At 36.7% G+C, this 115,343-nt stretch carries 102 protein-coding genes and 5 tRNA genes (1 of these 107 running past the window's edge); 44 read left to right on the forward strand and 63 right to left on the reverse strand.

Going from position 1 to position 115,343, the window contains the following annotated elements; all coding sequences use genetic code 11:
- Positions 1 to 1,178: 1,178 nt before the first annotated feature.
- The gene (locus tag DEU39_RS12890; RefSeq protein ID WP_120232246.1) at positions 1,179 to 2,225 is read right to left on the reverse strand and encodes a PA0069 family radical SAM protein; all 1,047 of its coding nucleotides are present in this window, start codon (positions 2,223 to 2,225) and stop codon (positions 1,179 to 1,181) included.
- A 123-nt stretch (positions 2,226 to 2,348) separates the two neighbouring features.
- Positions 2,349 to 2,543 (reverse strand): hypothetical protein, encoded by a 195-nt coding sequence (locus DEU39_RS12895; protein WP_047426218.1) that lies wholly within the window; start codon positions 2,541 to 2,543, stop codon positions 2,349 to 2,351.
- A 175-nt stretch (positions 2,544 to 2,718) separates the two neighbouring features.
- On the opposite strand from DEU39_RS12895, the gene DEU39_RS12900 reads away from it, so the two are divergent.
- Positions 2,719 to 3,069 carry a hypothetical protein gene (locus tag DEU39_RS12900; RefSeq protein WP_120232247.1) on the forward strand — a complete coding sequence of 117 codons (351 nt, stop codon included), beginning with the start codon at positions 2,719 to 2,721 and terminating at the stop codon, positions 3,067 to 3,069.
- A gap of 108 nt (positions 3,070 to 3,177) precedes the next feature.
- Here the strand turns inward: DEU39_RS12900 and DEU39_RS12905 are convergent, their stop codons facing one another.
- Together DEU39_RS12905 and DEU39_RS12910 are read right to left on the reverse strand one after the other, a co-directional pair.
- On the reverse strand, positions 3,178 to 5,826 hold the full coding sequence (locus DEU39_RS12905) for a hypothetical protein (protein ID WP_120232248.1): 2,649 nt from the start codon (positions 5,824 to 5,826) through the stop codon (positions 3,178 to 3,180).
- 33 nt (positions 5,827 to 5,859) lie between these two features.
- Positions 5,860 to 6,657 (reverse strand): DUF2797 domain-containing protein, encoded by a 798-nt coding sequence (locus DEU39_RS12910; protein ID WP_120232249.1) that lies wholly within the window; start codon positions 6,655 to 6,657, stop codon positions 5,860 to 5,862.
- Between the two features lie 89 nt (positions 6,658 to 6,746).
- Between DEU39_RS12910 and DEU39_RS12915 the strand changes: the two genes are divergently transcribed.
- From DEU39_RS12915 to msrA, 9 genes are all read left to right on the forward strand, one after another.
- A complete protein-coding gene (locus DEU39_RS12915) occupies positions 6,747 to 7,775 on the forward strand; it encodes a GDP-mannose 4,6-dehydratase (protein WP_120232250.1) in 1,029 nt (342 codons plus the stop codon).
- A 136-nt stretch (positions 7,776 to 7,911) separates the two neighbouring features.
- Positions 7,912 to 8,133, forward strand: a complete 222-nt coding sequence (locus DEU39_RS12920; RefSeq protein WP_002662059.1) for a DUF2795 domain-containing protein — start codon at positions 7,912 to 7,914, stop codon at positions 8,131 to 8,133.
- A 122-nt stretch (positions 8,134 to 8,255) separates the two neighbouring features.
- Complete coding sequence (secA, locus tag DEU39_RS12925; protein ID WP_120232251.1) at positions 8,256 to 11,330, forward strand: preprotein translocase subunit SecA; 3,075 nt, start codon at positions 8,256 to 8,258, stop codon at positions 11,328 to 11,330.
- A gap of 151 nt (positions 11,331 to 11,481) precedes the next feature.
- Entirely contained in the window at positions 11,482 to 13,638 is a 2,157-nt protein-coding gene (locus tag DEU39_RS12930) for a TonB-dependent siderophore receptor (RefSeq protein ID WP_120232252.1), read from the forward strand.
- Positions 13,639 to 13,678: 40 nt separating this feature from the next.
- The gene (locus DEU39_RS12935) at positions 13,679 to 14,881 is read left to right on the forward strand and encodes a PepSY-associated TM helix domain-containing protein (RefSeq protein WP_120232253.1); all 1,203 of its coding nucleotides are present in this window, start codon (positions 13,679 to 13,681) and stop codon (positions 14,879 to 14,881) included.
- Complete coding sequence (locus tag DEU39_RS12940) at positions 14,881 to 16,995, forward strand: TonB-dependent receptor (RefSeq protein ID WP_120232634.1); 2,115 nt, start codon at positions 14,881 to 14,883, stop codon at positions 16,993 to 16,995. The genes DEU39_RS12935 and DEU39_RS12940 overlap by 1 nt, the downstream gene beginning before the upstream one ends.
- Before the next feature lie 50 nt (positions 16,996 to 17,045).
- Positions 17,046 to 18,257 (forward strand): PepSY-associated TM helix domain-containing protein, encoded by a 1,212-nt coding sequence (locus DEU39_RS12945; RefSeq protein ID WP_120232254.1) that lies wholly within the window; start codon positions 17,046 to 17,048, stop codon positions 18,255 to 18,257.
- Positions 18,258 to 18,336: 79 nt separating this feature from the next.
- Positions 18,337 to 19,305, forward strand: coding sequence for an ROK family protein (locus tag DEU39_RS12950; protein ID WP_062672618.1), 969 nt, complete (start codon positions 18,337 to 18,339; stop codon positions 19,303 to 19,305).
- A 415-nt stretch (positions 19,306 to 19,720) separates the two neighbouring features.
- Positions 19,721 to 20,275 carry a peptide-methionine (S)-S-oxide reductase MsrA gene (gene msrA, locus DEU39_RS12955; protein WP_062672620.1) on the forward strand — a complete coding sequence of 185 codons (555 nt, stop codon included), beginning with the start codon at positions 19,721 to 19,723 and terminating at the stop codon, positions 20,273 to 20,275.
- A 206-nt stretch (positions 20,276 to 20,481) separates the two neighbouring features.
- Here msrA and DEU39_RS12960 read toward each other — a convergent pair whose 3' ends face one another.
- A complete protein-coding gene (locus DEU39_RS12960; RefSeq protein ID WP_062672622.1) occupies positions 20,482 to 21,318 on the reverse strand; it encodes a hypothetical protein in 837 nt (278 codons plus the stop codon).
- Positions 21,319 to 21,697: 379 nt separating this feature from the next.
- On the opposite strand from DEU39_RS12960, the gene DEU39_RS24415 reads away from it, so the two are divergent.
- From DEU39_RS24415 to DEU39_RS12970, 3 genes are read left to right on the forward strand one after another with little or no spacing between them, the layout of a single operon-like run.
- A complete protein-coding gene (locus DEU39_RS24415; RefSeq protein WP_183037419.1) occupies positions 21,698 to 21,859 on the forward strand; it encodes a hypothetical protein in 162 nt (53 codons plus the stop codon).
- 45 nt (positions 21,860 to 21,904) lie between these two features.
- A complete protein-coding gene (locus tag DEU39_RS12965; protein WP_147367592.1) occupies positions 21,905 to 23,620 on the forward strand; it encodes a tetratricopeptide repeat-containing sensor histidine kinase in 1,716 nt (571 codons plus the stop codon).
- 12 nt (positions 23,621 to 23,632) lie between these two features.
- Positions 23,633 to 24,298, forward strand: coding sequence for a response regulator (locus DEU39_RS12970; protein ID WP_062672626.1), 666 nt, complete (start codon positions 23,633 to 23,635; stop codon positions 24,296 to 24,298).
- Between the two features lie 133 nt (positions 24,299 to 24,431).
- Here DEU39_RS12970 and DEU39_RS12975 read toward each other — a convergent pair whose 3' ends face one another.
- The 3 genes from DEU39_RS12975 to DEU39_RS12985 form a co-directional block, all read right to left on the reverse strand.
- Entirely contained in the window at positions 24,432 to 24,881 is a 450-nt protein-coding gene (locus tag DEU39_RS12975; protein ID WP_120232256.1) for a GNAT family N-acetyltransferase, read from the reverse strand.
- Entirely contained in the window at positions 24,874 to 25,497 is a 624-nt protein-coding gene (gene yihA, locus DEU39_RS12980; protein WP_120232635.1) for a ribosome biogenesis GTP-binding protein YihA/YsxC, read from the reverse strand. The genes DEU39_RS12975 and yihA overlap by 8 nt, the downstream gene beginning before the upstream one ends.
- Positions 25,498 to 25,559: 62 nt before the next feature.
- On the reverse strand, positions 25,560 to 26,321 hold the full coding sequence (locus DEU39_RS12985; protein WP_062672630.1) for an alpha/beta fold hydrolase: 762 nt from the start codon (positions 26,319 to 26,321) through the stop codon (positions 25,560 to 25,562).
- A gap of 272 nt (positions 26,322 to 26,593) precedes the next feature.
- On the opposite strand from DEU39_RS12985, the gene mraZ reads away from it, so the two are divergent.
- From mraZ to DEU39_RS13070, 17 genes are all read left to right on the forward strand, one after another.
- Positions 26,594 to 27,052, forward strand: coding sequence for a division/cell wall cluster transcriptional repressor MraZ (gene mraZ, locus DEU39_RS12990; protein ID WP_062672632.1), 459 nt, complete (start codon positions 26,594 to 26,596; stop codon positions 27,050 to 27,052).
- Positions 27,053 to 27,103: 51 nt separating this feature from the next.
- Positions 27,104 to 27,997 (forward strand): 16S rRNA (cytosine(1402)-N(4))-methyltransferase RsmH, encoded by an 894-nt coding sequence (gene rsmH / locus DEU39_RS12995; protein ID WP_062672634.1) that lies wholly within the window; start codon positions 27,104 to 27,106, stop codon positions 27,995 to 27,997.
- 91 nt (positions 27,998 to 28,088) lie between these two features.
- A complete protein-coding gene (locus DEU39_RS13000) occupies positions 28,089 to 28,454 on the forward strand; it encodes an FtsL-like putative cell division protein (RefSeq protein ID WP_002981890.1) in 366 nt (121 codons plus the stop codon).
- A complete protein-coding gene (locus DEU39_RS13005; RefSeq protein WP_120232257.1) occupies positions 28,438 to 30,429 on the forward strand; it encodes a penicillin-binding transpeptidase domain-containing protein in 1,992 nt (663 codons plus the stop codon). Before DEU39_RS13000 ends, DEU39_RS13005 begins: the two co-directional genes overlap by 17 nt.
- Positions 30,430 to 30,486: 57 nt before the next feature.
- Positions 30,487 to 31,947 carry a UDP-N-acetylmuramoyl-L-alanyl-D-glutamate--2,6-diaminopimelate ligase gene (locus DEU39_RS13010; protein WP_120232258.1) on the forward strand — a complete coding sequence of 487 codons (1,461 nt, stop codon included), beginning with the start codon at positions 30,487 to 30,489 and terminating at the stop codon, positions 31,945 to 31,947.
- A 77-nt stretch (positions 31,948 to 32,024) separates the two neighbouring features.
- Positions 32,025 to 33,266 carry a phospho-N-acetylmuramoyl-pentapeptide-transferase gene (gene mraY / locus DEU39_RS13015; protein ID WP_034693896.1) on the forward strand — a complete coding sequence of 414 codons (1,242 nt, stop codon included), beginning with the start codon at positions 32,025 to 32,027 and terminating at the stop codon, positions 33,264 to 33,266.
- Positions 33,267 to 33,327: 61 nt separating this feature from the next.
- Entirely contained in the window at positions 33,328 to 34,665 is a 1,338-nt protein-coding gene (murD, locus tag DEU39_RS13020) for a UDP-N-acetylmuramoyl-L-alanine--D-glutamate ligase (RefSeq protein WP_120232259.1), read from the forward strand.
- Between the two features lie 22 nt (positions 34,666 to 34,687).
- Positions 34,688 to 35,926: an FtsW/RodA/SpoVE family cell cycle protein gene (locus DEU39_RS13025; protein ID WP_120232260.1), complete on the forward strand. Its 1,239-nt coding sequence runs from the start codon at positions 34,688 to 34,690 to the stop codon at positions 35,924 to 35,926.
- Between the two features lies 1 nt (position 35,927).
- Positions 35,928 to 37,022, forward strand: coding sequence for an undecaprenyldiphospho-muramoylpentapeptide beta-N-acetylglucosaminyltransferase (gene murG, locus DEU39_RS13030; protein ID WP_120232261.1), 1,095 nt, complete (start codon positions 35,928 to 35,930; stop codon positions 37,020 to 37,022).
- A gap of 106 nt (positions 37,023 to 37,128) precedes the next feature.
- Positions 37,129 to 37,422: a GIY-YIG nuclease family protein gene (locus DEU39_RS13035; protein WP_120232262.1), complete on the forward strand. Its 294-nt coding sequence runs from the start codon at positions 37,129 to 37,131 to the stop codon at positions 37,420 to 37,422.
- A 144-nt stretch (positions 37,423 to 37,566) separates the two neighbouring features.
- The gene (gene murC, locus DEU39_RS13040) at positions 37,567 to 38,925 is read left to right on the forward strand and encodes a UDP-N-acetylmuramate--L-alanine ligase (protein WP_120232263.1); all 1,359 of its coding nucleotides are present in this window, start codon (positions 37,567 to 37,569) and stop codon (positions 38,923 to 38,925) included.
- Positions 38,926 to 38,990: 65 nt separating this feature from the next.
- Entirely contained in the window at positions 38,991 to 39,959 is a 969-nt protein-coding gene (locus DEU39_RS13045) for a cell division protein FtsQ/DivIB (RefSeq protein ID WP_062672643.1), read from the forward strand.
- 78 nt (positions 39,960 to 40,037) lie between these two features.
- Entirely contained in the window at positions 40,038 to 41,423 is a 1,386-nt protein-coding gene (gene ftsA, locus DEU39_RS13050) for a cell division protein FtsA (protein WP_120232264.1), read from the forward strand.
- 125 nt (positions 41,424 to 41,548) lie between these two features.
- Positions 41,549 to 43,462, forward strand: a complete 1,914-nt coding sequence (ftsZ, locus tag DEU39_RS13055; RefSeq protein ID WP_062672647.1) for a cell division protein FtsZ — start codon at positions 41,549 to 41,551, stop codon at positions 43,460 to 43,462.
- A gap of 91 nt (positions 43,463 to 43,553) precedes the next feature.
- Positions 43,554 to 44,000, forward strand: a complete 447-nt coding sequence (locus tag DEU39_RS13060) for a GatB/YqeY domain-containing protein (protein ID WP_120232265.1) — start codon at positions 43,554 to 43,556, stop codon at positions 43,998 to 44,000.
- Between the two features lie 452 nt (positions 44,001 to 44,452).
- The gene (locus DEU39_RS13065; RefSeq protein ID WP_027372869.1) at positions 44,453 to 44,863 is read left to right on the forward strand and encodes a BrxA/BrxB family bacilliredoxin; all 411 of its coding nucleotides are present in this window, start codon (positions 44,453 to 44,455) and stop codon (positions 44,861 to 44,863) included.
- A gap of 105 nt (positions 44,864 to 44,968) precedes the next feature.
- On the forward strand, positions 44,969 to 46,483 hold the full coding sequence (locus DEU39_RS13070; RefSeq protein WP_120232266.1) for a GH3 auxin-responsive promoter family protein: 1,515 nt from the start codon (positions 44,969 to 44,971) through the stop codon (positions 46,481 to 46,483).
- A 71-nt stretch (positions 46,484 to 46,554) separates the two neighbouring features.
- Here DEU39_RS13070 and DEU39_RS13075 read toward each other — a convergent pair whose 3' ends face one another.
- The 10 genes from DEU39_RS13075 to DEU39_RS13120 form a co-directional block, all read right to left on the reverse strand.
- Entirely contained in the window at positions 46,555 to 46,965 is a 411-nt protein-coding gene (locus tag DEU39_RS13075) for a hypothetical protein (RefSeq protein WP_120232267.1), read from the reverse strand.
- Between the two features lie 28 nt (positions 46,966 to 46,993).
- A complete protein-coding gene (locus tag DEU39_RS13080) occupies positions 46,994 to 47,356 on the reverse strand; it encodes a hypothetical protein (RefSeq protein ID WP_062672654.1) in 363 nt (120 codons plus the stop codon).
- A 4-nt stretch (positions 47,357 to 47,360) separates the two neighbouring features.
- Entirely contained in the window at positions 47,361 to 48,332 is a 972-nt protein-coding gene (locus tag DEU39_RS13085) for an endonuclease/exonuclease/phosphatase family protein (RefSeq protein WP_062672656.1), read from the reverse strand.
- 73 nt (positions 48,333 to 48,405) lie between these two features.
- Positions 48,406 to 49,395 (reverse strand): endonuclease/exonuclease/phosphatase family protein, encoded by a 990-nt coding sequence (locus DEU39_RS13090; RefSeq protein WP_228436779.1) that lies wholly within the window; start codon positions 49,393 to 49,395, stop codon positions 48,406 to 48,408.
- Positions 49,396 to 49,404: 9 nt separating this feature from the next.
- Positions 49,405 to 50,133 (reverse strand): rhomboid family intramembrane serine protease, encoded by a 729-nt coding sequence (locus tag DEU39_RS13095; protein WP_120232268.1) that lies wholly within the window; start codon positions 50,131 to 50,133, stop codon positions 49,405 to 49,407.
- Between the two features lie 5 nt (positions 50,134 to 50,138).
- On the reverse strand, positions 50,139 to 51,935 hold the full coding sequence (mutL, locus tag DEU39_RS13100; RefSeq protein ID WP_120232269.1) for a DNA mismatch repair endonuclease MutL: 1,797 nt from the start codon (positions 51,933 to 51,935) through the stop codon (positions 50,139 to 50,141).
- Between the two features lie 316 nt (positions 51,936 to 52,251).
- On the reverse strand, positions 52,252 to 53,079 hold the full coding sequence (locus DEU39_RS13105; protein ID WP_062672662.1) for a YoaK family protein: 828 nt from the start codon (positions 53,077 to 53,079) through the stop codon (positions 52,252 to 52,254).
- A gap of 30 nt (positions 53,080 to 53,109) precedes the next feature.
- Positions 53,110 to 53,604, reverse strand: coding sequence for a hypothetical protein (locus DEU39_RS13110; protein WP_120232270.1), 495 nt, complete (start codon positions 53,602 to 53,604; stop codon positions 53,110 to 53,112).
- Between the two features lie 233 nt (positions 53,605 to 53,837).
- Positions 53,838 to 55,250 carry a sensor histidine kinase gene (locus tag DEU39_RS13115; protein ID WP_120232271.1) on the reverse strand — a complete coding sequence of 471 codons (1,413 nt, stop codon included), beginning with the start codon at positions 55,248 to 55,250 and terminating at the stop codon, positions 53,838 to 53,840.
- A gap of 3 nt (positions 55,251 to 55,253) precedes the next feature.
- The gene (locus DEU39_RS13120; RefSeq protein WP_062673733.1) at positions 55,254 to 55,961 is read right to left on the reverse strand and encodes a response regulator transcription factor; all 708 of its coding nucleotides are present in this window, start codon (positions 55,959 to 55,961) and stop codon (positions 55,254 to 55,256) included.
- A 178-nt stretch (positions 55,962 to 56,139) separates the two neighbouring features.
- Here DEU39_RS13120 and DEU39_RS13125 point away from each other — a divergent pair, with 178 nt between their 5' ends.
- From DEU39_RS13125 to DEU39_RS13150, 6 genes are all read left to right on the forward strand, one after another.
- Positions 56,140 to 56,709 (forward strand): helix-turn-helix domain-containing protein, encoded by a 570-nt coding sequence (locus DEU39_RS13125; protein WP_120232272.1) that lies wholly within the window; start codon positions 56,140 to 56,142, stop codon positions 56,707 to 56,709.
- A 507-nt stretch (positions 56,710 to 57,216) separates the two neighbouring features.
- Positions 57,217 to 60,042 carry a TonB-dependent receptor gene (locus DEU39_RS13130; RefSeq protein WP_120232273.1) on the forward strand — a complete coding sequence of 942 codons (2,826 nt, stop codon included), beginning with the start codon at positions 57,217 to 57,219 and terminating at the stop codon, positions 60,040 to 60,042.
- Between the two features lie 9 nt (positions 60,043 to 60,051).
- Complete coding sequence (locus DEU39_RS13135) at positions 60,052 to 61,350, forward strand: DUF5690 family protein (RefSeq protein WP_120232274.1); 1,299 nt, start codon at positions 60,052 to 60,054, stop codon at positions 61,348 to 61,350.
- 11 nt (positions 61,351 to 61,361) lie between these two features.
- Entirely contained in the window at positions 61,362 to 62,516 is a 1,155-nt protein-coding gene (locus DEU39_RS13140; RefSeq protein WP_120232275.1) for a TIGR03364 family FAD-dependent oxidoreductase, read from the forward strand.
- Between the two features lie 7 nt (positions 62,517 to 62,523).
- A complete protein-coding gene (locus DEU39_RS13145) occupies positions 62,524 to 63,192 on the forward strand; it encodes an HAD-IA family hydrolase (RefSeq protein WP_062673735.1) in 669 nt (222 codons plus the stop codon).
- A 405-nt stretch (positions 63,193 to 63,597) separates the two neighbouring features.
- A complete protein-coding gene (locus tag DEU39_RS13150) occupies positions 63,598 to 65,451 on the forward strand; it encodes a LamG-like jellyroll fold domain-containing protein (RefSeq protein ID WP_120232276.1) in 1,854 nt (617 codons plus the stop codon).
- A 74-nt stretch (positions 65,452 to 65,525) separates the two neighbouring features.
- Here DEU39_RS13150 and DEU39_RS13155 read toward each other — a convergent pair whose 3' ends face one another.
- The 8 genes from DEU39_RS13155 to DEU39_RS13190 form a co-directional block, all read right to left on the reverse strand.
- Positions 65,526 to 66,008, reverse strand: a complete 483-nt coding sequence (locus DEU39_RS13155; protein WP_120232277.1) for a GNAT family N-acetyltransferase — start codon at positions 66,006 to 66,008, stop codon at positions 65,526 to 65,528.
- A gap of 14 nt (positions 66,009 to 66,022) precedes the next feature.
- The gene (locus DEU39_RS13160; RefSeq protein WP_120232278.1) at positions 66,023 to 67,438 is read right to left on the reverse strand and encodes a PLP-dependent aminotransferase family protein; all 1,416 of its coding nucleotides are present in this window, start codon (positions 67,436 to 67,438) and stop codon (positions 66,023 to 66,025) included.
- A gap of 41 nt (positions 67,439 to 67,479) precedes the next feature.
- On the reverse strand, positions 67,480 to 67,848 hold the full coding sequence (locus DEU39_RS13165) for a hypothetical protein (protein ID WP_062672683.1): 369 nt from the start codon (positions 67,846 to 67,848) through the stop codon (positions 67,480 to 67,482).
- A 231-nt stretch (positions 67,849 to 68,079) separates the two neighbouring features.
- Positions 68,080 to 72,882: a DNA repair ATPase gene (locus tag DEU39_RS13170; RefSeq protein ID WP_120232279.1), complete on the reverse strand. Its 4,803-nt coding sequence runs from the start codon at positions 72,880 to 72,882 to the stop codon at positions 68,080 to 68,082.
- Positions 72,883 to 73,036: 154 nt separating this feature from the next.
- Positions 73,037 to 75,058 carry a flotillin family protein gene (locus DEU39_RS13175; RefSeq protein WP_062672688.1) on the reverse strand — a complete coding sequence of 674 codons (2,022 nt, stop codon included), beginning with the start codon at positions 75,056 to 75,058 and terminating at the stop codon, positions 73,037 to 73,039.
- Positions 75,059 to 75,183: 125 nt separating this feature from the next.
- Positions 75,184 to 75,840, reverse strand: coding sequence for a hypothetical protein (locus tag DEU39_RS13180; RefSeq protein WP_120232280.1), 657 nt, complete (start codon positions 75,838 to 75,840; stop codon positions 75,184 to 75,186).
- Positions 75,841 to 75,843: 3 nt separating this feature from the next.
- Positions 75,844 to 76,545: a PspA/IM30 family protein gene (locus tag DEU39_RS13185; protein WP_120232281.1), complete on the reverse strand. Its 702-nt coding sequence runs from the start codon at positions 76,543 to 76,545 to the stop codon at positions 75,844 to 75,846.
- Between the two features lie 19 nt (positions 76,546 to 76,564).
- Positions 76,565 to 76,960 (reverse strand): hypothetical protein, encoded by a 396-nt coding sequence (locus tag DEU39_RS13190; RefSeq protein ID WP_034693957.1) that lies wholly within the window; start codon positions 76,958 to 76,960, stop codon positions 76,565 to 76,567.
- A 122-nt stretch (positions 76,961 to 77,082) separates the two neighbouring features.
- Here DEU39_RS13190 and DEU39_RS13195 point away from each other — a divergent pair, with 122 nt between their 5' ends.
- Entirely contained in the window at positions 77,083 to 77,718 is a 636-nt protein-coding gene (locus DEU39_RS13195) for a helix-turn-helix domain-containing protein (protein ID WP_120232282.1), read from the forward strand.
- 84 nt (positions 77,719 to 77,802) lie between these two features.
- Here DEU39_RS13195 and DEU39_RS13200 read toward each other — a convergent pair.
- The 5 genes from DEU39_RS13200 to DEU39_RS13220 all read right to left on the reverse strand — a co-directional run bounded on the left by DEU39_RS13200 (position 77,803) and on the right by DEU39_RS13220 (position 78,416).
- Positions 77,803 to 77,886: transfer RNA gene (locus tag DEU39_RS13200), tRNA-Leu, on the reverse strand.
- A gap of 76 nt (positions 77,887 to 77,962) precedes the next feature.
- Positions 77,963 to 78,044 (reverse strand) — tRNA-Leu (locus DEU39_RS13205).
- Between the two features lie 120 nt (positions 78,045 to 78,164).
- Positions 78,165 to 78,248: transfer RNA gene (locus DEU39_RS13210), tRNA-Leu, on the reverse strand.
- Positions 78,249 to 78,254: 6 nt separating this feature from the next.
- Positions 78,255 to 78,330 (reverse strand) — tRNA-Gly (locus DEU39_RS13215).
- A 4-nt stretch (positions 78,331 to 78,334) separates the two neighbouring features.
- Positions 78,335 to 78,416: transfer RNA gene (locus DEU39_RS13220), tRNA-Leu, on the reverse strand.
- Positions 78,417 to 78,594: 178 nt separating this feature from the next.
- On the opposite strand from DEU39_RS13220, the gene DEU39_RS13225 reads away from it, so the two are divergent.
- Genes DEU39_RS13225 through DEU39_RS24420 form a run of 4 tightly spaced genes read left to right on the forward strand, consistent with a single transcriptional unit; the run spans position 78,595 to position 81,462 of the window.
- On the forward strand, positions 78,595 to 78,972 hold the full coding sequence (locus DEU39_RS13225; protein WP_103288684.1) for a DUF3127 domain-containing protein: 378 nt from the start codon (positions 78,595 to 78,597) through the stop codon (positions 78,970 to 78,972).
- A 59-nt stretch (positions 78,973 to 79,031) separates the two neighbouring features.
- Complete coding sequence (gene aat / locus DEU39_RS13230; RefSeq protein WP_120232283.1) at positions 79,032 to 79,670, forward strand: leucyl/phenylalanyl-tRNA--protein transferase; 639 nt, start codon at positions 79,032 to 79,034, stop codon at positions 79,668 to 79,670.
- Positions 79,670 to 80,548 (forward strand): DMT family transporter, encoded by an 879-nt coding sequence (locus tag DEU39_RS13235; protein WP_120232284.1) that lies wholly within the window; start codon positions 79,670 to 79,672, stop codon positions 80,546 to 80,548. The genes aat and DEU39_RS13235 overlap by 1 nt, the downstream gene beginning before the upstream one ends.
- Before the next feature lie 47 nt (positions 80,549 to 80,595).
- Positions 80,596 to 81,462: a hypothetical protein gene (locus DEU39_RS24420; protein ID WP_183037420.1), complete on the forward strand. Its 867-nt coding sequence runs from the start codon at positions 80,596 to 80,598 to the stop codon at positions 81,460 to 81,462.
- A gap of 45 nt (positions 81,463 to 81,507) precedes the next feature.
- Here the strand turns inward: DEU39_RS24420 and DEU39_RS13245 are convergent, their stop codons facing one another.
- From DEU39_RS13245 to DEU39_RS13285, 9 genes are all read right to left on the reverse strand, one after another.
- Complete coding sequence (locus tag DEU39_RS13245) at positions 81,508 to 82,890, reverse strand: tetratricopeptide repeat protein (RefSeq protein WP_120232286.1); 1,383 nt, start codon at positions 82,888 to 82,890, stop codon at positions 81,508 to 81,510.
- 207 nt (positions 82,891 to 83,097) lie between these two features.
- Positions 83,098 to 84,066, reverse strand: a complete 969-nt coding sequence (locus DEU39_RS13250; protein ID WP_120232287.1) for a zinc-binding alcohol dehydrogenase family protein — start codon at positions 84,064 to 84,066, stop codon at positions 83,098 to 83,100.
- Between the two features lie 343 nt (positions 84,067 to 84,409).
- Positions 84,410 to 85,030, reverse strand: a complete 621-nt coding sequence (locus DEU39_RS13255; RefSeq protein WP_228432366.1) for a Crp/Fnr family transcriptional regulator — start codon at positions 85,028 to 85,030, stop codon at positions 84,410 to 84,412.
- Positions 85,031 to 85,036: 6 nt separating this feature from the next.
- Positions 85,037 to 86,419, reverse strand: coding sequence for a phosphoglucosamine mutase (gene glmM / locus DEU39_RS13260; protein ID WP_120232288.1), 1,383 nt, complete (start codon positions 86,417 to 86,419; stop codon positions 85,037 to 85,039).
- A 69-nt stretch (positions 86,420 to 86,488) separates the two neighbouring features.
- A complete protein-coding gene (locus DEU39_RS13265) occupies positions 86,489 to 87,502 on the reverse strand; it encodes a DUF4421 family protein (RefSeq protein WP_317126631.1) in 1,014 nt (337 codons plus the stop codon).
- Between the two features lie 195 nt (positions 87,503 to 87,697).
- The gene (feoB, locus tag DEU39_RS13270; protein ID WP_062672744.1) at positions 87,698 to 89,731 is read right to left on the reverse strand and encodes a ferrous iron transport protein B; all 2,034 of its coding nucleotides are present in this window, start codon (positions 89,729 to 89,731) and stop codon (positions 87,698 to 87,700) included.
- Positions 89,731 to 89,985, reverse strand: a complete 255-nt coding sequence (locus tag DEU39_RS13275) for a ferrous iron transport protein A (protein WP_082798751.1) — start codon at positions 89,983 to 89,985, stop codon at positions 89,731 to 89,733. The genes feoB and DEU39_RS13275 overlap by 1 nt, the downstream gene beginning before the upstream one ends.
- Before the next feature lie 120 nt (positions 89,986 to 90,105).
- Positions 90,106 to 90,396: a hypothetical protein gene (locus DEU39_RS13280; RefSeq protein WP_062672746.1), complete on the reverse strand. Its 291-nt coding sequence runs from the start codon at positions 90,394 to 90,396 to the stop codon at positions 90,106 to 90,108.
- Positions 90,397 to 90,578: 182 nt separating this feature from the next.
- Positions 90,579 to 91,478 carry a GLPGLI family protein gene (locus DEU39_RS13285; protein WP_062673748.1) on the reverse strand — a complete coding sequence of 300 codons (900 nt, stop codon included), beginning with the start codon at positions 91,476 to 91,478 and terminating at the stop codon, positions 90,579 to 90,581.
- 183 nt (positions 91,479 to 91,661) lie between these two features.
- Here DEU39_RS13285 and DEU39_RS13290 point away from each other — a divergent pair, with 183 nt between their 5' ends.
- On the forward strand, positions 91,662 to 92,159 hold the full coding sequence (locus DEU39_RS13290) for a DinB family protein (protein ID WP_062672748.1): 498 nt from the start codon (positions 91,662 to 91,664) through the stop codon (positions 92,157 to 92,159).
- Between the two features lie 48 nt (positions 92,160 to 92,207).
- Here the strand turns inward: DEU39_RS13290 and DEU39_RS13295 are convergent, their stop codons facing one another.
- The gene (locus DEU39_RS13295) at positions 92,208 to 94,928 is read right to left on the reverse strand and encodes a carboxypeptidase-like regulatory domain-containing protein (protein ID WP_120232290.1); all 2,721 of its coding nucleotides are present in this window, start codon (positions 94,926 to 94,928) and stop codon (positions 92,208 to 92,210) included.
- Between the two features lie 449 nt (positions 94,929 to 95,377).
- Here DEU39_RS13295 and DEU39_RS13300 point away from each other — a divergent pair, with 449 nt between their 5' ends.
- Complete coding sequence (locus DEU39_RS13300) at positions 95,378 to 96,259, forward strand: cupin-like domain-containing protein (RefSeq protein ID WP_062672752.1); 882 nt, start codon at positions 95,378 to 95,380, stop codon at positions 96,257 to 96,259.
- A 47-nt stretch (positions 96,260 to 96,306) separates the two neighbouring features.
- On the opposite strand, the gene DEU39_RS13305 is transcribed toward DEU39_RS13300, so the two are convergent.
- From DEU39_RS13305 to DEU39_RS13395, 18 genes are all read right to left on the reverse strand, one after another.
- Positions 96,307 to 97,095 (reverse strand): T9SS-dependent choice-of-anchor J family protein, encoded by a 789-nt coding sequence (locus DEU39_RS13305; RefSeq protein WP_183037421.1) that lies wholly within the window; start codon positions 97,093 to 97,095, stop codon positions 96,307 to 96,309.
- A gap of 101 nt (positions 97,096 to 97,196) precedes the next feature.
- A complete protein-coding gene (locus tag DEU39_RS13310; RefSeq protein ID WP_120232292.1) occupies positions 97,197 to 98,921 on the reverse strand; it encodes a hypothetical protein in 1,725 nt (574 codons plus the stop codon).
- Between the two features lie 155 nt (positions 98,922 to 99,076).
- Entirely contained in the window at positions 99,077 to 99,805 is a 729-nt protein-coding gene (locus DEU39_RS13315; RefSeq protein WP_120232293.1) for a metallophosphoesterase family protein, read from the reverse strand.
- A gap of 1 nt (position 99,806) precedes the next feature.
- Positions 99,807 to 100,349: an RNA 2'-phosphotransferase gene (locus DEU39_RS13320; protein ID WP_120232294.1), complete on the reverse strand. Its 543-nt coding sequence runs from the start codon at positions 100,347 to 100,349 to the stop codon at positions 99,807 to 99,809.
- A gap of 10 nt (positions 100,350 to 100,359) precedes the next feature.
- On the reverse strand, positions 100,360 to 101,301 hold the full coding sequence (locus DEU39_RS13325; RefSeq protein WP_120232295.1) for an ADP-ribosylglycohydrolase family protein: 942 nt from the start codon (positions 101,299 to 101,301) through the stop codon (positions 100,360 to 100,362).
- On the reverse strand, positions 101,301 to 101,987 hold the full coding sequence (locus DEU39_RS13330; RefSeq protein ID WP_120232296.1) for an SIR2 family NAD-dependent protein deacylase: 687 nt from the start codon (positions 101,985 to 101,987) through the stop codon (positions 101,301 to 101,303). The genes DEU39_RS13325 and DEU39_RS13330 overlap by 1 nt, the downstream gene beginning before the upstream one ends.
- The gene (locus DEU39_RS13335) at positions 101,984 to 102,568 is read right to left on the reverse strand and encodes a hypothetical protein (RefSeq protein WP_120232297.1); all 585 of its coding nucleotides are present in this window, start codon (positions 102,566 to 102,568) and stop codon (positions 101,984 to 101,986) included. Before DEU39_RS13335 ends, DEU39_RS13330 begins: the two co-directional genes overlap by 4 nt.
- Positions 102,569 to 102,665: 97 nt before the next feature.
- Positions 102,666 to 103,073 (reverse strand): macro domain-containing protein, encoded by a 408-nt coding sequence (locus tag DEU39_RS13340; protein ID WP_317126632.1) that lies wholly within the window; start codon positions 103,071 to 103,073, stop codon positions 102,666 to 102,668.
- Positions 103,070 to 103,705: a DUF4291 domain-containing protein gene (locus DEU39_RS13345; RefSeq protein WP_120232298.1), complete on the reverse strand. Its 636-nt coding sequence runs from the start codon at positions 103,703 to 103,705 to the stop codon at positions 103,070 to 103,072. The genes DEU39_RS13340 and DEU39_RS13345 overlap by 4 nt, the downstream gene beginning before the upstream one ends.
- Positions 103,702 to 104,934: a TIGR02452 family protein gene (locus DEU39_RS13350; RefSeq protein WP_228436781.1), complete on the reverse strand. Its 1,233-nt coding sequence runs from the start codon at positions 104,932 to 104,934 to the stop codon at positions 103,702 to 103,704. The genes DEU39_RS13345 and DEU39_RS13350 overlap by 4 nt, the downstream gene beginning before the upstream one ends.
- A 17-nt stretch (positions 104,935 to 104,951) precedes the next feature.
- Positions 104,952 to 105,545 carry a DUF4291 domain-containing protein gene (locus tag DEU39_RS13360; RefSeq protein WP_120232299.1) on the reverse strand — a complete coding sequence of 198 codons (594 nt, stop codon included), beginning with the start codon at positions 105,543 to 105,545 and terminating at the stop codon, positions 104,952 to 104,954.
- 14 nt (positions 105,546 to 105,559) lie between these two features.
- Positions 105,560 to 106,033 (reverse strand): macro domain-containing protein, encoded by a 474-nt coding sequence (locus tag DEU39_RS13365; protein ID WP_062672771.1) that lies wholly within the window; start codon positions 106,031 to 106,033, stop codon positions 105,560 to 105,562.
- Positions 106,034 to 106,101: 68 nt separating this feature from the next.
- Positions 106,102 to 107,172 (reverse strand): adenylosuccinate synthetase, encoded by a 1,071-nt coding sequence (locus DEU39_RS13370; RefSeq protein WP_120232300.1) that lies wholly within the window; start codon positions 107,170 to 107,172, stop codon positions 106,102 to 106,104.
- A gap of 63 nt (positions 107,173 to 107,235) precedes the next feature.
- Entirely contained in the window at positions 107,236 to 108,090 is an 855-nt protein-coding gene (locus DEU39_RS13375) for a hypothetical protein (RefSeq protein WP_120232301.1), read from the reverse strand.
- Between the two features lie 2 nt (positions 108,091 to 108,092).
- On the reverse strand, positions 108,093 to 108,428 hold the full coding sequence (locus tag DEU39_RS13380) for a hypothetical protein (protein ID WP_120232302.1): 336 nt from the start codon (positions 108,426 to 108,428) through the stop codon (positions 108,093 to 108,095).
- Positions 108,429 to 108,505: 77 nt separating this feature from the next.
- On the reverse strand, positions 108,506 to 109,054 hold the full coding sequence (locus DEU39_RS13385) for a 2OG-Fe(II) oxygenase (protein WP_120232303.1): 549 nt from the start codon (positions 109,052 to 109,054) through the stop codon (positions 108,506 to 108,508).
- A 28-nt stretch (positions 109,055 to 109,082) separates the two neighbouring features.
- Positions 109,083 to 109,625, reverse strand: a complete 543-nt coding sequence (locus DEU39_RS13390; RefSeq protein ID WP_120232304.1) for an NADAR family protein — start codon at positions 109,623 to 109,625, stop codon at positions 109,083 to 109,085.
- 454 nt (positions 109,626 to 110,079) lie between these two features.
- A complete protein-coding gene (locus DEU39_RS13395) occupies positions 110,080 to 110,775 on the reverse strand; it encodes an NUDIX hydrolase (protein WP_034694004.1) in 696 nt (231 codons plus the stop codon).
- 123 nt (positions 110,776 to 110,898) lie between these two features.
- Between DEU39_RS13395 and DEU39_RS13400 the strand changes: the two genes are divergently transcribed.
- The gene (locus tag DEU39_RS13400; RefSeq protein WP_120232305.1) at positions 110,899 to 111,540 is read left to right on the forward strand and encodes a DUF1579 domain-containing protein; all 642 of its coding nucleotides are present in this window, start codon (positions 110,899 to 110,901) and stop codon (positions 111,538 to 111,540) included.
- Positions 111,541 to 111,595: 55 nt separating this feature from the next.
- On the opposite strand, the gene lepA is transcribed toward DEU39_RS13400, so the two are convergent.
- From lepA to DEU39_RS13420, 4 genes are all read right to left on the reverse strand, one after another.
- The gene (gene lepA, locus DEU39_RS13405) at positions 111,596 to 113,392 is read right to left on the reverse strand and encodes a translation elongation factor 4 (RefSeq protein ID WP_062672783.1); all 1,797 of its coding nucleotides are present in this window, start codon (positions 113,390 to 113,392) and stop codon (positions 111,596 to 111,598) included.
- A 124-nt stretch (positions 113,393 to 113,516) separates the two neighbouring features.
- Positions 113,517 to 114,536: a hypothetical protein gene (locus tag DEU39_RS13410; RefSeq protein WP_120232306.1), complete on the reverse strand. Its 1,020-nt coding sequence runs from the start codon at positions 114,534 to 114,536 to the stop codon at positions 113,517 to 113,519.
- A gap of 99 nt (positions 114,537 to 114,635) precedes the next feature.
- On the reverse strand, positions 114,636 to 115,145 hold the full coding sequence (locus DEU39_RS13415) for a hypothetical protein (RefSeq protein ID WP_062672787.1): 510 nt from the start codon (positions 115,143 to 115,145) through the stop codon (positions 114,636 to 114,638).
- A 6-nt stretch (positions 115,146 to 115,151) separates the two neighbouring features.
- Positions 115,152 to 115,343: the final stretch of a hypothetical protein gene (locus DEU39_RS13420; protein WP_062672789.1), read on the reverse strand. 351 nt of this gene lie beyond the right edge of the window; the window shows 192 of its 543 coding nt (coding positions 352-543); its start codon lies off the right edge, out of view — the gene reads right to left on this strand; it ends in the stop codon at positions 115,152 to 115,154.

A 115,343-nucleotide genomic window follows, 5' to 3' on the forward strand; every position in this document is an offset into this window, starting at 1 on the left:
TCTTTCGCTTTTTAACGAAGCAATCTCTCTGTCAGTGTCGCTCCGTATTTGCGAGTGCAAAAGTAAAACTTTATTTTTTAATGACCAAATGTTTTGAAGAAAATTTTAAAGTTTTTTAAGTAACCTTAATCCTTCTCAAAACCTCAATCTCTCTACTCCTGCGCTCCCTCTAATTGGGACTGCAAAGATACAAACTCTTTTTAAACTGGCAACTTTTTTTACAAAAAGTTTTAAAGTTTTTTTTTCGTCCGTTTCTTTTTGGAAGTAATATCGTTTTTGCCCATCTAAAGGCGCTTCTGCGCTACTGAATGTCTTTCGTTTTTCAGTGGGGCAAAGATAGTAACTTCATACAACGCAAAACAAGTTTATTTAACATAAATTTCATATTCGGAGAGGTTTTTATCCTAATCAGCTGGAAGGCAGAGAGAAAAATTTTAAACATTTGTTTGGAGGTGTGGTTGGAGAGTAAGTGGGTTGGAGGTTGGGGGGATCTGTGTGTGAAGAGGGAATGTGAGATTCGGGGTTTTGGGTGGCTATGATCAAATAAAGTATATATTATATAATAGAGAGACTAGACTAGAGAGCTGACTTTCTTCAACGAAGACTGAAGAGTATATTTATATATAATATAGAACAATAAGATTTAACTCCTGTACCCGTAATTAATTATAATGCTTCGACTCAGCTCAGTATGACATGGCTAATACTAACTGTTAAAAGGCCTTAGACGTTATATTGGTATTTTACTTCTTTTAATACTCTCATAAAGAAGCTTGGATTCCTGCGGAATGACACAATAGGAATAGAGATTGATACTCAATAATATGTTTCCATAGAAATCTACAATATGAAAATTCAAACCAATATTCCTTTTATACCTGGAAACTCGAACCTGGAAACTCGAACCTCGAAACTCAATAACCAGAACCTCATCATTCATCATTAACCACTTATCATTAACGACTCCTACCCTAGCCCTGATAGAAATGGTTACCCCGCAGCTTGGGTTGGAGAGTGGTGGGTTGGAGCGTAGGAGAGCGCTGGCGCGAGGAGTAGAAATGGATAGCAGGAATTAGCTCCTGAAAAAAGTTCGAGAGTTTGAGAGTAAAAGGGTTTGGGAGTGCGGGAAGAAGAATAAAGAGGTAGGCTCTCTTTTATATTATATATATAAGGCAAGCTTAATCAAATAACCGTAGCTGCTGATCACGGGATCCAGTAAAGTTAGACGTTGAAAGCTTTGGAAACTCTTTGCCTTCAAAAAACTTCTTTTTGCCGATCTTAAAGGTGGTATGAATCATTTCTGCAATATTCCCTTCTCCTTTCTGTCGTTCAAAATATCTTTTATCACCCAGTTTTCCTCCTCTCATGGAGCGGATAAGATTTAAAACTTTTTGCGCCCTGTCCGGAAAATGGGTTTCAATCCAGTTTATAAAAACTGGTTCCACGGTATCGTTTAGTCTTACAAGGGTATAACCGAATCCTAAAGCACCTGCATCCGAAATAGCTTTTAATATGTTTAAAGACTCATCACTATTGAGTCCTGGGATAATGGGTGCTACCATTACATGTACGGGGATATTGTTTTCAGAAAGAATTTCAACTGCTTTTAATTTATTTTTTGCAGAGCTTGTTCTCGGCTCCATCTTTCGTCTCAGTTCTTCGTTGATGGTTGGAATGCTTAGAGAAACAGATACCAGATTCTGTTCTGCCATAGGTTTTAAAATATCTAGATCTCTTAGTACCAGTGCATTTTTTGTCAAAATATTGACAGGATGTCTGTAATCAAGACAGAGTTGCAGTAATTTTCTGGTAATTTCAAATTGTCTTTCGGCCGGCTGATAGCAGTCGGTATTTCCTGACAATAGAATCGGGGCAGCTTTGTATCCTCTTTTCTGAAAAAATTTCTCCAGCAACTCAGGGGCATTTTTCTTTACCATAATTTTTCTTTCAAAATCAACCCCGGCACTATAACCCCAGTATTCATGAGTAGGTCTTGCAAAGCAGTAAGAACAGCCATGTTCGCATCCCTGATAAGGGTTCATCGAATATTCCATTGGAAGGTCTTCACTTTTGACCTGATTGACAATGGTTTTGGGAAATACTTCCGTAAAAGAAGTCTTTACGGTTTCGAAATCCTCATCTTCTGGTTCATAGGTATACCTGTCGAAACGATTGACAACGTTTCGCTGAGCTCCCTGACCTTTTATGAAATTTTCGTTTTGCATTCCGGTGTAAAATTAGAATGGAATTTTTATAAAATAATGAGTTTTAACATTAAAGTTTTCCACAAAAAAAATCCAACACTTTCAAAAGCGTTGGATTTAAACATAATTAAATATATTTTTTTACTACTTCAGCGCGAATAATTCTACTCCATGAGTTTCATCATCATTATTTTTTTCATCAAAGTGTCTGTGATAGTCCGAATAGGAATCACTATATTTTTTATCTTTTTTAGTCAAAATTTTTTTAATGCTTATTAAACTCAATACTGCCAAAAGACCAACTCCTCCTGCCAGTAAAACTCCAACTTCTTTTTTCATATTTTCTCTGATTTATTATTGATACCATTGCAAAAAGCATACCTATTTTATTTTTTTTAATTATAAATTTTGTTAACATTCAACTTTATTTTTAGGAAAATTGCAATCTGCTATTTTTCTTATATTTAAAGTTTGCAATGGTTTAATTATTGTACTTAAAAATAAAAATATTATTATGGAAAATCCAGAAAACATAGACAGAATGACGACCTTGAGCCAGGTGATGAAAACACTCTCTGAAAGAGGAATACACAGGGAGTTCAGAATGAATGATAAATGTGAAATGAAGTTTGAAAACTCTGACAAGGTGTATCAACCCTCTGAACTGGTCATTTTAAAAACTTATCGCTTCGAGGGAGACAGCAATCCTGATGATAATGCTGTACTTTATGTTGTGAAGGACAATGCAGGAAATCGTGGGATGATTATAGATTCCTATGGTGCAGACAGCAATTATCCAGGCGAAGAATTTGATAAGTTTTTAAGAGATATCCCTATTCAGGAAAGTGATGAATTCAATTTTTAACAACTCAATCACATATTAATTTTTTAAACCATTAAGGTTGTTTTCAATTAAAAACTGTACAGTGGTTATGACTGGCCGCAAAAGGATCTGTCTTAATGGTTTAAAGAATTATTCTTCAGTTTTTTCCTTTTTTCTGAACACATTATTCAGGAAACCTTTCTTTTCTTTTTTCTCTGCTTCCGGTTGGGGAGTTTCTTTTTTATTTTTTATTTCCTGTTTTATTTCTTTTACCGATTGTTTCATATCCTTTACAGAAGAAACTGCTTCTTTGACTTTCTTTTCTGTTTTTTCAACATTTTTACCAATCAGGGTTTTCTTCAATCCCTGCTCTATTCCTCTCCAGAAAAGATTAAAGAAAGACTTTGTAGGGTCACGTTCTACATTTTCTACCGTAACAGCTTCCGGAAAGCTTCCTGAATCTGATTTCAGAAAAATATTGGCTACTGCAGTCAGAAACCCTTTTTTCTCATGGTTATTCTTATTTAATACGGCAATTTTTAAGTCTTTATGTTTAAGATTAAAAGTTCCGTGTAATCCGGCAGGGTTTCCTTTAAAGTTAAAAAGCATTTCCTGAATAGTTCCTGCAGTAGCGGTCACATGAAGATAAGGTCTGATAAAGGGATTGATTCCACTTGCAGGGAGATTGGAAGTTTTCCCTGAAATTGCAAATCTATCATTCTGATCAGCCACATCAAAGTTCCAGTTGACGGAAAGTGGTGAGAGGTTCATGAAAGAACAATTGATTTTAATATCCACTTTTGTGGGGTTTCCTTTTATTTTGGCAGAGTTCAGATTTTTAACGTTCATATTAAAATTACTGAAGGTCAGCTTTCCGGGTCCCATACTTTCCGGAGTATCTTCTTCATATACCAGAACAGAATTTTTGAGATCAAGATTATGAATTGTCATCGGAATTTTAATAGAACGAAGCATTTTAGAATATAATGCTTTTATCTTCGGATCATCTTTAGGAATTTTGCTTCTGAAAATATTCGCATTTGCAGACTCAATGTCTACCTGGGAAGCATTAACCATTTTGTTGTGAGAAAAAAGATCCCACTCTCCTTTTGCAGTAATTTGTCCGGCTTCTAAATTATACAGATCTCTTTCAACGGGTATCATTTTGATAAACTGTGCTCTTGAAACGAGAGGCTTCATGGCAAAATTGTTAATCTGTACCTTATTTTTATTCAGTTTAATAAGCCCAAGGCTCATATTGTAAAACTGCGTTTTATAAGCCAGATTTCTAGTGGTAATATAATAGTCTTTTACTTTGAAGGACAGCCCTTTCTGATTAGGTCTAGGTGATAATTCAATATCATTTACCGTTGCGTTAAGATCGTGGAAAGTCAGTGGTTGTTTTCCTTTATCATAAGTAATGTTTGAGTTTTTTAAGGATGTTTTTCTGATGATAAAGGAATTAATAATCCCTGGTCCGGCAGATTTATTGGTTGTTTCACCTGCTTTAAAAGTTCCGTTAACATTTTCTACGAGAAGATCTTTAAGATCCACATTCAGTTTTTTATCAATGAATTCCAATTTATTGATATTAAAAGCAATATGATCTGTTTTTAACACTGCTGTTGCTTTTCTCTCTGCAGGATGCCCTGGTGTCAGTATGACGTCCCTGATTTCACCGTTTGCAGGCTTCAGCGCAAGACTTCGTATTGTAATATTCTGAGCATTGGAATATTCAATATTCCTTGCGGCTATAGTAAAATCTTTATATCCTATCGGAATAACCTGCTCAGAAGTTTCTTTATTAAACATCAGCTGATTGATATTTACACTAAGATTCCCTACTGACAGAAGATTATTTCCATCCGTTTTTGTGATCTTTACTATGGCATTATTCAGCTTTATATTTTTTAAATCAACTTCAAAATTTGTTTTTTTTTCGGCTTTCTTGGTCTTTACTCCTGTATTATAGACTGTCAGAACAGGATTCTCAAAGTCTGCATTCGTAAGTGAAACTTTATTTTTGTTTAAAATAACATCCGTAAAATCCATTTTGGGAACTGCAAATTCAAATAATTGAGCCTTCTTAGGATAAAACTTTTTAAACTGAGCAAAAGAGAGCAGCGGGGTCAGCCTGAAATTCTCAACAGCCATCTGTCCGTTACTTGTATTTATACTGCTGATGGTAACCGCATATGTTTCATCTGGACGAAGAAAGAATTTTTGTCCTTTGATGCTGTATTTGTCAAAAACAACGGGTAGTTTATTTTCTACGGATTCTTCCGTCATCTGTAAATTTTCTACAAACAGATCCAGTTGTTGGACAGACAGAAATTTCTGCTTTGTATGCCTGAAAACAGCAATTTTACCTTCGTTAATTCTTATATTTTCAAATGAAACCGGATTTCTTTTCTTTCCGGTTTTGCGGTCGGCAGGTTTGGCAAGAATGACATTTAAATTGGGTTTAGCCAACAAAAGGTCTGACGAGCTGATTCTTTTATTAAAAACAGCATCATAAATTCCGAAACGGCTTATTTTCAAGGTATCAATAGTTCCCTGCAAACCAATAACGTCTGTATTTTGCGGATCTTTACTGTTAACTGAAATTCCTGTTGCAAAGATATTTCCTGTTCCCAGATCAACATCCAGCGTTTTGTAAGAAACTTTATAGTTTGTATTTTTTTTGATGTATTCCGGAAGTTGGGTTTTGAGCCATAGATTCAGTCCGAAATTCGCAGCAAGAAGAATTCCTGCCAGGACTCCGAAAGTTATTAATAGCCTTTTAACCCATTTTTTCATATTTTGTGATTTGGTTCTTTCCTATTATATAGATCAATTCTTTATTTCCAGTTCTATTACATACCCTTCATGCCCTCTTACATTGATAAAATTTCCTCCTTCAAATCCAAGATACTGACCTTTAATTCCTGTAAGCTTTCCTGTAAACTCTGGTTTTTTATCTAAAGTAAATGAAGAAACTTTTTCCGGTTTTTCAAAAGGATAATCAAACATCCACAGTTCTTCTCCTTCCCTATAAAATTTCTGGAAATCGTCAGGAAAATATTCTTTTATCTTTTGTCGGAAATCAGCAAGGTCTACTTCTCCTTCAAAATCATCCTGCAGCATCTTTCTCCAATTGGTTTTATCTGCCAGATGTTCTTTTAAAGCTACTTCTATCATTCCTGCTTCATAACGGTTTTCCGTTCTTGCGATGGGTAATGCAAAAGTTGCACCCTGATCAATCCATCTTGTAGGAATCTGTGTATTTCTGGTTACGCCTACTTTTACATCTCCTGTATAGGCCAGATAAACAGTGTGTGGCTGCAGCTGAATTTGTTTTTCAACTTCAAGATCTCGCTCTGCAACTCCCAAATGAGCTGTAGATAGTTCCGGGCGGATAATGGTATCGCTTGCATAAGGGCTTTCAAAAAAACAGTTTTTGCAGAATCCCATTCTGTAAATTGGTTTATTTTCACCACAATTTACACATTGAAATCCGGTATGTTTGATGCTTAACTCCTTTCCAAACAGCTCATTCATATGGATCAGATCTCCAGAAAGATTGAGATAATATTGGATTGGCTTAGCATCGACGCTTGTCATCTTTAAAATTTGCCCTTGAAACTGCATATTATATTTATATTACTTTTTTAAGTAAATTTAATGATTATATTTTTCAAAAAGTAAAATTTATATTTTTGTGCTCATAAAAAATACAAATGGTTTATCTTGTAACAGGCGGTAGTGGGTTCATCGGTTCCCATTTAATTGAACGATTATTAAGAAATGGACATTCTGTCATAAACATTGACAATTTTGATGATTTCTATGACTATCAGGTAAAAATTAAAAATACTTTGGAGTCAATCGGTAAAAATTCGGATTTTGAGTTCTCAGAAAAAGAGACGGATATTCCGCGTTTGGTTTCCCTCACCCATTCAGACCAATATTCCCTCTATTGGCAGGATATCAGGGACCTAAAAGGTCTTGAAAACATCTTTAAGAATCATCATATTGACATGGTGATCCATCTTGCTGCACTTGCCGGTGTTCGCCCTTCTATTGAACGTCCTCTGGAGTACGAAGAAGTGAATGTACGAGGTACTATGAATCTTTGGGAACTGTGTAAGGATTTCCATATTAAAAAATTCATTTGTGCATCTTCATCAAGTGTTTATGGAAACAATGAGAAAATTCCCTTTACGGAAACAGATAATGTAGACAATCCTATCTCTCCTTATGCTGCTACCAAGAAAAGCGGAGAAATTATAGGACATGTTTACCATAATCTATACCATATAGATATGATCCAGCTCAGATTCTTTACGGTATATGGGCCAAGACAGAGACCTGACCTTGCTATACACAAGTTTACAAAGCTCATTTCGGAAAATCAGGAAATTCCTTTCTATGGTGACGGAAATACGGCCAGAGACTATACTTATATAGATGATATCATTGATGGAATTACTAAGTCTATTCTTTATCTTGAAAACAATTCAGGAATTTATGAAATTGTGAATCTGGGCGAAAATCAAGTAATCACTTTGTCTGAAATGGTGGCTACAATCGAAAAGACGCTGGGAAAATCTGCCATCAAAAAAATTCTGCCATTGCAGCCGGGAGATGTCACAAAAACCAATGCCGACATTGCAAAAGCAATGGATTTGATAGGGTATAAACCGGCCACAGACTTCCAAAATGGCATAAAAAAATTTGTGGAATGGTTTTTGAGAAAACGACAATAAGTAAATTGCTGACATAGCTGCCAGTTAGTTTGTGACAGCCATTTATAAGAAAAAATTATAAAAAGAATTGAAAATCAAGTATAAAAAAGTTTATTATACAACCTATTTTTATACTTTTGCAAAAAATTAGAAAATTATGTACTGGACATTAGAATTAGCTTCATATTTAAGTGACGCACCTTGGCCAATGACAAAAGCAGAGCTTATCGACTACGCCATCAGAACTGGTGCACCTATGGAAGTAGTAGAAAACCTTCAGGCTATTGAAGACGAAGGAGAAATTTATGAATCTATCGAAGAGGTATGGAGTGACTATCCTACTGACGAGGATTTCCTTTGGAACGAGGACGAATATTAATAAAGCGATAAGCTTTAGGCTGCATGCTTAGAGCTTTTTTGCCCTTTTTATATATAATTTACACGATAAGTGTTATTTAAAACGCTTAAAGCATTTTGCATTAAGCATAAAGCAAAAAATTTATGAGTTTTTTAAACAAAGTTCTTAAAGGGTTTTTGGGAGACAAAAAAGCGCAGGACCTAAAAGAAGTAAAAAAAGTTGTAACAAAAATCAGAGCTGTAGAACCTAACATTCAACAATTGTCGGATGATGGGTTGAGACAAAAAACTGCTGAGTTTAAAGAGAATATAAAATCTGCAACCAGTAAGATCACAGCTCAAATAGAACAGATAAAAGAGCAGATAAAAAATTCAACCAACGTTGATGAAAAAGAAGCTCTTTTCTCAAAAATTGAGTCTTTAAAGAAAGAATCTTACGAAATTGAAGAGAAAGTTCTGGTTCAGGTTCTTCCCGAAGCTTTTGCATTGATCAAAGAAACGGCAAGAAGATGGGCTCAGAATGGAGAAATCCGTGTAACTGCTAGTGACTGGGATAGAGAACTTGTCGCTTCAGGAAAAGATTTCGTTAGCATTCAGGGAGACACAGCTATTTGGAAAAACTCATGGGACGCTGCCGGAACTCCTGTAGTTTGGGATATGGTCCACTATGATGTTCAGTTTATCGGAGGGGTTATTCTTCACAGTGGTAAAATTGCCGAGATGGCAACCGGTGAAGGTAAAACTTTGGTAGGAACATTACCTATTTACTTAAATTCACTTCCGGAAAGAGGAGTGCACGTTGTAACCGTAAACGACTACCTTGCAAAAAGAGACTCCGCTTGGATGGGTCCTCTTTATCAGTTCCACGGAATGTCTATCGACTGTATCGATAATCACCAGCCGAATTCAGACGGAAGAAGAAAAGCATACAACTCAGATATTACTTACGGAACGAACAACGAGTTTGGTTTCGATTATCTTAGAGATAACATGGTGACATCACCTTCAGAATTGGTACAAAGAGAACTTAACTTTGCTATCGTGGATGAGGTGGACTCTGTATTGGTAGATGACGCCAGAACACCATTGATCATTTCAGGTCCGGTTCCTCAGGGAGACAGACAGGAGTTTGATGTTCTTAAGCCTTCTATCGACAGAATTGTTGAAGTACAAAAGAAAACCGTTTCTGCTATTTTCAATGAAGCGAAGAAATTAATCGCTGCAGGAAATACAAAAGAAGGTGGTTTCAAATTACTTCAGGCATACAGAGGTCTTCCAAAAAACAGACAATTAATCAAATTCTTATCGGAAAGCGGAAACAGAGCATTGCTTCAGAAAGTTGAGGCGCAATACATGCAGGACAACAACCGTGATATGCCGATCGTAGATAAAGATCTTTACTTCGTAATCGAGGAGAAAAACAATCAGGTAGACCTTACAGACAAAGGTGTTGAATACATGTCTCAGGGTAACTCTGATCCTAACTTCTTCGTACTTCCTGATATCGGAACTGAGATTGCTGAAGTAGAAGCTAAGAACCTTTCTAAAGAAGAAGAGTTTGAAGCAAAAGAAAGACTTTTTTCTGATTTTGCTGAAAAATCCGAGCGTGTTCACACGATGAGCCAGCTATTGAAAGCGTACACATTATTTGAAAAAGATGATGAGTATGTAGTCATTGATGGTGAAGTAAAAATCGTTGATGAACAGACAGGTCGTATCATGGAGGGACGTCGTTATTCAGACGGTCTTCACCAGGCGATCGAAGCGAAAGAGAATGTAAAAATTGAGGCAGCTACTCAAACTTTTGCAACCATCACGCTTCAGAACTACTTCCGTATGTATAACAAGCTTGCGGGGATGACGGGTACTGCTGAAACTGAAGCTGGAGAGCTTTGGGAAATCTATAAATTAGACGTTGTGGTAATTCCTACCAACCGTCCTATTTTAAGACATGACAAGCAAGACTTAGTTTTCAAAACTAACAGAGAAAAATATAATGCTGTAATAGAGGAAATTGAAAAATTAACAGCACAGAAAAGACCTGTATTGGTAGGTACTACTTCTGTTGAGATTTCTCAGTTACTATCAAAAGCACTTCAGTTAAGAAAGATTCCACACCAGGTATTGAACGCAAAGCTTCACAAAAAAGAAGCTGAGATTGTAGCTGGAGCAGGACAGCCGGGAGTTGTAACCATTGCAACCAACATGGCAGGTCGTGGTACCGATATTAAGCTTTCTAAAGAAGTAAAAGATGCAGGAGGTTTAGCCATCATCGGTACGGAAAGACACGATTCAAGACGTGTTGACAGACAGCTAAGAGGTAGAGCGGGACGTCAGGGAGATCCGGGAAGTTCTCAGTTCTATGTATCTCTTGAAGATAACTTAATGCGTTTGTTCGGTTCTGAAAGAATTGCTAAAATGATGGACAGAATGGGTCACAAAGAGGGAGAAGTAATTCAGCACTCTATGATCAGTAAGTCTATTGAAAGAGCTCAGAAAAAAGTGGAAGAAAATAACTTCGGAACAAGAAAAAGACTTCTTGAGTACGATGACGTTATGAATAAGCAGCGTGACGTAATCTACAAAAGAAGAAAGAATGCTCTTTTCGGAGACCACTTGAAGTATGACATCACCAATATGATTTTTGATGTAGCTAATTCTATCGTTGCGAAAGGGAAAGCTTCAGGAAATTATAAAGATTTTGAATATGAAATCATTAAAACATTTACGATGGAATCTCCGGTTTCCCAAAGTGATTTTAATAATAAGAATGTTCAGGATCTGACCAATATTTTATTCAAAGCCGCTCAGGAGGATTATAGAATGAAGCTGAATCTGTTGAAAGAAAAATCATTCCCTATCATTGAGAATGTGTACCAAAATCAGGGTTCAATGTTCAAAATGATCCAGGTTCCTTTCACAGACGGACACAAAACAATGACTATTGTAGCTGATCTTAAAGAAGCGTATGATACTCAGTGTGAAAGTTTAGTGAATGATTTTGAAAAGAATATCACTTTATCAATTATCGATGAAAACTGGAAGCTTCACCTTCGTGAAATGGACGACTTAAGAAGATCATCACAGGGAGCTGTGTATGAGCAGAAAGATCCATTGGTAATCTATAAGCAGGAATCTTTCCATTTATTCAGTGAAATGATCGATAAATTAAACAAAGAAATTATTTCTTTCTTATATAAAGGAGAAATTCCAGCGTAAGAAAAATTTAATAATATCATCTAAAAACCGCTCTGGCATTGACCATAGCGGTTTTTTGTTATTCAGTATATAATAATTTTATGATAAATATCAATCTTATTATTTATTTAGAACAGTTAAAAATAATATATTTGCAGAAAATTTGAGTTTCATGAAAAATGTACTGATCTGTGCTTCCGCACTGGGAACAATGTTGGTTTCTGCGCAAAAAAAAGACACCATCAAATCCAATGATATTGAAGAAGTAGTTGTTAACGGAAGATATTATCAGAAGTACAAGCTGAATGAGGTTTCAGGTTCACTGAGAATTCAGACGCCTATTCTTGAGCTGCCACAAAATGTACAGTCTGTAAGTTCACAGGTTCTTGCTGATCAGATGACTCTAAATATGTCTGAAGGAATAGTCCGTAACGTAAGTGGGGCAAGAAAAGTAGAACACTGGGATAATGTATATTCCAATGTTTTCATGAGAGGAGCAGGTATTGCTACTTTCATGAACGGGATGAATGTTTCTTCTACTTGGGGACCCATCAATCCTGACGCATCTATCATAGACAGAATAGAGTTTGTAAAAGGTCCTGCCGGATTTATGGGATCTATGGGAGATCCTGCCGGATTTTATAATGTAGTAACTAAAAAACCTACAGGAAAGTTTGCCAACAGTGTGCGTTTCACAACGGGAAGCTATAATCTTTTCAGAGGAGAAGCTGATCTGGATGGAGTTCTTGTAAAAGACGGGGTTTTAGACTACCGTATCAATTTAATGGGAAGCTCCAACAATTCCTGGGTAGAAAATGATAAGACAAGCAAAATCATTGTTGCCCCTTCCATTACTTTCAGACCTACAAAGAGCACCACATTTACGGCTCAGTATAACTATCAATACTTAAAATTCAACCAGCCTGGAGCTTATCTGATGTCAAACGACGGATATGCTTCACTGAATGTACATACCAACTTTAATGACCCTAACTTTAAGAAAACTGAAGTAAAAGACCAGAGTTTATTCTTAAGTTTAGACCAGAAGCTTTTCAAAGACTGGGTTTGGAGCACACAGTATGCTTATATGGATCTGAATTACGACGGAGGTTCTTGGTGGGGAACTTTTGATGCGAACAATAAGAATGTTTTCAACAGAACCTTAAGCAACTGGCAGGCAAAAGGAAAAAATCATATTTTCCAGACCTATGTGAGAGGAACACTTAATACAGGGAATATTGTTCATAAAATAATCGCGGGATTCGATTATGGAGACAGAAAGTATAATGCAGACTTTTCATCTTTTGCCGGAGGTCCTTTCCCTATAAATATTTATAATGTAAATTATGGAGTAGATCCTTCAAAACTTCCTTCTTCTGACTTTTATACATTAAACACTTCTGCTCCGTTTTATAACGATCAGGGCGTAAAATATACTTCATATTATGCTCAGGATCAGATTGAAATGTTTAATAATAAATTGAGATTAACATTAGCAGGAAGATATACAAGCGGTAAAACTTATTCCGCATATCCTAATCTAAGTCCAGGGACTCCTGTTGTACCAGATACAGCGGGTGAATTTACCCCAAGAGTTGGAGTGAGTTATTCTATTAATGAAAACTTTTCTGCTTACGGAATCTATGATAAGACTTTTGTACCACAATCCGGAACAGGAATTAACAAAACCAAAATTACAGATCCTTTCAGAGGACAGAATATTGAATTCGGATTGAAAAAAGACTGGTTCGGAGGAAAATGGAACTCTACTTTTGCAGTATACGAAATCAGAAGACAAAATATTCTTGTAGCAGGAAACGCTAATGAAAACGGTGGAGTTGCTTTTCAGATTCCAACCGGAGAACAAAGAGCAAGAGGTTTTGAAACCGATATCAAAGGAGAAATCATCAAAGGATTGAACATCATTGTAAACTATGCCTACACTGATGCAAAAACCATCAAAGACACAGATCCTGCAAGAATTGGAGTTCAGTCTCCAGGAAATGCAAAAAATGTTCAGAATACCTGGATCAACTATAGATTCCAGAATGGTGTTTTAAATGGTTTCGGTATTTCTGCAGGATATCAATATCAGGGAGGAAGACAATCCTGGTATGGGGTAAGTGCCACAAAAGATCAGAGTCTTCCTGATTATTTTGATACCAACTTCGGCGTTTCTTATGTTGCTAAAAAATTCGATATTAACTTTATGTTGAACAATGTTCTTAACAGAAAGCTTTACAGCGGATATAGAGGTGATGGAGGAGAATATGCCTGGATCTACAATGCTCCGCGTAACTGGAGAGTATCAATAGGATATAAATTTTAAAAAATCAAAGGTTAGCCCCTCATGGGGTTAACTTTTTGCTATGAGAAAAAAGCATCATCATAAAAAGAAGGTTTCTTCCACAAAAAAATGGTCTGCAAAGCTGCATTTGTGGCTGGGTTTGTCTGTTGGAATCATTGTATTTATAGTCTCTCTTTCAGGGACTTTATATGTTTTTAAGGATGAAATACAGAATAGCTTACGCAAAGAAGCCATTTACCTGAAAAAGGATGATATCGGAAAAAAGCCATTGTCTATTAATCTGCTTCGTGAAAAAGTTACGCTGGAACTTAATGAAAAATATCCTGTAAGCGCTGTAGAAATTCCTTTGGATAAAAATAAATCCTACCAGTTTGAGTACTATGACAAAAGCAAAAAAGGATGGAATTATTTTCAGCAGGTACACATTAACAAACTGGTCTATGTGAATCAGTATACCGGGCAAATTCTGGCGGTTTATGATGAAAAGTATGATGTGTTCAATATTCTGAAATATATCCACTGGGGACTTCTGCTTAATTCAGAATGGGGACCGTATACTGTAGGAATCCCAACTGTTATTTTTGTCATTATGCTGATTACAGGAATCATTTTATGGTGGCCAAAAAACAAAAATGCAAGAAAAGGACGTTTTTGGTTCAACTGGGAAAATGTAAAAAACTGGAAGCGTAAAAATTATGATCTTCATAATCTTCTTGGATTCTATGCATCATTTATTGCATTGCTATTAAGTATTACAGGGCTTTATTTTGCTTATCCCTATGTAAAAAACACTTTTACTTTTGCATTATCAGGTTCATGGGAACTTCCAAAGGAAAAAGAAAGAAAATCTCCGGACTCTCTGATAGCAAAGAATGAAGCTGTTTTTGATCTCGCTGCGGCACAAACTCAAAAGCTGTACGCAAAATCATCCAGCTTCAGAATTACTTTGAACGGAAAGAATAAAAAAGGAAAAGAACTGAAGAATCTTCCTGTAACGGTTTACGGAATGGATGGAAGATACAGTGAAAGAAACATCCTGACATTCGACAAATACTCCGGAAAACTACTCGCCAATAAACCTCATCACAATCTCAATACTGCCGAGAAATATTCCAACGCCAATTACGACATCCATACCGGTTCCTACTTCGGAATCATTGGAAAGGTCATCTGGTTTATAGCCGGCCTCACATGTACATCGCTCCCTGTAACCGGATTTCTGGTCTGGTGGGGAAAAAGAAAGAAAAAAGGAAAGAAAATATAATGAAAAAAGTGCTTTTATCAGCTGCCTGCTTAGGAACTGCCACTGTTTTTGCTCAGGTAAAAGATAGTTTACAAACTAAAAATGTAGACGAGGTTGTCATGACTGCTTCCAGAAAAAAGGAAAGCATCAAAGAAGTTCCAAGCTCCGTAACGGTGGTAGGAGAGAAACAGATTCAGTCTCAGCTGACCGTTAACTCAGATATCACAAGCATCCTGCAGTATACCGTTCCCAGTTTAGGAACCAATTCGGGACAGACATCCAATACAGGACAGACCTTAAGAGGACGTCAGGTTCTGGTTTTGATTGATGGAATTCCACAGTCTACCCCACTTCGTAACGGAGCAAGAGATTTAAGAACCATTGATCCTTCAGCGATCGAAAGAATAGAGGTAATCAAAGGAGCTTCTTCCATTTATGGTAACGGAGCAGACGGAGGGATCATCAATTATATTACAAAAAGAAGCAAAACAGATAAAAAAATCTCCGGGATTTCACAGATCGGGCTTACAGGGCAGCCTTATGGAGGTACTTTAGGAGTAAGAGCCAGTCAGCTTTTATCGGGAAAGATCAACAAGTTTGATTATACCCTTTCATTAGCCTACGAAAGAACAGGATATACAAAAGACGGTGATGGTGTTTTGATAAGTCCTACGTATAGCATTGCGAAGATGGACAACTACAACGGACTGGTGAAAATAGGTTATGACATCAACGAAAATCAGAGAATTGAGGCTTCTTACATTGGCTATTCATCAAGATCAGATCTGAATGTAGGATTAAAAACAGGAAAATACGGCATCAAGCCAACGATTGGTGAAGGAATTGGGAAAGGTTTGGAAACCACTCCTCAGGGAACTCCTAAAAACCACAACATAAGAGTAAGCTACGACAATAAGAACCTGTTTGCAGGAACGTCTTTGAATATCAACCTTTACTATCAGGATTTTAAAACCGTTTACGGTTACAGCGACACCTTTTTCAACGGCGGGCAGTCGAATGTAATTTCAAAAAAAGCAGGAGCAAGATTCAATTTTGATACCCAGCTTTGGAATTCAGCGAACTCTCAGGCAGAAATCATCTACGGAGCCGATATTCTGAATGATGAAACCGTTCAAAAGCTGGAAGACGGACGTTTCTGGACTCCGAATATGAACATGACCAATATTGCACCTTTCGTACTGGCAAAAATAGATCTGTTTAAAAAGTTCACCATCAAAGGAGGACTTCGTTACGAAAACATCAAAGTAAATGTAGATGACTTCAATACCCTTTCTACCCTGAAAAGTGACGGAACTTTCACCAAAAGTATTCCTGTCGCGGGTGGAAAACTGAACTACAATGCATTGGTAGGAAATATTGGAATTCGTTACAATATTGAGCCTTATATCAACCTTTTCGGAAGCTTCTCTCAGGCCTACTCTATCAATGAGTTGGGAAGAATTTTAAGAACCTCAACTTCTGAAACGATCAAAAATCTGGAAACGAAACCCATCATCGTTAATAATTACGAATTGGGAGCAACAGGACAGCTTTCCAGCTGGCTGAATTATGAATTAACTTCTTATGTAAGCACATCGAAACTGGGAGCATCATTCGTACAAAGTCCAGACAGAGCATTGATGATTCAGAGATCTCCCGAGATTGTATACGGGGTAGAAGGATTTTTACACTTTAGCCCTACAAAATGGATTCAGTTTGGTGGAAGCTACAGCTGGATGGAAGGAATTACCTCTATAAAGGACGACGGTGATTATTCTACCAAGATCAACAACAGCAGAATTTCTGCGCCTAAAGTATTGGCTTATGTTCAGGCAAGACCTGTTCCAGCTCTATCCGTTGGTCTTGATATGCTTCACTCTTTCCAGCAAAACAGATTTGAACCAAATGCCAAGACGGGATTGTATGCTTATGGTGAAGGATATGTACCTGAGTATACTGTTTTCAATTTCAAATCCAGTTATGAGGTTGACACCAACTGGAGAGTATCATTAGGTATTGAAAACATTTTCAACAAACTGTATCAGCCTGCTATTTCATGGTGGACTGCAAGAGACAGTGATTTTACCAATGCTCTTGGATTGAGAGGGACATTCATGATTGAATACAAATTTTAATTAATCTAAATAAAAGTAAAGCATATCTTTGCTTTACTTTTTACTGTTATATGAAGAAAAAGCATCATCATAAAAAGAAACCGGGCTTTATCAAAAAATGGTCTGCCAAGCTGCATCTTTGGTTCGGGTTGGGAATAGGATTTCTGATCTTTATTATCTCTATTACCGGAGCATTATACGTATTTAAAGATGAAGTGGAAAATATCACCCGAAAAGACGTCATCTACCATCACGAGCAAAATATAGAGCAGAAACAGGTCCTTCCCATCAGAGTGATGGAAAAGGCTGTTGCGGAGCAGGTAAAAGAAAAGTATCCTATCCACTGGGTAAATGTTCCTATTGATAAAAAAATGTCCTATATGTTCTTCTGGTATGAACATAATACAGATGCCTGGAACTATTTTGATGAATTTCCTATCTACAAACAGGCCTATGTAAACCCATACACAGGGAAAGTACTGAGAGTCTATGATGAAAAAAACGGATTCTTCAATATTGTAAAAATGATCCACTGGAGCTATCTTTTGAAGCAGGACTGGGGAACGTATGTGGTTGGAATTCCTGTTATCATTTTTATCATTATGCTGATCTCGGGGATTATCCTCTGGTGGCCAAAGAACAAAGCAGCAAGAAAACAGCGATTTGCCTTCAAATGGAAAAATATCAAAAGCTGGAAACGAAAGAACTACGACCTCCATAATGTCTTAGGATTTTACGCGTCGATTTTTGCTTTAATCTTCTCAATTACAGGTCTTTTCTATGCCTTTTTTGTAGTACAGGCGATGATTTACGTGATATTTTCCGGTGGACAAACAAAGTATCCTGACTTCTCACATATTAAAACAAAGGCACCTATCGAATTAAGAACAGAAGGAACACTGGATAAAATCATCAATACAGTACAGACAAAATATCCTGAATCTTATGGTTTCGCTATCGATTTAGGACATCCGCATATGGATGACCACGAACATCCCAACTTTGAGGTGTACGTAAAACATCTTTCTTATTCTTACCATAAAAGCAGCAGCTTAATCTTTGATGAGAACTCAGGGGAATTGCTGCACACTCATGATCCTAAGGACAAAAACTTTGGAGAAAAGGTTGTGAGCGCCAATTATGATATTCACGTTGGTGCTATTCTGGGACTTCCCACCAAGATCATCGCTTTTATTGTAAGTATTATCTGCGCTTCTCTTCCGGTTACCGGATTTATGATCTGGTGGGGGAGAAAAAAGAAAAAACCAATAAAAACAGCTTAAAGTATTAAATAAAACCTACTTAATAATCCATTAATACAATCTTTTTTATAATTTTAGCCCCTAGAATTTAATAATAGAAATGTCATTAATAGATTTATCAAAACAAGTTGCCCTTGGAGTTGACATCGGCGGAACCAATACTAAATTCGGAATCGTAAACCACCGTGGTGAAGTTCTGGATAAAGGAAATCTGAGAACTGATGCCTATGACAAAGTGGAAGATTTCATCGATGCTTTATATGAACATGTTCGTCCAATGATGGAAAAGTATGGTACTGAAGCTCACTTTGACGGAATCGGAGTAGGCGCACCAAACGCTAACTATTACAAAGGAACCATAGAACTCGCCCCTAACCTTCCATGGAAAGGTGTTATTCCTTTCGCTGAGCTGATGACGGCAAAATTTGGCCTTCCTTGTACAGTAACCAATGATGCGAATGCTGCGGCACTGGGAGAAATGCTTTTCGGAGCTGCAAGAGGAATGAAAGATTTCATCATGATTACGCTGGGAACAGGAGTAGGAAGTGGAATTATTGCCAACGGAAGCTTAATCTATGGACACGATGGGTTTGCCGGAGAATTGGGACATACAATTGTAAAGCCAGGCGGGAGAAAACACTGGAGCACAGGTTCTGAAGGAAGTCTGGAAGCCTATGCTTCTGCCACAGGAATTACCATTACAGCAAAGAAAATGAGAGCTGAGTTCCCGGAATCTATGCTGAACCAATATCCTGAAGACGAGATCAATTCTAAAACAGTATTTGAATGTGCAATGAAAGAAGATCCTATTGCAATTGAAGTTTTCAGATATACCGGACAGAAGCTGGGTGAAGCCTTAGCCAATTTTGTAATGTTCTCTTCACCTGAAGCGATTCTTCTTTTTGGAGGAGTTATCAAGGCAGGAGATTTTATTTTAAAGCCTGCAAAACTTCATATGGAAAGAAACCTTCTTCCAATTTTCAGAAATAAAGTGAAACTGGTATTCAGTGAACTTGACGAAGCCGATGCTGCTATCCTTGGAGCGAGTGCTTTGGTTTGGGAAAAATAACTGAAAGTATTTTAAATAATATAGAGCACCTTTTTTAGGGTGCTTTTGTTTTTTGACAGATTGCACAGATTTTCACAGATGATTGCGTTTTATTTTCCTTATGTTTATTTGTAAAAAGCATCGTGTTATTTGTGTTTAAAGAATATAAGATGCTTCGACTAAGCTCAGCATGACATACCTGATACTAAATGCTTTAAAATACTTTGTGGTGATTAAATGCAAGAAATTGTATTCTTATTTTCCTTTGTTATTTGTGAAAAACATTCGTGTTATTCGTGTTTAAAATCATTTGCTACATCTATCATTGCAATTTAAGTTTAAGAAGTAAAAGCCTGTTCAAATGAAAAAGTTTTTCATATTTTTGATTGCATTTTCCGGATCAGGGAATGATAATAAAACAATATAATTACCAAAAATGGACAACAATAATTTAGAAGAGATTACTTTCGGAGGCGGATGTTTCTGGTGTGTGGAAAGCTGTTTCAATATGCTTAAAGGGGTACAATCTGCTATTTCAGGATATTCAGGCGGACATAAAGACAATCCGACTTATCAGGAAGTATGTACGGGAGAAACCGGACATGCAGAAGTGGTTCAGATCACTTATGATCCTGCTGTTATTTCCTACGAGCAATTGATGGATGTATTTTTCTTTTTACATGATCCTACCCAACTTAACAGACAAGGGAATGATATCGGGACTCAATACCGTTCCGTTATTTATTATAAAGATGATGCTGAAAAAGCAAAAGCTGAAGAAGCGATCAAAGTATCTCAGGAATCAGGAAGATGGACAGGAACTTATGTAACAGAATTAACGAAATTCAACAAATTCTGGCCGGCAGAACAATATCATCAGGGGTATTATAATGAAAATCCGACACAGCCATATTGCAGCGCTGTGGTTGGTCCTAAAATCCAAAAGTTTAAGAAACATTTTGGGGAACTGGGAATGCTGAACGCAGATTAAAACGTGATATTTTAAATTTCTGCTAGGCAGATATTTTATCAAACAGACTAAAAGTCCGTTCTTACTGATGTTTAATATGCATCCTGAATACTTACAGCTCAATAAAATATAGAAGCGAAGAGGGAATCTCTTCGCTTTTTGTTTGATATAAAAATGAGTCCCCTGACAAACATTCCAATTGAATTTTAAATATTGGTGAAGGAAGTTTATTCTGTCTGCACGATTTCATTTTTCCCCGAATATTTTCTAATGATGTATTCTGTGGCCGGCTTTAATTCTTTTTTGTTTTCCGGATCTACTCCATCCATAGTAAAAAACTCAACTTTCCCCCTGACCTTTGAATACCACATTTTTCCCAAAGCATTTTCTACTGTAAGTGTATCTTTTCTTGTAACACGTTTAAAGTATTTAATCTGAATATCATCCTTAGGAACAGTATTCAATACAAGACTTTCTTCATTGCAATCAGCAAGCTTATATTCATTTTGATCCCAGTACATACAATTCTTTTCAACTGCGGGAAGAGTCAAAAAACCGAATGGTTCATATACGTTTCTGTTTCCTGATGAGCAGTAATAATTTCCGATCAAAAATCCTCCAAGCATTAATACCCCTACAAGGCCAAAACTATTTTGTCTGACAAACTCAGGCATTTTAAAGTGCTGTTCATTAATAATATTTATATTGATCTTAGAAAGTCTTTCCGATATAATTTCCTCATCCTGATCCACACTTATTTTTACAGTGGTCAGATTTTTTTTTTCATCATTTTTGATAAAAGTCCTTGAAAAATCTGTAAAATCTTTGTAGCCGATGTACTGGCTCATTTTATTCAGTCTCTCAGGTTCAATATTCCTGCAGCTATTGCCTTCTACAAAATCTTCATAATACCGTATGAAGGTTTTCTCTGAAATATCATAGAATTTCAGGTTATCAATAAAACAAAGATGCAGATAAGTAGCCAGCCCACTTTTTGTGGTCTTCTCTGACTCTCTCCTTGCCTGCTCAAATACTTCATTAATCAGTAGTTTTTTCTTGGACATATACAGTGTTTTCGGGCATTACAAAGTAGATGATTTTCAATCACACCACATTACGGATTTCCGTAATAACTCCACGCTTACTAACTGTCTATTGATGTCTATGTTTTGTCTAACATCCCTTTTCTTTTTTGCCGCAAATTTGCTTCAGAAATCAACAAAAACATTAAAAAACTGATTTCAGAAAAACCAGAGAAAACAGAGATTAAACTCCGGATTGGGAAGCAGATGTTTCTTCTCCGTTTTTAAAGGTTCACTTCCCTAAAAATTAAGAAGCGCTTCGAAATTTTAACAGTGTACAGCTTACGATAAATACTTCGTGAGAGGAAGAAATACGATTTCAACTTCGAAAATTTTAAAGGAAATGATCCAAATTATAATAATGCTATTAGGATTAGCATTTTCAAATAATAATACCAACACTTCAACAATTGATAACAATAATTACGAATCCACTACAATAAGCCCCTCTACGGGAACATTAGGAATGGCACCAGAAGACACAAGCGGCGAAACAGGACAGATTTTGCCACCAAAAAAATAATTAAATAAAGGGCAATGAAAATTGTCCTTTTTTTAATACCTTTAGTTGCTATCAATTATTATCATGTATGCTGGTTTTAAATTTGTAGGAATTTTTCTTTTATTCATTAGCTGTAATTTTTCCGAAAACAGGAATCCTCCGGCAAAGGCCCCTTCAACTGAAGCGGACAAAATGTACAATGAAGCAGCTTCTTTATACAATAATGATAATGTAAAGGCATTTACACTCCTTTCAAAAGCGGAAAGTATCTATAAGCTAAAGAATGATTCCGCCAATATTGCATCCTGTTTAACCTTGAAGGCTATTATACTTAATGATATCGGAGATTATCTTAGCAGTAATGAAAGAGCTATTGATGCATTATCCTTTTTAAAACTACCCAGAGACTCTGCTTATCTTCCTTCCATTTATAATAACCTTGCAATATCTGAAAAAAATCTCAAGCATTATTCTGAGGCCCTCAACTGGTATCATAAAGCTTTACAGGTAAGTTCTGATAATTTTCAGAAAATAACGATCAAAAATAATATTGCTGACGCCTACGGAAAACAGAAAAGCTACCCGCAGGCCATCAATATTTACCAATCTCTTCTCAAGAATAAAGCACTGCAAAAGAACGAGATTGAATATGCCAGAATTTTAGACAATTACAATTATATCAGCTGGCTTGAAAGTAATAATTATAAGGCAGAAGAAGGCTTATTAGCCGCAGTTGTTTTAAGACAAAAGATCAATGATAAATCTGGTCTCATATCCAGTCATTCTCATCTTGCTGAATATTATCTACGCTCAGATAGAGCTAAAGCACTGTATCATATCAATGAAAAATATCGTTTGGCAAAGGTGATCAAAAATCCCAATGACAGATTGGAGGCTCTTGACTTTCTGGTAAAAAATGACAAAGGAGTTCACTTACAAGGTTACTTCGCAGAGTACCAGCAGCTTAATGACAGCATTCAATTATCAAGAGATAAAGCAAAAAACAGATTTGCTCTGATAGAATTTGATGTAGAAAAAAAGAAAGCTGAAAATCTTTTGCTTCAGAAAGGTCTCGTCCAAAAAGAATATCAAATTACTAAAAAGAATATTTTAATTATAAGTATAAGTTTAGGAACGCTTGCCCTAATAATCGGTGCTTTCTTTTGGTATAAAAAACGTAAGCAGACCATGCTTTTGGAATCTGATAATAAGTTAAAAGAACAGCAGCTAAAAGTTTCCAAGAAAATTCACGATGTAGTAGCCAACGGAATTTATCAGGTAATGACCAAGATCGAAAATCAGGAAGATTTTGATAAAGAAAAAATACTTGACGAATTGGAGTTTGTATATGAAAAGTCAAGAGATATTTCCTATGAGAAGGCTGCCCCTGAAAATAAATCTGAGTTCAGCAAAAGAATATCTACTCTTATTGCATCTTTTAATAATGAAAATGTAAAGACTTATCTGGCCGGAAATGATGAAAATATATGGAAAACACTGAAAGAATTTACCCGGGAAGAAATATATCAGGTGATGCGTGAACTTCTGATCAATATGAAAAAACATAGTCAGGCTACCCTTGTTGCTTTTAAATTTGAAAGAAAAAATAACAGGATACAAATTCAGTATACAGACAATGGTATAGGCATTTCAGAAGGAATTACTTATAAAAATGGTTTAACAAATACGGATTCCCGTATTGAAGCTATCAATGGAGAAATTATTTTTGATACCGAAACCGAAAAGGGGTTGAAAATTTATATTTCATTTCCTGCTTCTTAAAAAAGAAAAAGAATGTTCAAAAAAATTTTAATAGCTGAAGATCACGAAAGCAGTAGTATTTCTGTACAGAAAACATTAGAAGACCTTAGTATTTCCAACACAGATTATGTCTATTATTGTGATGATGCATTAGCTAAAATTCAAAAATCCATTCGTGAAGGTGATCTTTATGATTTGTTAATTACAGATCTTTCTTTTGAAGAAGACCATAATATACAAAATCTCAAAGACGGAAAAGAGCTGATAAAGACCATTAAAGAACTACATCCTTCATTGAAAGTCATTGTTTTTTCTGCAGAACATAGATCCGGGGTGATAGACAGCCTTTTTAACGAATATGGAATTAATGGTTTTGTTCGCAAGGCCCGAAATGATTCAAAAGAGTTGAAAAAAGCAATTGCTTCAACCTATGTAGACGAAAATTATCTTTCACTGGATCTTAAACAAGAGGTAAAGAAGCTCAACAATTATGAATTCTCTACTTATGATATTACTTTAGTATCTCTTTTGTCTCAGGGAGTTTTACAGAAAAATATTCCTGTTTATCTCCAAAATAATGATATTAAACCCAATAGTTTAAGCAGTGTAGAGAAAAAACTGAACAGCATGAAAGAAGATCTGCAGATAACAAGCAATGAACAGCTTGTGGCTTTCTGCAAAGATTTGGGAATTATATAAGTAATTACGGTTTTCCGTAAGGTTAGTTTTCTCAATAGTCTTACTTTTGATGTAAGAAATGATGAAAAAAAACTAATAGCACCCAATATAATTTTATACAGTTCGAAAAAGGTATCTCGTTTGAGATACCTTTTTATTTTCTTATCATTTCCGTATGCGGAATATCGTCTTCAAGATATTTCTTTCCTGTATCTTCAAATCCGAACCCACTGTAAAATCTTAAAAGATAATCCTGGGCCGATATTTTGATTTCAGAAGTATGAAAACGGTTTTCTATAGTTTCCACAGCATACTGTATCAGCTGTTTTCCCAAACTTTTTCCTCTCGCCAGCTCTGTGGTCAGAACTCTTCCTATAGAAGTTTCATCATACTTTATTCCTTTATCAAAAATCCGGCAGTAGGCCAGTACCTGTCCCTCTTCTTCAGCCCAGATGTGAACCGCTTTCTGATCATAATTATCCAGATCAGGGTAAGGACAGTTCTGTTCAATAACGAAAACATCAATACGGGCTTTCAGTACTGCATATAATTCCCGAACAGTAAACTCATCAAACGTTTTGATTTTCCAGACAATATTACTCATCGAAGCTTATATTATTATGGGTTAAAAAATCATTGGTCTTTTGGATAAAGTCAAGAATTTTATCTCCTCCTTCTTTCTTTTCTGCTGAGGTGATATACAATTCGGGAAGATCTTCCCATGTTTTATGAAGTTCAGCTTTATAGTCTTCAACATTTTTGACAACGGCATTCGGTTTCAGTTTATCTGCCTTTGTGAAGACAATGGAAAACGGTATTCCACTTTCACCACACCACTGGATAAATTCCAGATCGATTTTCTGCGGAGTATGCCTTACATCTACCAATACAAAAAGATTGACCAGATTTCTTCTGTTCAGAATATAATTGGTGATCAGCTTTTCAAAATCCTTTCGCTGGACTTTTGAAACCTTGGCATAACCATATCCGGGTAAATCGGTAAGGTACCAGTTCTCATTCACCAAAAAATGATTGATCAGCTGGGTTTTCCCCGGGGTCTGCGATGTTTTAGCCAGATCTTTATGATTCATCATGGCATTGATCAGTGATGATTTTCCTACGTTCGACCTTCCAATAAAAGCATATTCGGGAATATTTGGTTCAGGGCATTCCTGCCATTTTCCACTACTCTTTACAAACTCTGCTGTCTTGATAATCATTTTTGAATGTATTTTAGAAAAATAAACCATTAAGAAAAGCTCTTAATGGTCATTTATATGTTTTAAACTTTATCTTTTATCCAGTTATACAGGATTTCATTGAATTCATCTGGTTTTTCCATCATGGCTGCATGGCCGCATTTATCAATCCAGAATAAGTCCGAATTAGGAATAAACTTGTGCATATCTTCGGCTACTTCGGGTGGAGTAACATTATCCTGTTTACCCCAGATCAGACAGGTAGGCGTCACAATCTTGGGAAGATCATTCAGCATATTGTGTTTGATGGCACTTCTTGCCAGCATTACTGTTTTTATTCCTTTCATTCTGTCATTGACAACTGCAAAAACTTCATCCACAAGATCTTCTGTTGCTACCTTTGGATCATAGAAAACTTCCTCCGTTTTCTTCCTGATATAAGATCGGTCATTTTTTCTCGGAAAACTGTCTCCGAAAGTTCTTTCATAAAGCCCGGAACTTCCAGTAAGAACAAGATTCTTAACCAGATCAGGTCTTGCTAAAGTCAATATAAGCCCTACATGACCTCCCATTGAGTTTCCTACAATAGAGACCGGCCCCTCAATATGACTTTCTATAAACTTGATAATATATTTTGCAATCGTGGTAAGATTCGTATTGAGTACCGGCAGATCATAGATCGGCAGCTGAGGAACATATACTTTAAAGCCTCTATCCGAAAAAAAATCTACCATTTTATCGAAATTACTCAAACCACCCATTAACCCGTGCAACAGCACTAATGGATGTCCTTCTCCCGCTTCTACATAGGAATATTTCTTTTCTTTTTTTGTACTAAATATCATAAAACGCCTTAATAAAGCCCTGCAAAAATACAAATTAAACCTCAAAAAAATTTTGATTATCCTAATTTAAGATAAAAATAATATAATATTCTCCTTTTTAACTTTTTTTTTCAAACGCGCTTTATTATGGCCTAAATAGCACTTTTAACAAGTCTCTTCATATCAGCATTTTACATTATTGAAATTCAATCTTTAATAAAACTTATTAACATTGAGTCAAAAAGTGGGAAAAAGTGGGAAATTTTGGAAATTATTATATAAATTTGTCCCAAATGAAAAATTTCATTGGGACATATGAGTGTAAAATTGACGACAAAGGCCGCTTAAAAGTTCCTTCATCTTTAATCAAACAGATGGAAAACTTCGACGATAAGGCGTTTGTAGTCAAAAGATCTGTGTTCCAACCTTGTCTGGAAGTTTATCCTATGAATGCATGGGACAAACTGATGGGTAAAATTAATAAACTGAACAGGTTCATAAAAAAGAATGCTGATTTCATACGAATGTTTACGGCAGGAGTAAAAACAGTAGAATTGGATAATGCAGGAAGATTACAGATCTCCAAAGACCTGACAGTTTTCGCAAATCTTCAAAAGGACATTGTGATTACCAGTGCAGGAGAACTCTTCGAAATCTGGGATAAAGATGCCTATGAAAAGGTAATCTCCACTAACGAAGCTGATTTTGCAAGCCTTGCCGAAGATGTGATGGGCTCTTTCGATGAAGAATAACTGTTGTAGGTTATTAATTGATTATATAGTAAATAAAAAACACAATTAAGCATGTATCATAACCCCGTTTTGTTGAAGCAGAGTGTTGATGATTTGGTAACGAATCCTGACGGAATATATGTGGACTGCACCTTTGGAGGCGGAGGCCATTCAAGAGAAATCTTGAGCAGACTTTCCGACAAAGGGAGATTGTTCAGTTTTGATCAGGACCTGGATGCACTTAAAAATACAATTGATGATGCCAGGTTTACATTAGTGAATCAGAATTTCAGATTTCTGGAAAACTCATTGCTGATGTATGGAGTTTCACAGGTGGATGGTGTTTTGGCAGACTTAGGCGTGTCTTCTCACCAGTTTGATGAAGCAGACAGAGGTTTCTCTACAAGAAGCAATGCTCCTTTGGATATGAGAATGAATGTAATGCAGAATCTGGATGCCAAAAGAGTGATTAATGAATATGAAGAAAGTGAACTTGCAGATCTTTTCTATCACTATGGGGAATTAAGAGAAGCAAGAAAGCTGGCGAGAGAAATTGTTCATCACAGAAAAACTAAAAGTATAGATACGACGGAAGATCTGAAAAAATTGTTCAGCTATATTCCGCCTCACAAGGTGAATAAATTCTATGCTCAGCTTTTTCAGGCGATAAGAATTGAAGTCAACCAGGAACTTGAAGTATTGAAAGAAATGCTGGTTCAGGCTTATAATGTTTTAAAACCGGAAGGAAGATTAGTCGTTATTTCCTATCACTCTTTAGAAGACCGCTTGGTAAAAAGATTCCTGAAAAACGGAATGTTCGAAGGAGAGCCGGAAAGAGATATCTACGGAAATTATAAAAAGGCATTCGAATTGATAAAGAGTAAAGCGATCATTCCTGACGATCAGGAAATCGAAGAAAACTCAAGAGCAAGAAGTGCCAAAATGAGAACGGGAATTAAAGTATAAATGTGAATGAGTGAATCGTGAATCATTTAGCAAAATAAAATTGACTATTGACACGAAGTAAATTCACTGCGAAGCAAATTGACATCATAAATTGGCAAAAAGAACAACAAATCGTCCCCAGAAAAGACTCACTTTTATAGACATTATAAAAGGAAACTTTCTGAATCGTGATGAGATCAAAATACATTACAAGTATTTTCTTCTCTTGTTCGTTCTGATGATGGCCATGATTTATACTAACCATCTCGTCAATAAAAAAATAAAAATTGTAAACGCCTTAAAGGAAGAAACAGAAGAATACAAATCACGAAACGCTTACGCCCAGAGTAAGCTGATCAAAGTAAAAATGGAATCAGAGCTGGGGAAAGAGGTTGCCCGGGATTCATTGATGACCCTGGAAAACCACCCTCACAAATTGCTAATAAAACTGGATAGTACAGATGCAAAAGCAAAATGAATACGACAATAAACGTAAGAAAACGTTACGATGGGGCTACCTCTTTGCAGTGGTAGCTTTGTGCGTGTTTGTCATGTTCTTGGCAAGGATTGTCATCCTTCAGAATACCAATGTCCAGGAAATAAAAGATGATTACATTAATAAAAACTATCGTGAGGCCACTTTAAAAGCTGCCCGAGGTAATTTGTTTGCTTCCGATGGTTCTATTCTTGCTACAACGGTGATGAGATATGACATCTATCTTGATTTCAAAACAATGAAAGATACGGTGTACTCCAACAATATCGGAGCGCTAACTGATTCCTTGAGCAAAATGTTCGGAAAACCAAGAAGTGAATTCAGACAGAAGTTTGACGAGCAGAAGAAAAAGAAAAACCAGTACTATACTTTGGTAAAAGGGCTGGATTTCGATCAATACGATAGAATCCGAAAGTTTCCAATCTTCAAAAGAGGAAAAAATAAAGGAGGATTTATTGTTGACAGAAACTATAAAAGAGAATTGGCCACTTCAGAAATCGGAGCCGGAACCATCGGTATGGACAACGGTGAGCTTAAATCCGGACTGGAAGGTGCTTTCTCAAAATATTTAACCGGAACAGACGGTAAAAGGCTGGAGCAAAGAATCAATTCTTCCCAATGGAAACCGATCGACTTCTGGAAAGTTCAGGAACCGGTAGACGGAGAAGATGTTTATACGACTTTAGACCTTAGAATTCAGGACATTGCGCACTCCGCACTTGAGAAGCAACTGATTAATTTCGAAGCCAAGCACGGAACCGTGATTGTGATGGAAGTGGAAACCGGAAAAGTACGTGCTCTTGTTAATTTAAGAAGAACAGAAGAAGGAGAATACGAAGACTCTTACAACTACGCGCTGAAAGATAATATCGAGCCCGGATCTACTTTTAAAACCATTTCGCTTCTGGCAGCAATGGACGATGGATTTATCGATGAAAACACAACGGTAAACGTAGGAAACGGAGTTTGGGTCTATGCAAAACAGAGAATCTCTGACGGCCACGGAGGAGGAACATACGATATCAGTGATGTATTGGCGAAGTCCAGTAACGTAGGAACGGCCAAACTGATCACAAAGTATTATGCTGAAAAGCCACAGATTTTTCTTGATCACCTTAAACGTTGGAAATTATTTGATAAAATGGACATCGAGCTTCCGGGAATCACAAAACCGAAGATCGTGACACCACAAAATAAAAGATGGAATGCCGCAACACTGGCTTCCATTTCTTACGGATACTCTTCCAACATCAACCTGCTGCAGCTGACAACCTTCTACAATGGAGTTGCCAATGGAGGAAAAATGCTTAAGCCTTTATTCATTGATAAAATCATGAAAGACGGAAAAGTGATGTACAACGCAAAACCTGAAGTAATGGTAAACAAAATGGCTTCTGAAAAAGCTATTAAAATGATGACCAGTGCTTTAACCAAAGCAGTAGAAAAGGGAACCGGACGAAGCATCTTTACTCCCAACCTGAAAATGGCAGGAAAAACAGGTACCGCAAGATTCGAATACTGGCTGCCTGGCCCAATGAAATATCGTGCATCGTTTGCAGGATTCTATCCAGCTGATGCTCCAAAATATACTTGCTATGTCATGATCAGTGAACCTAATACCGCAAAAGGATTTTATGGAGGTTCCGTTTCAGCGCCGGTGTTTAAGGAAATTGCAGGAAAAACATTCCTGAAAACGCCTCAGAATATTGAAAAAGAAATGCTTGTAGACAAAAAGGTAAACCTTAGCAAAATGGTGGAGCCTAATGTTAAAGTAGCGGTCAATGATAAACAAATGCCTAATGTGGTAGGATTAATCGGGAAAAATGTAATCCCGCAGCTGGAAAACTTAGGCTACCGTGTCGATTATAAAGGAGTAGGAAGAATTAAAGAACAATTCCCTCTGGAAGGCACCACGATCAGTAAGAACCAGAGAATTTATTTATCTCTGCAAAATTAAAATAAGGTTTCGGAAGAACCATTTAAACCAAAATAAGGCAAGACCTTATTGATAAAGATGATTATAACAGAATTAGTAAACAGAATCCCAGTACTGGAAATCCACGGTGATAATAACCGTGAGGTAACTGAATTGGTGATCGACAGCAGAAAGGTTACAGAAAACTCTCTTTATATTGCCATGAGAGGAACAGTAGTGGATGGTCATTCATTCATTGCCTCTGCTATTGAAAAAGGAGCTGCCGCAATTGTTTGCGAAGAATTCCCTGAAACATTGGTGGAACATGTAACCTATGTTCAGGTAAAAGATTCTTCTAAAGCCCTTGGTCATCTTGCTTCAAACTTCTATGGAAATCCTTCTCAGAAATTAAAACTGATAGGAGTTACAGGAACTAACGGAAAAACATCCGTTTCGACCCTTCTTTTTGATGTTTTCAAAAACCTTGGATATCCGGCCGCTTTACTTTCTACTGTTGAAATCAGAATTGGTGAAGAAGTTATTCCGGCAACCCACACCACTCCTGATGTGATTACCATCAACAGGATCTTGGCGGAAGCGGTAGAAAAAGGATGCGAATTTGCTTTCATGGAAGTAAGCTCACACGGAATTGCCCAAAATAGAATTGAAGGACTACACTTCAAAATAGCAGGCTTCACCAACCTTACTCATGATCATTTAGATTATCATAAAACGTTCGAAGAATATTTAAAAACAAAGAAAAGATTCTTTGATCAATTAGAAGATACCGCTATTGCCATCTCCAATGTGGATGACAAAAACGGGAATGTCATGCTTCAGAACACCAAGGCTAAAAAGAAGTCTTACGCTTTGAAAACCATGGCAGACTATCACGGGAAATTATTGGAAGTGGATTTCAACGGAATGCTGTTGAACTTCAACGGAAAAGAGTTCTGGACAACACTGACCGGGAAATTCAATGTATATAATTTACTGCTTGTCTTTGGAATTGCTGCTGAACTAGGTTTTGAGCAGGATGAAATTCTTCAGGCTATCAGCAAATTAAAAAGAGTTTCCGGAAGATTTGAAACCTTCAAATCCGATGGTGGAATTTTCTTTATCGTAGATTATGCACACACTCCGGATGCTTTGGAAAACATTCTGGACAGCATCAACGATATCAGAACCAAAAACGAAAGATTAATCACCGTATTCGGCTGCGGAGGAGACAGAGATCACTCCAAAAGACCTGAAATGGGAAATATTGCCACTAAAAAATCAACCCTGGCAATCATCACTTCAGACAATCCGAGAACAGAAGATCCTGCGCAGATCATCAAAGAAATTGAAGCAGGCGTTGAACCACAGAACTTCAGCAAATACACTTCAATTCCAGACAGAAAAGAAGCCATAAAAATGGCCATCAAGTTTGCAGAACCTAAAGATATCGTTTTAGTTGCCGGAAAAGGCCACGAAAACTATCAGGAGATCAATGGTGTGAAACATCATTTTGACGACAAAGAAGTAATTAATGAGCTTTGGAAATTAATGAGCAAATAAATTACAAATGATAACTGAAAGAATAATTGTTCAATCATTCATCAATTATCAATGATCATTTATTAACAATTGAAACTATGCTATACTATCTATACGAATATCTAACCAACCATGGAATTCACGTTCCGGGATTAGGATTGTTGAAATACATTTCCTTCCGTGCCGGAATGGCTGTACTATTCTCATTGATTATTGCTCTTGTCTACGGAAAAAGAGTAATCAATTACTTGAGAACAAAACAAATGGGAGAATTGGTGCGTGATCTGGGATTGGATGGGCAGAAACAAAAAGAAGGAACTCCTACCATGGGAGGGCTTATCATTATTTTGGCAACCATCATTCCTGTATTGCTGTTTACAAGAATCACCAATGTGTACATTGTGCTGCTGTTGGTTTCTATGTTCTGGATGGGTGCTATTGGTTTCCTTGATGATTACCTAAAGAAGATTAAAAAAAATAAAGACGGTTTAAGTGGTAAATTCAAAATTGTAGGACAGGTCGGATTAGGGCTAATTGTCGGAATTACAATGTATTTCCACCCGGATATTACCGTTAAAAGAAAATATGCAGATGCTAAAGTAGTGAACAGGAACAATGTAGAGCAAAACTTTATGCCTACAGAAAAAATTACCGTTTCCACTGTTCCTTTTGCAAAAAATAATGAATTCGATTATAGTGGAATTTTGTTTTGGATGAATGATAAAGATGCCCATGAGTGGGCATGGATTGTCTTTATTCCCATTGTAATCTTCATTGTAACAGCCGTTTCCAATGGAGCCAACATCACCGACGGAATTGATGGTCTTGCAGCAGGAACAAGTGCTATTATACTGCTCACACTGGCTCTTTTCGCTTACCTTTCCGGGAACATCATCTTTGCAGACTATCTCAATATCATGTTCCTTCCCAACATGGGGGAAACCACCATTTTTGCAGTCGCAATGGTAGGTGCTGTAATTGGATTCTTCTGGTACAACACTTATCCTGCGCAGGTTTTCATGGGAGATACCGGAAGTTTGATGCTGGGAGGAGTAATTGCCGTTTTGGCCATCATTTTAAGAAAAGAATTGTTGATTCCCGTATTATGCGGAATCTTCTTAATTGAAAACCTGTCTGTAATGCTTCAGGTAGTTGTTTTCAAATACAGAAAAAGAAAATATGGGCTGGAATATGCCCAAAACAACAGACTCTTCAAAATGTCACCATTACACCATCACTATCAAAAGGAAGGGTTCCACGAAAGTAAAATCGTGAACCGAATGATTATCATCGGGGTAATATTGGCCATTGTATGTCTGATCACATTAAAAATGAGATAAAAATAAAAGCTGTAAGCAATAAGCATAAAGCTTAAAGCCTATAGCATAAAGCTTTTATAATATGAAAATAGTTGTTTTAGGAGGTGGAGAAAGCGGATGTGGAGCTGCTTATCTGGCTAAAAAGAAAGGTCTGGAAGTATTTCTTTCAGATAAAGGAGCCATTAAGGATAACTATAAGCAGTTTCTTACCGAAAATGAAATTGAATTTGAAGAAGGAAACCACGATGAAGAAAGGATTTTAAATGCTGACTGGATCGTAAAAAGCCCGGGAATTCCAAAAAAGGCTGATATCATCAATAAAATTCATGAAAAAGGAATCAGACTTTCCTCTGAAATTGAATTTGCTTCAGAATTTACAGATGCAAAGATCATTGCCATTACCGGAAGCAACGGAAAAACAACCACAACTTCACTGATCTACTACATCCTGAAAAATGACGGATTGAATGTAGGTTTAGGAGGAAATATCGGATACAGCTTTGCGAAGCAGGTGGCGGATGAAAACCATGAATACTATGTATTGGAAGTAAGCTCTTTCCAATTGGATGATATTCAGAATTTCAGACCTTATATTTCTTTATTGTTGAATCTGTCTCAGGATCACCTGGATCAGTACAACTACAATTATGAAGAATATGCACTGGCCAAGTTCCGAATCACAGAAAACCAGGAGAATGATAACTTCTTCATCTACAACAAGGATGATGAAATGAGTAAAAATCTTCTTGAAAAGCTTGAAATAAAGGCGAAAATGATTCCTTTCTCAACCAAAGAGAAATTAACGGAAGGAGGTTTTGTGAATGATGATGAAATTGTGGTAAAAATGAAAGACGAATTCGCAATGAAAGTTGATGAATTGTCTCTGCTGGGAAATCACAATGTAGCCAACAGCCTGGCAGCATCTATTGCCGGTAAGATATTAAAAATCAACAATGAAAGCATCAGACATTCATTGATGACCTTCCAGGCCGTAGAGCACAGATTAGAGTTCGTTACTGAAATTGATAACGTAAAATACATCAACGACAGTAAAGCAACCAATGTAAATGCTACTTACTATGCCTTAGAAAGCATGAAAACACCAACCGTATGGATTGTTGGCGGTTTAGATAAAGGAAATGACTATACCGAAATTGAAGATTTAGTCAAAAGAAAAGTAAAGGCAATTGTTTGTCTTGGAGTAGATAACAAGAAGATCATCGATTTCTTTAAAGATAAAAAAGAGCTTATTTATGATACTTCAAGTATGGAAGAAGCCGTGAAAATTTCAAAATCACTGGCTAAAAAAGGCGACACGGTCTTATTATCTCCATGCTGCGCAAGCTTTGACTTGTTCAAAAGCTATGAAGACAGAGGACGCCAGTTTAAAGAACAGGTATTAAATGCCAATGGCCATTAGCCATTAGCCAATAGCATTAAATATGGACGAACAGAACACAGAAAACAGATTTGAATTTCTAAAGGGCGATAAAGTACTTTGGATGGTCATCCTTGTGATCTCCATTTTCTCTATTTTCCCGGTATACTCTGCAAGTTCAAATCTCGAATACATTGTCAATAACGGGACCACAACAGGCCACGTTATCAAACATATGTTCTTTGTAGTTCTGGGACTAGCCATTATGAGACTGGTAGGAACTATAAAATATGAATACATCGGAAAGCTCAGCAGTATCCTGCTCGGCCTGATGATTATTCTGTTGATTGTTACCATGTTTACCGGACAAACCATTGATGGAGCAAGTGCTTCCAGATGGCTGAAAATTCCGGGAACACCAATCTCTTTCCAGCCTTCATCATTTGCCTTTTTAATGCTGATCATCTATCTGTGCAGGTATCTGACCAAAAAGATCACCAGGGAAAGGCTTCCGATAGAGAATATCATGTATATTTTCGGGCCTATCCTGCTTGTTTTTGTATTGGTAGCCAAAGATAACGGTTCAACGGCATTAATGATTTTAATGGTTTCCGTAGTGGTTCTCATAATAGGACAGCTTCACTGGAAATACATTGCAGGATTTATCTCCGCATCATTTGTAGCCATTGTGTTCTTTTTATTGATTGCTTTAAATACCAATATGATCGGTGGAAACCGTGTTCACACATGGATGAGCCGTATTGAAACCTTTACATCAAGCAAAGCCAAAACAGCAGATGCAGATGATGAAAGTGTAAAAGCAAAAAATTATCAGGTAATGCAGGCCAAAGCAGCTATTGTACACGGCGGAATTACCGGAATGGGGCCAGGGAAAAGTGCATTGAAACAAATGCTTCCGCAATCTGCCTCCGACTTTATTTTCGCAGTGATTGTAGAAGAATATGGAGTGATAGGAGCCGCTTTTCTGATCAGTTTGTACCTGATTATGATGATCAGGATTGTAATGATTGCCAGTAAAATGCCGGCATTTTTCGGATCGTTGCTCGTGCTCAGTCTCGGGGTAATGATCTTCATTCAGCTTTCGGTAAATATTGCCGTTGCTGTAAACCTAATCCCGGTAACAGGACAGCCGCTGCCTTTAATTAGTTATGGAGGAACATCCATGCTGGTGACCTATTTACAGTTAGGTATTATTTTAAATATAAGCTCAAGAATTCAGATTTATGATGAAGAAGGAATGGGCAAAAAACAAAGTATAGCAGAAATAAACGATATCGCTTAAAATGGACAAAAAATTAAGAATATTATTATCCGGCGGAGGAACAGGAGGACATATCTTCCCGGCCATTGCCATTGCTGATGAGATCAGAAAAAGATTTCCTGATGCAGAATTTTTGTTCATTGGTGCCAACGGAAAAATGGAAATGGAAAAAGTTCCTCAGGCAGGCTATAAAATTGAAGGAATTGATATCGCAGGAATCGACAGAGGTAATCTGTTATCCAACCTGGGACTTCCTTTTAAGATTCTGAAAAGTTTATCAAAGTCTAAAAAGATTATCAAAAACTTCGCTCCTGATTTTGCTGTAGGAACAGGAGGATTTGCCAGTGGACCTGCTCTTTATGAAGCTAGCAAAATGGGAATTCCGATTTTCATACAGGAACAGAACGCTCACGCTGGGGTAACCAATAAAATTTTAAGCAAGAAAGCCAAAGCCGTTTTCACAGCCTACCCAAAAGTAGAAGGCTTTCCTACAGAGAAAATAAAGTTTCTGGGAAATCCGATTCGTGAGAATATTGTTTCAGGAATGCAGGAAACCGCTCAGGCAAAAGAGAAAATGGGATTGGATAAAGATAAACTTACGATTCTTTCTGTAGGAGGTTCTTTGGGATCCAGAACATTGAATAATGCCTGGAAAGAAAATATTGAGAATCTGAAAGAAAAAGGATATCAATTAATTTGGCAAACAGGAAAGTTGGATTACAAAGAATTATCTTCCAGCCTCCAGCTTCCAGCTTCCATTCATTTGAAAGAATTTATCAAAGACATGGAACTGGCGTATTCTGCAGCTGATATCATTGTTTCCAGAGCCGGAGCTATTGCCATTTCAGAGTTGGCTGTAGCACAAAAGCCGGTGCTTTTGGTACCTTTCCCTTTTGCAGCGGAAGACCATCAAACCAAAAATGCCATGAACCTGGTTGAAAAAAATGCTGCCAGAATGGTAAAAGACTCTGAAATGCAGGAAAAATTCTGGAATACATTATCAGAAATCTGCGAAAATGAAAGGATAAGAAAAGAAATGTCCGACAATCTGAAATATTTTGCCAAACCTAATGCCGCAAAAGAGATTGTAGACGAGATTTTTAACGTAATAAAATAATTAGGAAAGGCTTAGGCAAGCTCAGCCTAACATGAGTAAATAAAACAGTTAGTATTAGAGGTGTCACCCTGAGCTTGTCGAAGGGCCAATAAGCAAACACTAATGAATGAAAATATATTATGTATACATTGTAAAATGTTCCGATAATTCTTACTATACAGGCTTTACCAATGATTTGGAAAGAAGAATTAACGAACATAATGACGGATTAAATCCTGAAAGTTACACGTATACAAGAAAACCTGTGGAACTTGTTTTCTACCATGAGTTTAATGATGTTAATCAAGCTATAAGATTTGAAAAACAAGTTAAAGGCTGGAGTAGGAAAAAGAAAGAAGCAATAATAAATGATAACTGGGATTTATTACCACTGCTATCAAAAAATAGGATGAAAGATTAGAAGGCTTCGACAAGCTCAGCCTGACACCGTTAAAATTTAATTCATTAACGAGTCACTAGCGTAAGTTGATGAAAGCCTTATAATATAAAATATTAGTAATAAAACTCTGAACTGGTTAAAGAGTTATTAAAGATTAAAATATAAATGAACATTTTACAAACATATCAGACTTTTTACTTCGTTGGAATCGGAGGTATAGGAATGAGTGCATTAGCCCGCTATTTCAATGCATCCGGAAAAAAAGTATTGGGTTACGACAAAACCAATACAAAGCTTACTCAGAATCTGATGAATGAAGGCATTGATATTGTTTTTGAAGATCTTATTGATGAAAGGATTACTTCCCTTCAGAAAGAAGATACGTTGGTAATTTATACTCCGGCTATCAAAACGCTTGGAATATTGGATTATTTCAATCAAAATCAGTTTGAAGTTTTAAAACGTGCTAAAGTTTTAGGCTTAATTACTGAAAATACAGACTGTATTGCCATTGCAGGAACTCATGGGAAAACCACCACGTCTACCCTTGTAGCTCATTTGTGTAAAGAGGCCGACCTTCCTTTCTCATGCTTTTTGGGAGGAATTTCTGAAAACTTTAAATCCAACTTCCTGTACAACGGTTCTACCTATTCTGTAGTAGAGGCAGATGAGTATGACAGAAGCTTCCTGAACCTTTCTCCGGACTGGGCAGTAGTAACTTCTACAGATGCAGATCACCTGGACATTTATGGAGACATTAATCATATTGAAGAAGGATTCAGACAGTTTGCAGCTTTAGTTCCTCAAGACAAACAACTTTTTGTAAGAAAAGGATTGGAAATTGGCAGAGGGCATCAAACTTATGCGGTAAATGAGCTTGCAGATTATTATTCAGACAACCTGCGTATGGAGCATGATAAAATTTATTTTGACTTCCATACTCCAACGGAAACAATAAAAGATTTTGTCTGGGAAATTCCGGGAATTCATAATGTGGAAAATGCCACTGCAGCACTGGCTATCCTGCATAATTTAGGCGCAGATTTTGATACGCTGAAAAAAGCAATTGCCAATTTTAAGGGAATTAAAAGAAGATATACCAAACATATTTATCAAAACGGTAAAATTTACATTGATGATTATGCTCACCACCCTACAGAAATCAATGCTGTAATGAGCTCAATCAGAACATTTTATCCGGATAAAAAACTTCTGGTAGCCTTCCAGCCTCACCTTTTCAGCAGAACAAGAGATTTCGCAGACGGATTTGCGGAAAGCTTAAGTAAGGCAGATGAACTCATTCTTCTTGATATTTATCCTGCAAGAGAACTTCAGGAAAATTTTGAAGGAATCACTTCAAACTGGCTGCTGGACAAAGTAACATTAGATAAAAAAGAAGTATCAACATTATCCAGTGCTTTTGAAAAAATAAAAGAAAAAGATTTTGACATCCTTCTTACGGTAGGCGCAGGAAATATAGACACCCTTTATGACCCTATTTGTGAATGGATAAATAAATTATAAAAAGTAATAATGTATTTACGTATTCATGAATACATTTTACATAAATACATGAATACAAAAAATGTATGAAAAATAAATACAGAATATTAAAAATTGTTGTCACCGTAATTATCCTGGGATTGTTACTGAGCTTCTCATTGAGGAGATTCAGCCGTGAGCAGATTACGGATAACAAGATTTCTGTAAAAATGAACGAGAAAACTCCGGTATATTTTGTTGATGAAAAAGATATCAGGGAAATTGTAAAAAAAGAAAATCCTTCAGGAAAAGTGGGAGATCTCAATATTCCTTCTTTGGAAAAAAAGATCAATTCCCTACCAGCGGTAGACAGCGCCAATGTTTATCTGAACTTGAACGGAAAGCTGAATCTGGATATCAAACAGAGAGTGCCTGTTTTCAGATTAAATAAAGACGGAAAAGACTTTTATGTGGATGAGAAAGGAGTTGAATTCCCTATTTCAAGAACCTATTCCCACCCATGTATGCTGGTAACAGGAAACGTAAAGCCTGATGAATATGAGAAGCTGGCAGAACTGGTAGAAAAAATTGATAAAGATGATTTCAGTAAGAAATACTTTATCGGAATCTCAAAAAGTAAAGACAGCTATAGCCTTCTGACAAGTGAAGGAAATTATAGAGTGGAAATTGGAGACCTTGATAATATTGATTTTAAAGTAAAAGGATTTAAAACGTTTGTGGAAAAATACCTTGTGTATCAGGACCCTCAGAAATACAGCATGGTTTCGGTGAAATATCAGAATCAGATTGTCACTACTTTAAACCCTTATTTTAAAGAAAATGACAGTATTTTAAAGGCAGGAAAGATGGAATTGGCAAAAGTTCCTTCCCCAACAGCCGCTAAAAAGACGGAAGCTAAACCCAAAATAGCAGAGGTAAAAAAGACCAGCTCCACCTCGGTAAAACCGAAAGAGAGTACCAAACCGAAAGGACAAACAAAAGAAACTAAAAAAGCAGAGAAAAAGCCTCCCGTCAAGGCGCAGTCCAAGCCTAAGGCAAAAGTAAAAATAGAATAAGTCCCTCAGGGCATTTAATACACAAATAGGAGCCTATCCTTATAGATAAAAAAGTAGAAAAAATCAAATCGATATAAAATGGAAAATCAAGAGTATTCAGTAGGTCTGGACATCGGGACAACGAAGATAGTCGCGATTGTCGGAAGAAGGAATGCACACGGGAAGATAGAAGTTCTCGGTGTAGGAAAAGCTAAGAGTCTTGGTGTTCATAAAGGTATTGTGAATAACATTTCACAAACCATTAATTCAATCAAGGCTGCAGTATCCGAAGCACAATCCAGCGCCGGAGTTCCTATCCGCAAAGTTACGGTAGGTATTGCAGGAAAACACATCCGTTCTCTGCAGCACTCCGATTATATTATGCGTGAACATCCTGATAAATTTATTACAGACGATGACATCGAAGCATTAAAAGATCAGGTAAAAAAGCTGGTTATGCTTCCTGGAGAAGAAATTATCCACGTACTTCCTCAAGAATATAAAGTGGACTCCGAGGGGGAAATTCAGGAACCTGTCGGAATGCATGGAAAACGTTTAGAAGCCAACTTCCACGTCGTAGTAGGGCAAATGGGCAGCATCAGAAATATTGCAAGATGCGTTCGTGAAGCCGGATTAGAAATGGAAGCCCTTACTTTAGAACCATTGGCATCTTCTGAAGCTGTCCTTACAAAAGAAGAAAAAGAAGCCGGTGTAGCCATTGTTGACATTGGTGGTGGTACAACAGATATTGCAATCTTTAAAGATAATATCATTCGTCATACCTGTGTGATTCCATACGGAGGCGGAATTATTACCGAAGATATCAAAGAAGGCTGTTCCATCATAGAAAAACATGCAGAACAACTGAAAGTAAAGTTTGGTTCGGCTGTTCCCGAATTAGAAAAAGACAGTACTTTTGTAACCATTCCCGGACTTCACGGAAGACCGGACAAAGAGATTTCTTTAAAAACTTTAGCGCAGATCATCAATGCAAGAGTAGAAGAAGTTTTGGAAATGGTAAATACAGAACTGAAGGCTTATGGTGCTTTTGAACAAAAGAAAAAACTGATTGCCGGAATTGTTCTTACGGGTGGTGGTTCAAACCTGAAACACCTTCGTCAGCTGGCCAATTATACAACAGGTTTTGACAGCAGAATCGGTTTTGCGAATGAATATATCGCCAATGATAAAAATCAGTATCTGAAAGGCCCTGAATTTGCTACTTCTATCGGATTACTGATGGAAAGTTTAAAGATCAGAGACAAAAAACAGAATATTGACGAAGTTGTAGAAGTTGTTACAGAGCAGCCAAAACCGGAAGTCACTGCAGCACAGGCAGAAACGGCTCAACCCGTTCAGCAGGCAGCCCCTGTTCAGGAGCAGCAGTCTTTTGAAAATGAAAAGCAAGAGAACAGAAAAGCGAAACTGACCTTCGGGCAGTCGCTTATGGAAAAAGTAAAAAAATTCTTTGAAGAAGTAGAGTAAATAAATATAAATGATAAAAGATTAATGATCAATGATACCTGAAATAGATTAATATTTATTAAATTAAAGACGAATATCATTCATCAATTATCATCTATCACTTATCAATTATTAAAAGTATAGTTATGGAAAATATAGGTACACAAGGATTTTCATTTGATTTGCCAAAAGGAAATTCATCCATTATAAAAGTAATCGGTGTAGGGGGCGGTGGAAACAACGCTCTGAAGCACATGTACGAGAAAGGAATCCACGGAGTTGATTTCGTGATTTGTAATACAGATGCTCAGACTTTAGATAATAACCCGGTAGCCAATAAAGTTCAGTTGGGAACTTCTATCACAGAAGGTCTTGGAGCTGGTGCCGATCCTGAAGTTGGTGAGAAATCAGCCATCGAAAGTATTGAAGATATCAAGGCTGCTATGGGCCAAAACACCAAGATGGTATTCATCACTGCCGGAATGGGTGGTGGTACAGGAACCGGAGCCGCTCCTGTCATTGCTAAAGTAGCGAAAGACATGGGAATTCTTACCGTAGGTATTGTTACCGTTCCTTTCAGCTTTGAAGGGAAAAGAAGGTTGGAGCAGGCAGAAAACGGTCTAGATAAATTAAGAAACAATGTTGACTCGCTTATTGTCATCAACAATGATAAACTAAGACAGCAATTCGGAAACCTTGGATTCAAGCAGGGATTCTCAAAAGCCGATGAAGTGTTAACCAATGCTGCAAAAGGGATGGCAGAAGTTATTACAGGTTACTTTGATGTAAACATTGACTTTAGAGATGCTAAATCTGTACTTCAGAATTCAGGTACAGCCTTGATGTCTACAGGAACTGCTTCAGGTGAAAATAAAGCCGAAGAAGCTGTAAGAAAAGCCCTTGATTCTCCGTTATTAAATGATAACAAGATCACAGGTGCTAAAAACGTATTGTTATTGATCAGAAGTGGGGCTGAAGAAGTTACCATGGATGAGATCGGTATCATTATGGACCACATCCAAAAAGAAGCAGGAAACACTGCAGATATCATTTTCGGGGTGGGTGCAGATGAAGAATTAGGAGATGCAGTAAGTGTTCTTGTAATTGCAACAGGATTCTCTAATGATAATAAGAAATTCGCAGGACCTACTGAGAAAATCAGAATCAGTCTTAACGACAGTTTTGAAGCACCTAAAAATTCTCCTTTCAAAACAAGAGAAGAAAGAGAATCAGCTCCTGAGACAACGCATGATTTTGGAGGAAAAAACCTTTTCAGGCTGGATGACGAAGATCACGACACTCCGTTCAATGTGACCTCTGCTGAAAAAAAAATGATTATTGAAGAAGAGCAGCCAAGAACTGAAATCAAATTCTTTGATAAAGAAGAAGATACAGTAAATACACCGGAACAAAACTGGAGAAATGAAGAAGAAGGAGAAGAAGAATATAGCTTATTAGCTATTGATGAGGAACATGATGATCCTAACGATCTTGAGATCCAGTCTTTTTCATTTGATTTTGAAAACAAAAAAGAGGAACCACAATCCGGAACTTCCTTCAACAATTCATTTTCAAATGAAAAACCTGTTGAGTTCAGCTTCTTTGTAAACGAGCCTATCAGAAACGAGCCTAGTAAGGATTTCGGGCAGCCAAAAGCAGAGTTTAATACTCCTACCAATGCTGCGGTAGCTGAACCAGCTCAAAAGATTGAAACGTTCTACCAAAAACAGGAAGAGCCAAAGGTTGAAACAAGATCAACTTTTGAACACAAAACAGAAATTGAGACTCCAAAAACTGAAGAATCAGAATTCACTTTCGTGAATAAAACGATTGATCAGGACAGAGTAATTGAAAGAAGAAATAAATTAAAAGAATTCAACTCCCGCTACCAGAATTTTGACAGCACAAGTGAATTCGAATCTATTCCCGCTTTTAAAAGAAAAAATATTTCGATCGACGGAAACAATGCATCAGACCAGAACATCAACACTTATCTGTCTGATAACAATGGATCCATGCAGATCAGAGAAAACAGATTTTTAAATAAAGATGTAGACTAAATAATATAACAATGTAGAAATGTACCAATGTAACAATTACCAGACATTTATTGGTAAACTGTTACATTGATACATTGTTAAATTTGAAACCATGAGTTTAGAAAATACAATAAACGAAGCTATAAAAACAGCAATGAGAGCCAAAGACAAAGTGGCTTTGGATTCTCTGCGCTCTGTGAAATCTCAGATATTACTGCTTAAAACGGAAGCCATCGGAGCTGAAGTAACAGCAGAACAGGAAATTGCTATTCTTCAGAGAATGGTAAAACAACGTAAGGATTCTTACGATCAATTTACTGCACAGGGAAGAAATGATCTTGCAGAAGTAGAAGATGCTCAAATGAAAGTTATTGAGCAATTCTTACCTAAACAGCTTTCTGCTGAAGAATTAGAAACAGAAATTAAAAATATTATTTCTGAAACCGGAGCTGAATCTGTTAAAGATTTAGGGAAGGTAATGGGAGTGGCATCAAAAGCATTAGCCGGAAAATCAGACGGAAAAAGTATTTCTGAGATGGCTAAAAAGCTCCTTTCTTAATGGTGATATATTTTTAAACTTAGATTCATTTCAAAGTTTAAAAATGCTTCTCACTCCATAACTATAGGATATACAACCTTTGCATATCGATTTGATTAGAAGCTCGGAACTGAATAGTTCCGGGCTTCACTTTCTTTGGATATTAAAGTTTGTTAATCAGTTTGATTCTAAACTGAAAGAGAATTAAGCTACTACCATATTTCAGAGAGTATTTAAGTGATTGATTGCTTGAGGGAAAGCTTCAAATGTTTTTTTCACGGTCGTTTGTTTTTCAGAATCATTTCAAATTTAATAATAATATTTTATTATTCCTAATGTTAATTCACTTTTTTTAGAATATTATTACAATATTAATACTTGGTTAATTTTATATGACTAATCAATTGATAGTTTTTATATATTGAACAAACGCAAAGAATTGCTTAACTTTGTACAGATAAAAAACAAAATATATGTATCCAACAGATTTAGTAATGCCTATGAAGGCAGAGCTTACAGATAAAGGTTTTCAGGATTTAACAACTCCTGCTCAGGTAGAAGATGCGTTAAAACAATCCGGAACCACATTATTGGTCATCAACTCCGTATGTGGTTGTGCTGCAGGTGCTGCAAGACCGGGAGTAGTATACTCTTTAACGGGAGACAAAAAACCAGATCATCTAACAACTGTATTTGCAGGATTTGATACTGAGGCTGTAGTAGAAGCAAGAAAACACCTTGCTCCATTCCCTCCAAGTTCTCCATGTGTAGCACTTTTCAAAGATGGTGAGTTAGTTCACATGCTGGAAAGACACCACATTGAAGGAAACCCTGCAGGAGCTATCGCAGCTAACCTTCAGGCAGCTTACGATGAATATTGCTAAGAATCAATAAACTAAATATCAAACCGTTACAAATTTTGTAACGGTTTTTTTATTTAATCACGTAAAAAATTTTCTGAAAATTCAAATATCATTATATTTGTTGAAATGGCAACCAAAGCACTTTTCAATACCGTAGTCAACTGGTTCATCCGTCAAAGGATTGACCAGATACAGAATTTCATGGACCATCCTATTGAAACCCAGAAAGGTATACTCTTTTCTCAGTTGTTTCATGCGGAGGATACGGAATATGGTAAACTATACGGATTCAATTCAATATCAAGTTATCAGGATTTTAAAAGCAAAGTTCCTATTGTTAGCTATGAAGAAATGGAACCTTTTATTGAGAAAGCAAGACAAGGCCATAAAGATGTAAGCTGGCCAGGTCTCATAAAACATTTTGCCAAATCATCGGGTACCACCAATGCTAAAAGCAAATTCATTCCGATCTCTGCAGAAAGCCTTGAATACTGTCATATGAAAGCCGGAAAAGATATGGTTTCTATCTACGCCAACAACCATCCTGAAAACCAGCTTTTTAATTATAAAAACTTACGTTTAGGCGGAAGTTCTGAGCTGTACGCTGATTTCAATACAAAATTCGGAGATCTGTCTGCTATTCTCATTGATAACCTTCCTTTTTGGGTAGAAATCACCACCACTCCGAGTAAGAAAGTTTCTTTGATGGGAGAATGGGAAAGTAAGCTTAAAGCAATCACCTCCGAAGTAAAAAATGAAGATGTAGGAAGTATTCTTGGAGTACCAAGTTGGATGATGGTTCTTCTTCAAAGGGTATTAAAGGAAACTCATGTAGAAAGTATTTCTGAGCTGTGGCCTAATTTAGAGGTGTTTTTTCACGGTGGAATCAGCTTTAAGCCCTACAGGGAACAATTCAGACAGATCATCGGAAAAAACATCAATTACTACGAAATTTACAATGCTTCCGAAGGCTTCTTCGGTATCCAGGACAGATCAGATAGTGATGAGATGCTGCTGATGCTGGATTATGGAATATTTTATGAGTTTATCCCTATGGATCAGTTTCATTTTTCAAATCCGAAAGTCGTAAGTCTGGAAGATGTGGAAGTAGGGAAAAACTACGCAATGGTAATCACCACCAATGGAGGATTGTGGAGATATCTGATTGGCGATACCGTTGTCTTTACCTCGATCAATCCTTTCAGAATAAAAATAACAGGAAGAACAAAACATTATATCAATGCTTTTGGGGAAGAACTGATGATCACCAATGTGGAATCTGCCCTTTCAAAGGCCTGCGAATTAACAGGAGCACAAATCACAGACTTTACAGGAGCTCCGGTTTTTATGAAAGGAAATGAAGGTGGTGCCCACGAATGGATCTTTGAATTCAGTCAGTATCCTGATAATCTGGATCATTTTATTGATGCTTTTGATAAACATTTAAAGACCATCAATTCAGACTATGAAGCGAAAAGATACAACAATATGACTCTTAAAAGACCGATTGTACATATTGCAAAAGAAAATCTGTTCTATCACTGGCTGGAAGCTAAAGGAAAGCTAGGTGGACAAAATAAAGTACCAAGGTTAAGCAATGACAGAGAATATATTGATCCATTATTGGAAATGAATAAATAAGAGAGAAAGATTCCTAACTCTCAATTGCATATAAAAAAGCCGTAATTCTATTGAACTACGGCTTTTATTATTTATTTGCTTAAATCTTCTTTTACTTTTTTCGCGGCTTCTTCTACTTTTGAAGCTCCTTTTTTAGCAGCTTCTTTTGCATCCTGCCCTACTTTGTTAGCTTCAGTTTTGATATCCTGTCCTGCTTTGTTAAGATCTTGTTTTGTCTTATCTGCAGTAGCATCAATCTTATCTTTCGCCTTCTGAGCAGCGGCATCAATCTTATTGCCAGCTTCATCTACTTTAGCCTTAACGTCTTCTTTCGCGTTGTTGATTTTTGCAGTATCCACAACGTTCGGTGTTTCGGTAGTAGTAGTTGTGGTTGTGGTAGTAGACCCGTCAGGATTTTCTACCTGTTCTGTTTTTGTTGTTGATTTTGTACATGCTACAGTGAATATTGAGATCACCACTGCAGCTAAAATTTGTTTTTTCATATTGTTTATTTTTTAATGGAATTTAGATTTATTCTGATTTGATTTCCGGTGTTACCGGTTTTTCTGTTGCCTTCAGTTTCTTTTCAGCTTCTGCTTTTTTCTTTTCCTCTTCCTGTTTTGCTTTGGTTTCCTTTTCAAGCTCTGCTTTAAGCTTATTTTCTTCCTCCTGCAGCTTTCTAGCCTGTTTTACAGAATCAAGATACTGAGGAGAGGACATTCTTATTTTTCGTGCAATATCCACTGAAACAGCTCCTGTAGAAAAGGAGTCAACAGCAGTTGTATCATAACGTACTCTCACCTCCTGTTCAGCCCCAAAACCCGGAGATTCTTTCTTGGAACACGCAGTAAAAAGAATGGTAAAAACAAAAATCGCAGCCAGTAAATTTTTCATGGAACTAATTTAACAGAAATTCTGCAATTACAGGATAGTGATCCGATAATTTCACAGATTGATCTACTTTATAGCTTAAAGGAATGATTGATTTTGAAGTGAAGATATAATCAATCCTTAACGGGACTTTATAATCATGAAAACTGCTTGCACTACCCTTTCCTGCAACTAAGAACGCGTCCTGGAGATCTTTTCCGAGATTATAATACTCGTATGAATTAGGAACAGAATTAAAATCTCCTGCCAGGATAACAGGATATGGAGATAAATCTATCATTTTTCTAATTCTTTTTACCTGATCTTCATGTGCCTGAAAGGTCGGTGTCATATGAGAAAGCAATGTTGAAACATTTCCCAAACCTAATTTATCAAGTTTCGTAAACATCGATTTATGAAGCCTGAAGGGTTCAAGATACACATTAATAATTCTGATTACTTTCCCATTAATGTCTATATCAGCATAGAATGAATTTCCGCGAGCCTTTTCATCAATAAGTTCCGCTTGTCTTACAATTTTATGCTTAGTTTTAAGAATAACTGACGGATATTTTATAAGATCACGTTTTATAACACGGTTTGTATCTTTTTCCTGTACCAGAATAATGTCTGCATCCTGTGCTTTGATATAATCTTTTACTTTATCCCAGCCATATTCTCCGTATTTCACATTAAAAGTCAATACTTTAATATCCCGTATTGTTTTTAAATTTTCTGTTTTGGGAGAAAAGTTCACCCATCGTCTGATCGGATTGTAGAAAATAAGTGTACCCAGTGCAAAAGCAATCGCAATTTTTTCTTTTTTTACGATCCAGATCAGTGTAAGAAGCAGGTGTGACAGGATCAGATAAGGAAAACCAAGAGACAGAAGATTAAGGTTGCCTAAAATATTAGGTGGAATCCATGCATTCCCCAATGTGCATAACAGCAATACAGCAATAACGATATGTATAAATAGTAATATCTGGTTCGACTTCATGAAAAAACGGTCTTGGTACGGTTTTCTTTCAACAAAAATCCTACCAAGCAGATAACTTTAACTATTTTTATGATTATTTGCCTTCCGTAGAAAACTTAACTGTGACAGGATAATGATCTGAAATACTTACAGAACGGTCAACTTTATAAGATATTGCCCTTACAGTTTTGGAAGAGAAAATATAATCTATTCTAATGGGAAATTTATAATCGTGAAAACTGGTTGCACTTCCTCTTCCTGCTTCCACAAATGCATCTTCAAGCCCTTCTGATAAATGATAATATTCGTAAGAATTGGGTACAGAATTAAAATCACCCGCTAGAATTACAGGATAAGGAGAATTGTCAATAGCTTCACGAATAAGTGTGACCTGATCCTGATGTTTTTTAAAGGTGGGAATCAACCTTTTAACAACATCTTTTATTTTTTGTTCGTCGTTATCGGTATCTCCGTTAAGTTTCACCATTTCTTTCTGAAAGCGAAAAGGATTGAGATAGACATCAATGAACCTGTAGGTTTTGCCTTTAATTTCTATATCAGCCAGCAAACCAGGAATTCTTAATTCTCCATCTTGTGGCTCTATAATCTGCTGTTTCAGGATTTTGTGCCTGGTCAGAATTGTTAAGCCTCCTCCGGGATTTGCTTTTTGATAGCCTTCAAATTGATATTTGATACCCGCATCCTCCTGTAAAAGAAGAACATCTGCATTTTGAGACTTCAGATAGGGTTCGAGCTCTTTGTTTCCTACTCTTCCAGCTCTGGTATTGAAAGAAACCACTTTTATTTCGGAACCTCCTTTCCTATCAGAATAGTTAACCCAACGTTTTACAGGATTTATAAATGCTAACCCAGCAAACATAAATACAAAAGCCCTTTTTTTCCAGCTGAATACCCAGAAAACTGTTAGAATCACATATACTATAATAAGCACAGGAAAACCTAAGGAAAGCAGATTAAACCATGGAAAAATCTTTGGAGGTACATAAGCATTCAATAAAGTACCCAACAGCAGAAATAAAATTCCCAGATGGACAATGAATACGATAAGTCGGAAAATCTTCACAAAATTATTTTAATTGAAACGGTACAAATGTTTTTTCCAAATTCTTGCCAGCAGCCATCCAACCAAAGCACCACCAACGTGGGCAAGGTGGGCAATACCTCCTCCATTTCCAGAAACCCCAAGGTATATGGAAACCACAACAATGATGGGTAAGAGGTATTTTACTTTCATAGGAACAGGGATAAACATAATTCCGATTTTTGCATCTGGATACAATGTAGCAAAAGCAGCTACTACTCCGAAAATTGCTCCGGAAGCACCCACCATTGGTGTTGCAACAATAGCCTTAAAGCTTTCCAGTAATTCTTTTTGTTTAAGAATGGAACCTGTATTTCCTGTAAATTCAACACTTGCTCCGGATAAATAAGCATTTACATTGAACCCCAGCTGATCCAGTTCGTGGGAAAGCTGCTGCACTTCAACAAAATTCCATAGGTTAAAAAGGAAGAATGCTCCCAGGCCACTTGCAAAGTATAGAATCAAATATTTTTTATCCCCTAATGTCTGCTCCAGAATTGGTCCAAAGCTGAAAAGGGTCATCATATTAAATAAAATATGCATGATACTTCCATGCATGAACATATGGGTAATAACCTGCCACGAATGGAAAAAAGGTGAGAACGGATAAAAACCTGCGAGGTAACCAATCATCTGGTTTCCCATAAAGTAAGTAGCAATAAATACTATAACATTGATGATAATAATATTTCTTGTGATGGGCGGTATATTGTTAAACATATTCTTTAAAATTTGTTTTTAAAGTCGTTAAACGGAACTTCATAAAAGCATCTTTTACCGTCCGGTAAAAATTCCGGGAAGCCTAATGCTGTAAAGTCTTTAATCAGTTGTTCCGCATCTTTTTTATAAATAAAGTCAAATCTTGACTTCGACTGCATTTTATTCCATTGATTATGGTAATACTGCAAAAATTCTTCTTCTGTCTTGTAGTCGAGGATCTCAAAAAGGTTTTCCAGGAACTTCATGGCCTGGGTTTCTTTCAATCCTTCAGGAAGTGAATCTATTCGAAGTACACTTTCATGAGCAATTTTCATGTCAAACCCTAATTCCGGAAGATATTTTTTTATCGAATTATACTTTGTCTTTTCAATTTCATTCATATGATACTCCAGAGAGAAAAGAAGAGCATGACTGTTTGTATTGGATTTTCTGGTAGATTTATTTCCTTCAGAAACCAATAGTCTGTGCATTCTTCCCAAATCCAGCATTAAGGTGACATCTCCTTTGTTGAAAAGCCAGTATCCATTAGGAAGTCTCATCAGATCTTCATCAAAATCCTCATCTTCAAACAGGTTAATTTTTGAAGGTTCTGCTGTAATATTCTGATGATACATTTCCGTAAGATTCTGGATTTCCTCCGGATGTACTACGTTTTTTTCTTCCAGAAACGGATTATAGTCTTTATCTACAATAATTTCAGGCATTTTAAAAACACCTCCGCCGGACCCGCCTCCATTTCCTTTGCTGGGAATCGGTTTATTCATCATTTCATCCAGTTCCGGATCTCTATCAAAATCTAGGCTTGGAGAAACATTATAAATTCCTAAAGATCTTTTTATAGTTGAACGAAGCAAAGCAAAGATAAGATGCTCGTCCTCAAATTTCACTTCGGTTTTCTGAGGATGAATATTCACGTCAATTTTCTCCGGATCAAGCTCCAGGAAAAGGAAAAACGAAGGTACATATCCAGGTTGAAGAAGCCCTTCAAATGCTTCCTGTACGGCTTTATTGAAGTACGGACTTCTGAAATACCTCCCATTCACAAAAAGAAACTGTTCGCCTCTTGCTTTCTTGGCACCTTCAGGCTTGGCAACAAAGCCATGCAGTTTACACCAGATAATATCCTCTTTAATAGGAATTAAAAGCGGCTGAAGCTTTCTTCCGAAAACATCCACAATACGCTGCATCTGGCTTCCTTTTCTCAACCTGAACACAGCTTCGTCATCATGGAACAGTGAAAACTCAAGGTTCTCATGAGCGAGTGCAACACGTTGAAATTCATCAATTACGTGTCTGAATTCAATATTATTATTTTTCAAAAACTTCCTTCTTGCAGGAACGTTATAGAAAAGATTTTTTACTAAAAAATTTGATCCGTCTGCTGTCTGAACCGGGTCCTGAAACTGGAAAACCCCTCCTTCGATATAGATATTGGTTCCAATGGAAGTATCTTTCTGTTTCGTTCTGAGCTCCACCTGAGAAACCGCTGCTATTGAAGCCAGTGCTTCACCACGGAAGCCTTTTGTGGCGATTTTAAAGATATCTTCTGTTCCTTTGATTTTGGAGGTAGCATGTCTTTCAAACGCCATGCGGGCATCTGTTTCAGACATTCCTTTTCCGTCATCTACCACCTGAATAAGGTTTTTCCCGGCATCTCTGATGATCAGTTCAATTTTCGTTGCATCTGCATCAATAGCATTTTCCAAAAGTTCTTTCACGATGGATGCAGGCCTCTGCACCACCTCTCCTGCTGCAATTTGGTTGGCTACATGATCCGGTAAAAGCTGAATAATATCTGACATAAAAACGTAAATCAACTTACAAAAATAGTCAATGGAAACGGGAATTAAAATACTAAAATCGTGATTTAATATTTAATTATCAACATTTTTACCTATTTATCCCCAACCGATTTTTTTAATGTTTGTAATGAAGGGCGTTAGCAAGTTGATGCGTCTCATCCGGAAACTTTTATTTTAACAGACATGAAAATATGATTAAAAACAATAGAAATACCGATCCAGAAGTTGATTTTTCAGAAAAACGCCCCTATTTCATAACAAAATAAGGGCATTTACAGCTAGTTTATACAAAAAATTAATAGTGTGTTTTTCTATTTTAATCCTCAAAGACAAGCTTTCTTTTCTTCTCTCTTTTAGGAATACCGTGAATTTTCTCATACAGATAAGCAAAAATATTGGGCTTTCTGTAAATCCTGTTATATCTGTACTTCGTGTTGAAGTGACGGATATGAATTTTATAAGCATCGTACCCGATGACAATCAGAAGACATATACTGATGACATAGAAGACTCTGAATTCCAGATAATAGTATGTCAACCCTGAAAATACAGCTCCCATTACATAGGCAAGCATAATACTCATCAGAAGTTTTGCTCTGCCAATCAGTTCTCCGTTTCTCCTGTATTTTTTCTGGGTAAACATGGATACCAGAATTCCCAGGTCGGTAGTTGTTCCCGTAAGGTGGGTTGTTTTTACAGAGAAATTGGAGATACTTGCCGTTAAACCGTTTTGCAATCCTGTCGCGAAAAGCATCAATGCTACTAAATATTCTGTCTCTTCTAATGTTTTCTGATAATAAAACTGCCCGTATACACCTACAAAAAGGAGACATATGATTTCCAGCACAATGGGCATGGAATGGGCAAAATATTTACTTTTCTTATTAAAATTGATGACAATGAAGTTGGACAGAAAGCTTCCGAAGAAGAACAAAAAGATCCATCCTCCTACAACTCCTACCTGCGTCCAGTTTCCTTTACTGATTTCCGCTGCTAAAATTGCGTAGTGTCCCGTTACGTTCGATGTAAAAGAAAGAAATATTAATAGGGAAGCAATGTTTATAGTACCTGCTGTGAAGGCAGTCAGCGTCCCCAATCTGATATTGTCTCCCAGTGTCCTGCTGTTACTATAATTTCTTAACATTTTTAATCGTTTTTAAATTGTGTTTAATCTTTAGACCTCTACAAAGATCTCTGCCAGTCTTCCTCTTTCCGGAAGCTTTTCTCTTACTTCGATGGAAATTTCATGAGACTTCAGCTCTTTGCATTTTTTGATATAAGGAATCAGATCAAATTTGCCTTTTCCTTTGCTTTTAATAGATGGAGCATAGTAAGCTTCCTCAATATTTTCCGCCTTTACATATTGATTGAATGTTCTTTGGAAACTTCCTGTAAACACATCACAGATGATTTTATTAACCAGGTGAGGATATTTATTACTGATAATTCCAAAGGCATCGCAGAATTCTGTAGGTCTTATTTTATTGAAAACTGATGTTTTGGTACTGAACAAAAGATCTCTGATAGAATCTCCGGAATCATACCCGGAAGTCAGAAGAATGTTATATTGGTTTTGATCTTCAGCGGCATCTTTCTCTTTAAGTACTTTTTTCAATATATTCAATGACTCAAGAGAGTAATCTGTTGCAATTAAAATTGTTTTAGTCATGTTCTTATTATTTTGTATTGTGTTTATCTTTTTTGATGATACAAAACTAGAACGACCATATTAGAAGATCTTTGGAATGGAATTAAAATGTGATTAAAGAGATTAAAATGAGATTAGAAAATTGTTAAGAGCCCTTAATATAGGAAAGAATCAGGATCAAAAAAAGATATAAACATTTGTTTTTCAAAACAAAACAAATGAAAAATAAGTAAAAAATGCTAGAATAAAGATTCTTATTTGTTTATCTCTTCGCCTTTCTGCATGCTATAGAAATTCGGGAACTTCATCTGTACGGTTGTTCCCTGATTCTCGTGCGAGCTTACAATCAGTTCACCATGATGCATTCTTACGATGTTTCTCGCTAATGGAAGTCCGATTCCGTAGCCTTCATAATTATTGGTATTAGAAGCCCTGAAGAACGGGTCGTAGATTTTGTTCATTTCCACTTCAGGAATTCCAATACCGGTGTCTTTTACAATGATGTACACATCCGAATTGGTTGCTCCCAGAGAGACTTTAACCTGTTGGAAATTAGAATATTTACAGCCATTACTGATGATATTGGCTACTGCAAGATGCAATAACTGCTCATTCCCTTGTACTTTCAGTTTCTTCGGGTTATCGGGAAGCATACTGATATCCAGATAGATATTATTCCGGGAATCAATTCTTCTGAGCGTTTCTATAACGTCCCAAAGCAACTGATCAATTCTTACCTTATCCATTTTCTGGATTTTCCCATCGAATCCGGTTTGGGCAATCATTAATAAGGCTTTGATCTTTTTATCCAGCTTTTCGGCTTCATCCAGAATAATTCCCAGGGTTTCTTTATATTCATCCGCTGTTCTGCTGATAGAAAGGGCAACATCGGCTTCTCCCATAATAGAGGTAAGCGGAGTTCTCAATTCGTGGGAAACATTTCCAATCAGGTGATTCTGGGTTTCGAAAGAAGTTTCAATGCGGTTGAGCATATCGTTGAAAGTATCCACCAGTTCGTTAAGTTCTTTATTATCAGGCTGAGACTCCAGTCTTAAGTGAAGGTTTTCAGAACTGATCTCCTTTACTTTTCCAGTGATTTTTAAGATCGGTCTGAATAAAGTTTTAGATAAATAAAAAGAGAAAATCATACTAAAGAACAGAGACAGTACAATGCAGGTAAGCAGTGTTCGCTTTAAAAAACCCAGATAATAAACAACATAATGGTTTTTAGCAGAAGCAATAGCAATATAATCTTTATCATCATATTTGAAGCTCTGTCCTATATAATAGAATTCTTCATCATTATAATTGGACTCTCCTTCCTTGATAATATTTTTAAAGAAGTATGAAGGAATATGAATTTCCTGAGATATTTTTTTGAAATTGGAATCTGTAGGAACGGCAAAAACATAGTCTTTTTCCATTGGAAGTTCCTCATCATTCAGGCTGTTGAGAACATAATTTTCCGGAAGGTCGAGATGATCTTTGCTTTTTTCGATCTGAACAATCGTTGCTGTCCTGATCTTCAGCAGTTCATAAAATCTCTGGTGTGAAAAATTAACAATTGAAAAGTACACCAAACCACTGAACAGCAAAATGATGGCGGTAAAAACCAACATCAAGAGTACCATCGTTTTGGTTTGATTTGTAATGACTCTGTTAAACATTCATTATGTCTTTTTTAACACATACCCCATTCCTATCACGGTATGAATCAACTTATTATCGTCCTGGCTATCCAGTTTCTTTCTTAAATAATTTACATAAACATCTACTACATTGGTTCCCAGCTCGTAATTTACGCCCCAGACGGCATCCAGAATTTCCGCTCTTGAAATTACTTTTTCAGGATTGTTCAGGAAGTACAGCAGCAGTTTATATTCTGTGGAAGTAAGAGAAATCTCTTCTCCGGCGCGGGTTACTTTCTTGGTATAATCATTTACCATCAGATCCGAAAACTGGAATACATGTTCATTATCCGGCTCCGGTTCGGCAATTTCCTGTGGACCGTTGTTGTTGCTTCTCCTTAGTAAAGACTTTACACGGGCTACCAGTTCAATGAATTTAAAAGGCTTCACCAGATAATCATCTCCACCACTTTCCAATCCGAGAACGATGTTTTCAGAAGTTCCCAAAGCAGTCAGAAATAAAATCGGAACACTCTGATTGGTTTTTCTTATTTCTTTACACACGTCCAGACCATTCATTTCCGGAAGCATAATGTCTAAAATTACCAGATCGAAATCATTAGCCTGCACCAGCTGCACTCCTGTACGCCCATCAAAAGCTACAGAAATTTCATATCCGTTTTCCTGAAGTCCCTTTTTAATAAAGGACACCACACTGGTTTCGTCTTCGATAAGAATAATTTTTTTCATAGATGAAATAAGGAGTTTTACAAAAATAGGGAAATTTTCTTGGGGAGAAAAAGTGAAAGAATCCGGGGAAGCAAGCAACAAATAATAATTTTCAATGAATTGATTCCCTCCTGTATCCAAACTCTATGGAATAATATTACCTTTGTTTGAATATAATTCAGGTTAAATTACACACAGTATGAATGACTTTTTAATAGGTATCGGCAAGAGATTAAAGGATATTAGAAAAAAGAATAATTTAACCATTAATGAGCTGGCCTTCAAAGCGAATGTAAGCAACGGACTTGTTTCTAGAATTGAAAACGGAAGAACGATTCCTTCACTACCTGTGTTATTGGATCTGATTCAGTCGCTGGAGATTGATGCCAGTTATTTTTTTGAAGGGGTTGAGAAAAAATCCAACGCCAAATTCATTTATGTTCCGAAAGAAAGCCAGCAAGTCATTGAAAAAGAAGTAGAAGCTGAAGGATTTAAGTATATGCATATCTTCAGCAAGAGTCTTCATTCTTTAGGTTTTGAAGCTGTTTTACTAACTCTTGAGCCCAATTCTAAAAGGGAAAAAGTCATTACGGATGCGTGGGAATTCAAATATATCCTGAAAGGAGAAGTAAAATACGTAATTGATAATGAAGAAGTCATCTTGAAAGAGGGTGATTCTTTGTATTTCAACGGAAAATTTCCTCATGTTCCGGTAAGCATCAGTGATGAAAGTTGTGTGATGCTTGTTCTTTATTTTTATACGGCTTAACTATTTCTTTTTTTATTTTGCTTTTGTTATTCTGAATGACACGTCAAGAATAGATTCAGTCCAAGTGTATGTAACGCTTCATCAGCGACAAGTAGCAGCCTTTGATTCCTTAAAAACATACTGTTTGAATCATAAAACTTTGTGTCTAAAATATCATCTACTGTAATCATTATCCTTTAATTTCTGATTTTCAGGCAACACAAAAGTTTACAAATATGCAACTTTCATTTTTCTGTTTTCTTCCAAGATGAACGAAATATGAATTAAAAAAGGCCCATTTTCAACTGATTTCAATTCTTATTATTTATGGTAAATATTTACTAAAAACGTTGAAACATTCACTTCAAAGCTTGTTTTCCTGAATTTTCAAAGGTTAACTCCTATTGGTTTTAAAGTAAAAAAAGCGTAACAAACCGGGCTTATTTGTTAAACAATACTTAACACAAAATATTTATATATATTAAAATTATTAGCGTGATTTGCATAAAAAATTTAATATATGTAAAAATGAAAACAAATTTAGAGAAATTATTCACCCTTGTTTTTGTCTGTTTCATAGTCTTTGTTACAGCGCAGAAGCAGTTAATTATAGGAACTGTGCTTGACGACAGTCAGCCTCTCCCCGGGGCCACAGTCAAAATAAAAGGCTTATCTAAAAATATGACGACTGATATTGAAGGGAAATTTACCATCAACGATATTAAAGAAGGCCAATATACTTTACAAATCAGCTACATCGGTTATGAATCTTCAGATATCAATGTAGATCTTAAACCGGAACAAACTGTTGACTTAGGAATTATCAAACTATCCCAACCGAGAAAAAATATTGACGAAATTGTCGTTACCGGAACGTTAAAAAATACGGAAGCGAGAGCTTTAAACCTTCAGAAGAATGCCATTAATATCACCAATGTCATCGCTTCTGACGGAATCGGAAAGCTACCGGACAGAAATGCAGCAGAAACCGTACAGCGTGTGCAGGGAGTTTCTATTGAAAGAGATCAGGGAGAAGGAAGATTTGTTTCCCTGAGAGGACTTCCGCCATTCTGGGCATCCACAACCATTAATGGAAACAGACTTCCCACCGCAGAGGAAGAAACGACTTCCAGAGCTACGGCATTTGATTTCTTTCCTACAGAACTGATCTCCTATGTACATATAAACAAGTCTTTTACCCCAGATATGGAAGCTGACGGAATAGGCGGCGGTGTCAATTTTATCACCAAAACTCCACCGATGAAAACAGAGTTCAAAGCTACTGTGGGAAGCGGTTATAATGCAAAGTCTGATAAAGGAGTTTACAATCTTGGATTTTTGTATGGGGGAAGAACGAAGGATAAAAAGTTCGGGTATTTATTCAACTTTGCGCATTTCATAAGAAACTGGTCTACAGATAATTTTGAGGCTAGAAGAAGTGGCGATGAAGGAGTTTTCAGACTGGAACTTCGTGATTATAACGGAGTCAGAAAAACAACAGGGATCAATACTGCTTTTGAATATGTATTATCTCCAAAAACAACCTTCTATTTAAAAGGAATGTATGGTACTTTATCGGATGATGAAACCCACTATAAACACAGAATCCGTTTTGATAAATTCAGCAGTGCTAATAATACAGCAAGAGTAGAGCTCCAGAATATCCACAATTTACTGATAACAGAACTTACTTCTGTTTCTTTGGGAGCAGTTCATAACTTAAATAAAGGAAAAATCGACTGGGATCTCTCTTATTATGACAACAAATTTAAGTACGGCAATATTCCTGATAAACAGAACAATTCTTACTATGTCATCAAGTACACTCAATCTGGAGTAGGCATCAATCCTGATTATATTTCAAATCATGGAAATGGTCCGAGAGCATATTGGAAAGCTGACGGTGGAAAATTAGATTATAAAAATCCGGATGCTTTATTTGGTTTCTACAGTGACCCGAACTTTAAAATGGATGCTTCTCAGATGAGATTTACAGATCTTGAATTTTATAAAGTCTTTGTGGAGGAAAAGGATAAAATCGTAGCGGCTTTCAACCATGAGATCAATGCTTCTGATAAACTGACTTTAAAATATGGTTTTAAATACAGAGATAAAGAACGTAATGCAAAATTCTCCGATATTTTCTACAACTGGAGCAGTGGAACAGCCCCTCTTCTATCAGATTATTCACAATATCTCACAACACAGCCCAACGGACCGAAATATTTAAGTGAAATGAATGCCCATATCGGCAATACTTTTGGTCCGGTACTTTCAACCACAGGAATGAACCAGTTTTGGTATGACAACCAGGGAAATTTAAAAATCAATACTGCTGATTCCGAAGCATTGCAATATAATAAAGCATTAGGAAGAAACTTTGATGTGTTTGAAAAACATGCAGATGCTTACGGAATGGCAACCTATAAACTGAATGATAAAATCATCATTTTAGGAGGAATCAGGTTATCCAATACCAATACTAAAGTAAGAGGATACAGCGTGAATGATGACGTACTGACACCGGTAGAAAATACTAAAAACTATCTGGCTGTTCTCCCAATGATTCATTTAAAATATACGTTAAACGATAAAACCAATCTTCGTTTTGCTGCGACAAGAACTTTCTCAAGACCTAATTTCGGAGATCTTACTCCGGGCGGAACTTATATTGAAGCAGATAACGAGTTCAAAGGGGGAAACCCAAATCTTAATCCTACCTATTCTTTGAATTTTGACCTGATGGGAGAATATTATTTTTCCAACGTAGGGATTCTGAGTGGCGGTGTTTTCTATAAATCGATTACTGATCCTATTTTCCAGGACTCTTTTATCGGAAATTACAACGGAATCAATGGCGTACAATTCACAGCTCCTAATAATGGGAAAGCAGCATGGTTAGGAGGAGTTGAGTTGGGAATTAATAAAAGATTTGACTTCCTTCCAGGGTTTTTACAATACTTTGGAGTACAATTGAATGCCACCTTCATGACTTCCGAAATGGAAAAGCCAGGCGGAAGAACGGTAGCACTTCCCTACCAGGCAAAAGAATTGTACAATGCGCAGCTTTTCTTTGAGAAAAAAGGATTCAATGCAAGACTGGCTTATAACTACAAAGGAAAGTATGCTGTAGAATACGCTGAGGAGGATATCAATGATTCTTATTATGGTAAATACAGCAATCTGGATTTCGGAGGTTCTTATCAATTTACCAAATACCTGACTTTGTATGCGGATGTGAATAATATTCTGAACAAACCACTGATTTACCACTTCGGAAAAAGCGAAGACCGTCCTGAACAGGTGGAATATTATGGAGTACGTTTCAATCTTGGAATAAAACTGAACTTCTAAACCATTACCATGGCCAGAACCATCAATAAAAAAACACTGGTAACACTGAAGGCCGCATTTGCTGCTTTCGGTGTTTACTTCTGCATGTACGGTTTCAGGAAACCTTTTACCGTAGCTTCCTTCGAAGGGCTTTCCTATTTCGGAGTAGATTATAAGATTCTGATTATCATTGTCCAAGCTATTGGATATTTTATCTCAAAATTCATCGGGATCAAATTTATTTCGGAACTGAAACCTGAGAAACGAATCGCTTATCTGTTTACTTTCATTGCTATTGCTGAGCTTTCCTTATTAGGATTTGCAGCCGTTCCTGCTCCTTACAATATTCTCTTCATGTTTATTAATGGTATTCCACTGGGAATGATCTGGGGAATTGTTTTCTCTTATATTGAAGGACGAAAAACCACCGAAATCATAGGATTATTTTTATGTTCAAGCTTTGTGGTTTCTTCTGGTTTTACAAAATCTGTAGGAAAATTTCTGATGGATACTTTTTCCATTTCAGAATTCTGGATGCCTTTTTCAGCCGGACTTATTTTCATTATTCCTCTGATTCTTTTCGGATTATTGCTTGAAAGAATTCCCAAACCTTCAGAAGAAGATATTTTGCTTAAAAATAAGAGACAACCGTTGAATGGTAAAGAAAGAAAAGCCCTGATCCAACAGTTTTTTGTTCCAATTGTGTGCATCATATTTTTATATATCAGTTTAACCGTTTTAAGGGATTTCAGAGATAATTTTAATCGTGAAATCTGGGACGGACTGAACTTTACTTTTGACAGTTCTATTTTCACTTTAACGGAAATTCCTATCGCCGTAATGGTTCTGGTAATTTTAAGCTTTATGGTAAAAGTAAAGAACAATAAAAAGGCATTTGCCTATTATCATTACATTCTTTTTATGGGAATTCTTACGGTAGGGCTTTCTACGTATCTGTTTCAGCATGGTTCTCTGTCACCTTTTTTATGGATGACGGTTTCAGGCTTCGGAATGTACATTTGCTATATTCCTTTCAATGGAATTTATTTTGACCGGATGATTGCCGCTTTTGAAATTAAGGGAAATGTTGGTTTTCTGATCTATATTGTAGATTCTTTTGGTTATCTGGGAAGTGTTCTGATTCTTTTGTATAAAAACTTTGGCTCGGCCCAGACTTCCTGGTTGCATTTTTATATCCACTTAAATTATATCATTACCATAGCGGTTTTCGTTCTTTCCGTGATTGCTTTTCTGGCTTTCAGAAAAAAGTCAAAACCCAACTCTAAATCTAATCAATTCATCAATTTCGATACGTCGAAAATTTTATAAACTATAGTACAATGACAACAAAATTTGATTTACTCGTTGTAGGAGGTGGAATTTTAGGAACATTCCATGCTTATCATGCACTGAAGAAAAACCTTAAGGTAGCTTTACTGGAAAGAAATTCTGTTCCTCAGGGTGCCACGGTAAGAAATTTCGGACAGGTAGTACCTTCCGGAATGGATCTTAAATGGCAGAATTTCGGAAGGGAAAGTCTTGCCATATACAATGAACTTCATAATCAGGCAGACCTTACCATCAGGCAAAATGGCTCCATCTATATTGCTTCCAATGATGAAGAGCTTCAATTGATTGAAGAGCTATATGAAATCAACAGAAATAATGATTATGAATCTGTTTTATTATCTAAAAACGACTGCATCAAGAAGTTTGATGGTCTTCGTTCAGACTATTGCAAAGGAGGTCTGTTTTTCCCACAGGAACTTTCCGTAGATTCTGCAGATATGATTGTAAAGCTTCACAAGCTGCTTCAGGAAAAAATGGGCTTACAGATCTTCTACAATACATCTGTACTGGAAACCCATGAAGATGATCAGAAATGTACAGCGGTAACGGCTGATGGAACGGAATTTAACGCTTCCAAAATCATAATCTGCGGTGGACACGAGTTTAAAACTTTATATACTAAAGTATTCAATGACAGTGATCTGGAAGTGAGTAAGCTGCAGATGCTTCAGACCAAACCACAAGGAATCTATTCACTTCAGGGAAATATCCTTACTGGACTTTCTGTAAGAAGGTATGAATCTTTCAGCGAATGTCCTTCTTTTAAGAAAATCAAGGCTTTAGAAGATCCTAATTCGTTTGAGAAGAAATACGGAGTTCATATTTTATTCAAACAGGCTCTTGACGGTTCTGTAATCATAGGAGATTCTCACGAATATGCAGATGCCAAAAATGCCGATGATTTGGGGTATGACCTTAATATGGAGATTGATGAATTCATGATTCATGAGGCTAAGAAAATTATTGATCTTCCTACGTATGAAATTCAGAGGAGATGGTTCGGAATCTATTCCCAGTGCAAAACAAAAGATATTTTTGAGCACAGCCCATCTGCCAATATTCATATTGTAACAGGGATCGGAGGAAAAGGAATGACGGGAAGCGGTGGCTTTTCCAAATTTAATATTGAAAAAATTTACGCATAAAATTCAAATGAAAAATATAGAATTACTCGTTCTGGATATGGCCGGAACAACAATTGATGAAGATAACGTAGTCTACAAAACACTTACCAATGCTGTAAATGATTACGGCTACGCAGTAAGCCTGGAAAAAGTATTATCCAGCTGTGCCGGAATGGAAAAACTGGAAGCGATCACAAGTCTTTTAAAAGAAATCAATGGGAACGAAGAAGATGCTCCTGCTATTTTTGAGAATTTTTCTGACCAGCTGAAAGAATCTTATCAAAATCTGGATGTAAAACCCATCAACGGAACGCAAGATTTCTTATTGAATATGAGGTCTCAAAACAAAAAAATTGTTTTAAATACAGGGTATACCTCAGAAATCGCCCACCAGCTTTTAGATAAACTCAACTGGAAAGAAAGTATTCATTTTGATGCTTTGATTACTGCTGATGATGTTTCAGAAAGCCGTCCAAGTCCTGAAATGATTCATCTTGCAATGAAGAAATTCAATATTACTGAAGCTCATAAAGTTTTAAAGGCAGGTGATTCTGTGATTGATATTGAAGAGGGCAAAAATGCAGGCTGTGGATTAACAGTAGCGGTACTTTCCGGAGCTCAGAGTAAATCAGAGCTTGAAAAGGCAGCTCCTGATTATATTCTGAATACGATTTCTGAAGCTGAGGGAATCCTTTAATCCATTTTTTCAGATTATTTTTAAATACTTCTTGACACAAATGTTTCCATGGTTTTTCTATTGGAAATGTTTGTGTTTTTACCGCCCCGTCAAAAATTCTTTGAATTTTCGACAGCCCTCCGGAGGAGGGGAATGTAGTACGGATCATTAGGTATTTGTTATAACCGACATATTCAGAAACCTTTTTTGATCTTCTATTCACAAAGTATGTAACTTAAAATAAACAGAGTCATTTTTCTTTGTGGCTTTTGTGGTTAATATCTAAGCTTTTTTCGGTGATCTTTTTAATTATCAATTAATTAACTTTCCGTTCATAAATTTTTACAAATAGTAAACTAATTTTACAATAGTTAAAAATAAATTACTATTTGTAAACTTTCACAATTCTAAAAACCCTTTTTCCCCATGAAAACAAAACTATTGTCAATGGCTGTTGTAATGAGCTGTTTCCTTGGAGCTCAGACCAAAAAAGTTCTTTTTATCGGTATTGACGGATGCCGTGCAGATGTCATGATGTCTACCCCAACTCCCAACATCCAAAACCTCATTAGTCAGTCTATTTATTCTATTGACGGACTTTGCGCTGCTACTACCTGGAGCGGAAACGGATGGAGCACCATGCTTACAGGCGTATGGCACACCAAACACAATGTTCAGGACAATAACTTTACCAGCCCGAACTATGTCAACTACCCTGATTTTTTAACCAGAGCAGAGACTTATAATCCCGCACTAAGAACCATTTCTCTGGCTCATTGGTCACCTATTAACGACAAAATCATTCAAACCGCTGATGTAAAAAGTAATCTCGCAACGGATCTTGCAGTGAAAAATGCAGCTGTTACAGCTTTACAGAATGATAATCCGGATATTCTCTTTGTAGATTTTGATGATGTAGACCATGCCGGACATTCTTATGGATTCTCATCCACTGTTTCTCAATATGTCAATTCTATTAAGACTACAGACTCTTATATTGGAGAAATTGTGACTGCAATGAAAAACAGACCTTCTTATAATAATGAAGACTGGTTGGTTGTATTAACCACAGATCATGGAGCGATCGAAAGTTCTCATGGAGGTGGAAATCTTACCGAAAGAAATATTTTCACGGTGTATTCCAATCCTGGATTTATTCCTCAGCAGATCAGCAAAACTGTTCTGGAATCCAATAAAACATTCAATCAATTGAATTTCCCGGCAGGAACTTATGCAAAGCCAGCAAGCCAGACTCCTTTTAATTTTGGAGCTAACCAGGATTTCACCATCGAGTTTTGGGTAAAGCCTAATGCAGCTTACTCCAGTGATCCGGTGATGATCAGTAATAAAAACTGGGCTAATGGGAAAAATAAAGGATTTGTGTTCTCAGGATATTCAGGACAAACTTTTAAAATGAATATTGGAGATGGAACGAACAGAATTGACCTGGTAGGCGGAAAAGTGGAAACAAATAAGTGGAAACATATTGCGGCAAGCTTTGACAGAGATGGTCTTGTAACATTGTACGAAGATGGTGTTCCGGTAACTTTTGCTAAAATGAATACCATCGGAAATATTGATTCCGGGCTTCCTTTGAGCTTAAACCAAGATGGAACGAATGCTTACGGAATTAATCTGGCGGCTTCTTATAAAGATGTAAGAATCTGGAAATCGGTTCTTCCCAATGATGTTATCGTGAATTGGGCGAACCAGGATATTACAACTTCACATCCTTATTATTCTCAATTATTAGCCAATTGGAAATGTAATGGAACTTCAGGAAATACATTGACTGACTCTGGTCCAAACGCCAATCATATGACTGTGACAGGTTCTCCTACTTATAATGCGGGTATAGTGAATAATTTTAAAGTGTATGATTACACCTCAACGACAAGAGAAACGGATCATTTCCCTACGGTATTGAACTGGCTTTGTATTCCGGTACAGTCTTCATGGGGAATAGATGGAGTGAATAGAATTCCGGCATGTTCCAAAGAAATATTGGCAGCAAAAGAAACGAAAGCAATCATTGAAGATTTTAAAATTTATCCTAATCCAGTTTCAACATTCCTTGGAATCCAGTATCAATGTGAGGATAAGGAAATTAAAGCAGAAATCATCGACAGTAAAGGATCAAATGTTTTAACAACCCATTTAAAGTCTTCAAGAGGTTTTTACGATGAAAAAATCAATATCGGAAATCTTCCGGCTGGTGTGTATTTCATTAAAATCAACGGAAGCAAAAAAGCACTGACCAAGACATTCATCAAGAAATAAAACAGTAAAGCAATTAGATTTAAATTTGATATTAGAACAAGGATATTCCTATCCGAGTTCTAATATTTTTTTGTTTATGCAAAGATTAACTCCATTCTGACATCTGCACGGTCGTACTCAGCATGACCGATAGGGATATGGATAAAGCCCAGCTTTTCGTACAACTTAATAGCCGGAACAAGGATAGAGTTGGTAACTAGAAAAACTTTTTCTGCCTTTAATTCTTTTGCTTTTTCCACTAGAGCATTTCCCAGCAGATAGCCTATTTTTTTTCCCTGAGCTTTAGGACTTACTGCCATCTTTGACAGCTCAAAAGTAAGAGGATGATCTTCCGTTTTTACAAATGCGCAGGTTCCTACAACTTCTCCATCCAGCAAAGCAAAGGCTATATGTCCTCCTTTATTTAAAATCTCTTCTTCCGGATGATCCAGCAGTTTATAATCTCCCGCTTCCATTACAAAAAATGTTTTGATCCATTCTTCATTTAAAGCTTTGAAGGCTTCTTTATACTGAGGTTCATACGCTATAATTTTTACTTCATTCTTGATATCATTCATCACTATAAGGTTTATTAAATTCTGTTTTTTATCATTTTCCCCAGCTTTTCCAGATCACTTTCCACTCTGTCTGTCCATTCTAATGCATAATTCAGGCGCATACAGTTCTGATACTGATTATATTGTGAAAACATCCTTCCCGGGGCAAAGTTTACTTTCTGGCTGACCGCCAAATCATAAAGATCTTCTGTGCATATTCTCTTATCCAGTTCCAGCCAGAGCATAAAACCGCCTTTGGGTTCTGAGATTTTGGTATTATCCGGAAAATATTCAATCACCGATTTCTGGATCTGAAGGTAGTTGGCGTATAATTTTTTTCTAAACATTCTAAGATGATGATCATAGCGTCCGTGGGCAAGAAAATCTGCAATCACATCTGAAAACAAAGAAGGTCCGCTCACCGTCTGAACCAGTTTTTGGCGAATAATTTTCTCTTTAAATTTTCCAGGTGCTACCCATCCTACTCTAAATCCCGGAGCCAATGTTTTGGAAACCGAGCCTACCCACATCACAATTCCTGCTTCATCATAAAACTTACAAGGCTTTGGTCTTCCTGCTCCGAAATAGATGTTTCCGTAGACATCATCTTCTACCAAAGGAACATTGTGTTCGGTAAGCATTTTAACCAATTCTCTTTTGTTTTCATCCGGCATCTGAAATCCTAGTGGATTATTATAATTTACCACAAAACAACATGCAGACAGCTTTGGAAGCACTTTCTTTAGAGCATCCAGATCCACTCCTGTAATAGGATGCGTAGGAATTTCTACTGCTTTCAATCCCAATAATTGAATGGCCTGAAGAATTCCAAAATACACAGGGCTTTCCACTGCCACCGAATCTCCCGGTTGCGTCACGGCCATTAAACAATTATAAACGGCATTCATCGCTCCGGAAGTGATGACCAGATCATCTTCTGTGATTTTCCCCTCCATAACCATTGACCATTTGGCAATTTCCCGGCGCAGCACTTCGCTTCCCTGCACGGGTTCGTAGTTGGTTCCGCTGTCACTTTTCCTTTTCATCACATCAATCATGCATTTTTTCATCTTAGCTACCGGAAGAAGACTTTTCCCCGGAATTCCAAGAGCAAATTGTGTAACATCTGTTCCTCCGATACTTCCGAACACCTTGTCAATCAAATCCTGAGGGGTATTTTTACCTTCAGAAACCTTCATCTGTGTCACAGAAGGCAGCGCCAGTTTTCGCTGGGAAGTCTGGCTTACATAATATCCATATTTCGGACGTGATTCTACCAGCGAACGGCTTTCGAGTTCCATATACGCCTGTTTTATGGTATTCAGACTTACATTATATAATTTCTGGGCACTTCGCAATGAAGGAAGCCTGTCCCCAAACTGCAGAGTTTCACTTTTAATCTGCTCTGTGACAGAATTGGCTATTTTAAGGTACAGAACATCTTTAGACATAGAATCCGGGTTTTAAGTAAATGTACAATTTTATCCTGTTTTTATTCAGGATTCAGCCAACTGATCATACTGTTGATACTGCTTTTTAATTGCTCCGGATCCTTGAAATTGGATGTATTATTATTTTTGCAATATCTTTCAGCCCGGGAATAAAAATTCCTTTTTTCTGATTCCGTCATTCTGTTTTTATCATAGATTTTAAAAGATATTTCATCCTTTTCGTTGATGATAAGACTGGCAAAAGCAACAGTTTCTTTTCCGTTTTTAGCCAAAAGAAAAGGAAGTCCGAAATTCTGATCTACCTGCTTCAAATTCTGTGTTTCCAGAAAAATGTTTTTCAGCACCAACATGTCTGATACATAAGCCTCAGCATATTGAAACTGTTTCTGATGTTGAGTGATTGTTTCCATATTTTCTTCTTTAGCTAAACAAAATTATGGAGTATTTAATTTTGGACACAGATACAGAACTATAGAATATTATGGGTACAGATTTTTTATCTGATCTTTTTCCTGTCGCATATAAAGCAGATTTTGTCTGGAAGAAATCCTTATTCGCACAATTGATATAATAGCATAGAAATAAAAAACAGACTGTTTCTATCTGAAACAGTCTGTCTGCAACTATTTAAAGTCTCATGGTTATTGTTCTACTTTTTTCAGGGCTTCTTTGATTCCTTCCAATCCGTCTCCAAATTGTGCGAGCAGCGCTACAATCTGTGACATTCTATCATTTTCACCCAATCCTTTTAAGGTTTTATTTTTAACAAAGGTTTTCTTTATTTCATTCCAGCGTTTTGTTTCTTCTTCTGAAAGAATTCCTATCAGTTCTTTCAGTTTCAGCATATTGGCTTCTGCTCCGGTTGTCAGTGTCTGAGATTCATTCTGATAGTGATTCAGGACAATCTGGGTAACTTCATTATCTTTAAGAATAGGCTGTATTTGTGCAATCAGCTTATTCATATTACGGTAAGATCCCTGCAGTTTGAATGGCGGCTCATTTCTGTAATCGTCTGACATGGCTGCGGACGCGATATATTCTTTGTTCACCTTCAACACCATATTTCTCACTGTGATTGTGCTTTTCAGTACTGATCTGAAATCTGATATTTCACTGGAGCTGAAATTTCCTTTCAGGTTATCGGCAGGATTATCTGTAAGTACACAATCATAAAGTTCATACAGGTTTTCCATTCCCGGATTGGTCAGCCTGGTCAGATATTCATTAGACATTAAAGCATTTTCAATAAGACTCAGGTCAAAAAGGTCTGTTTTCGATCCGGATATTTCTCCCAGATTGTATGTATCTGAACGGTTGGCCAGCATGTCCGGAATTTTAAACTTTTCTCCACTCTCTGTGTATGGATTTCCAGCCATGACAAGGCAGAATCTTTTGGATCGAAGGTCATAAGTTTTACTTTCTCCATTGTATATTCCTTCAATCTTTCTCTGTCCGTCTGCAAGAGAGATGAATTTCTGTAAAAATTCAGGATTACAGTGTTGGATATCATCAAGATAAAGCATAACATTATCTCCCATTTCCAGCGCAAGATTCAGTTTTTCAAGCTCTTGTCTTGCCCCAGCATTTTTGGCTTCAGAAGGGTCTGTTGATACAATATCGTATCCTAAAGATGGTCCGTTGATCTTCATAAATACCAGTCCCATACGCTCTGCCATATATTCCATCAGGGTTGTCTTTCCGTATCCGGGTGGAGATACTAGAAGAAGCATTCCCATTCTGTCTGTTCTTTTGTCTGAACCTGCTGTTCCCAATTGCTTGGCAAGATTCGCTCCGATAAGAGGAAAATAAACATCATTAATCAGTTTATTTCTCACAAATGAGCTTAATACCTGAGGCTTGAAAGTATCCAGCTTCAATGCTTTTTTCTTTTCATCTACCCAGTTGTATTTCAATTCCTGAAGCTGTTTGTATTTAGGAACGGTAACTGTATTAAAATGGCTAAGGCGGGATACAAACTCAAAGTAGTTAAGATGATATTCTGTCTCTTTTTCAAGCGACTTCAGCTCTTTTATGGCTACTTCATACGCAATGTGTTTGATATTTTTCGGATCAAATTTTTGGGTAATGATAAATGCTGCCACCTCCGGCATAATATCCCGGTTAACCTCTGAACCAAAGGCATTTACCGCGCTTTCCGCAATATAATAACATGCCTTAGGATATTCATACATCACCTTTAGCTGGTTAATAAACTCAAGGTCTTTGCCTTTTTCCTTCAGTTCTTTCAGGAACAATTCATACAATGCTGCTGCTTTTTCTGAAATCAGGAAGTTTTCTTTATCTTCCTGTTTCAGGTAGGTGGCAGCATTGATACAATCCGTTTCTTTAAAAATACCATGGGCTGATGCAAAAGATTTCATTTCTTCTGAAAGTTCTCTGCTTAAATACTCAAATCCTTGCTTTATAGTGAATGATTCAGCAATAATAGCGGCTGCTTCAAACTGTTTGGTATAATATTCTTTTTTATCATTTTCCAGGAAAAACCAGAAAAGCTGTGCTAATGATCTTTCCTCTGTTGTGAACCTCATCAGTCCCAGTTCATTGTGCATCTGCTGAAGTTTCAATACAATTATCTCAGCATCTTTATCATGAATTCCTTTTACCAGTCCTTCTCCGAAATGCTCTGCTGTAAACTGCTGTACAGCCTTTTCGTTTTCAGCCTCTGAGGTTATTTCCTTGTGAGCGGAAAACACATTCCAGGCGAGGTATTCAAATCTTTTTACTTTGTTATTTTCTGAAACAAATTCCTGATTCCATACTTCTTTGAATTCATCAGCTGTGAAGTTTAAAGGTTCATAAAAGCTGGTTCCGGTAAGGTGGTAGTAATATTGAGCATTTCTAAGCACCAAAGTAAGGTCCAGCTTCTGCTGATTGACTGCAAATTTATAGTCTCCCAATGCAATAACGCTTTCCCCGTCTGCGTAGATCTCTTTTTTATCTTTCAGCTTTCTAACTGCTTCCTGCTGCTGGGTTTTTAACAAGGTTTGAACCTCCTCCGACTTTGCTGAATCTTCCAGTTCTGCGAGCTGTCTGGAGAGATCTCTCACTTTCTCCACCATCAGATCGGCGGCAAAATAGCCATTGATATCATTTTCTGAGTCAAAAGATTCTGCTTTGGTCTGTACGGATTTCAGGATTCTCTGTGCAGCATCAAAAAGATTCTGAGTCCTTTTATTTCTTGCTTCGGTAAGCTGTACCCTTTTATTTTGGAAATGTCCGTAAACCTCTTCTCTTTTGATTCCTATCTGCTGAATGAATTCTTCGAAATCAATAAATTTCGTTTCCATTTCTTCCAACTGAATAGAAAGTTTGGTCAGATATTCATCACATTTCTCAGGAGTTTGCGAAAGCTCCAGAAAATTGATCACAGACTGGTCAAATAAGGTAATCTGAGCCTGAAAATCTGAAGCCAGTTCTTTCCCTGAAATTTCTCTTTTTCTTTTGCTGAGTTCAAGTCTTTCCTGATTCAGTTTTGCAAAAATCAGAGAGATGTTTTCAATAATCTGGGTAGACTGGGAGGTGTCTTCAATTTTAAGGTTATTAACGATATCCACCAATAATTCAAGCTGCCCGGAAAGGGTATTGATATTTTCTTCAATTGTTTTGGCATCAATGGCTTTCTGTAATCCAATGATATCTTCGGAAATCTGCTGTGCCCTTTCTTCGTATGGCAATAATGCTCCTTCCTGAAGCAGAAATTCTACACAGGCATTTGAAAGTTCTGTATAACGGTCTGCAAGGGATTTTTCCAATTTATCCAGTAAAGCAGTGTCTGCATATTTAAGCTCTCTTGCTCCTGTCACTTCACCCCTTAAAGCTCTGATCTGAGAAAGGGCATCAATATACTCTGTAAGCTGAGAGTAATGAAGCCTTTTGGTATCATCAAGAATTTTCTCACAGGACTGTTTTATCTTTTCTAAAGCTTCTTCTGTGTTCTTCCGTTGTTCTACTACTTTTTCATATTCATTGATGGCAGAATGGGCAATCGCTCTGATCTCCTTCAATGGTGCATCAAGCTTCTGGACCTCATCTTCACCAAGGAAATAGTAAGTATCCAGAATAAAGGTTGAGAGCTTTACGATATCATCATATAAACCACTGTAAGAGTCTTTTTTGTTCAGAAGGGTGATCAGCTCCTGACTCTCTGCCATTACTCTTACAATATCCTTATTTCCTATTTTGTAAAGTAAACTGTCTGCTTTTTCAATATTGGGTAACAGTTCTTTAGAAAAAGGAGTCTGCCAGATCTGAGACAGATGATGCTTTGTGGTTTCGATGCTTTCTCTCAGATAGATCAGTTTTCCATCATGTAAAAACGTAAATCCACTACAACGGATCGGAGTTTCTATGGTCTGGGTGATGATATTGTAAGAAATAAGCTGATAGTTATTCGTTTTATCATCATAAAAAACATACAAAAAGTTCTCTCCGTTCGGTTCCGTAATGGTTTTCAGATAGTAAAGCCTGTTCTGATCCTGAGAAATCACTTTTAATCCTCCGGTCTGAAGCGCATATCCGTTTGAAAACAATACCCCTTGATTTTCGGGAAGCAAAAGTCCCGAATATTTAAGAGCATCTGCTCTGGAAACGGTCTTTTCTTTGTGGTTATAAATAAAATAGCGTTCTGTTTCCTGATAAGGCTTTATTTTAAACAAAACAAGATTATCCAGATCACAGAAATGAATCTCTGCATCATCCAGATTCTGATCTTTGTGAATGACATCTTCAGAATAAATTCCCTTCCCGGTATCTGTATTGTCTTCTACTTTGATGGTAATATCTCCACCGATGCTTTCTACAAAAACTTTATCTGCTAAGGAAATATGAGGATGTTTTCCGGATCTCTGCATATCTCTTGTTGCCTTTGTCCATACAAAGCCATGCTGCTGAGGATATGAGGTTTCGGAGGCACTTCTCGAATCGATATACGTCAAGTGATTCCCTTTAATCAGCCATTTAAAGGCTTTGATATCTGTAGTACTTTCCGACAGCTGAAAAACCATATAAAGATAGTTTTCCGTGAAGGTAAATCGGGCAAAGAAAGTATTTCTGTAATATTTGTAAAGGTTTTTAAACTCGTCAATGAAAACCTCATCATTGATCAGGGTGTGATCCTGAGGTTCAAACCGGTCATTATTGATTGTATATATTGAAAAAACGTCCGAAATATTGATTTCCGTCTGAAGTCCCAGATGTGCATTAGACCCGAAAATCAGGTGGTCACCCAGTGAATAGATATCTTTGGCAATACAGCTGTGATCCGTAGAAATTCTTTCATTGGCTACAAGCGAAAAATCGACTCCGCCAAATATATTTTTACGGTTTTCATTAAGCTGTTGAAGTCTCTGAATCAGATCATTCTTCTGCTCATTTAAACGGTTCTGAATAATTTCGTAAGTTCCGGAATTAAGTTGTTCTGACATCGTTTTTATTTAGGTTGTCATGACTGCTGAATTACAGCAGGTCTTTGTATAACTTGTGGTACTTTGAAAATTTTTTTGATATAAACCTTATAGATTTTGGAAACCTATAAGGTTTGAGTGTTAGAATCTTTTAAGCATTTAAAGCACTCTTGTATTAAACATGGTTGTTATTCACCGGCTTGTGCTCCACACCCAGGTGTTTAGCCATGTCCAGAGCTCTTTCCAGAATACCTTTTTCCTGTTGATTGGCTACGCCATTCAGTTTAAAGATCAAAGAAGCAATGCTCATATTTTTGATGTCATCAGAAGAGATTTTATATTTATCCACCATTCCCATCACTTTTCCGATGATATTTTCTCCATCACCCAGAAGGTTTTCTTTTACAATCTGTGCATTTTCACTGTGGCTGATGAACTTATCCAGCCCTTTTCCTGCAGAAACCTGTCTTATAACATTGTCGAAGAAAGTATTGTCCCCTCCGACGATATCAATTTTTGCAGATTTGAAAGCTTCCGCCAGTACCATAGACTGCGCTTCTGCGATATCTTTCTGAATAGCGATCTGAGCCAGTTCCACATCTTTTTCTTTGGCAAGCTGAAGACGGAATTCTTCGTGATCTTTTCCGGCATCATTCAGTTTCTTCATGGCTTCTGCTTTCTCTGTGATTCCTGCTGCTTCTGCCAATGCTTTTTCTTTGATGACTTCTGCCTGGGCAATTCCTTCTTTTTTGTTGGCATCAGCTTTTTTCTCAATAACAGTTGCTTCTGCAACGCCTTGTCTTTCTGCAGCATCTGCTTTCGCATGCATTACCTGAGCTTCTGATAATCCTACGGTTGCTTCTTCTTTTGCTTTCGCATCTGCAATGATCTTACGGGCTTCAGCTTCTTTTTCTGCTGCATCTCTCTTCGCCTGTGCTTCAATTACATATTTCTGCGCATCTTTTTCTGCTGCCAATCTGCGGGATTCTGCAGCTCTTGTTTCCTCGATCAGCTTTTTCTCTGCTTCCTGAGTGGCAACGGTAATTTCTACCTGCTTGTTTCTTTCTGCTGTTTTGAAGGCTTCCAGATCTTTGATTCCCTGCTGCTCTTCCACTACGGTTTTCTCCATGGTTAATCGCTCGCGGATCGCATCCTGAATACTTTTCTTCTCCAGCTCTATTGCTTTCTCTTTTTCAATCTGAGCAAGAGAGACAATTCTTTCTCTTTCTGTAGCTTCAAGGGCTTTATCTTTTAATACTCTTTCTGTTTCTACCAGATCTGCACGTTCTTTGTTTTTAGCAGCAATAACGACCTGACGAAGTTTATTTTCTTCTGCAATCTGCAATTTTTCTTCTGTAGCAATACGAACGGTTTCATATCTCAGACGTTCTTCTTCTTCTACTTTCAGAATTTCCGCATTTTCTCGGGCTTTGATATTGGCCACTTCTCTTTTTTGAGATTCTTCTTTTTCTGCCAGCTGTTTTTCAAGTTCCAGAATGGCTTCACGGGCTTCTACGTTCTGTTTTGTAATGGTTTTTTCTTCATCACGACGAACCTGATTGGCTTTAATATTTTGGGTTGCTGTAAGTTCAGTAATTTTCTTAATTCCTTCTGAATCAAGGATATTATCTTTATCTAATTTATCAATGGAAGTCTGCTCAAGGTAGTCTATCGCACAGTCATCCAAGACATATCCGTTAAGATCTGTTCCGATGATATCAAGGATTTCCTGGCGGAACTCGCTTCTTGCTTCATATAATTCGGTGAAATCAAATTTCTTTCCTACTGTTTTAAGAGCTTCTGAAAATTTAGCTTCAAACAATTCTCTTAATGTCTGGGCATCAGAAGCACGCTGGCAACCAATAGTTTGCCCTACATTCACAATATCATCTACTGATTTATTGACACGGATAAAAAATGCCACCTGAATATCTGCTCTCATATTGTCTTTGCAGATCAAGCCTGCTCTTCCCTCTCTTGAAATCTCCAGTTTTTTTACGGAGATATCCATAGATTCCATACGATGGATAATAGGAATGACAATACCGGCATTAAAGAAGACTTTTGTACCTCCATAACCAGTTCTTAAAATAACAATTCCCTGAACAGTTTTTTTATACATCGATAAAATCCAGAAAATCAATCCGATTGATGCTACCACAGCAACAACAATTCCAGCAATTAAAGGTAAGTTCATAGTTTTATAAGTTTATAGTTTATATAGATGTGTTTTTTTTGTTTTTATAAGAATTGGAAGATGATATCCTGGATATAATTCAGCAAGATCAAAAAAATAGTTAGCATGGTTATTAGTTTTTTATTTTAATATCTTATTGATTTCTGTACATAGTAAATCCTTTTTTCGGGTTCCTCATCTACAATCATAACCCGGGTTCCATGCTCCAGCCTGCTTCCGTCATTGCTCCTCACCATCAGCGTCATAGGATCGCTTCCGATAAAGACTTCCATCATCCCTATTTTATCATCCTGAATGCTTGATTTCAGGCGGCCTTCTCTTCCTAAAAAGGCGTACGATAATTCACCTTTATGATTGATTTCCTTAAAAAAGGGATTCAGCGGTTTCAGAATGATTTTGGTTAATAGCATTCCTCCAATCATCATTGGAAAAAGGATCAGTATTCCTGCCCAAGTAGGAAGAGGTACGAAATAATTCAGATAAAACGAGCCCAGCCATGTGATCAGCAATGAAAGTGTAAGAAAATACGTGACCGGAACGATATCCAGATTCAGAAATTTCAGGAAATGCATCCAGGCTGAAGGATCATGATCGGATGCGTGAAGATGACCGTCCGGAGCTTCTATATCAGCATCTGCATCCAGGTCGGAATGAATTCCTACATCGATATCCAACCCTGTAAGAATGGTAAAGAGCCAATAGACCACTGAAAGCCCGAGAAGCACTGTCAGCACCGTATTTACCGGAGAAAATGCTATATTTAAAAATTCCTGAAAGGTCATATATTAGCCTTTTTTAAGGGTTTCCTTTAATCTGTTTAAAGCTTCTTCAGCTTTTGTATCATTATTGTTTACCATGGCATCGATCTCTTCATCAATGCTTTTTCCTGATTTTGAAAGGTCAGAATAAGCTTCTGCAAGGGCTTCCTGCTGTACAACACGATCCTTCAGTTTTTCCAGCATGCTTACCGCGCTTCCGGTATCCATCTGGGTCATCTTCTGATTGATATCTTTTGTGGCTTCACTCACCTGAACTCTTGCTTTCAGGGTTTTCAATTCATTTTCCCATTTGGTAATGCTTGATTTCAAATGGTTGATATTACCCTGTAACTTCTCGCAGTCAGCAAACAGTTTCTCATGTTCTTTCTGAAGAGCTGTTGCCTTTTCCAATGAAGAGGTCTGTTTTTTCAGTGCTTCTTTAGCAAGGCGGTCTGCCTCAGCGGTTTCCACTTCTCCTTTTTCGGCTTTCTGAACAATGACTATAGCTTTATTATAGTAATCTTTGGCTGTTTGCTCTTCAGTCTCTGCTTCATTTTTTTTGCGTATGGCAAGAGCTTTCAGCTGAGCGAGAGCTTCTATACTTTTTCCCAGCTGTTCTTTCATTTCGCGGATTCCCTGTTCCGTTAAATTGATTGGGTCTTCAAAGCTGTCAATCACAGAATGGATTTCTGCTTTTCCTATCGTTAACAATCTTTTAAAAATGTTCATTTTAAATATCTTTTGTGAATTACTTACTCATTTCAAGCATTTCCGTTGTAAATTCCCCCACAAGGATTCCTAAAGAATTGATGGAAGCCATCACTTCGTTTTGCGCCATATTATCGGTTGGGAGTGTATCTCTGAAAATCACCCTTCTTCCGCTTCCGTCCAGTACAAATGCTCCGTGAACGATGTCTCTGTTTTTCTGAAGGAGTCTCAGAAATATTTTTTCGGATGGATTTTTGATTTCAAAAAGAAACTGTTCCATGATCAGAATAGAGTCTGATATTATAAGAATCATGTTTTTTATCCCGTTGGATTCTTTTTCGATGATTAAGATTCTCTGAGCCTCATCTTCCAACGTGATGTTAAACTCATAATCTAACAACCACTCTTTGACCGTTCTGAATATTTGATTTCTCATGATGGCTGGTTTAGTGTTTTATTTTTCGTCTAGACAAATATAAAATAAAATTTTCAAAATGCAAATATTATTAGCAAATAATTGTTTCAGATTCTCTATATTTGCAAAAAAGATTAGACAAAATGAGCTTCTTTGGAACTAATATTAAAAAAATAAGACAGGTTAAAGGACTAAGTCAAAAGGCTTTTGCTGATTTATTTGATTTAAACAGAGGGGTAATAAGCTCTTATGAGGAAGGGCGTGCAGAACCTAAGATAGAAACTATATTAAAGGTAGCTAATCATTTTAACCTTAATCTTGACAAATTACTGACAGAAATCCTCCAGGTAAACCAATTAGTAAGCGTTTCTGATATAGATCAGCTGATGCTTTTCCCGGAGCTGGCTATTCAAAACAGCAAAGAAGCAAAGACAGACACAGAAGAAAATAATCCAAACACGCCAGTAGTGCAAAAAATATTAGCATCCGTTGATCTTTTGTATGAATTTACTTCTGAAAAACCTTTGCTACCACAATATCAATACGGTGATATTCTATTTCTGAACAAAGCAGATCAGAAAACAGAATCTATCAACCATCTTCTTATTTATCAGGATGGGAACCTCTCATATGTTACTGATAAACAAACAATAACCAAATCTCGTACGGAATATTATAAAATTGTAGGATACGTTTCTACTACTGAGAAAAATATTTTCACCAGTATTTTTGAAAGGCTGGAAAAACTGGAAAAGAAAACGGATCTGCTCAACAACTGAGAAAGCATCAGTTTATTGACTTTGCAAAAAGGTTGAAGATTATAAAACAAAAAAGCCCTCCGTAATACATTACAGAGGACCTTGTACCCCAGACGGGACTTGAACCCGTACGTCCTTGCGGACACAGGATTTTAAGTCCTGCGTGTCTACCAGTTCCACCACCAGGGCATGGTGTGGGCAAAAAAAAAAGATTCGAACCAAGGGTTCCAACCTTCTTAAAAACTCTCCAGAGTCTTTCGAATTGTGCGGATGAAGGGACTCGAACCCCCACGCCTCACGGCACCAGATCCTAAGTCTGGCGTGGCTACCAATTACACCACATCCGCTGGTTTTGCTGATCTGAATACTCAGATTCAACCTGATTTCTTACAAATATAAGATTTTTATTTAAAGAACACTCTCTATTAAAACAAAAAACCCTCTGTAAGATATTACAGAGGGTCTTGTACCCCAGACGGGACTTGAACCCGTACGTCCTTGCGGACACAGGATTTTAAGTCCTGCGTGTCTACCAGTTCCACCACCAGGGCATGGTGTGGAGCGAAAAACGGGATTCGAACCCGCGACCCCAACCTTGGCAAGGTTGTGCTCTACCAGCTGAGCTATTTTCGCATAGTGCGGATGAAGGGACTCGAACCCCCACGCCTCACGGCACCAGATCCTAAGTCTGGCGTGGCTACCAATTACACCACATCCGCTGGTTTTTTATATTGTAAGTTTTAAAGAGCTTGCTTCGTTTTTGTGAGTGCAAATATAGGACAATTTCCTTTACTACCAAACTTTTCAGGAAAAAAAAATAAAATTTCCATATTTTTTTTTCACGCCTTCTTTTATTACATTTCATTTTCTTACTTTTACATCGTTAATATTTACGATATGGAATTACAAGGAACGGTAAAGAAACTTTTTGATGCTCAAACATTTGCGAGCGGGTTTCAAAAAAGAGAAATGGTTATTTTGACCCAAGAACAGTATCCACAGCCGATAAACATAGAATTTTTATCTGATAAAATCAGTTTATTAGATAATCTTAAAGAAGGAGAAAACGTAAAAGTAGGAATCAACATCAGAGGGAGAGAATGGGTTTCTCCTCAGGGTGAAACGAAATACTTCAACTCTATTACAGGGTGGAGAGTAGAAAAAGTTTCTGACAATGCTTCAGAACCTACTCAGGCGATGCCACAGCAATCTGCATCTCCAGTTTCTAATGAGAATCCGTTTGCCGGAGACGACGATGATGATTTACCTTTCTAATTAAAGAATAAAGATCAAATATAAATCCTGCTTTTTGAAGTGGGATTTTTTTTCTAAAAATGGTCCGATTAGACAAAAACGAGATTTCATTTCCTGACCCTGAGCTTTATGAGGGTCATGAGGGAGTGGTTGCTTTTGGTGGCGACCTGTCTGTAGAACGTATTTGGTTTGCTTATCAGCTGGGCATTTTTCCATGGTACAATCCCGGAGAGGAGATCCTTTGGTGGTGTCCAGATCCAAGATTTGTTCTTATTCCTGAAGAATTAAAAATCTCAAAATCAATGAGAAAAATCTTAAACAGGAATGTTTTTACTTTTTCTGAGAATAAGAATTTCAGGGAAGTCATCAGGAACTGCCAGCAAGCCACCAGAAAAGGGCAGTCAGGCACATGGCTTTCTGATGAACTGATGGAGTCTTTTGTTCAACTCCATGAATACGGCCTAGCCAAAAGCATTGAAGTGTGGCAGGATGAAGAACTTGTAGGGGGTTTTTACGGATTGCAGATTGGAAATGTATTCTGCGGAGAAAGTATGTTTGCTAAGGTAAGTAATGCTTCAAAGGCAGGATTTATCAATTTTGTGGAAAGCAACAAGAAAAATATTGAAATAATTGACTGTCAGTCACATACCGAACATCTGGAGAGTTTGGGGGCAAAAATGATTCCCAAAAAAGAATTTCTAAAAATCTTACGAAAATAATGAACGCAGATAAAGAAAAGTGGGTTCTTCTGGTTGTCCTCAGCATTATCTGGGGATCATCCTTTATTTTAATCAAAAAATCACTGGAACACTTCAATCCGTTTCAGGTTGGATCTTTAAGAGTTCTTATTGCCGGCATTATTCTGCTTCCGGTTGCTATTTCCAATTACAAACTTTTCCCTAAAAAACATTTGAAATGGTTGATTCTGGCTGCTTTCACCGGAAACTTCATCCCCATGTTTCTGTTTCCGATTGCTGAAACCGAAATAAGCAGTAGTATTGCAGGGATTATCAACTCCATGATGCCTATTTTCGTCATTATTGTTGGAGCTTTGGTATGGAAGTTCGAAACAACTAAAAAACAAATTGTGGGCACATTAATAAGCTTCACCGGAGTCTGTATCCTCGCATTTGGAGGCGGAGACAGCGGAGAATTGAAAATGATCCCGATTCTGTTGCTTTTATTGGCTACTTTATGCTACGCAATGAGCACAACGACCGTGAAATCCAGACTAATGGAGGTATCTTCCACGGTTTTATCTGCTTTTGTTTTCTCATTTGTTTTATTACTTCCGTCCATTATCGCCTTAACAGGTACAGGATTCTTTTCAGAGTTCAGCTTTTCAAAAGATAATCTGATGGGACTTATGTTTGTCAGCCTTTTATCTGTTTTCGGAACCGGATTGGCAATGATGATGAATTATCGTTTGCTGAAAGTTTCCTCTCCTCTTTTTGCTTCAACGGTTACTTTGGTAATGCCAATCGTTGCAATTATCTGGGGAATCATTGATGGTGAAAAACTTACTTATTTACAATTTATAGGAGCCGGAGTTATTATTGCCGGACTCATATTTTTAAGAACAAATCCAAAAAAATAAAATCATATTATAAATTAAATTATATTTGGATGATTTAACTTATAACTATGAAAAAACTTCTACTTTTTGGGGCTATAGCCTTATCTACACTTTCTTGTTCCAACTCTGATGACACTCCTTTCGACAACAGTGATCCGTCTAATCAAAGCGTAATTCTTCCCACGAAGATGACAATGGATGGTATTGTAATGAAAATCAATTACAACGGAACCAAAATCATCAGTATGATTAACAACATTAATCATGGACAAAGAGTGGAGTTCTCTTATACCGATGATTATGTTTCCGGGATTAAACATTACGAAAATAATGTTCTTGAAAGCTCTGTAGAATATGGATATTCTAATGGGCGCATGGCTTCGGCTGTTATAAAGGAATATTCCACTACCGGAACTGTACAGAATACGATTGCATTTACTTATAACTATACCAGCAATACGGAAATCAATGTAAAAAGACAGACGAATTCAGGAACTGCCGGTTCTTATACGATCAACAGTGTATTTACGTACAGCAATGGAAATATGGTAAGTAACGTAGGATCAGGAAACGGAATCGTCAATGGAAATACGGTTAATTATACAGAAAAAGAGACTTATACCTATACTGATAAGAACTATCCTTTCAAAAATGTCAAAGGTTTTGACAAAATCATATTCAATGGAAATGAAAGCAGTGATGGGATAAGCATGCTATTTTCGAATATTAAGAACAGCTTAAGTACTTATAAAGGAGAGTTTACCAATACGACTGCCGGAGGAGGAACAGCAACCGGAACAACGTCTCACAAGTATACAACTACTTTTAATACTGCCGGTTATCCATCTGAAGAAAGCAGACAATCTCTTGATGTGAATGGAAATGCAAATACCAGTGTTCCGGATAAATTTTTCTACGAATACAACTATCAATAAAAAAACCTGCATTTCTGCAGGTTTTCTGTTATTTGTTAGAGACATCTAGTTCTTTTTCTTTACTTTATTGGCCTTGACCTTTTTCACTTCGTCTTTAATGAAAGGATATTTTTTCTGCATATCCTTAGCTAAAGAAGGATCAAGTTCCAATGCTTTTTGAAGAGATTCCATTCCTTTATCCTGTTCTTTCAGATTGTAAAAACAGTTGCTCAATTGATAAAACAGCTCGGCTCTGTGATGTTTTTTAATGGCTCTGTTCAAGACTGTTACCGCATCTTCATACTCTCCTACTAACATTAAAACTTCTGAATAGGCATACCAGTTGTAGAACCTTGAAGGTTCAGCATCCACCAGTTTTTTAAGACAAGAAAGGCTTTCTTCAAACTTCCCCGAATCGATGAATAAAAACGCCAGTCTCTTCTGATAGTCAAGATTGTTTTCATTCAGCTGGGTAGCTTCTTTGGCAAAATGTAATGCTTCAGACATTCCTCCCATTTCTTCATAAAGATAAGACTGTTCCATCATCGCAAGATAAAACTGAGGGTCTTCTCTCAATGATTTTTGGAATGAATTTAAAGCTAAAATAGGCTGTTTTAAAGCCTTGTTGCATAATCCGATCTTATAAAAAGTAAATGCTTTTGTATATTCCAGCTCCAGCATTTCTTCATAAGTTTCGATGGCCTTCTGGTATTGTCCCAAAGCTTCATAACAGGCTGCTTTATTGGCATATACTCCTACAGAGTTTGAGTTGATTGCCAGTAAATAGTCATAGCCTCTTATCGCTTCATCATAATTTTTTCTGTTGAAATAGAATTGACCGTATTCAAACCAGGCGGTTTCAGAATAAGGGAATTCATCTAAATATTCATTAAGAAAGGCAATAGCCTCCTCACTCTTATTCAGGTCACTGAAACACACCATACAGTTTTCCAGCGAATATTCATCCGTAGGATCTTCTTTCAGTGCTTTTCTGTAATGTTTAAGAGCGTTAAAAGGATCTCCGAGATTCACATATTCATCCGCAATAAAGTTGTGGAGAAAGTTTTCTTCTTCCTCTAATGTCAAAGCTTTTTTACAGATTTCAATGGATTTTCTGGGATTTCCTAGGTTCGAATAATACTTGGCGTAGCAAACCAAAAAGTCTGTATGCTCCATAGAAGCACCTTTCAGTTCGTCAATAAGTTCTTTCGCCGTACTATACTCTTCCCACTCCAGAAGGATCTCAAGTCTTTTGATCTTGATATCCAACGAATTGGGATGAAGCTTTAGCCCATAATTAACAGCCATGTCAGCGTAATTAAAGTCACCAAGCTCCAAATAATAAACAATAATGTCTTCTAACTCTTCGGTATCGAAGTAGAATTCGTCATTGTTTTCCATCATTTCCTCGAACTTTTTTACAAGTTCATTTCCAAAATACTCTTCCAATAGTGTCCTCTTTGTCGGCCCAACGCTTGAATTTGCTTACAAACCTCGGCAAACGTTTAGTTAATAATACATCTGAAACTGATATTCAAATATTTATGCAAAGTTGCAACTTTTTTTTGAATATTCCATTTCATAAATTTCTATTATAAAAATAGTAAAAAAAGAAAACCGATAAAAGGATTGTGGATAAAAAAACGGAAATTGGGGTTAAATTCTTATGACCAGACGTTTTCCGCTTTCTATTTCAGCGTTCCATATGGTTTCGATATCTTTAATATCAACTTCGTGAGTTTCCATTTTAATTTCCCCTTCAACTGCTGCCTGAAACATTTCCGGGATAATTTCCGAAAAAAGTAGCGCTGATTCTTCTTTTGTCCAGCTTCCCAATCCTGATCCTGAAATCTGAATATCGGTTCCTCTGAGGATCTGAGAAGACAGCTGAATGGTATCCCCGCTCATTCCTCCTATCGTTACAAGCTTTGTTTTATGGGAAAAGGTTCCGTCTCCTTTGAAAGCAGACAAAATCATTTCTACAGAATGACCCCAGACATAATCTATGATAATATCTATCGGTGTTTCCTGATGAATTTCTTTTATTTTTTGTTTAAAATCATTGTCCTCCAATTTTAGAGAAACGATCTCATCAGCACCCAGTTCAAGTAAAGACTGCAAAGATTCTTCATTTCTTCCGGTAACAATAATTTTCTGTGCTCTATATAATCTGGCGATCTGGACAGCAATTCTGCCTGTAATTCCTGTTGCTCCATTAATCAGTACAGTATTTCCAGGCTGTATTCCTGCTTTGAACTTTAATGCCATTGCTGAGCCCATAACGGCGTTGGGCAATGCTGCAGCCAGAGAAAAATCAAGTCCTTCAGGAATTGGAATGATCATCTTTTTATCTGCTACAGCTTTTTCGGATACAGTCCCTTTTTTGCTGAAAAAATAGACTTTACTTCCGTTTTCCAGATATCCTGCGCCGTCTGTTCCGATAACCGCTGGCTGGTGTTTCTGATTTTCTGTTGAATAATGATTTCCACCTGCTCTGGCTCTGTCGAGATTTTTAATTGATGCGGCTTTTACTGAAATCAAAATTTCATTTTCCTGTACTTCAGGCTCCTGGAAATCTGCATATTGAGGAATGATTCCTTTTGCAAATACTACGGCTGCTTTCATTCTTTTAATTTTTATACAAAATTAGGAGTGTAGAAGGCTGTGAAGCGATAACATTTGTTATCAGTTTGGAAAAGGGAGCTGGAAGCGGGAGGTTGGGAGTTTATAAAGCTGGTAACAGAGTTAACAAACGCAGCAATCGCTAGGAAACATGATATTGTTATTATTATTTGTTCACAAGGACATTTCGTTCAGCAAAGAATAGCGACCCTTGATGATTGGAACGTCTTTGCGAGCATTTTTATTATTCTTCGCGAACATCGCGTTTAAAATTTAAACAGGACAAATCCGGAGCAATGCGGTGTCTATTTAAATCTCCAGCTTCTGGCTTCCATCTTCCATCCTCTTAAAGTCCTTCTTTCAATATTTTGCTTTTGATTCTGCTGAGATGTACAGTAGTAATGCCAAGGTAGGAAGCAATATAATGCTGGGGAACTCTTTTGATGATCTCAGGTTTTTGTTTAACTAAATTCAGATATCGCTGCTGCGGAGTATCCTTAATGAATGAAAAGAAATGTTTCATATAATCGAATACCCTTTCGAAAAGAGCATCCATAAAAAGGTTTCTAAGCTCCGGATTTTCGTAAACTTCTTCCAGAAAAGCTTCCACATCAGGTTTATTAATTTTGTATAAAATACAGGGTTCTATGGTCTCAAATGAAACCATGCTTGGTAGACCTTTTTTAAAGCTTTCAAGAGAGGAAAACATTGTGTTCTCAGGGAAAAACTGAAAGGTAACATCTTTTCCGTCATTATTATACCAGGCTCTTACCATACCTTTTTCAAGATAATAGGCATTGCAGGAAACTTCACCTTCTTTTAAAAGCAAAGTCTTGGCAGGAACATTCATACGCTGGAAGCTGCCCAGAAATTTTCTCCACTTTTCTTTAGGGAAAGGAAATCTGTTTTTAATATGTTCAAACATTTCTGGTATAAAAAAAGAACGGACTGTTTGTCCGCTCTTCATATATTTTTAGATTAAACTCTTGATTTTAGCAATGATATCATCTCCCAACTGATCTGCCTCTTCCTGAGATTTAGCTTCAGTATAAATTCTGATGATTGGCTCTGTATTGGATTTTCTAAGGTGAACCCAGTTGTTTTCAAAGTCTATTTTAACACCATCTACTATAGAGACTTCTTCATTCTGATATTCCTGTTCCATTTTGCTTAAGATCGCATCTACATCAATCTCCGGCGTAAGTTCTATTTTCTTTTTACCCATGAAATAGCTTGGATATCCTGCTCTTAATTCAGAAACGGTCTTGTTTTCTTTAGCTAAATGTGTTAGGAATAAAGCGACTCCTACTAAAGAATCTCTTCCGTAATGCAATTCAGGATAAATAATTCCTCCGTTTCCTTCTCCTCCGATCACCGCATTTTTCTCCTTCATCAAAGTAACAACGTTTACTTCTCCTACAGCACTTGCAAAGTATTCTGAATTGTGGGTTTGTGCTACATCTCTCAATGCACGGCTTGAAGAAAGGTTGGAGATTGCTACTCCATTTTTATTTTTCAACAGGTAATCTGCAACGGCTACCAGGGTGTATTCTTCCCCGAACATTTCTCCTTTTTCATCAATCAAAGCCAGTCTGTCTACATCCGGATCTACCACCACTCCTAAGTCTGCATTTTCTTTTTTCACAAGATCACAGATATCTCCCAAATGTTCTTTCAACGGTTCAGGATTGTGTGGGAAGTGTCCTGTAGGTTCACAATATAATTTGATGGTTTCACAACCTAATTTATCTAAAAGCATTGGAATAGCAATTCCTCCTGTAGAGTTTACAGCATCAAGAACTACTTTAAAATTCTTTGCTTTGATTGCTTCCACGTCTACCATCGGTAAATCCAGGATCTGCTGAATATGGATATCAAAAGCATCGTCTCTTGTTTCATATTTTCCAAGATCATCTACTTCTGCATAGTTGAAATCTTCGCTTTCTGCCAAAGCCAGTACTTCAGCTCCGTTTTCACCACTGATGAATTCTCCTTTTTCGTTTAATAATTTAAGGGCATTCCATTGTTTTGGATTATGAGAAGCAGTAAGGATGATTCCACCGTCTGCATTCAGCTCAGGCACCATTACTTCAACAGTCGGGGTTGTAGAAAGACCCAGATCTACCACATTAATTCCTAATCCCTGCAATGTAGCTGTAACTAAAGAGGAAACCATCTGGCCAGAAATTCTGGCATCTCTTCCGATGATAAGGGTAAGATCTTTTTTGTTTTTATTATTTTGAAGCCAGGTTCCGAAAGCGGATGCGAATTTTACAACATCCAGCGGTGTTAAGTTATCATTTACTCTTCCACCAATGGTTCCGCGAATTCCGGAAATAGATTTTATTAATGACATGATGTTTTTGCTTTTATTTTGTTCTTTCTGAATTTTTCCAACGCAAAGATACTTAAAAGACCCTTCAACTTATAGAACCGGAATCTTTTTTTGGACTTTATCGTAGGTATTTTTCACAACTTTCGGTGGTGCAAAACGATACCCAATATATAACAGTCCATAAAGGTTATTATTTTCAACTGCTTCTCCGTTTTTCTGATACGTATAAGCCCTAAAGTTCATCCTTCCTCCAAAAAGAAAGCGGTCTGAATTATATCCCACGTGAAGACCTCCTTCCATTCTCAGGGTTACAAACTGTTCGTTTTCTTTCTGCTCATTGTTCTCCTGGGAGCCTGAAAACTGTCCTCCAAGTCCTACAGAAAGGTAGGGAGCAACATTCACTTTATCTCTTATAATCCAATTATAAAAGTATCCCATATTGGCCCCTATTTTATACTGAACTTCCTTGTTTTTCACTTCATTTATTGTATTGGTGAAAAAGCTGACATTATAATCCAGATAAGGAATCCAGCTTCCGCTGCTTTTTTTCTGCCATTCACTGTGAGTATATACACTTTTGGCCGAGAAGTTTTTATTGAACACATACGATGTTGTTCCTCCAAAACTCACCACTTTTAAGTCTGGAAACTGTAAATAAGCATCTGCTTCCTGCCAGTCCGGAACAAAATCTTTCATATTTTCCACGTAAAACCCTTTTACTTTTTTATAATAAAAAGTCTGGATAAATCTTTTTGGAAAAAACCTGAAGCTCAGATCTGTATAAGAACTTTTCCCTTTCAGATCATCCTCATTATTTCCCGGGATAAATTTTGGGGAAAAAGAGAGGGTTGCACTAATGGCACGGTAGTCAATAGATACGGACGTTCTTGTTTTGTTATTGATGGACAGTTCCATTTTATCATTTCCTCGCTGGGAAAGAATATACTTTTCAAGATTGGTATCCAGATTAAGGCGGATCATCACCTGATCTCTATACGATTTTATTAGTGTTGTATCTGTCTGACACCTAGCGTAAAAAATGCATGAGAACAACAAGAGAACTGAAATTGTGTTTTTTAGAGTCAAAATAATTAATATTTTCAAAGGATGAAAATACTATTATTTTTTGATTTCTATTAAACCTTGTTTAAGAACAGCCGCAATCTTTATCGCAGTTGGTTCTTTTGGAGCTGAATTTCTTAGGAGCGAAATTTTTTTTAAGTACTTTAAATAAAGAGTAACAAGCAAATGCTACAATTAATACAATAAGTACGTACTGAATGATTAATGATGAGTCCATTACTTTAAAATCTGATATACTATCATCGACACAAAATATGCCAAACCTGTCATCATGACTACCTGAAAGCCAGTCCATTTCCAGCTTTTGGTTTCTCTGTAGACTACTGCAAGTGTAGAAACACACTGCATTGCAAATGCATAAAAAAGAAGCACCGAAATTCCGGTTGCAAAACTGAAGACTTTTTCACCGTTTGGTTTTACATCTCTTCTCATTTTATCAATAACTTTCACTTCCGGAGCATCATCTTCCAGGCTATAGAGCGTAGACATTGTTCCCACAAAGACTTCCCTTGCCACGAAGCTTGTAAGGATTCCTACTCCCATTTTCCAGTCGTAACCAAGAGGAGCAATTACAGGTTCTATTCCTTTACCCATCTTAGCAAGGTAAGAATGGTCTAAGTGAACATCTGCAGCTACAAATTCATTTGTTTTCTGGCTTGGCCCGAAATAGCTTAAAAACCAGATAATGATACTTACGATGAAAATTATTTTTCCGGCTCCGGTAATGAAGTCCCATACTTTTCCTAAAACCATTTTAAAGTCATATCCGAAAAGTGGTTTTTTATAGGCTGGAAGATCCATTACGAGATACGTTTTTCCTTTACTTTTAATAAATCTTTTAAGGATTGCTGCAGAGAATAAAGCGACTAAAAACCCAAGGAGATACATTCCCATCAGGACCAGTGCTTTGTATTTGATTCCTAAAAATGTTCCTTCTGATATAATCAGTCCGATAATGATGCTGTAAACAGGAAGTCTCGCAGAACATGTCATAAATGGGGTTACCAATATCGTAAGCAATCTTTCTTTTACATTTTCAATATTTCTTGTAGAGATCACCGCCGGGATCGCACAGGCAGTCCCTGACACAAGGGGAACGATACTTTTTCCGTTAAGCCCGAAAGGACGAAGTAATCTGTCCATCAGGAATACTACTCTTGCCATATATCCTGAATCTTCCAATAAATAAAGGAAATACAAGAGAATTCCGATCTGTGGTGCAAAAACCACAATTCCTCCGATTCCGGGAACGATTCCATTTGAAATCAATGAATTAATTGGTCCTTCAGGAAGATGTTCGCTTGTAAATGCGGCCAGCCAGGAGAATGTATCTTCAATCCAGCTCATCGGGTATTCTGCAAGGAAGAAAACACTTTGAAAAATAATCAGCAGAATAGCTAAAAAGACCACATAACCCCAGAATTTATGAACCAAAACTTTATCCAGTTTCTCGGTTAATAATTCTTTGAACTGAGCCTTTTTAAAAATAACATCAGCCAGTATTTTGTCAACATTCTGGTACCTTCTTACAGTTTCCTGAACCTGTAATCTTTTAGGAACCAAACTTTTAGAATCAGGTTCATTGAGCTGTTCCATTACTCCGCCGATTCTTCCAAGATCTGTTCCCAGAGAAAGGCTCATCCATGCTTTATATTCGTTATCGAAACCTTTATGTGCTGCCAGTTTCTGAATAAAGTCTCTGTGTTCGTTTGGTGTTTCAAAAGAAAGTTGATCTGTTTTTACGAATTCATTGTTATAAACAGCTTCCCTTACTTCATCAATCCCGATCTGTTCCTTGGCATTGGTCTGAATAATTTTAATGCCTAATGCTTCGGAAAATTTTTGAATATCGATAGTAATTCCTCTTCTTTCTGCCTGGTCAATCTGATTGACAATCAGAATCATTGGAATGCCAAGGTCCTGAATCTGCTGAAACAACAGCAGCCCTCTTTTTAAACTTAATGCTTCAAGAATATAAACAACTCCTGCGTAGTTTTTCTGCTCGTCAATAAGATATTTGGAGAAAATGGCCTCATCTTCTGAGCTCGGGTATACACTGTAAGAACCTGGAAGATCTATCACCTCAACTTCTTCATTTTTGTATATGTAGTTTCCCGAATGACTTGCAACGGTAACGCCGGCGTAGTTTCCGGTCTTCTGCTTTTTGTTGCAAAGCGTATTAAAAACCGTTGACTTTCCTACATTAGGATTCCCGACTAAAAGTATCTGTTTTTTCTTGTTTTCCTGCATTAATTCAATTCTTCAACAATGATGTAATCTCCTTCTTCCTCACGAAGAGCAATCCGGCTTTTTTCTGCTCCAAATTCTACATACATTGGCCCGCTGAACGGAGCCTGATACAAAATTCTGAAAATGGTCTCCGGAAGAAGCCCCATTTCAATAATTTTATTGGGCATTTTAAGATGGTCGTTATCATATCCCAATATCTTCCCCATTTTATTTTTAGGGAATCCACTTAATTTATGTAATCCTTTCTCTTTCAAAGCCTAATTTTTAGTCCTGCAAATATACGCTATTTAAATTTAATCTAAATAACGTTTTGAGATAAAAGAAATAAGCCCAGACACATCGTTGTATCTGGGCTTATTTATATCTTATTAAGATTATCCTTCTGCTCCAAGCTGAAAACAATGAACAGGAGGCCCCGCAATTACAGGACCAACAGCAAGTTCAATAGCGCATTTTTCTTCTGTAGTCAATTCCTTTTCCCTCTCTTTTGCAGTTGTGGATAATGTAATAGGTTTTTGTAGTTGATCTGTTTTTTCAATAGTCTTCTTAGTGACTAAAACAGTTTCTGTTGCCTTTTGGGGCTCCGTATTTTTATTTGGAGATTCATTTTTAGCAAATAGCAATGCAGATGTTGTCAGCAGAACTGCGACAATAGATTTTTTCATGGTATAATTTTTAAATTAGTTTTAGCAAACATATGAGAATAAAAAATAAAATCAAATTTTTTCTGATAATTTTTTAAAATTTCTGCTGGTCAAACGTAGAATTTACCTGATAAAAAGAAATCAACCCAAACACATTGCTGTATCTGGGTTGATTCAAAATATAATTTAGTTGATATGAAGTCTTACTTTTTCTTCTTGTCAGAAGGCTGTTCTTTTTCTATGGGATTATCATTGGACCCGAAGAAATCTTTCACCTGCTTTTCCAGCCTTTTCATGAAATCTCCTACAGTTCCGTCTGTTCCCGGCATGGGTCTGCTCATATTCTCTGCAGTCATATATGGACGGGATTCTGCAAAAGGATCTGCTTTGTATCCTTCATAAGATTTAAGAAACTTTTCTTTTGATGTAGGTGTTACTGTATTGCTCATCATTCCCATCTTAGCATTGATCTTATCGGCATATGATAATTCATCATAATTTTCGATCTTTTTATTTCCGCTCAATTGCCATGAATAGTTTTTATCAGCGTCTTCGATTTTTACAATCAGACCAGGAAGTCCTTTAAATTTGTAAGGTCCATCCTGAAAAGGGATATCCGAACTGAACCATGCAGTCCATGTTCTTCCTCCAAATTCAGTAGTTGCTTTCTGAGCATTGTACGCGCCTATTTTTTGTTTATCTGGTAGAATACTCCATTGCAGCTTCGGATCGTCTTCATATGAGAACAGATTTCTGCTGATTCTGTCTACATACTGTACTTTCATGTCAGGATAAGTCTTAATAATTTTATATGAAAATTTCGGCCACCTAATCAACTTGGTCATATCCTTAAAAGATTTGGTTTTCTCCATTTCTTCTATCTGAACTTTAATGATAGAATCCTGAGCCGGCATTGTATAATCCTGGTAGATTGATTTCTTTGGGGTTATATCAAGAATAGTAATAATCTTATCCATTCTCGCCGAATCTTTTTTCGGCTTAAAAGTCAGTTCATAAAAGAAACGGTTGGCTGTTTCTTTTGACTCCTGAGCTCCTGCAAATGCAAAAAGAGCAATAAGAAATACTGAGAATAACTTTTTCATTGTAACAAGTTTTATATAATTAGTAATCACTTGTCTTCTTTTGTTACAGTTTTTCTGAAATTTTATTTTTCGGTAAAAAATATTCACCTGTTTCAAATCTTTACTAATTAAAAAATTATGATTCTCTTAAAACAGTTTCATATTTAAAACGCTTACCTTTAAGTTTCTAAAAAACAAAATATTATGGATACCTTATCTCAATTAAAATCCGAACTGGAGGGAGAGTTCCAAACCACAAAAAAATTTATTGAACTATTCCCTGAAGGAAAAAACGATTATGCTCCGCATGAAAAAAGCATGAAAATGATGCCTCTTGCTACCCATCTGGTAGAAGTTTTTGAATGGCCGAACACTATTTTAAAAACTTCGGAACTGGATTTTGCCAAGGGAGATTATAAACCTACCATTCTGTCTACAAGAGATGAACTCATGAAAAAACTGGAAGATGATTACCAGTCTGCAAAAACAGCATTGGAAAACAGTACAGAAAACGATCTGAATCCCAGCTGGACGATTAAAAATGATGGGCACGAACTGGCAAGCTGGAGCAAGTACGGAGCCATCCGGCATGCTTTAAACCAGATTACGCATCACAGGGCTCAACTGGGAGTGTATTACAGACTAAACAATATTCCTTTGCCGGGAAGCTATGGGCCTTCAGCAGACCAGCAAAGCTTTTAATTTCAGTATATCTCAATAAAAAACCAATCCGTATGGATTGGTTTTTTTTTATTTAAAGTTGAATTTTACGGTAAACATAACCTGGCTAGGACGGAGCTGAATTCTTGTGTAAGAAATACTTTGTGCATTAATATCATACGTTTCAAAAACTTTTTTGTTCGCGATATTCATCCATTTCAATTCAAAATCAATTTTCTTCTTTGCCCAGCTGAACTGATAGGATAAATCATAGAATCCATTGTTATATTTCTGAGTTCCGGCGCTGCTGTTTACCTGATCCCAATTAAATCCAATGGTATGATTTTCTATTGGATAGAAGAACACTCCTAAATTATGATTAAATCCATTTCTTGAGTTTATATTATTCAATTCAGGTGTTTCACTTGTATTGGTTTGTTTTGTTCTGGAAATCGTAAAATTATAATCTACACTCATCCAACTGAAATAGGTATTATTAAATTTAAATCCTACTGATTGAGAGTTGTTTTTACTTTCATAAGATTTATCATTCTGATAAGCGTCTGATGTTGAAGTATTGTTACTATAGCTAACTGAAGCATTTGTTTTAAATTTTGGGAAATACTTTCCTACTTCTCCACTAAATCCATTATTTTTTGTGTGATTATCCTGTTCCAGATATTTCACGGTTGTATATCCTGCTTCATTTCTTACTGGGGAAGAAATAAGGTTTCTTTTAACATCGGATAGCCTGTAATTAAGATTAAAGAACAAATTATTCAGAGGATTTCTATATTCTATTCGTGTTCCTCCAGATTTTGTATTGTTCTGAGGAATCGGGTTGGTAGCATCCATTGCATTGATACCATTGGGTGAAGTCATTAAAAATCCTGAATATGCTGTGTTTACCTCTCCAAAATTATTACTGATATTTCCTGTTAATGAAGCTTTCCAGAATGAAGCAAAAGAATACTGTGCAAAAATATTGGGTTCAAAAGTGACTTTATTTACCGATTTTGAAACAAGCCTCAAAGGATCTTCTGCCTTAATATTATTTGAATTTACAGGAAGATTAGCATAAATCATCCATGATTCACTTTTATAATTTACTCCTAAGCTTCCATATGGTGTAGCTGTAGTGTATTTTAAATCATTGCTATATGACTCAGGTTTAGGATTGGGGATATTAGGGTTGGTAGATGGAATTGCTCTAATATTTGACAAGTCGGTAACAAGATCTGTAGTTTTAAAGTTAAATCCAACCTCTGGTGTAAAAGTCCATCCTTTAGCTGAAAATCCTAAATTGGCAGAATGATTGGCTTCGAAAGTTTTCAGCCTCATATTTTGTCTTGCAATATCCGAGGGTGTTGCCGTCATGAAACCAGGGATCTGTAAATAAGATGCAGGCGAAACTTCCAATGTCTGCTTATCTGTCTGATAATTAATATACGACTGAACATTAATCATTTTCTCGTTCCATGGGATAATAGTACTTAATGAGTTCTGAAATGAAGAAGTAGGAGATTCTATTGCTTCCTCCCCATGTCGGCTGCTGTTTCCATCTGTTCGATCTACAATACCACGATCTGCATTCCAATATTGAGAGAAGCTTGTGGTATTTTTAAAGAATCCTTTTTTTGCATTTTTAGTGAAAATCAATTCTCCTTTTGCTTTATCAGTATAAAAGTTATTGAAAATATTCTGAGTAACTCTTGAAGCCGGCTGATTAGATGTTGCAAAATAATCAGTTTGGCTATAAGATTCTCTATTTACGGAATTATTAGTATAGTTTGCATTGGCTTTAAGCTCCCATTCCTTTTTCTTATCAATATTGGTAAGATAGTTGGCTGACAAATAATGAACACTGTTCATCAGATATCTTTTCACCGGAAGATTAGGTGTACTTGCATTTTCTACATTTAACCAGTCATTTTGAGAAGCATTGATCCTTTTTCCTTCAAATCTATTACCGAAAGCCAGAATATTTCCTTCATTTTCCACCTGCTCACCCATGTTATTGGTTTTATAATTGACAACCCATTGGCTTTTCTGCCCGAAAAACATAGGCGTCAGTTTTACATTCCAAAGCCACGGATCTCCAAATCCGGTTCCTACTTCTCCTCTTCCAGTCATGGTGACAGAGTTTTTCAGTTTGATATTGATGGCTGCCTGATCTGAAGGGACTTTATCCTGAAGGATTTTTACCGGCTGGTGATTCTCCAGAACTTCTACTTTCTGTACAGCATCTTTAGGAAGGGAATTGTTGATGGTTCCATAACCTCCTTCCATAAGGTCTTTTCCGTTGACGTAGAATTTATTGATGGCATTTCCCTGGTAGAGAATTGTTCCGTCTGTATTGACCTCAATTCCCGGAATCTTTTTCATTACATCTGCAAGGGTTCTGTCGTTTTTACTATTGAAAGCCTTAAGATCATAAGAGATGGTGTCGCCTCTTGCAGTGATCATTTTGGTTTTCAGCTGTACTTCTTTAATTTCTGTAGCTTCAGACTGCATTTTAAAGTTCAGAGTCTGATCGCTGTTATTAATTTGCTTCGTAAGAGGTTTCTGATTGAATGCTTTCACTTTTAAATCCACATTGGATTCAGCGGATGTAAAAGTTACTTTATATTCTCCTTTGGAATTCGTAATGGCATAAGCAAGAATAGCATCTTTACCGGGCTCTTCTATCGTTACACTGGCGCTTGGTATTGCTACCCCGTCATCATCCGTGATCTTTCCTGAGATCGTTTTCTGGGCGAAAGTAAGCACCGTAAAGAAAAGCATCAGAAATAAGGAAATATTTTTTTTCATACTTATTATTTGCTCAATTAGTTAATGGATATTGTTTTTTGTTACACTTTTTATAAAGATGAATTTTATAGATAAAAGTTAAACCATTATCACTACAAACATAGTGATAATTTTTAAGCTTTTGATTTTCTTTGAAAAAAAGAAATCTTTTTAAGCAGATTCACAATCTGTTTATCCGCTTTTGTGAATATTTAATTTATCATAAAATGATGTTTGGCATAAAAAATTTGCAAAAGAAGTGGATGATTTATTTTTTGATTTATGTAACATAATCTGAATAGATTTTGTCTTATTGATTAGATAAAAGAACAATTTTAAGAAGAAGCTAAGAAATTAATAATCTTACTTATTCTAAATAGGAAAATCTGATTTGAATCATAGATTAAAAAAAAATTAAACACTGGTACATCAATATATATTTAATAATTTTGTAACATAAAATTTATAAAATGGGAATTATTTTAAAGCCTATAGATGTTGTAGATGACATTTCGAAAGAAGAATTCTACGAAAAATATCTGAAGCCAAGAAGGCCCGTTGTCATCAAAAATATGGCAAAAAAATGGCCTGCTTACCAAAAATGGACGATGGAATATATGAAGGAGGTTGTAGGAGATGTGGAGGTCCCGCTATATGACAGCTCAAAGGCAGACCCTTCTGCTCCCATCAATGCGTCAGCAGCAAAAATGAAGTTTGGAGATTACATAGATCTTATTCAGCGAGAACCTACTGATCTTAGAATTTTCCTATTCGACCCCATAAAATATGCTCCTAAACTTTTGGAAGATTATATTTCTCCTAAAGAATTAATGGGAGGCTTTCTTGATAAATATCCGAATATGTTCTTTGGAGGAAAAGGTTCTGTAACCTTCCTTCACTTCGATATCGATATGGCCCATATTTTCCATACCCATTTCAATGGAAGAAAACATATCCTTCTTTTCGACTATAAATGGAAAGAACGCCTTTATCAGATACCCTATGCTACGTATGCACTTGAGGATTATGATATCGAAAATCCGGATTTCACAAAATTCCCGGCACTGGATGGTGTAGAAGGTATTGAATGCTATCTTGAGCATGGTGATACTTTATTTATGCCTACAGGATGGTGGCACTGGATGAAATATCTGGACGGAAGTTTCTCAATTTCCTTAAGAGCATGGGACAAATCATGGGCAGTAAAAGCACATTCTCTATGGAATCTTACCGTACAGCGTAAATTTGACGACATTATGAAGTCGAACTTTAAAAAGAGCTATATGGACTGGAAAGAGAAAATGGCAATTAAAAGAGCAGAAATGGCCTTGAAGAGAGGCTTACCAAAATAAAAAAAGACGTTTCAATTGAAACGTCTTTTTTTATTCTATTATAAATGTTATTTCTTAATCATTTTATAGCCTTTTTCAGTCTCTTTATCTTTGACCTTCACTATATAATTCCCTGCTGCAAGTTCACTTACATTTACAGTTCCGTTTTCTGTATCCATCGTTTCTTTTTTCACTAGCTTTCCGTTAAGATCATAGATGCTAATTTCAGAGATCTTAGTTTTATTTTTGATGTGTAAAACATCTTGTGCCGGGTTTGGGTAGATGGATGCACGGCTCTTATCCGCTTTTGCATCAGAAACCGATAAACTGTTTGTTGAAATCTGGAAATCGTCTATCCCTATAAACCAAACATCTTCTGTAGTGGAATGAAAAGCAATATAAATTGTTTGTCCTACAAAAGGAGTCAGGTCGTACGTATACTGATTCCACGAAGTAGGAGGTTTTACTGCTGCTGCGAGCGTGTTGGTAAGTCCTGCAATAGTAGGAGTTGTGGTTGATACTTTTATATCCACCGTCTCAGCAAGTCCTGCCCCTCTGTTTCTTGCCCAGAAAGTAAGCTTATCAGATACTCCTGCAGTGACCACTATAGCAGGGCTTATGGCATAATCATCATGGGAAGTACTGCCGTATTCCAATCCAAGGAAGTGGGTCCCAGAATGAGGAGCGTTGAATGAAGAGTCATAAGAACTAAAGGTTTCCCAGGTTCCAGGATCTCCACCATTAATTATTGTCCAGTCAGCAGGCATTGTTGCCGAATCAAAACTTTGAGAATATTGCGCCAGTACACCTATTGGTATAAAGCACAGCAATGTTACGAATTGATAAATTTGTTTCATAGTGTTTGTTTTTGATACTAATTTAATAAAAATATAAAACATTGATTAACAAATTACTATAAAAAAACAAAAAAATCATCAGAATTTTTGTGAAAAAATATTTACAACACTCTGTAAACGGGATACTGTCTGAATGTTTTTTCTTCAAAATAAGGAGAATGTCTGTACACCCAATCTAATTGTGCATCTCCATCTTCTGACAGCTTTTTATCCGATGCTTTGGCAGCTTCAAACGCTTCTTTCAATTTTTTATCCTTTTTCAAAAGTTCAGCAGCTGTATCTTCGAAAATATAAGCGGAATAGTATTCTTTCTGTGCCAGAATTCCGTCAAAGAAATTCCAATTGAAAAATGAGTCTAATGCTTCAGGTTCAAGGGTTTCTATAATATATTTTACACCAGGCTGATTGGTTGAAACCAGATAATCTCCGGCTGTAAATACCCTATTTTTCTGCGTAGCATCAACCGTAGTTTCAAAATGCAGGTAGTGCCCTTCATAAGGATTTTTAACGGTTTTAAAATCTTTAATTTTATAGGACTCAACCGTTAAAGTACTGTCTTTCTGTATCGGTTTCATCTGAATATTATTTCTTTTAAATTCTTCAATCACCAGGTACTGCGACTGCGGAATTACATAATATTTTGGAATGGTAATATATCCCGTTGGAACAGCCGTGGTAAAGAGTTTTATATTCTTCGTAAAAGGCTTATTTCTGTCATAATACAGTCTTGGTTTGCCTGAAACTTCACTGGGCTTATATTTTCCTTCATAACCTTTAAAATCCATAGTAGAGAACTTCGTAGAATCTATTTTCCAACGGATTCCGTATTGTTTTCCAGCCTGATATTGTTTTAGATTTTCTATTCGAAGCTGCTTTATTTTATGATAATCTTTATCTAAATTCCGTAGATTCACCAGCATATATTTGTAAGTGGCATCTACCCTTTTATCATAAGGCTTCAGCATATGGGTTTCAGGAACTGTTCCCAGAGAGTTGAAAAGGGAAGTATATCCTGTAGAATATCTCGGAGAATCTTCAAATGAGGCAAATCCTACTTCCGGAACATCTCCGTGGATATTGACATAGGGAGTACTATCATACCCCAGTTTTTTCATATCCTCAATATTTTTAGCCTGATAATCATTGTAGAAATAATTTCCAAGGGTATTTCCCAAACGTTCTTTAAATGTAGAAATATAGGTGAACGTATATTGATAATCTGCTCCGTTGCTGACATGGTTATCGATAAAAATATCCGGTTTCAACCATTGATAGATTTCCTGAAAGCTTCTGGCATTTTTAGAATCTGCTTTGATAAAATCTCTGTTCAGGTCATAATTCCTTGCATTTCCTCTGAAACCGTACTGCTCCGGTCCATTCTGATTGGCTCTCGAGTAAGATCCTCTGTTCAACATTCCACTGACATTGTAAGCGGAAATCGCAGCAATAATAAAATTCTGCGGAGTTTTAATTTTTTTAGCCGCAAGATCTCTCATCAACATCATGGTAGCATCTATTCCATCCGGCTCTCCCGGGTGAATTCCATTGTTGACAAAAAGAATGGCTTTGTCTTTTCTTAATTTTTCAAGGTCTTTTTCAGGAAAGGGATTATAAACCACTACATAAATTGGCTTTCCGTTGTCATCTTCTCCTTTTTTAAGGTACTGAATAGTATTGAAATTTTTCGCCAGATCCTGATAATAGCTGTTCATTTCGTCGTAGGTAACTGTCTGATTTCCGTTCCCTTTTTCAAAAGGGGTCTGAAACGATTTTTGAGCCAAAAACAAGGTAGAACTTAAGGTGAATAAAAGATATTTCAGTTTCATTGAAGTCATATTTTCAGACTTTAAAATTAATCATCTTTTGTGAGAAACGGGGATGTGCTGGCAGTCAAAATTGCAAAAGATTGAAAAGGTAAAGTTGTTTTGCAGATAAAAACCTAACAGGTTTTGAAAACCTGTTAGGTTTGTTCTCAACAGTATTAATTTCGCCCTTTTTCTTTTGGATATAAGGAAGGAAGCGGATCACTTTGCCAGAATTGCTTGGAGTCAATATCCATGATGGATAAAGATCCGGTATAGGCTGCTCCGGTATCCATATTCCAGATATTAGCTTTATTGGCTGGTATTTTTATCCCAATATCAAGAGTAGGCGTATGTCCGATGAATATTTCTTTATACAATAGCAGTCTTTTAGGATATAATTCAGAATTTTTCGACAGTTTTTTATCCATTGCCACGGCAGTTTCCCAAAGCGTTCTGTCCCAACGGTAATTGCTTGAGTACACTTCTTTTTCAGGACCGTGCATGGAAGCGTATCCGGCATGAATAAACAACCGGTTCTGATCATCAATATGATAATTTTTCATCCTTTGAAAGAATTCGAGATGAATATCCAGATCTTCAAGAGAATAATCAGCATAACTTTCTACTGTACTTTTTCCTCCATTGAAAAGCCACAAATCAGGTTTTTGTCCTAAATTCAACCAATCTTCACACCATGCATCATGATTCCCTTTGATAAAAATACATTCCTGTCTTTCAGAAAGCTCCAGTAAGAACTGTACGACTTGTGAAGATTCGCTCCAACCATCTACATAATCTCCGAGGAAAATCAGTTGATCATTTTTCATCACTCCTGCTCTTTCAAGAACTTGTTGTAAGGCTTTAAACCCTCCGTGGATATCTCCTATGACTAATGTTCTGCTCATTTTACTTCGAAATATATTTTGCATCTACGAAATCTGTTAACCAAACCCCGTTTGCAGACTGATAGAAAGATAATCCTTCCTGATGCATTGTTCCGGTCCTGATGGTCAAAATCACAGGTTTACCGTGTCTCATTCCGACCTTTGCAGCAGTCTCTTTATCAGCACTTAAGTGTACATGCTGACGGCTTCTTTTTTCAATTCCTTTTTCTAAAATAGAAGAAATATTGGCTTCTGCTGTTCCATGGTACAGAAATTCCGGAGGCTGTCTGGCTTCCAAAGCCAGGTCAATATCAATAGAGTGTCCCTGACTTGCTCTGATCATTGTTTTATCTTCATTAAAAGCAAAACGCTTTTTGTTGTTTGTTTCTACCACCTCATCTAATTCTTCGGGAGTAAAATATATTCTCTTTTGGGCTGATTTTGCTCTCAGCTCTTCCACATCTGCCCAACCATTTTCATCCAGGGTAAGACCTATACTATCCGGCTGATGACGTAAGATCAGGCTTAAAAATTTACTTATCTTTTTCTTTTCTATTTCGTTCATGGGTTGTGTTTTAGTTCATTAATTTTTGGTGTAATTTCTCGCACAATGCTTCAATATCATCCTTTCTCACCAGTTCAGAAATCCATTCTTGTGGAATATTTTCATATCCATAATAAATTCCGGCAATTCCTCCTGTGATAGCTCCCGTTGTATCGGTATCTTCCCCGAGGTTGACAGCCTTTAAAACAGCTTCAGAATAGGTTTCTGAGTTTAAAAAACACCATAGAGAGGCTTCCAGGCTGTGAAGAACATAGCCGCCGCTCTTAATTTCATCTTCAGGATATTTGGAAATATCATTTTTTAAGATCCTTCTGAAAAGTTCAATTTCATTAGGATTAAATCCTTGTTCTTCAGCATATTTTAAAGTGATATTCTGTGTTTGCTCATATACTTCTTTTTTATTCTTTCCTTTCAACAGTTGAATGGCAAAAATGACATAGATGAAACAGGCAAAAACAGAACGGAAATGGCCGTGAGTTATTGTAGAAACCTCTTTTACCGTCAGATAGAGTTTCTGAATATCATTTTCCTTCTCAAGATAGAAAGCGAGGGGAAGAATTCTCATCAGAGAACCATTCCCGTTATCTTCTTCAAAAATATTTCCTGAAAATCGTGCACTCTCACCTTTGATTAATCTCGCCAGAGAATGTCTTGTCGTTCCTCCAATGTCAAAAAGCCTTCCATGGGCAGTCCAGTGACCGTATTTATTCCATTTTACGAAACTCTGTCCGATTTTTTCCAGATCATATCTTTTGGAAAGTTCATCAGCAAGGCAAAGTGTAAGAGAGCTGTCATCACTCCAGGTTCCTTTGGGTTGGTTCCATGACATATACTCCAGCATTTTCGTTACCGGAAAACGTTTTAAATCTTCTCTTTTTTTGAATTCTACAGGAACGCCAAGAGCGTCACCTATGCAAACACCCATAATTCCAGCTTTTACCTTATTTTCCATCAGGCTAAATTGACTAATTTATCAAATAATATTTTCATTCCCTGAGTGGCTGTTTCCTTCATTACTACAGCTCTCTGTCCGTATCCGAATCCCGTTTCATTAGGATTGATGACAATTAAAAGACAATCGTCTTTGATATCATGAATCAGTCCTGCTGCGGGATATACCTGCAAAGAAGTCCCGATAACCAGCAGAATATCCGATTCTTTTACGATTTCTCTTGCAGTCTGATATAAAGGAACATCTTCTCCGAACCAAACGATAAAAGGTCTTAATTGCGCTCCATCTTCAGCTTTATCACCAATTTTAATATCCTCTTTTTGTTCATAAATCAGGTTTTTATTGTTGCATGAGCATGATTTGAACAGTTCTCCGTGAATATGAAGAATCTTAGCAGATCCTGCTCTTTCGTGAAGGTCATCAATATTCTGGGTAATGATCTGAACATCAAAATATTTTTCCAGCTCTGCCAGTAAGCGATGAGCTTCGTTGGGCTGTACTTCATGCAGCTGGCGTCTTCTCTGGTTGTAAAATTCCAGAACCAAAGCTCTGTCTTTTTTCCAGCCTTCCGGACTTGCTACATCCGTTACATTATGATTTTCCCAGAGACCGTCTCCGTCTCTGAAGGTTTTTATTCCGCTTTCGGCACTGATTCCGGCGCCGCTTAATATGGTTAGTTTTTTCATTGGTTTTTAATTTTTTCTAGTAAAACCTGGCCAGCAACAATAATCAACACGATTATAATAAAAGGAGCTACCAGAATCCCTAAAAAGGTATTTCCTATTCTTTTAAGTCGCTTTGGTCCAAATTTATCTTTCGTTTTATGATTGATAAAATCTACAAAATTTTCTTTATTTGTAAGCTCTTTATCATATCCTCGCCAATCAAAATTGGTGATAAAGTCTCCAAAAATATACAGATCGGGAGATTCAGGATGTGATAAATTGAAAAAATAAAAGGTTTCAAAATCCTGTCCCACCAGAGGTTCATACTCTATATTATACTGAAAACAAAAAAGACTTTCGGTGCGCAGTAAGCCTCTTTGCTTCAAAGCATCTTTCAATTGATTTTGGTATTTTTTCAGCTTTACAATATCATTTTCCACAGGGAAAACATTTGATTCTTTTCCAGCATGTTGAAGATAATAAATATAAATTTCAGGAAACTGCAGATTCAATTCTCTCTGAAGAAAAGCAATTTCTTCATTTGCCAATCCCACGTTAGGATCTTCAGGTTGATCTACGAATCTGAAATTATTTTTTTTCACAGTTGTAAAAGGTCTTTATAAATATTTTCATTTTCATCATCAAAACAGACAAAAATAACTTTATCAATACTATCTGAATGAAATTTTCTGACTTCATCTACCGCAATTTTTCCTGCCAGTTCTTTTGGAAATCTATAGACTCCTGTACTAATATTGGAAAAGCAATCGTCTTCACACCAAGGCTTTCTGCCAAATTCAAAGAATTATGATAACAGTTTGCCAGAAGAATGGATTCCTTTTCTTCGTGACCGTTCCAAACTGGTCCTACTGTATGAATAACATATTTTGCAGGGAGATTTCCTGCATTTGTTACTACCGCTTCTCCCGTTTTGCATTTTCCTTGTCTATTTCTGATCGTAACACATTCTTCCAATATCTGAGATCCTCCCACTCTGTGAATAGCTCCATCTACACCGCATCCACCAAGTAAGGATGAATTGGCTGCGTTAACAATTGCATCAGCTTGGATTTTTGTAATGTCTCCTTTTATTAATTCTATTTTCATCTTAAATTGAGTTTTCTATTTAAAACCTCATCATCAAATAATAAAGGTTTTTCCTCAGGGATGATCAGGTTATCTAAATCATCATTCAGTACAAACTGATATTGTTCTGCCACAAAATCTGAAATATTTTCAATGAGAAGAATATCATCCTTAGAAAAAGATCGAATAAATTCATTCCTTAAACCAATCTGTATGGCTCTTCGTTCCAGTTTATTTCCAAAAGGATCATGATCCGGATCCCACTGCAGCCTGACTGAAGATTCTTTTACCTGCTTCTGCCAATCTTCTCTGGAAATCCCAAAACTTGTATTGTAAGAAGAATATATGGCATTTTCCAGATATTTTATGAAAGCTTCTTTCTTCAAATGAATAGCCAAAACATACTCCTGACCTTCTTTTCTCCCCCAGCCATTTCTGTACATCATCCAAAGAAAATTTGGTTTTATCCAGGTCATTCTTTCCAAACTAAAACTTCCGCCAAAGAATTGATTCTTCACTGCAAATTCTCCAATTTCCTTTCTATAGGACTGATATACCACAATTTTTTCATCGTCATATTGAGCCATGATGTGATATCCTTGTGCAGGCCAGTCTTGTAATTGTTCTTTATATTTTTTTAGTTCTATTTTCATTGTATTTCTTCAAATGGTTTCAGCATTTCTTCTTTCTTGGTAAGCACTGCGAAAACCACTCTTTTAAATTTATTTTTATATTTTCCCTGAAGATATTTCCCGAATAATCCTGCAATTTCTTTTGGATCATTTTTGAAGACACCGCATCCCCAGGCTCCTAAAATCAGAACTTCATTTCCTTGTTGTAAAGCCAGTGAAAGCATTTTATCCATTCTAAGATCCATTGCATCAAGAATTTCATGTGCTCTTTCCGGTTCCTGACGTTTTACCACGCCTGCATTGACTGCCGGAGACGTGATGAAATTACTCAGAACAGGCTTAGGAAGCAACTCTCCCTTATCTTTCCTGAAAACAGGAACTTTAGGACTGTAAATCATTGTATCGGTATAAAAACAGGATTCCATTGCACGATGAATTGTGTAATAATCAAATGCCTGAAGTAAGCTTTCATACAGTCCGGAAGTTCTTGCCAGACTTTCTTCCTGTGCTTCTGCTCCATTGATAAATCCTCCACCCGGATTTTTTGCTGATGCAAAATTCAGACACATGATCTTCTCCTGATTTTCTTCTTCGGATAATTGTAAAATTGCTTTTAAAGAACTGCACTTCCAGGTTTCAATTTTTGTTTCAAAACTGATTTCCGGCAACGGAGATTCTTTCATTTCAGAAAGCTGTTCCGGAGTGAAAAGAGAGGTTTCTTTTTTACTGATTTCCAGCTCGTTTTCTATATTTATTTTTTCGTTATGTTCGTTAATATAATATTTTTTAGCTAAGATATCCAAAGTATCTTTTGCCATTCCTTTATTAGTCATAGTTAGTTTTTTTATTTTGATCATCAAATCTTCCAACTCAGCACTTGCAGCCTTCTTAAAGTCATCTCCTATAAAGACTTTGATTACTTTGATATCTCCTACAATTGCCTTATTAAAGCTGTTAAGATCCTCAGAAGGAACCCATAATTCATTGTGATTTCTAGCCCCGACATTCTGTGCAGGATATTGATCCGTCACTTTTTCCAACACCTCAAACCGGGTTACAAAACCAAGATAGTTTCCAGCTTCGTCTCTGGTGTTCCATTTTTCTGCAATCTCTGAAGCATATTCTTCATTAAGAACGGGGTAAAAAATAGGTTGCCATTCCAGTCTTGGAGGAAATTTTTTAAATCCGCTTTCCATAATCAAGATCATTTCTTTTTCTCCTACTGGTCTATATAATGTTGTTGTTTTCATGACGTTCGTTTATTTGGTTATACTGTGGCTCCAATTCTGTAAGCCAGTTCTTTTGACAGAGGATAGTTTTTTTTTACCGGCAGCAGTTTTTTTGCCTTATCAAATTCTCCCGACCTGGTAAGATTCAGAATCTTCTTAACCAAAGGAGAATAATCCTCTATTTTTACAATCCATTCTTCATTGAACTCCTCAATCAATGCGCGGCTGATTCCTACCTGAATGGAACTGTAATTCAGTTTTGCTCCTTTAATATTCCTTTCAGGATCCCACTGCACATATATTCCGGCATTTTCAAAATCTTTTTCCCATTTCCGGGGATCGGGATAGACCCTTTTTTCAGGTGAAGTAAGAATTGCTTTGCCTAAAGCTTTCTCCCAGGCTTCTCTTTTAATATGTAAGGCCAGGGTACATTCCTGATTGGATTTCTGTCCATAATTGCTGCGCTCCATCATCCAGAGAAAAGAAGGCTTTATCCAGGTCATTCTGTTGAATGAAAAAGGAGCTGTAAATTTCTGATCCTCTACGGCTGATTTTGCAATTGCTTTATTATAGGCCTGATAGACAATCAGCGTGTCATTTTTATAATCTGCTCTTATTTCAAATTCTCTCATTGTTGGTTAATTTATTAAAAATCATACACATATACCTCCACATTCTTTACAAGCAATGTTCTTTCGATAATAGGTTCAATTTCTTCCCATTTTCCTCCTGCCAGTCCACATCCGATTCTTGGCATATGAACGCTTGCGTTCAGCAGCAAAGCTTCGTTGGAAAGTTTTTCCAGAGCTTTTTCAATGGCATCATACCGAACAGGGACACCATTACTTCCGGTTTTTATTCCTTTTTGCCCGATTATATTGGCTACAAAAATGTATTTTTCAACCTGAACCAATTGAATTTCTCCTAAAGCAAAATTATTTTTACTTCTGAAACGGTGCCAGTTTCTATATTCTTTTTCCGGCTCTTCCCATCTTTTGGAAACTGCCAGTACAAAACCTTTTCCCCAACCTCCGATATCATTGCAGATGTGGGCGATGATCTTTATTCCTTTGGCCTGTGGGACCGTAGCATCCCCTTTTAAATATTGTATAGTTTTCATGGTTATTTTCTTTTATTCTCTATCATTTCCTCCTCTCCAAATAAAATTAACATTTTTAACTGCTGAATTTAAAAAATCCGTTTAAAATCTTTAGAATACGGAGAATATGATCCATAAACAGCATCAAATTCCACATCAAGGTTTTCTACTTTAAACTGTTCATTAATCTGATCCAGACAGGTAATGACAAGATTCTTTTTAACCGGAAATGCATAAGCTCCATCAATCTTTAAGGCATAGTTCAGGAGTTGGTAATTTATTTCTCCCACTCTCAGCTCTTTCTGATACTCATTAAATGTACAGGTTTCTTCTTCATTATTTTTCAGGTCCATTGCTTTTTCATTGCTCATCCAGCCATTTCCGTGACGGGTAGAATAGCTTCTGGTGACATAATACATTTCAACGTCTTCAATTTTTAAAAGCCTACAGATCTCAAAGGCATTTTTTGAAGTGGTATGGGCATAGGTAACATTAGGAAAAACGCCGTGGTCCATATCGAGTAAAATCCCCTGGCTCCCTTCAAAAATAAGGCGATCGAAGCTAGCCAGATAGTTATAGTCACTTATTTTCCAATCCATACTGTCAATAGCATCTAGAAAAGGCTGTAAAAGTTCACTAATTTCGTTTTCATCTATAAAGCCATAATAATAGGCAATTCCTTTCAGTTTTTCTATCAGCATTTCTCTGGGTGCTATGAGGTCTATAGCAAATAGTTTATAAGGACTTTCGTTTCTTTTCATCGTGGCTCCCACTCCTTTTCCGCAGGTTCCGTGTTCCAGATTACGGGCATTTGTTCTGTTCTGCCATACATCGAAAGGAGTTGTCAGCTTTGCCAATGGATGGATATGCAGCTCAATGTTTCCGTTCTTTGCTTTTAACTCTTCTCTTTCATTCAGAAGAAAAACCGGATGAATCGTACAATGCTCGGTAAAGTAAGAAGGCAGACCACGAAGTGCACCACTAGAAAAACTGGAATGCACATGCTTTCTTTCATCCATCATTACGGTATGGGCAGCCTGCTGTCCTCCTGAAAATCTGATCACAACAGCTTCCGGATTCTGAGAAGCCAGAAAATCTGTGGTAATTCCTTTTCCTTCATCACCAAAACCAAGTCCTATTACTATTTGCGCCTTTTTCATGTCTTTTAATTTTTGAGGTTTCTAGTATTGTCATTCCTATTTTAGGACGACATTGACAGATTTCTAAAGCATCTGAAACTGATCCAATCCTACTGTTCCTGTTGTTCCGATGCTTTTGCTTTTAAACTTATCACAGATAATGTTTTTAATAACATTCGGAATGTCCCTGTGATCTGCTATGGAAATACAGTTTTGTCCTAATAATTCTTTCCAGCCTCTGTCTGCTCTCAGTGCCTGATCGGAATGCAAAACACTGATGTGGTATACTTCATATTTTTTCTTTGCTTCTTCCAGCAGTTCAAAATGAGTATAAGTTTGCTGTCCTTTTCCCATGATTTCCCTGATTGCAGATGCAGAAAGTATTTTTAAACAAGGTTCATCACCTACGGTAAACAATAATCCTTTTTGTCCTCTTTTTTCAAACGCATCTGTTCTGGTGTGAAATGCTGCAAAATACCACGCTAAAAGATAGCTTTCTCCTGCATTTCCACCACCTCCGGACTCAATATAAGTTCTTGTGAGCCACATATCCAGTTCTTCATCTCCTGATTCGAACTGTCCCACCTGAAGCGGATAACCATCACATTCATGATCTCCGATTCCAAGGAATAATAAGGCCGGATCAGGAACGCCTCCCTGGATAATTCCGCCCATGAGTTTCGGTAATCCATCTCTGATCAACTCATGAGGAATATGTCCCATACTTCCGGTAACATCTAATCCTAAAATAATGGGAACTGAATTGGGGTGGACTTCCGAATCCCGGGATTCCCTGAAAGAAATTCCATGTGGATTCATCGATTCATGAGCTATTCTTTTGGCATTCTGAGTGAAAATTTCCCCTGCGGATTTTGTTCCGTAACCTGCTTTTCTTGCTCTATCATAACGAGCTTCTAAATCATATCTTGTACTTCCCATGACTATAATTTTTTTCCAAATAAATATTCAAATCTCTTTTGGGTAACTTCGAGCTGAATATTCAGATTTCTGATTGTTAATGATAATTCCATGTCTTTCTGAACGAATGCTTCGGGATTGAAATCCGCAAAAGTCAGACTGTTTCTGTCTAAAGGACTGATATCAATAAGCCCTTCCTGTTCGCGCTCGAGTCTTTTAATTTTTAATTCGATATCTTCCACTCTGCGCCTGTAAATCAGTTCGGAATCTGCTCCGATGATTTTTGCACGGTCTTCTCTGATCTGATCATTATTTCTTTGTAATGATTCGATAAATCTGGGTTTTAATTCATCTTCCATGATCAAATATTTTTATTTGTGTTAAAATTACGCTAATTAAACAAGACATAGCAATGCCTTTCTCCGATCCGGTTGACTTATACTATTGAATACATTATATCTGTTCTCAAAACATATTTCAAGCTACTGATCAGTGTTTTTCCTTCGTGTCTTAAAGGGTGGTGAAAAACAAGAGCGGTTCCTTTCTTCGGAGCTACTGTAAACAGGTTTTCAAATTCTGTTTCTCCTCCTTCAAAATCATCATTCAGATAGATCATAAAAGTGTAGAAACTTTTCTCCTTTTCATTTCGGATATAACTTCCATCTCTGTGCATTTTGAACTGCTGTCCGGGAGCATATTTATAAACCCTGAGCATTTCATTAAAGTTAAAAAGTTGATATCCATCACATTCCTGAGGCAGAAACTCTACAGCCTTATTAAAAAGCTCTTCAGCAATTGCAGTATCAAAAACCATCAGTCGGTCATTATTTCTGATTCCTTTATTCATCTGCTGGCGTCCGAATACATTGATTTTTGCTTTTTCAAAGACTTTTTCCTGCGAAAGACTGATATAATGATCACATTCAGCCTCAGTAAGAAAATTTTCAATCAGAAATATCTGTGGGTGTAATTCTATTTTTTCCATAATTACTATTTTGTGTCTGGTTTGTGTTTTATCTTCTTAATTCATCTCTTACTTCCATCAAGGCAAATCCTAAAAGGTTTTCTCCGTTCCATAATAAAGGGTTTTCTGCTCTGCTATCCGTTTCCAGCATCCCGATTCCCCAAATTCTATCATAAGGGCTTGCCTCCACCAAAACTTTATCTCCGGTTGACAAAAGAAAATCTTTAAATTTCTGATTTTGCGAGAATTTTAAAAGATTTCCCTGAGTTACAATCTGATATTTATGTTCCTCCCAAAGCTTCGGGTCAAAGTTTTTTACTTTTCTACCCAGAGCTTTTGCCTGATTCGGAGTAGCGGCTTTTAAAATCTCCTTTTCCATTTCAGCATCATTAAATAATCTTGCTTTTGCAGCCATCATATAATGTTCTGCTGTTCTATAGGTATTTCCGTTTTCTTCAAAACTTCCTGAAAACCATTGGCTTAAACATGATTTGGTAACAATATCTTTTGCCGTGTGTCCCCAGAAAAAGAGATATTTTATCTTTTCCTTTTTTTGAAAGCGTTCTATAATATTTTGTAAGGTATATTTCATGATTGCGTTATTTTGACACAAATTTAAAAGAATATCAGTCTTTGCACCAAATTTATTTGTGTTAATTTTACGCTAATAAATATAATTGATTGATTTTCAGCAACAATAATTTAATCTTAACAAACACGAATAACACAAATTTTAATCACAAATGACACAAATTTGATAGGTTTCAGCTAAAACTGGTGGAATTTGATCTTAAAAATTGTTATTACATCAATGTCATTCTAAACACAGACTGAAGGTCTGCGAACGTAGTTCAACAGTGTAGTGAAGAATCTAACCAATTACGAGATTCTTCCTCCGTCAGAATGACTGAAGACCGATAATACAATCCGGAGTTAGATATTTCCTATTGAATGTCTTAATACTGTGTAATGTGCATTCCGAAAATGCCTGTAAATATTAATTAATATTTGTGCAAGACATTTGTGAAATCTGTGTTTAAAACAATCTATTTAATCTCAAAGTAAAAGCCCTGCTCTTCAAGCTCCTTATATTTTTCTTTATTGAAAGTAAAAAGTTTTCCGGGTCTCCCGCTGCCTTCTTTTTTAACGTTGTTGGTTTCGTTAAGCAATCCGTAACTCATGATTTTTTTGCGGAAATTTCTTCTGTCAATTTCTTGTCCGACAATGGTTTTATAAAGATTTTCAAGATCTGAAAAAGGGAATTCTTCATTGAGAAGATTGAAGCCGATTGGCTGGTATTGAATTTTTGTACGAAGTCTTTTTAGAGCAGTTTCAATAATTGTTTTATGATCAAAAGCAACTGAAGGAAGTTTATTAATACTGAACCACTGCGCATCTTCAGCATCTGAATCAGCAAACAATTCATGGTAAGACGGGTTCACTAGCCCCAGATAAGCCACAGAAACCACTCGGTTTCTTGGATCACGTCCCAGATTACCAAAAGTATACAGTTGTTCCAAAAAATCGGGCTTTATACCGGCTTCTTCATACAATTCTCTTTTTACCGCATCATCTACACTTTCATCATCAAGAACAAGCCCTCCCGGAAGTGCCCAGCCTCCTTTAAAAGGTTCAATATTTCTTTTAATCAGAAGGATCTGAAGATCTTTTTTATCAAAATATCCGAAAATAACGGCATCTACAGCCACTTTTATATCCTGTAATTTTTTTGGAGACTCCATAAATTGATTTGCGTTACGAATACACAAAGTTACAATTTATGGTTGTATTAAAAAATAATTTCCGTTATAATAAAAGTTCTTATCTTTAATTTATCTTTATAACCATCTTAAAACTAAATCATTATGAAAAATTTATTAACAATTCTTTCCGTTGCTATTCTGTTAATAGCTTGTAAGAAAGGAAAAACGACAGCTTCCACTGGTTCTGATAAAACAGATTCAGCTTCTACATCTGAATGGAAACCTGTAGATTCCGCAACCGCCATGAAAGACTGGATGGCATATTCAACTCCGGGAGAAATGCAGAAAATGCTTGCAAAATCTGATGGAACCTGGACAGGAGAAACGACAATGTGGATGGAAAACGGAGCCAAACCTATGATGAGTAAATCTGAAGCGACCAATAAAATGATGCTTGGCGGACGTTATCAGATCACAAATCACAAAGGAGACTTTATGGGAATGCCTTTTGAAGGAATGAGCATTGTGGGATATGATAACGCAAAGAAAAAGTTTGTTAGTACGTGGATCGATAATATGGGAACCGGAATCATGCATAGCGAAGGCGACTGGAACCCTTCCACAAAATCAGTTGAATTCAAAGGGAAAATGACAGATCCTTCAAGACCTGGAAAAGACTGTGATTTCAGAGAAGTATTCACCTTTGTGGATGATAATACTCAAAAGCTTGAAATGTATGGCCCGGATTCCAAGACCGGAAAGGAATATAAAACAATGGAAATAAAATATACACGTAAAAAATAAATGCATTAAAAAACCGCTTCATCAGAAGCGGTTTTACTTTATAATAGATTAATAATTAATCATTTAATTTTAGTACAGCCATGAACGCTGATTGTGGTACTTCTACTCTACCAATCTGCTTCATTTTCTTCTTACCTTCTTTCTGCTTTTCCAATAACTTACGTTTTCTGGAAATATCCCCTCCGTAACATTTTGCGGTAACGTCTTTTCTCAAGGCCTTAATCGTTTCTCTTGCGATTACTTTCGTCCCTAATGCAGCCTGAACAGCAATATCAAACTGTTGTCTCGGGATCAGCTCACGAAGCTTTTCACACATTCTTTTACCGATATAATAAGCATTAGAATCGTGAATCAATGAAGATAAGGCATCTACCATATCACCATTGATCAGGATATCCATTTTTACAAGCTTGGAAGCTCTGAATCCGATTGGATGATAATCGAATGAAGCATATCCTTTAGAGATAGATTTTAATCTGTCATAGAAGTCGAATACCACCTCAGCAAGAGGCATATTGAAAATTAACTCTACTCTTTCTGATGTCAGATAACTCTGGTTAACAATTTCTCCTCTCTTTTCAATACATAAAGTCATTACTGCTCCTACGAAATCGGATTTTGTAATGATAGACGCTTTGATGAATGGTTCTTCTACTCTGTCCATCGTTGAAGGATCCATCATTTCAGAAGGGTTATTGATCAGAATGGGAACTTCAGGTTCTTTTTTAGTATATCCAAAATAAGAAACGTTTGGTACCGTAGTGATTACGTTCATATTAAACTCTCTGTCAAGACGTTCCTGAACAATTTCCATGTGTAGCATTCCCAAGAATCCGCAACGGAAACCAAAACCAAGAGCGGCAGAACTTTCCGGTTCGAAAACCAGAGAAGCATCATTCAGTCTTAATTTTTCAAGAGAGAATCTTAATTCTTCAAAATCCTCAGAATCAATTGGGTAGATCCCGGCAAATACCATTGGCTTTACTTCCTCAAATCCGTCAATTGGTGCATCAGCAGGTTTTTCAAAAGATGTGATGGTATCTCCTACTTTTACTTCACGGGCATCTTTAATACCGGATACAAGATATCCTACATCTCCGCAATGGATCGTTTTCTTGGGAACCTGCTTCAGTTTTAATGTACCTACCTCATCAGCTCCATATTCCTTTCCTGTAGCGAAGAATTTGATCTTTTCATTTTTAGTGATGCTTCCATTCACTACTTTAAAATAAGCTTCAATACCTCTAAACGGGTTGTATACAGAGTCAAAGATCAAAGCCTGCAGTGGACCGTCAGGATCTCCTACCGGTGCAGGAATTCTTTCAACAATCTGCTCTAAAAGGTTATGAACACCTTCTCCTGTTTTACCGGAAACTCTCAATACATCTTCATATTCGCATCCGATAAGGTTCATGATCTCATCGGTTACTTCTTCAGGATTTGCAGACGGAAGGTCAATTTTATTCAAAATCGGAATGATCGTTAAATCATTTTCCAATGCAAGATACAGGTTACTAATAGTCTGTGCCTGAATACTTTGTGCGGCATCTACAATAAGAAGTGCACCTTCACAGGCAGCAATAGAACGGGAAACTTCATAAGAGAAGTCAACGTGTCCCGGGGTATCAATAAGGTTTAAAATATATTTTTCTCCTTTATACTCATAATCCATCTGGATTGCGTGCGATTTAATGGTAATCCCACGTTCTTTCTCCAAATCCATATCATCAAGCGTCTGAGACTGTAATTCTCTTTGGGTAACGGTATTCGTGTACTCCAATAGACGGTCTGCCAGGGTACTTTTACCATGGTCGATATGAGCGATTATGCAAAAATTTCGTATGTTTTTCATTTAAGAATCTTGTAGTTTGCAAAGATAAGAAAATGCAGGAGAATTTTTCATTCTTAATTCTTTCTTTTAACTGAAACACAGATAACAATAAGAAGAGAGGTAAAATTTTCCCTCTTTTTAAATATTATTTTGTTTTGCCAAAGTCTTCCGGTAACACATAATTTCCGGTAAAAGGATCAAGATAAACTTTAGGTCCTACAGTATTCTTTCTTTTGCCTGATAAACTGACATCTATCACTGCACCAATAACGCCACCAATCAGACCTCCTGCTGCTGCACCAATTGTAACCCCGGTTGTAGCAGTTTCAGGAAATAATTCTGCTTTTGTTACCTCAATAAAAACACCCTTATCATCTTTAAAAATCTCAGTGTAACCCACAGGGATATTTTTGTAGGCAATGCCTTTATACACGAAACCATAAAAATGTCTTATTGCCGTTTTTTCCTCTCCTTTTATGGCCTTAGTAACGACTCCTTTATCATTAGTCTGCAAAGTAAATCCGGGTTCAGGATTGTGAGTAAAAAAGCTGTAATAGTCTTTATAAACTCCTTCTTTTAATTCATCTGCTTTTAGAATACTAAGTTTTTCTTTCAATACAGAAGTATAATCAGGAAAATCATTTTCTGAAATACTAAGTTCCCAAGGTGTTGCTTTATAAGATTCTTTAAAAAGGTCAGTAAGAATTAAAGTTACTTTTCTTGCCAGACTTTGTGCCAGATAAGGAGTTGTTCGTGATGAAACTGTTGCTACAGTATCTATTCTATCAATAAAATGATATCCGTCTTCTTTCTTAACAAATGTACTTGCCTTTAATTCAAGCTTTCCAATAGAATACTTTTCCTTTTTATCTTCTGAAACATTCAAATTTTCAAGCAAAAAAATCATCTCATCATTTCCCCTTACCGTATTGTATTTATAAAACCAATCCTGTATGTCTTTGCTGGCATTATTTTCGAAAATAACTTTTACCTCATCCTTATGGTACATCACCATTCCGATTTCCTGATTACCTCTTTGATCTATCACTGTAAGACTTTTGATAGAGTTTTTGTTATCTTTAATAGATTTTGAAAGATCAATGGTTTCTGTTTTTTGACCCAATAATACTAACGAAAATAATAAAAAGAAAAGTGCTTTTTTCATAGATAGAATTTGTGGTAAAAATAATTTTTTTATTGTAAAAATTAAACGGCTCTCACAGAAAGATCTGTAAGAGCCGTCCAACATTAAAAAAATAAACTATTATGGGTTCTGTCTGGATCCAGAAGCGTCATGATTTCCGTGAGGTTTTCTTTCATCCATTTTATCTTTCATCATCTTTTCAGATTGAAACAGCTTCAGAACTTTTTGGCAGGGAATTACCTGCTGCATTTTATCTGCATATTTTTTTCTGTTATCCAATAACTTCTGTCCCACTTCAAAACTTTGCTGCAGCTTAGCTTTAGCTTCTTCATCTGATAAAGTTTCGGGATCAAAATTGGAATTAAACTGACTTTTTATCTGCTTCTGGCTATCCAGATATTCGTTATACAATTGTGTAAATTCAGCTTTATCATCCGGATCAACATTCAGATTATCCATGATCATATTGTTCCTGAATTTCTTTAGGAGGTCTTTTCTCTCTTCCGGAGAAAGATTATTGATGACTTCTTTCCTTTGTTTAGGATCCATCTTTTTCCAATCATAGTCTGTCCTTTGGGCATTTAATCCAAAGCCATAAATAATCAAAAACGTCAATAATATCTTTTTCATTTTCTTTTAATTATAAATATCCAAATAAACGTCCTGAGTCGAATTACTTGCTAACTCTGCAATTTCAGAATTAGAAAACGAGTCCAGATATTCATTCATTCGTGTTTCTTCTTTTTTCTTTACAGTTTTCACCGGTGTAGGGCTCTCTGTTGTTTTTTTTGTTTCGCTTACACTTTTAGAAGCGTAAACATTGTTATT

The sequence above is a fragment of the Chryseobacterium sp. AG363 genome, from assembly GCF_003610675.1.
Taxonomy (GTDB): Bacteria; Bacteroidota; Bacteroidia; order Flavobacteriales; family Weeksellaceae; genus Chryseobacterium; species Chryseobacterium cucumeris.

Coding starts and splice junctions, on each gene's coding strand:
- DEU39_RS13085 (WP_062672656.1), bottom strand. CDS start 48,332: ATGAAGTCGAACCAGATATTACTATTTATACATATCGTTATTGCTGTA.
- DEU39_RS13315 (WP_120232293.1), bottom strand. CDS start 99,805: ATGAGCAGAACATTAGTCATAGGAGATATCCACGGAGGGTTTAAAGCC.
- DEU39_RS12895 (WP_047426218.1), bottom strand. CDS start 2,543: ATGAAAAAAGAAGTTGGAGTTTTACTGGCAGGAGGAGTTGGTCTTTTG.
- msrA (WP_062672620.1), top strand. CDS start 19,721: ATGGACAACAATAATTTAGAAGAGATTACTTTCGGAGGCGGATGTTTC.
- DEU39_RS13380 (WP_120232302.1), bottom strand. CDS start 108,428: ATGGAAGATGAATTAAAACCCAGATTTATCGAATCATTACAAAGAAAT.
- DEU39_RS13105 (WP_062672662.1), bottom strand. CDS start 53,079: ATGTTAAGAAATTATAGTAACAGCAGGACACTGGGAGACAATATCAGA.
- DEU39_RS13125 (WP_120232272.1), top strand. CDS start 56,140: ATGAATGACTTTTTAATAGGTATCGGCAAGAGATTAAAGGATATTAGA.
- DEU39_RS13155 (WP_120232277.1), bottom strand. CDS start 66,008: ATGAATGATATCAAGAATGAAGTAAAAATTATAGCGTATGAACCTCAG.
- murD (WP_120232259.1), top strand. CDS start 33,328: ATGAAAATAGTTGTTTTAGGAGGTGGAGAAAGCGGATGTGGAGCTGCT.
- DEU39_RS13290 (WP_062672748.1), top strand. CDS start 91,662: ATGGATACCTTATCTCAATTAAAATCCGAACTGGAGGGAGAGTTCCAA.
- DEU39_RS12975 (WP_120232256.1), bottom strand. CDS start 24,881: ATGAGTAATATTGTCTGGAAAATCAAAACGTTTGATGAGTTTACTGTT.
- DEU39_RS13150 (WP_120232276.1), top strand. CDS start 63,598: ATGAAAACAAAACTATTGTCAATGGCTGTTGTAATGAGCTGTTTCCTT.
- DEU39_RS13165 (WP_062672683.1), bottom strand. CDS start 67,848: ATGGAAACAATCACTCAACATCAGAAACAGTTTCAATATGCTGAGGCT.
- DEU39_RS24420 (WP_183037420.1), top strand. CDS start 80,596: ATGAAAAAACTTCTACTTTTTGGGGCTATAGCCTTATCTACACTTTCT.
- DEU39_RS13415 (WP_062672787.1), bottom strand. CDS start 115,145: ATGAAAAAGATATTATTGACGTTTTTGATTATTTATGGCTTTGGATTA.
- DEU39_RS13320 (WP_120232294.1), bottom strand. CDS start 100,349: ATGAACGAAATAGAAAAGAAAAAGATAAGTAAATTTTTAAGCCTGATC.
- DEU39_RS12890 (WP_120232246.1), bottom strand. CDS start 2,225: ATGCAAAACGAAAATTTCATAAAAGGTCAGGGAGCTCAGCGAAACGTT.
- DEU39_RS13195 (WP_120232282.1), top strand. CDS start 77,083: ATGAGCTTCTTTGGAACTAATATTAAAAAAATAAGACAGGTTAAAGGA.
- DEU39_RS13255 (WP_228432366.1), bottom strand. CDS start 85,030: ATGAAGAGCGGACAAACAGTCCGTTCTTTTTTTATACCAGAAATGTTT.
- DEU39_RS12960 (WP_062672622.1), bottom strand. CDS start 21,318: ATGTCCAAGAAAAAACTACTGATTAATGAAGTATTTGAGCAGGCAAGG.
- DEU39_RS12905 (WP_120232248.1), bottom strand. CDS start 5,826: ATGAAAAAATGGGTTAAAAGGCTATTAATAACTTTCGGAGTCCTGGCA.
- DEU39_RS13310 (WP_120232292.1), bottom strand. CDS start 98,921: ATGAAACTGAAATATCTTTTATTCACCTTAAGTTCTACCTTGTTTTTG.
- rsmH (WP_062672634.1), top strand. CDS start 27,104: ATGTATCATAACCCCGTTTTGTTGAAGCAGAGTGTTGATGATTTGGTA.
- DEU39_RS12970 (WP_062672626.1), top strand. CDS start 23,633: ATGTTCAAAAAAATTTTAATAGCTGAAGATCACGAAAGCAGTAGTATT.
- DEU39_RS13145 (WP_062673735.1), top strand. CDS start 62,524: ATGAAAAATATAGAATTACTCGTTCTGGATATGGCCGGAACAACAATT.
- DEU39_RS13005 (WP_120232257.1), top strand. CDS start 28,438: ATGCAAAAGCAAAATGAATACGACAATAAACGTAAGAAAACGTTACGA.
- DEU39_RS13110 (WP_120232270.1), bottom strand. CDS start 53,604: ATGACTAAAACAATTTTAATTGCAACAGATTACTCTCTTGAGTCATTG.
- DEU39_RS13180 (WP_120232280.1), bottom strand. CDS start 75,840: ATGACCTTTCAGGAATTTTTAAATATAGCATTTTCTCCGGTAAATACG.
- DEU39_RS13160 (WP_120232278.1), bottom strand. CDS start 67,438: ATGTCTAAAGATGTTCTGTACCTTAAAATAGCCAATTCTGTCACAGAG.
- feoB (WP_062672744.1), bottom strand. CDS start 89,731: ATGCAGGAAAACAAGAAAAAACAGATACTTTTAGTCGGGAATCCTAAT.
- DEU39_RS13170 (WP_120232279.1), bottom strand. CDS start 72,882: ATGTCAGAACAACTTAATTCCGGAACTTACGAAATTATTCAGAACCGT.
- ftsA (WP_120232264.1), top strand. CDS start 40,038: ATGGAAAATCAAGAGTATTCAGTAGGTCTGGACATCGGGACAACGAAG.
- DEU39_RS13385 (WP_120232303.1), bottom strand. CDS start 109,054: ATGGAAAAAATAGAATTACACCCACAGATATTTCTGATTGAAAATTTT.
- DEU39_RS12920 (WP_002662059.1), top strand. CDS start 7,912: ATGTACTGGACATTAGAATTAGCTTCATATTTAAGTGACGCACCTTGG.
- DEU39_RS13235 (WP_120232284.1), top strand. CDS start 79,670: ATGAACGCAGATAAAGAAAAGTGGGTTCTTCTGGTTGTCCTCAGCATT.
- DEU39_RS13185 (WP_120232281.1), bottom strand. CDS start 76,545: ATGAACATTTTTAAAAGATTGTTAACGATAGGAAAAGCAGAAATCCAT.
- DEU39_RS13350 (WP_228436781.1), bottom strand. CDS start 104,934: ATGAAAACAACAACATTATATAGACCAGTAGGAGAAAAAGAAATGATC.
- DEU39_RS13365 (WP_062672771.1), bottom strand. CDS start 106,033: ATGAAAACTATACAATATTTAAAAGGGGATGCTACGGTCCCACAGGCC.
- mraZ (WP_062672632.1), top strand. CDS start 26,594: ATGAAAAATTTCATTGGGACATATGAGTGTAAAATTGACGACAAAGGC.
- DEU39_RS13370 (WP_120232300.1), bottom strand. CDS start 107,172: ATGAAAAAGGCGCAAATAGTAATAGGACTTGGTTTTGGTGATGAAGGA.
- DEU39_RS13035 (WP_120232262.1), top strand. CDS start 37,129: ATGAAAATATATTATGTATACATTGTAAAATGTTCCGATAATTCTTAC.
- DEU39_RS13190 (WP_034693957.1), bottom strand. CDS start 76,960: ATGAGAAATCAAATATTCAGAACGGTCAAAGAGTGGTTGTTAGATTAT.
- DEU39_RS13410 (WP_120232306.1), bottom strand. CDS start 114,536: ATGAAAAAAGCACTTTTCTTTTTATTATTTTCGTTAGTATTATTGGGT.
- DEU39_RS13295 (WP_120232290.1), bottom strand. CDS start 94,928: ATGAAAAAAAATATTTCCTTATTTCTGATGCTTTTCTTTACGGTGCTT.
- DEU39_RS13115 (WP_120232271.1), bottom strand. CDS start 55,250: ATGTTTAACAGAGTCATTACAAATCAAACCAAAACGATGGTACTCTTG.
- DEU39_RS13095 (WP_120232268.1), bottom strand. CDS start 50,133: ATGTTTAACAATATACCGCCCATCACAAGAAATATTATTATCATCAAT.
- mutL (WP_120232269.1), bottom strand. CDS start 51,935: ATGTCAGATATTATTCAGCTTTTACCGGATCATGTAGCCAACCAAATT.
- mraY (WP_034693896.1), top strand. CDS start 32,025: ATGCTATACTATCTATACGAATATCTAACCAACCATGGAATTCACGTT.
- DEU39_RS12900 (WP_120232247.1), top strand. CDS start 2,719: ATGGAAAATCCAGAAAACATAGACAGAATGACGACCTTGAGCCAGGTG.
- DEU39_RS13305 (WP_183037421.1), bottom strand. CDS start 97,095: ATGAAACAAATTTATCAATTCGTAACATTGCTGTGCTTTATACCAATA.
- yihA (WP_120232635.1), bottom strand. CDS start 25,497: ATGATTATCAAGACAGCAGAGTTTGTAAAGAGTAGTGGAAAATGGCAG.
- DEU39_RS13375 (WP_120232301.1), bottom strand. CDS start 108,090: ATGGGAAGTACAAGATATGATTTAGAAGCTCGTTATGATAGAGCAAGA.
- DEU39_RS13325 (WP_120232295.1), bottom strand. CDS start 101,301: ATGGAAAATAAGGTAAAAGCTGGAATTATGGGTGTTTGCATAGGTGAC.
- DEU39_RS13225 (WP_103288684.1), top strand. CDS start 78,595: ATGGAATTACAAGGAACGGTAAAGAAACTTTTTGATGCTCAAACATTT.
- DEU39_RS13300 (WP_062672752.1), top strand. CDS start 95,378: ATGGGAATTATTTTAAAGCCTATAGATGTTGTAGATGACATTTCGAAA.
- DEU39_RS13120 (WP_062673733.1), bottom strand. CDS start 55,961: ATGAAAAAAATTATTCTTATCGAAGACGAAACCAGTGTGGTGTCCTTT.
- DEU39_RS13250 (WP_120232287.1), bottom strand. CDS start 84,066: ATGAAAGCAGCCGTAGTATTTGCAAAAGGAATCATTCCTCAATATGCA.
- DEU39_RS12950 (WP_062672618.1), top strand. CDS start 18,337: ATGTCATTAATAGATTTATCAAAACAAGTTGCCCTTGGAGTTGACATC.
- murC (WP_120232263.1), top strand. CDS start 37,567: ATGAACATTTTACAAACATATCAGACTTTTTACTTCGTTGGAATCGGA.
- DEU39_RS12935 (WP_120232253.1), top strand. CDS start 13,679: ATGAGAAAAAAGCATCATCATAAAAAGAAGGTTTCTTCCACAAAAAAA.
- DEU39_RS13075 (WP_120232267.1), bottom strand. CDS start 46,965: ATGAAAAAACAAATTTTAGCTGCAGTGGTGATCTCAATATTCACTGTA.
- glmM (WP_120232288.1), bottom strand. CDS start 86,419: ATGTCATTAATAAAATCTATTTCCGGAATTCGCGGAACCATTGGTGGA.
- DEU39_RS13330 (WP_120232296.1), bottom strand. CDS start 101,987: ATGAAAAAACTAACCATATTAAGCGGCGCCGGAATCAGTGCCGAAAGC.
- secA (WP_120232251.1), top strand. CDS start 8,256: ATGAGTTTTTTAAACAAAGTTCTTAAAGGGTTTTTGGGAGACAAAAAA.
- DEU39_RS13010 (WP_120232258.1), top strand. CDS start 30,487: ATGATTATAACAGAATTAGTAAACAGAATCCCAGTACTGGAAATCCAC.
- ftsZ (WP_062672647.1), top strand. CDS start 41,549: ATGGAAAATATAGGTACACAAGGATTTTCATTTGATTTGCCAAAAGGA.
- DEU39_RS13070 (WP_120232266.1), top strand. CDS start 44,969: ATGGCAACCAAAGCACTTTTCAATACCGTAGTCAACTGGTTCATCCGT.
- DEU39_RS12985 (WP_062672630.1), bottom strand. CDS start 26,321: ATGATATTTAGTACAAAAAAAGAAAAGAAATATTCCTATGTAGAAGCG.
- DEU39_RS13045 (WP_062672643.1), top strand. CDS start 38,991: ATGAAAAATAAATACAGAATATTAAAAATTGTTGTCACCGTAATTATC.
- DEU39_RS13135 (WP_120232274.1), top strand. CDS start 60,052: ATGGCCAGAACCATCAATAAAAAAACACTGGTAACACTGAAGGCCGCA.
- DEU39_RS13065 (WP_027372869.1), top strand. CDS start 44,453: ATGTATCCAACAGATTTAGTAATGCCTATGAAGGCAGAGCTTACAGAT.
- DEU39_RS13140 (WP_120232275.1), top strand. CDS start 61,362: ATGACAACAAAATTTGATTTACTCGTTGTAGGAGGTGGAATTTTAGGA.
- DEU39_RS13400 (WP_120232305.1), top strand. CDS start 110,899: ATGAAAAATTTATTAACAATTCTTTCCGTTGCTATTCTGTTAATAGCT.
- DEU39_RS13395 (WP_034694004.1), bottom strand. CDS start 110,775: ATGGAGTCTCCAAAAAAATTACAGGATATAAAAGTGGCTGTAGATGCC.
- murG (WP_120232261.1), top strand. CDS start 35,928: ATGGACAAAAAATTAAGAATATTATTATCCGGCGGAGGAACAGGAGGA.
- DEU39_RS13175 (WP_062672688.1), bottom strand. CDS start 75,058: ATGAACTTACCTTTAATTGCTGGAATTGTTGTTGCTGTGGTAGCATCA.
- DEU39_RS12930 (WP_120232252.1), top strand. CDS start 11,482: ATGAAAAATGTACTGATCTGTGCTTCCGCACTGGGAACAATGTTGGTT.
- DEU39_RS12910 (WP_120232249.1), bottom strand. CDS start 6,657: ATGCAGTTTCAAGGGCAAATTTTAAAGATGACAAGCGTCGATGCTAAG.
- aat (WP_120232283.1), top strand. CDS start 79,032: ATGGTCCGATTAGACAAAAACGAGATTTCATTTCCTGACCCTGAGCTT.
- DEU39_RS13390 (WP_120232304.1), bottom strand. CDS start 109,625: ATGAAATATACCTTACAAAATATTATAGAACGCTTTCAAAAAAAGGAA.
- DEU39_RS13285 (WP_062673748.1), bottom strand. CDS start 91,478: ATGAAAAAGTTATTCTCAGTATTTCTTATTGCTCTTTTTGCATTTGCA.
- DEU39_RS13130 (WP_120232273.1), top strand. CDS start 57,217: ATGAAAACAAATTTAGAGAAATTATTCACCCTTGTTTTTGTCTGTTTC.
- DEU39_RS12940 (WP_120232634.1), top strand. CDS start 14,881: ATGAAAAAAGTGCTTTTATCAGCTGCCTGCTTAGGAACTGCCACTGTT.
- DEU39_RS12915 (WP_120232250.1), top strand. CDS start 6,747: ATGGTTTATCTTGTAACAGGCGGTAGTGGGTTCATCGGTTCCCATTTA.
- DEU39_RS13080 (WP_062672654.1), bottom strand. CDS start 47,356: ATGAAAAATTTACTGGCTGCGATTTTTGTTTTTACCATTCTTTTTACT.
- DEU39_RS12945 (WP_120232254.1), top strand. CDS start 17,046: ATGAAGAAAAAGCATCATCATAAAAAGAAACCGGGCTTTATCAAAAAA.
- lepA (WP_062672783.1), bottom strand. CDS start 113,392: ATGAAAAACATACGAAATTTTTGCATAATCGCTCATATCGACCATGGT.
- DEU39_RS13280 (WP_062672746.1), bottom strand. CDS start 90,396: ATGAAAAAATCTATTGTCGCAGTTCTGCTGACAACATCTGCATTGCTA.
- DEU39_RS13345 (WP_120232298.1), bottom strand. CDS start 103,705: ATGAAAATAGAACTAAAAAAATATAAAGAACAATTACAAGACTGGCCT.
- DEU39_RS13060 (WP_120232265.1), top strand. CDS start 43,554: ATGAGTTTAGAAAATACAATAAACGAAGCTATAAAAACAGCAATGAGA.
- DEU39_RS13025 (WP_120232260.1), top strand. CDS start 34,688: ATGGACGAACAGAACACAGAAAACAGATTTGAATTTCTAAAGGGCGAT.
- DEU39_RS24415 (WP_183037419.1), top strand. CDS start 21,698: ATGCTATTAGGATTAGCATTTTCAAATAATAATACCAACACTTCAACA.
- DEU39_RS13340 (WP_317126632.1), bottom strand. CDS start 103,073: ATGAAAATAGAATTAATAAAAGGAGACATTACAAAAATCCAAGCTGAT.
- DEU39_RS13360 (WP_120232299.1), bottom strand. CDS start 105,545: ATGAGAGAATTTGAAATAAGAGCAGATTATAAAAATGACACGCTGATT.